The organism is Klebsiella sp. HC6, assembly GCF_022605325.1.
GTDB classification, from domain to species: domain Bacteria; phylum Pseudomonadota; class Gammaproteobacteria; order Enterobacterales; family Enterobacteriaceae; genus Klebsiella; species Klebsiella terrigena.
Map to the genome: position 1 here is coordinate 2,159,795 of NZ_CP093276.1, position 114,115 is coordinate 2,273,909.

The 114,115-nt window shown below is 56.6% G+C and carries 107 protein-coding genes, 6 tRNA genes and 5 pseudogenes (2 of these 118 cut by a window edge); 78 read left to right on the forward strand and 40 right to left on the reverse strand.

All coding sequences use genetic code 11. The annotated features are described in order from the left end of the window. Window positions 1–1,578: the 3' portion of a cation-transporting P-type ATPase gene (locus MMW58_RS10505; protein WP_241723306.1), read on the forward strand. Its footprint begins 1,110 nt before the window's first position; the window shows 1,578 of its 2,688 coding nt (coding positions 1,111–2,688); its start codon lies beyond the left edge, outside the window; it ends in the stop codon at window positions 1,576–1,578. A gap of 32 nt (window positions 1,579–1,610) precedes the next feature. Here the strand turns inward: MMW58_RS10505 and MMW58_RS10510 are convergent, their stop codons facing one another. Then, entirely contained in the window at window positions 1,611–2,528 is a 918-nt protein-coding gene (locus MMW58_RS10510; protein ID WP_241723308.1) for a LysR family transcriptional regulator, read from the reverse strand. Between the two features lie 104 nt (window positions 2,529–2,632). On the opposite strand from MMW58_RS10510, the gene MMW58_RS10515 reads away from it, so the two are divergent. Then, a complete protein-coding gene (locus MMW58_RS10515) occupies window positions 2,633–3,733 on the forward strand; it encodes an aldo/keto reductase (RefSeq protein ID WP_241723309.1) in 1,101 nt (366 codons plus the stop codon). A gap of 91 nt (window positions 3,734–3,824) precedes the next feature. On the opposite strand, the gene otnI is transcribed toward MMW58_RS10515, so the two are convergent. From otnI to otnK, 3 genes are read right to left on the reverse strand one after another with little or no spacing between them, the layout of a single operon-like run. Then, window positions 3,825–4,607, reverse strand: coding sequence for a 2-oxo-tetronate isomerase (gene otnI / locus MMW58_RS10520; protein ID WP_133598681.1), 783 nt, complete (start codon window positions 4,605–4,607; stop codon window positions 3,825–3,827). Window positions 4,608–4,609: 2 nt separating this feature from the next. Then, window positions 4,610–5,233 (reverse strand): 3-oxo-tetronate 4-phosphate decarboxylase, encoded by a 624-nt coding sequence (gene otnC, locus MMW58_RS10525; protein WP_133598679.1) that lies wholly within the window; start codon window positions 5,231–5,233, stop codon window positions 4,610–4,612. After that, complete coding sequence (gene otnK / locus MMW58_RS10530; RefSeq protein WP_241723312.1) at window positions 5,226–6,494, reverse strand: 3-oxo-tetronate kinase; 1,269 nt, start codon at window positions 6,492–6,494, stop codon at window positions 5,226–5,228. The genes otnC and otnK overlap by 8 nt, the downstream gene beginning before the upstream one ends. Before the next feature lie 276 nt (window positions 6,495–6,770). On the opposite strand from otnK, the gene MMW58_RS10535 reads away from it, so the two are divergent. From MMW58_RS10535 to MMW58_RS10550, 4 genes are all read left to right on the forward strand, one after another. Continuing rightward, a complete protein-coding gene (locus tag MMW58_RS10535; protein ID WP_133598675.1) occupies window positions 6,771–7,535 on the forward strand; it encodes a DeoR/GlpR family DNA-binding transcription regulator in 765 nt (254 codons plus the stop codon). A 58-nt stretch (window positions 7,536–7,593) separates the two neighbouring features. Next, window positions 7,594–8,568, forward strand: coding sequence for a LysR family transcriptional regulator (locus MMW58_RS10540; protein WP_133598673.1), 975 nt, complete (start codon window positions 7,594–7,596; stop codon window positions 8,566–8,568). 123 nt (window positions 8,569–8,691) lie between these two features. After that, window positions 8,692–9,987, forward strand: coding sequence for an MFS transporter (locus tag MMW58_RS10545; protein ID WP_241723315.1), 1,296 nt, complete (start codon window positions 8,692–8,694; stop codon window positions 9,985–9,987). Between the two features lie 96 nt (window positions 9,988–10,083). Beyond that, the gene (locus MMW58_RS10550) at window positions 10,084–11,094 is read left to right on the forward strand and encodes a 4-hydroxythreonine-4-phosphate dehydrogenase PdxA (RefSeq protein ID WP_159235669.1); all 1,011 of its coding nucleotides are present in this window, start codon (window positions 10,084–10,086) and stop codon (window positions 11,092–11,094) included. A 137-nt stretch (window positions 11,095–11,231) separates the two neighbouring features. Here the strand turns inward: MMW58_RS10550 and MMW58_RS10555 are convergent, their stop codons facing one another. From MMW58_RS10555 to MMW58_RS10565, 3 genes are all read right to left on the reverse strand, one after another. After that, window positions 11,232–11,492, reverse strand: a complete 261-nt coding sequence (locus tag MMW58_RS10555) for a hypothetical protein (protein WP_045859392.1) — start codon at window positions 11,490–11,492, stop codon at window positions 11,232–11,234. 61 nt (window positions 11,493–11,553) lie between these two features. Continuing rightward, window positions 11,554–12,456, reverse strand: coding sequence for an SDR family NAD(P)-dependent oxidoreductase (locus tag MMW58_RS10560; protein ID WP_241723317.1), 903 nt, complete (start codon window positions 12,454–12,456; stop codon window positions 11,554–11,556). 62 nt (window positions 12,457–12,518) lie between these two features. Then, a complete protein-coding gene (locus MMW58_RS10565; protein ID WP_159235672.1) occupies window positions 12,519–13,256 on the reverse strand; it encodes an SDR family oxidoreductase in 738 nt (245 codons plus the stop codon). 141 nt (window positions 13,257–13,397) lie between these two features. Between MMW58_RS10565 and MMW58_RS10570 the strand changes: the two genes are divergently transcribed. Beyond that, a complete protein-coding gene (locus MMW58_RS10570; RefSeq protein WP_241723320.1) occupies window positions 13,398–14,309 on the forward strand; it encodes a LysR family transcriptional regulator in 912 nt (303 codons plus the stop codon). 60 nt (window positions 14,310–14,369) lie between these two features. On the opposite strand, the pseudogene MMW58_RS10575 reads toward MMW58_RS10570, so the two are convergent. Continuing rightward, a pseudogene (locus tag MMW58_RS10575) lies at window positions 14,370–14,495 on the reverse strand (IS30 family transposase); the annotation flags it as partial. 67 nt (window positions 14,496–14,562) lie between these two features. Here MMW58_RS10575 and MMW58_RS10580 point away from each other — a divergent pair. Together MMW58_RS10580 and MMW58_RS10585 are read left to right on the forward strand one after the other, a co-directional pair. Next, window positions 14,563–15,546, forward strand: coding sequence for an alpha/beta hydrolase (locus MMW58_RS10580; RefSeq protein ID WP_241723322.1), 984 nt, complete (start codon window positions 14,563–14,565; stop codon window positions 15,544–15,546). Window positions 15,547–15,759: 213 nt separating this feature from the next. Further along, entirely contained in the window at window positions 15,760–16,413 is a 654-nt protein-coding gene (locus MMW58_RS10585; protein ID WP_241723324.1) for a LysE family translocator, read from the forward strand. A gap of 185 nt (window positions 16,414–16,598) precedes the next feature. On the opposite strand, the gene MMW58_RS10590 is transcribed toward MMW58_RS10585, so the two are convergent. After that, window positions 16,599–16,865, reverse strand: a complete 267-nt coding sequence (locus tag MMW58_RS10590) for a hypothetical protein (RefSeq protein ID WP_072039414.1) — start codon at window positions 16,863–16,865, stop codon at window positions 16,599–16,601. 418 nt (window positions 16,866–17,283) lie between these two features. Between MMW58_RS10590 and MMW58_RS10595 the strand changes: the two genes are divergently transcribed. Further along, window positions 17,284–17,901: a dTMP kinase gene (locus tag MMW58_RS10595; RefSeq protein ID WP_241723326.1), complete on the forward strand. Its 618-nt coding sequence runs from the start codon at window positions 17,284–17,286 to the stop codon at window positions 17,899–17,901. A gap of 151 nt (window positions 17,902–18,052) precedes the next feature. Here the strand turns inward: MMW58_RS10595 and MMW58_RS10600 are convergent. Continuing rightward, window positions 18,053–18,128: transfer RNA gene (locus tag MMW58_RS10600), tRNA-Asn, on the reverse strand. A 331-nt stretch (window positions 18,129–18,459) separates the two neighbouring features. Between MMW58_RS10600 and nac the strand changes: the two genes are divergently transcribed. From nac to MMW58_RS10650, 10 genes are all read left to right on the forward strand, one after another. After that, window positions 18,460–19,377, forward strand: coding sequence for a nitrogen assimilation transcriptional regulator NAC (gene nac, locus MMW58_RS10605; RefSeq protein ID WP_045859342.1), 918 nt, complete (start codon window positions 18,460–18,462; stop codon window positions 19,375–19,377). Between the two features lie 106 nt (window positions 19,378–19,483). After that, window positions 19,484–20,434: an HTH-type transcriptional regulator Cbl gene (gene cbl, locus MMW58_RS10610; protein WP_041146296.1), complete on the forward strand. Its 951-nt coding sequence runs from the start codon at window positions 19,484–19,486 to the stop codon at window positions 20,432–20,434. A 114-nt stretch (window positions 20,435–20,548) separates the two neighbouring features. Next, entirely contained in the window at window positions 20,549–21,490 is a 942-nt protein-coding gene (gene ldtA, locus MMW58_RS10615) for a L,D-transpeptidase (protein WP_181955398.1), read from the forward strand. A gap of 505 nt (window positions 21,491–21,995) precedes the next feature. Next, window positions 21,996–22,961, forward strand: a complete 966-nt coding sequence (epsC, locus tag MMW58_RS10620) for a serine O-acetyltransferase EpsC (RefSeq protein ID WP_133598621.1) — start codon at window positions 21,996–21,998, stop codon at window positions 22,959–22,961. Between the two features lie 68 nt (window positions 22,962–23,029). Beyond that, window positions 23,030–23,935 carry a PLP-dependent cysteine synthase family protein gene (locus MMW58_RS10625; RefSeq protein WP_241723328.1) on the forward strand — a complete coding sequence of 302 codons (906 nt, stop codon included), beginning with the start codon at window positions 23,030–23,032 and terminating at the stop codon, window positions 23,933–23,935. Continuing rightward, window positions 23,928–24,356: a M67 family metallopeptidase gene (locus MMW58_RS10630; protein WP_133598617.1), complete on the forward strand. Its 429-nt coding sequence runs from the start codon at window positions 23,928–23,930 to the stop codon at window positions 24,354–24,356. Before MMW58_RS10625 ends, MMW58_RS10630 begins: the two co-directional genes overlap by 8 nt. A gap of 59 nt (window positions 24,357–24,415) precedes the next feature. After that, window positions 24,416–24,706 carry a MoaD/ThiS family protein gene (locus MMW58_RS10635; RefSeq protein ID WP_133598615.1) on the forward strand — a complete coding sequence of 97 codons (291 nt, stop codon included), beginning with the start codon at window positions 24,416–24,418 and terminating at the stop codon, window positions 24,704–24,706. Then, window positions 24,703–25,878, forward strand: coding sequence for a molybdopterin-synthase adenylyltransferase MoeB (moeB, locus tag MMW58_RS10640; protein ID WP_241723330.1), 1,176 nt, complete (start codon window positions 24,703–24,705; stop codon window positions 25,876–25,878). Before MMW58_RS10635 ends, moeB begins: the two co-directional genes overlap by 4 nt. A 37-nt stretch (window positions 25,879–25,915) precedes the next feature. Further along, the gene (locus tag MMW58_RS10645) at window positions 25,916–26,860 is read left to right on the forward strand and encodes a family 2A encapsulin nanocompartment shell protein (protein ID WP_041146290.1); all 945 of its coding nucleotides are present in this window, start codon (window positions 25,916–25,918) and stop codon (window positions 26,858–26,860) included. Further along, window positions 26,847–28,334, forward strand: a complete 1,488-nt coding sequence (locus MMW58_RS10650; protein WP_241723333.1) for a cysteine desulfurase — start codon at window positions 26,847–26,849, stop codon at window positions 28,332–28,334. Before MMW58_RS10645 ends, MMW58_RS10650 begins: the two co-directional genes overlap by 14 nt. Window positions 28,335–28,837: 503 nt before the next feature. Here the strand turns inward: MMW58_RS10650 and MMW58_RS10655 are convergent. After that, on the reverse strand, window positions 28,838–29,716 hold the full coding sequence (locus tag MMW58_RS10655; protein ID WP_241723335.1) for a LysR family transcriptional regulator: 879 nt from the start codon (window positions 29,714–29,716) through the stop codon (window positions 28,838–28,840). A 226-nt stretch (window positions 29,717–29,942) separates the two neighbouring features. Here MMW58_RS10655 and MMW58_RS10660 point away from each other — a divergent pair, with 226 nt between their 5' ends. From MMW58_RS10660 to MMW58_RS10675, 4 genes are read left to right on the forward strand one after another with little or no spacing between them, the layout of a single operon-like run. Beyond that, window positions 29,943–30,542, forward strand: a complete 600-nt coding sequence (locus MMW58_RS10660; protein ID WP_241723336.1) for a cysteine hydrolase family protein — start codon at window positions 29,943–29,945, stop codon at window positions 30,540–30,542. After that, on the forward strand, window positions 30,539–31,570 hold the full coding sequence (gene hypE, locus MMW58_RS10665; RefSeq protein ID WP_241723337.1) for a hydrogenase expression/formation protein HypE: 1,032 nt from the start codon (window positions 30,539–30,541) through the stop codon (window positions 31,568–31,570). Before MMW58_RS10660 ends, hypE begins: the two co-directional genes overlap by 4 nt. Continuing rightward, on the forward strand, window positions 31,542–33,920 hold the full coding sequence (hypF, locus tag MMW58_RS10670) for a carbamoyltransferase HypF (protein ID WP_241723338.1): 2,379 nt from the start codon (window positions 31,542–31,544) through the stop codon (window positions 33,918–33,920). The genes hypE and hypF overlap by 29 nt, the downstream gene beginning before the upstream one ends. Further along, window positions 33,913–34,653 carry an HAD family hydrolase gene (locus tag MMW58_RS10675; RefSeq protein WP_241723339.1) on the forward strand — a complete coding sequence of 247 codons (741 nt, stop codon included), beginning with the start codon at window positions 33,913–33,915 and terminating at the stop codon, window positions 34,651–34,653. Before hypF ends, MMW58_RS10675 begins: the two co-directional genes overlap by 8 nt. Before the next feature lie 214 nt (window positions 34,654–34,867). On the opposite strand, the pseudogene MMW58_RS10680 reads toward MMW58_RS10675, so the two are convergent. The 3 genes and pseudogenes from MMW58_RS10680 to mtfA all read right to left on the reverse strand — a co-directional run. After that, window positions 34,868–35,617 (reverse strand): annotated as a pseudogene (locus MMW58_RS10680) (tyrosine-type recombinase/integrase); the annotation flags it as partial. Window positions 35,618–35,809: 192 nt separating this feature from the next. Further along, a tRNA-Asn gene (locus MMW58_RS10685) sits at window positions 35,810–35,885 on the reverse strand. 100 nt (window positions 35,886–35,985) lie between these two features. Further along, window positions 35,986–36,786: a DgsA anti-repressor MtfA gene (gene mtfA / locus MMW58_RS10690; protein ID WP_181955397.1), complete on the reverse strand. Its 801-nt coding sequence runs from the start codon at window positions 36,784–36,786 to the stop codon at window positions 35,986–35,988. An 87-nt stretch (window positions 36,787–36,873) separates the two neighbouring features. On the opposite strand from mtfA, the gene MMW58_RS10695 reads away from it, so the two are divergent. After that, a tRNA-Ser gene (locus MMW58_RS10695) sits at window positions 36,874–36,963 on the forward strand. Between the two features lie 334 nt (window positions 36,964–37,297). Here the strand turns inward: MMW58_RS10695 and MMW58_RS10700 are convergent. Beyond that, window positions 37,298–38,362 carry a porin gene (locus MMW58_RS10700; protein WP_241723340.1) on the reverse strand — a complete coding sequence of 355 codons (1,065 nt, stop codon included), beginning with the start codon at window positions 38,360–38,362 and terminating at the stop codon, window positions 37,298–37,300. 568 nt (window positions 38,363–38,930) lie between these two features. On the opposite strand from MMW58_RS10700, the gene drpB reads away from it, so the two are divergent. Genes drpB through MMW58_RS10720 form a run of 4 tightly spaced genes read left to right on the forward strand, consistent with a single transcriptional unit; the run spans window position 38,931 to window position 41,882 of the window. Beyond that, window positions 38,931–39,212 (forward strand): cell division protein DrpB, encoded by a 282-nt coding sequence (gene drpB, locus MMW58_RS10705; protein ID WP_133598607.1) that lies wholly within the window; start codon window positions 38,931–38,933, stop codon window positions 39,210–39,212. A gap of 42 nt (window positions 39,213–39,254) precedes the next feature. Next, window positions 39,255–39,950 carry a phosphohydrolase gene (locus tag MMW58_RS10710; RefSeq protein ID WP_133598605.1) on the forward strand — a complete coding sequence of 232 codons (696 nt, stop codon included), beginning with the start codon at window positions 39,255–39,257 and terminating at the stop codon, window positions 39,948–39,950. Between the two features lie 56 nt (window positions 39,951–40,006). Then, a complete protein-coding gene (locus MMW58_RS10715) occupies window positions 40,007–41,437 on the forward strand; it encodes a DNA cytosine methyltransferase (protein ID WP_305853198.1) in 1,431 nt (476 codons plus the stop codon). After that, window positions 41,418–41,882 (forward strand): very short patch repair endonuclease, encoded by a 465-nt coding sequence (locus tag MMW58_RS10720; RefSeq protein ID WP_159235851.1) that lies wholly within the window; start codon window positions 41,418–41,420, stop codon window positions 41,880–41,882. Before MMW58_RS10715 ends, MMW58_RS10720 begins: the two co-directional genes overlap by 20 nt. 1 nt (window position 41,883) lies before the next feature. Here MMW58_RS10720 and yedA read toward each other — a convergent pair whose 3' ends face one another. After that, window positions 41,884–42,795, reverse strand: a complete 912-nt coding sequence (gene yedA / locus MMW58_RS10725; protein ID WP_133598601.1) for a drug/metabolite exporter YedA — start codon at window positions 42,793–42,795, stop codon at window positions 41,884–41,886. Between the two features lie 184 nt (window positions 42,796–42,979). On the opposite strand from yedA, the gene MMW58_RS10730 reads away from it, so the two are divergent. The 3 genes from MMW58_RS10730 to dgcQ all read left to right on the forward strand — a co-directional run bounded on the left by MMW58_RS10730 (window position 42,980) and on the right by dgcQ (window position 45,920). Next, window positions 42,980–43,891: a DUF808 family protein gene (locus MMW58_RS10730; protein ID WP_133598599.1), complete on the forward strand. Its 912-nt coding sequence runs from the start codon at window positions 42,980–42,982 to the stop codon at window positions 43,889–43,891. 74 nt (window positions 43,892–43,965) lie between these two features. Further along, the gene (locus MMW58_RS10735; RefSeq protein WP_133598597.1) at window positions 43,966–44,136 is read left to right on the forward strand and encodes a YodC family protein; all 171 of its coding nucleotides are present in this window, start codon (window positions 43,966–43,968) and stop codon (window positions 44,134–44,136) included. A gap of 116 nt (window positions 44,137–44,252) precedes the next feature. Then, window positions 44,253–45,920, forward strand: a complete 1,668-nt coding sequence (gene dgcQ, locus MMW58_RS10740; RefSeq protein ID WP_159235686.1) for a cellulose biosynthesis regulator diguanylate cyclase DgcQ — start codon at window positions 44,253–44,255, stop codon at window positions 45,918–45,920. Between the two features lie 325 nt (window positions 45,921–46,245). On the opposite strand, the gene yodD is transcribed toward dgcQ, so the two are convergent. Further along, the gene (gene yodD / locus MMW58_RS10745) at window positions 46,246–46,470 is read right to left on the reverse strand and encodes a YodD family peroxide/acid resistance protein (protein WP_045859646.1); all 225 of its coding nucleotides are present in this window, start codon (window positions 46,468–46,470) and stop codon (window positions 46,246–46,248) included. Between the two features lie 133 nt (window positions 46,471–46,603). Here yodD and dsrB point away from each other — a divergent pair, with 133 nt between their 5' ends. Next, entirely contained in the window at window positions 46,604–46,792 is a 189-nt protein-coding gene (gene dsrB, locus MMW58_RS10750; protein WP_041146281.1) for a protein DsrB, read from the forward strand. Between the two features lie 41 nt (window positions 46,793–46,833). On the opposite strand, the gene rcsA is transcribed toward dsrB, so the two are convergent. Further along, the gene (gene rcsA, locus MMW58_RS10755) at window positions 46,834–47,457 is read right to left on the reverse strand and encodes a transcriptional regulator RcsA (RefSeq protein ID WP_133598593.1); all 624 of its coding nucleotides are present in this window, start codon (window positions 47,455–47,457) and stop codon (window positions 46,834–46,836) included. A gap of 468 nt (window positions 47,458–47,925) precedes the next feature. On the opposite strand from rcsA, the gene yedD reads away from it, so the two are divergent. Beyond that, window positions 47,926–48,345 carry a lipoprotein YedD gene (yedD, locus tag MMW58_RS10760; protein WP_166646150.1) on the forward strand — a complete coding sequence of 140 codons (420 nt, stop codon included), beginning with the start codon at window positions 47,926–47,928 and terminating at the stop codon, window positions 48,343–48,345. A gap of 47 nt (window positions 48,346–48,392) precedes the next feature. Here the strand turns inward: yedD and amyA are convergent, their stop codons facing one another. Then, on the reverse strand, window positions 48,393–49,880 hold the full coding sequence (gene amyA / locus MMW58_RS10765) for an alpha-amylase (RefSeq protein WP_076947299.1): 1,488 nt from the start codon (window positions 49,878–49,880) through the stop codon (window positions 48,393–48,395). 200 nt (window positions 49,881–50,080) lie between these two features. Here amyA and tcyJ point away from each other — a divergent pair, with 200 nt between their 5' ends. The 5 genes from tcyJ (at window position 50,081) to sdiA (ending at window position 54,759) form a co-directional block, all read left to right on the forward strand. After that, on the forward strand, window positions 50,081–50,881 hold the full coding sequence (tcyJ, locus tag MMW58_RS10770; protein ID WP_041146277.1) for a cystine ABC transporter substrate-binding protein: 801 nt from the start codon (window positions 50,081–50,083) through the stop codon (window positions 50,879–50,881). Between the two features lie 162 nt (window positions 50,882–51,043). Next, window positions 51,044–52,030 (forward strand): D-cysteine desulfhydrase, encoded by a 987-nt coding sequence (dcyD, locus tag MMW58_RS10775; protein ID WP_241723341.1) that lies wholly within the window; start codon window positions 51,044–51,046, stop codon window positions 52,028–52,030. 15 nt (window positions 52,031–52,045) lie between these two features. After that, entirely contained in the window at window positions 52,046–52,714 is a 669-nt protein-coding gene (gene tcyL / locus MMW58_RS10780; protein WP_045859290.1) for a cystine ABC transporter permease, read from the forward strand. Next, complete coding sequence (gene tcyN, locus MMW58_RS10785) at window positions 52,711–53,463, forward strand: L-cystine ABC transporter ATP-binding protein TcyN (protein ID WP_041146274.1); 753 nt, start codon at window positions 52,711–52,713, stop codon at window positions 53,461–53,463. Before tcyL ends, tcyN begins: the two co-directional genes overlap by 4 nt. Before the next feature lie 573 nt (window positions 53,464–54,036). Beyond that, window positions 54,037–54,759 (forward strand): transcriptional regulator SdiA, encoded by a 723-nt coding sequence (gene sdiA / locus MMW58_RS10790; RefSeq protein ID WP_133598583.1) that lies wholly within the window; start codon window positions 54,037–54,039, stop codon window positions 54,757–54,759. 67 nt (window positions 54,760–54,826) lie between these two features. Here sdiA and MMW58_RS10795 read toward each other — a convergent pair whose 3' ends face one another. After that, complete coding sequence (locus tag MMW58_RS10795) at window positions 54,827–55,051, reverse strand: DUF2594 family protein (protein ID WP_041146272.1); 225 nt, start codon at window positions 55,049–55,051, stop codon at window positions 54,827–54,829. Window positions 55,052–55,511: 460 nt separating this feature from the next. Here MMW58_RS10795 and uvrY point away from each other — a divergent pair, with 460 nt between their 5' ends. From uvrY to MMW58_RS10840, 9 genes are all read left to right on the forward strand, one after another. Then, window positions 55,512–56,168, forward strand: coding sequence for a UvrY/SirA/GacA family response regulator transcription factor (gene uvrY / locus MMW58_RS10800; protein WP_041146271.1), 657 nt, complete (start codon window positions 55,512–55,514; stop codon window positions 56,166–56,168). Then, window positions 56,165–57,997, forward strand: coding sequence for an excinuclease ABC subunit UvrC (gene uvrC, locus MMW58_RS10805; protein ID WP_159235688.1), 1,833 nt, complete (start codon window positions 56,165–56,167; stop codon window positions 57,995–57,997). The genes uvrY and uvrC overlap by 4 nt, the downstream gene beginning before the upstream one ends. 57 nt (window positions 57,998–58,054) lie before the next feature. Continuing rightward, entirely contained in the window at window positions 58,055–58,603 is a 549-nt protein-coding gene (pgsA, locus tag MMW58_RS10810) for a CDP-diacylglycerol--glycerol-3-phosphate 3-phosphatidyltransferase (RefSeq protein WP_045859282.1), read from the forward strand. Between the two features lie 151 nt (window positions 58,604–58,754). Next, window positions 58,755–58,830 (forward strand) — tRNA-Gly (locus MMW58_RS10815). 40 nt (window positions 58,831–58,870) lie between these two features. Beyond that, a tRNA-Cys gene (locus tag MMW58_RS10820) sits at window positions 58,871–58,944 on the forward strand. A 13-nt stretch (window positions 58,945–58,957) separates the two neighbouring features. After that, window positions 58,958–59,043: transfer RNA gene (locus MMW58_RS10825), tRNA-Leu, on the forward strand. A 206-nt stretch (window positions 59,044–59,249) separates the two neighbouring features. Beyond that, window positions 59,250–60,185 (forward strand): metallophosphoesterase, encoded by a 936-nt coding sequence (locus tag MMW58_RS10830; protein WP_159235689.1) that lies wholly within the window; start codon window positions 59,250–59,252, stop codon window positions 60,183–60,185. Window positions 60,186–60,361: 176 nt separating this feature from the next. After that, the gene (locus MMW58_RS10835; protein WP_241723343.1) at window positions 60,362–60,937 is read left to right on the forward strand and encodes a DUF805 domain-containing protein; all 576 of its coding nucleotides are present in this window, start codon (window positions 60,362–60,364) and stop codon (window positions 60,935–60,937) included. Window positions 60,938–61,023: 86 nt separating this feature from the next. After that, a complete protein-coding gene (locus MMW58_RS10840; protein WP_041147683.1) occupies window positions 61,024–61,692 on the forward strand; it encodes a YecA/YgfB family protein in 669 nt (222 codons plus the stop codon). A 29-nt stretch (window positions 61,693–61,721) separates the two neighbouring features. On the opposite strand, the gene tyrP is transcribed toward MMW58_RS10840, so the two are convergent. Beyond that, window positions 61,722–62,933: a tyrosine transporter TyrP gene (tyrP, locus tag MMW58_RS10845; RefSeq protein WP_159235692.1), complete on the reverse strand. Its 1,212-nt coding sequence runs from the start codon at window positions 62,931–62,933 to the stop codon at window positions 61,722–61,724. Between the two features lie 192 nt (window positions 62,934–63,125). Here tyrP and MMW58_RS10850 point away from each other — a divergent pair, with 192 nt between their 5' ends. Next, on the forward strand, window positions 63,126–63,365 hold the full coding sequence (locus MMW58_RS10850; RefSeq protein WP_041146266.1) for a YecH family metal-binding protein: 240 nt from the start codon (window positions 63,126–63,128) through the stop codon (window positions 63,363–63,365). 36 nt (window positions 63,366–63,401) lie between these two features. Here the strand turns inward: MMW58_RS10850 and ftnA are convergent, their stop codons facing one another. Further along, window positions 63,402–63,899, reverse strand: coding sequence for a non-heme ferritin (gene ftnA / locus MMW58_RS10855; RefSeq protein WP_045859271.1), 498 nt, complete (start codon window positions 63,897–63,899; stop codon window positions 63,402–63,404). Between the two features lie 435 nt (window positions 63,900–64,334). Here ftnA and MMW58_RS10860 point away from each other — a divergent pair, with 435 nt between their 5' ends. After that, window positions 64,335–64,973, forward strand: coding sequence for an RpiB/LacA/LacB family sugar-phosphate isomerase (locus tag MMW58_RS10860; RefSeq protein ID WP_133598568.1), 639 nt, complete (start codon window positions 64,335–64,337; stop codon window positions 64,971–64,973). A gap of 38 nt (window positions 64,974–65,011) precedes the next feature. On the opposite strand, the gene MMW58_RS10865 is transcribed toward MMW58_RS10860, so the two are convergent. Further along, window positions 65,012–66,433, reverse strand: a complete 1,422-nt coding sequence (locus MMW58_RS10865) for an MFS transporter (protein WP_133598566.1) — start codon at window positions 66,431–66,433, stop codon at window positions 65,012–65,014. 198 nt (window positions 66,434–66,631) lie between these two features. On the opposite strand from MMW58_RS10865, the gene azuC reads away from it, so the two are divergent. Further along, window positions 66,632–66,715 (forward strand): stress response protein AzuC, encoded by an 84-nt coding sequence (gene azuC, locus MMW58_RS10870; RefSeq protein ID WP_113771133.1) that lies wholly within the window; start codon window positions 66,632–66,634, stop codon window positions 66,713–66,715. A 79-nt stretch (window positions 66,716–66,794) separates the two neighbouring features. Then, window positions 66,795–67,046 (forward strand): DUF2766 family protein, encoded by a 252-nt coding sequence (locus MMW58_RS10875; RefSeq protein WP_041146262.1) that lies wholly within the window; start codon window positions 66,795–66,797, stop codon window positions 67,044–67,046. A gap of 38 nt (window positions 67,047–67,084) precedes the next feature. On the opposite strand, the gene MMW58_RS10880 is transcribed toward MMW58_RS10875, so the two are convergent. Next, complete coding sequence (locus MMW58_RS10880; protein WP_166646164.1) at window positions 67,085–68,602, reverse strand: MFS transporter; 1,518 nt, start codon at window positions 68,600–68,602, stop codon at window positions 67,085–67,087. Between the two features lie 436 nt (window positions 68,603–69,038). Next, entirely contained in the window at window positions 69,039–69,542 is a 504-nt protein-coding gene (locus MMW58_RS10885) for a non-heme ferritin-like protein (RefSeq protein WP_159235694.1), read from the reverse strand. A gap of 920 nt (window positions 69,543–70,462) precedes the next feature. Here MMW58_RS10885 and MMW58_RS10890 point away from each other — a divergent pair. From MMW58_RS10890 to otsA, 5 genes are all read left to right on the forward strand, one after another. Further along, complete coding sequence (locus tag MMW58_RS10890) at window positions 70,463–71,443, forward strand: arabinose ABC transporter substrate-binding protein (RefSeq protein ID WP_241723345.1); 981 nt, start codon at window positions 70,463–70,465, stop codon at window positions 71,441–71,443. Window positions 71,444–71,503: 60 nt separating this feature from the next. Then, window positions 71,504–73,018, forward strand: a complete 1,515-nt coding sequence (gene araG, locus MMW58_RS10895) for an L-arabinose ABC transporter ATP-binding protein AraG (protein WP_241723347.1) — start codon at window positions 71,504–71,506, stop codon at window positions 73,016–73,018. A gap of 15 nt (window positions 73,019–73,033) precedes the next feature. Next, entirely contained in the window at window positions 73,034–74,014 is a 981-nt protein-coding gene (araH, locus tag MMW58_RS10900) for an L-arabinose ABC transporter permease AraH (RefSeq protein ID WP_133599420.1), read from the forward strand. Between the two features lie 159 nt (window positions 74,015–74,173). Further along, entirely contained in the window at window positions 74,174–74,977 is an 804-nt protein-coding gene (otsB, locus tag MMW58_RS10905) for a trehalose-phosphatase (protein WP_241723349.1), read from the forward strand. Further along, window positions 74,952–76,376, forward strand: a complete 1,425-nt coding sequence (gene otsA, locus MMW58_RS10910; protein ID WP_133598554.1) for an alpha,alpha-trehalose-phosphate synthase — start codon at window positions 74,952–74,954, stop codon at window positions 76,374–76,376. Before otsB ends, otsA begins: the two co-directional genes overlap by 26 nt. Before the next feature lie 27 nt (window positions 76,377–76,403). Here otsA and uspC read toward each other — a convergent pair whose 3' ends face one another. After that, window positions 76,404–76,832, reverse strand: a complete 429-nt coding sequence (gene uspC / locus MMW58_RS10915) for a universal stress protein UspC (RefSeq protein WP_045859253.1) — start codon at window positions 76,830–76,832, stop codon at window positions 76,404–76,406. 360 nt (window positions 76,833–77,192) lie between these two features. On the opposite strand from uspC, the gene MMW58_RS10920 reads away from it, so the two are divergent. Together MMW58_RS10920 and bglB are read left to right on the forward strand one after the other, a co-directional pair. Next, on the forward strand, window positions 77,193–78,776 hold the full coding sequence (locus MMW58_RS10920) for an MFS transporter (RefSeq protein WP_241723350.1): 1,584 nt from the start codon (window positions 77,193–77,195) through the stop codon (window positions 78,774–78,776). 4 nt (window positions 78,777–78,780) lie between these two features. After that, a complete protein-coding gene (bglB, locus tag MMW58_RS10925) occupies window positions 78,781–79,920 on the forward strand; it encodes a beta-galactosidase BglB (RefSeq protein WP_241723351.1) in 1,140 nt (379 codons plus the stop codon). 96 nt (window positions 79,921–80,016) lie between these two features. Here the strand turns inward: bglB and argS are convergent, their stop codons facing one another. Then, on the reverse strand, window positions 80,017–81,750 hold the full coding sequence (gene argS / locus MMW58_RS10930) for an arginine--tRNA ligase (RefSeq protein WP_241723352.1): 1,734 nt from the start codon (window positions 81,748–81,750) through the stop codon (window positions 80,017–80,019). 229 nt (window positions 81,751–81,979) lie between these two features. On the opposite strand from argS, the gene MMW58_RS10935 reads away from it, so the two are divergent. Then, window positions 81,980–82,549: a VOC family protein gene (locus tag MMW58_RS10935; RefSeq protein ID WP_241723353.1), complete on the forward strand. Its 570-nt coding sequence runs from the start codon at window positions 81,980–81,982 to the stop codon at window positions 82,547–82,549. Between the two features lie 76 nt (window positions 82,550–82,625). Then, a complete protein-coding gene (cutC, locus tag MMW58_RS10940; protein WP_241723354.1) occupies window positions 82,626–83,360 on the forward strand; it encodes a copper homeostasis protein CutC in 735 nt (244 codons plus the stop codon). Window positions 83,361–83,572: 212 nt separating this feature from the next. On the opposite strand, the gene cmoB is transcribed toward cutC, so the two are convergent. The 5 genes from cmoB to MMW58_RS10965 are packed head-to-tail and all read right to left on the reverse strand — an operon-like array spanning window position 83,573 to window position 87,187. Beyond that, the gene (cmoB, locus tag MMW58_RS10945) at window positions 83,573–84,577 is read right to left on the reverse strand and encodes a tRNA 5-methoxyuridine(34)/uridine 5-oxyacetic acid(34) synthase CmoB (RefSeq protein ID WP_041146248.1); all 1,005 of its coding nucleotides are present in this window, start codon (window positions 84,575–84,577) and stop codon (window positions 83,573–83,575) included. Continuing rightward, on the reverse strand, window positions 84,574–85,317 hold the full coding sequence (gene cmoA / locus MMW58_RS10950) for a carboxy-S-adenosyl-L-methionine synthase CmoA (protein ID WP_045859241.1): 744 nt from the start codon (window positions 85,315–85,317) through the stop codon (window positions 84,574–84,576). Before cmoA ends, cmoB begins: the two co-directional genes overlap by 4 nt. A gap of 39 nt (window positions 85,318–85,356) precedes the next feature. After that, complete coding sequence (locus MMW58_RS10955; RefSeq protein ID WP_241723355.1) at window positions 85,357–85,752, reverse strand: MAPEG family protein; 396 nt, start codon at window positions 85,750–85,752, stop codon at window positions 85,357–85,359. Window positions 85,753–85,805: 53 nt separating this feature from the next. Beyond that, window positions 85,806–86,624, reverse strand: a complete 819-nt coding sequence (locus MMW58_RS10960; protein ID WP_123709126.1) for a DUF72 domain-containing protein — start codon at window positions 86,622–86,624, stop codon at window positions 85,806–85,808. Next, a complete protein-coding gene (locus tag MMW58_RS10965) occupies window positions 86,621–87,187 on the reverse strand; it encodes a hydrolase (RefSeq protein WP_041146244.1) in 567 nt (188 codons plus the stop codon). The genes MMW58_RS10960 and MMW58_RS10965 overlap by 4 nt, the downstream gene beginning before the upstream one ends. A gap of 265 nt (window positions 87,188–87,452) precedes the next feature. Here MMW58_RS10965 and aspS point away from each other — a divergent pair, with 265 nt between their 5' ends. The 6 genes from aspS to ruvB all read left to right on the forward strand — a co-directional run bounded on the left by aspS (window position 87,453) and on the right by ruvB (window position 92,874). Further along, a complete protein-coding gene (gene aspS / locus MMW58_RS10970; protein WP_159235701.1) occupies window positions 87,453–89,240 on the forward strand; it encodes an aspartate--tRNA ligase in 1,788 nt (595 codons plus the stop codon). A 1-nt stretch (window position 89,241) separates the two neighbouring features. Next, entirely contained in the window at window positions 89,242–89,685 is a 444-nt protein-coding gene (gene nudB / locus MMW58_RS10975; RefSeq protein WP_045859234.1) for a dihydroneopterin triphosphate diphosphatase, read from the forward strand. Window positions 89,686–89,746: 61 nt separating this feature from the next. Beyond that, window positions 89,747–90,487: a YebC/PmpR family DNA-binding transcriptional regulator gene (locus MMW58_RS10980; RefSeq protein WP_045859232.1), complete on the forward strand. Its 741-nt coding sequence runs from the start codon at window positions 89,747–89,749 to the stop codon at window positions 90,485–90,487. 154 nt (window positions 90,488–90,641) lie between these two features. Continuing rightward, window positions 90,642–91,163, forward strand: a complete 522-nt coding sequence (gene ruvC, locus MMW58_RS10985; protein ID WP_041146240.1) for a crossover junction endodeoxyribonuclease RuvC — start codon at window positions 90,642–90,644, stop codon at window positions 91,161–91,163. A gap of 80 nt (window positions 91,164–91,243) precedes the next feature. Beyond that, the gene (gene ruvA / locus MMW58_RS10990; RefSeq protein WP_095101670.1) at window positions 91,244–91,855 is read left to right on the forward strand and encodes a Holliday junction branch migration protein RuvA; all 612 of its coding nucleotides are present in this window, start codon (window positions 91,244–91,246) and stop codon (window positions 91,853–91,855) included. 8 nt (window positions 91,856–91,863) lie between these two features. Beyond that, window positions 91,864–92,874 carry a Holliday junction branch migration DNA helicase RuvB gene (gene ruvB, locus MMW58_RS10995; RefSeq protein WP_095101672.1) on the forward strand — a complete coding sequence of 337 codons (1,011 nt, stop codon included), beginning with the start codon at window positions 91,864–91,866 and terminating at the stop codon, window positions 92,872–92,874. Window positions 92,875–92,929: 55 nt separating this feature from the next. Here ruvB and znuB read toward each other — a convergent pair whose 3' ends face one another. Both znuB and znuC read right to left on the reverse strand, forming a co-directional pair. Then, window positions 92,930–93,715 (reverse strand): zinc ABC transporter permease subunit ZnuB, encoded by a 786-nt coding sequence (znuB, locus tag MMW58_RS11000; RefSeq protein ID WP_133598537.1) that lies wholly within the window; start codon window positions 93,713–93,715, stop codon window positions 92,930–92,932. Continuing rightward, window positions 93,715–94,467 carry a zinc ABC transporter ATP-binding protein ZnuC gene (gene znuC, locus MMW58_RS11005; protein ID WP_041146236.1) on the reverse strand — a complete coding sequence of 251 codons (753 nt, stop codon included), beginning with the start codon at window positions 94,465–94,467 and terminating at the stop codon, window positions 93,715–93,717. The genes znuB and znuC overlap by 1 nt, the downstream gene beginning before the upstream one ends. A gap of 78 nt (window positions 94,468–94,545) precedes the next feature. Between znuC and znuA the strand changes: the two genes are divergently transcribed. From znuA to lpxM, 3 genes are all read left to right on the forward strand, one after another. Beyond that, window positions 94,546–95,490: a zinc ABC transporter substrate-binding protein ZnuA gene (gene znuA, locus MMW58_RS11010; protein WP_159235703.1), complete on the forward strand. Its 945-nt coding sequence runs from the start codon at window positions 94,546–94,548 to the stop codon at window positions 95,488–95,490. 15 nt (window positions 95,491–95,505) lie between these two features. After that, complete coding sequence (mepM, locus tag MMW58_RS11015) at window positions 95,506–96,825, forward strand: murein DD-endopeptidase MepM (RefSeq protein WP_133598533.1); 1,320 nt, start codon at window positions 95,506–95,508, stop codon at window positions 96,823–96,825. A 128-nt stretch (window positions 96,826–96,953) separates the two neighbouring features. Further along, the gene (gene lpxM, locus MMW58_RS11020) at window positions 96,954–97,928 is read left to right on the forward strand and encodes a lauroyl-Kdo(2)-lipid IV(A) myristoyltransferase (RefSeq protein WP_133598531.1); all 975 of its coding nucleotides are present in this window, start codon (window positions 96,954–96,956) and stop codon (window positions 97,926–97,928) included. A 51-nt stretch (window positions 97,929–97,979) separates the two neighbouring features. On the opposite strand, the gene dcuR is transcribed toward lpxM, so the two are convergent. The 3 genes from dcuR to MMW58_RS11035 form a co-directional block, all read right to left on the reverse strand. Next, window positions 97,980–98,699 carry a two-component system response regulator DcuR gene (gene dcuR / locus MMW58_RS11025; protein ID WP_241723356.1) on the reverse strand — a complete coding sequence of 240 codons (720 nt, stop codon included), beginning with the start codon at window positions 98,697–98,699 and terminating at the stop codon, window positions 97,980–97,982. Between the two features lie 69 nt (window positions 98,700–98,768). Continuing rightward, the gene (locus MMW58_RS11030) at window positions 98,769–100,454 is read right to left on the reverse strand and encodes an NAD-dependent malic enzyme (protein ID WP_241723357.1); all 1,686 of its coding nucleotides are present in this window, start codon (window positions 100,452–100,454) and stop codon (window positions 98,769–98,771) included. A gap of 85 nt (window positions 100,455–100,539) precedes the next feature. Further along, window positions 100,540–101,487 carry an AEC family transporter gene (locus tag MMW58_RS11035; RefSeq protein ID WP_159235706.1) on the reverse strand — a complete coding sequence of 316 codons (948 nt, stop codon included), beginning with the start codon at window positions 101,485–101,487 and terminating at the stop codon, window positions 100,540–100,542. Window positions 101,488–101,907: 420 nt separating this feature from the next. On the opposite strand from MMW58_RS11035, the gene MMW58_RS11040 reads away from it, so the two are divergent. Beyond that, the gene (locus MMW58_RS11040) at window positions 101,908–103,242 is read left to right on the forward strand and encodes a 2-hydroxycarboxylate transporter family protein (protein WP_045859214.1); all 1,335 of its coding nucleotides are present in this window, start codon (window positions 101,908–101,910) and stop codon (window positions 103,240–103,242) included. A gap of 101 nt (window positions 103,243–103,343) precedes the next feature. Here MMW58_RS11040 and pyk read toward each other — a convergent pair whose 3' ends face one another. Continuing rightward, on the reverse strand, window positions 103,344–104,786 hold the full coding sequence (pyk, locus tag MMW58_RS11045) for a pyruvate kinase (RefSeq protein WP_133598523.1): 1,443 nt from the start codon (window positions 104,784–104,786) through the stop codon (window positions 103,344–103,346). 125 nt (window positions 104,787–104,911) lie between these two features. Beyond that, window positions 104,912–105,816: pseudogene (locus MMW58_RS11050) on the reverse strand (MurR/RpiR family transcriptional regulator). A 159-nt stretch (window positions 105,817–105,975) separates the two neighbouring features. Between MMW58_RS11050 and MMW58_RS11055 the strand changes: the two are divergent. The 4 genes and pseudogenes from MMW58_RS11055 (at window position 105,976) to MMW58_RS11070 (ending at window position 110,324) form a co-directional block, all read left to right on the forward strand. Next, window positions 105,976–106,125 (forward strand): annotated as a pseudogene (locus MMW58_RS11055) (formate--tetrahydrofolate ligase). A 10-nt stretch (window positions 106,126–106,135) separates the two neighbouring features. Continuing rightward, window positions 106,136–107,611 carry a glucose-6-phosphate dehydrogenase gene (zwf, locus tag MMW58_RS11060; RefSeq protein ID WP_041146227.1) on the forward strand — a complete coding sequence of 492 codons (1,476 nt, stop codon included), beginning with the start codon at window positions 106,136–106,138 and terminating at the stop codon, window positions 107,609–107,611. Between the two features lie 220 nt (window positions 107,612–107,831). After that, window positions 107,832–109,643, forward strand: coding sequence for a phosphogluconate dehydratase (edd, locus tag MMW58_RS11065; protein WP_241723359.1), 1,812 nt, complete (start codon window positions 107,832–107,834; stop codon window positions 109,641–109,643). A gap of 39 nt (window positions 109,644–109,682) precedes the next feature. Then, window positions 109,683–110,324 (forward strand): bifunctional 4-hydroxy-2-oxoglutarate aldolase/2-dehydro-3-deoxy-phosphogluconate aldolase, encoded by a 642-nt coding sequence (locus tag MMW58_RS11070; protein WP_041146225.1) that lies wholly within the window; start codon window positions 109,683–109,685, stop codon window positions 110,322–110,324. Between the two features lie 50 nt (window positions 110,325–110,374). Here the strand turns inward: MMW58_RS11070 and purT are convergent, their stop codons facing one another. After that, complete coding sequence (purT, locus tag MMW58_RS11075) at window positions 110,375–111,553, reverse strand: formate-dependent phosphoribosylglycinamide formyltransferase (RefSeq protein ID WP_241723360.1); 1,179 nt, start codon at window positions 111,551–111,553, stop codon at window positions 110,375–110,377. 138 nt (window positions 111,554–111,691) lie between these two features. Here purT and MMW58_RS30300 point away from each other — a divergent pair. The 3 genes and pseudogenes from MMW58_RS30300 to ptrB all read left to right on the forward strand — a co-directional run. Continuing rightward, a pseudogene (locus MMW58_RS30300) lies at window positions 111,692–111,928 on the forward strand (YebG family protein); the annotation flags it as partial. Between the two features lie 249 nt (window positions 111,929–112,177). Next, complete coding sequence (locus MMW58_RS11085; RefSeq protein WP_045859203.1) at window positions 112,178–112,843, forward strand: tellurite resistance TerB family protein; 666 nt, start codon at window positions 112,178–112,180, stop codon at window positions 112,841–112,843. A gap of 256 nt (window positions 112,844–113,099) precedes the next feature. Further along, window positions 113,100–114,115, forward strand: partial view of an oligopeptidase B gene (ptrB, locus tag MMW58_RS11090; protein ID WP_241723362.1) — the 5' end (the start) only. The gene runs 1,045 nt beyond the window's last position; the window shows 1,016 of its 2,061 coding nt (coding positions 1–1,016); it begins with the start codon at window positions 113,100–113,102; the stop codon falls past the right edge of the window.

A 114,115-nucleotide genomic window follows, 5' to 3' on the forward strand; every position in this document is an offset into this window, starting at 1 on the left:
GATGATTCCGGGCCGGTGGTGGTGGCGCCGGGTACGCTGCTCGAGCGCTATCTGCGGACCATTGATTTATGTAACGACAGCCAGCTCATCAAGGATGAAAGCGGGTTATGGAAAATTACCGGCGGCCCGACGGAAGGGGCGCTGAAGGTGCTGGCGGCGAAGGTGGCGTTGCCGGCGGTGGCAACCGAGCTGCGCAGCAAAATTCCTTTCGACTCGCAGTATAAATATATGTCGACGCTCTACCGCATCGGCGACGAGGAGATGATTTTAATTACCGGCGCCCCGGACGTGCTGTTCCGACTCTGCCAGCAGCAGCAGACCGATAGCGGCCTGCAGCCGCTCGATCAGCCGTACTGGGAGGCAAAAATTGAAGAGTACGCGCGGGAAGGGCTGCGCATGGTGGCGGCGGCGTGGAAGCCTGCGGCCAGCGGACAGACCGAGCTGACCCACCAGGATTTGCAGCAGGGGGTGATTCTCCTCGGCATTGCCGGGATGATGGATCCGCCGCGTCCGGAAGCCATTACGGCGATCGGCGACTGCCTGCAGGCGGGGATCCGCGTGAAGATGATCACCGGCGATCACCCGCAAACGGCGATGAGCATTGGGCAAATGCTGGGCATCGGCAACGCCGGCACCGCCATTACCGGGCGCGAGCTGGAGGTAATGGACGACCAGCAGCTCAGCGAAGCCGCGCAGAAGTTTGATATTTTCGCCCGTACCAGCCCGGAGGATAAATTCCGCCTGGTGCAGGCGCTGCAGAGTAAAAAAGAGGTGGTCGGGATGACCGGCGACGGGGTGAACGATGCCCCGGCGCTGAAGCAGGCCGACGTTGGGATCGCCATGGGCATCAAGGGTACCGAAGTGACCAAGGAAGCGGCCGATATGGTGCTTACCGATGATAACTTCGCCACCATCGCCAGCGCGGTCAGGGAAGGGCGGCGGGTATACGATAACCTGAAGAAAACCATCCTCTTTATTATGCCGACTAACCTGGCGCAGGGGCTGTTGATTATTATTGCCCTGCTGGCGGGGAATTTAATTCCGCTGACTCCGGTGCTGATCCTGTGGATGAACATGGCGACCTCGGCCACGCTGTCGTTTGGCCTGGCGTTTGAGGCCGGCGAGAAGAACATCATGAAGCGCCCGCCGCGCGATCCTAAGCTACACGTTATGGACGGTTTCGCTATCTGGCGGGTCATTTTCGTGGGCTCGATGATCGCCGTGAGCGCCTTCGTGCTGGAAGCCTGGCTCCAGCCGCGCGGCTACTCGCCGGAGTTCATTCGTACCGTCCTGCTGCAAACGCTGGTCACCGCCCAGTGGTTCTATATGCTCAACTGTCGCGTCGCCGACGGCTTTTCTCTGAGCAAAGGATTACTGGCCAACAGAGGCATCTGGATCGTCAGCGGCGTTCTGCTGGTGCTGCAGCTGCTGATCATCTACGCGCCGTTTATGCAGATGCTGTTTGGTACCGCCGCGCTGCCGTTCCGCTACTGGGTGATCACCTTCATCATCGGATTTGTGATGTTCCTGATTGTCGAAATCGAAAAACCGTTAACCCGGAAATGGCGTACGTCCTGACGGCCGGCGAGCAGGGTTAAAAAACGAACCTTTCAACTTAAGGGGGCAGGCCGTTCGGTCGCCCCCTTCCAACGTAGCGTATCGATGAGCATCCGTAGCGCCGGGCTGACCCGGCGGTTCGGGTAGTAGAGATGACAGCCGGGAATGCGGGGGCACCATTCGTCGAGGACGGAAATAAGCCTGCCGCTCGCCAGCTCCTCCGCCACTTCGTGTTCTAAAAGCATCCCTAATCCTGCTCCCGCTCTTACGGTGGCGGAGGCCAGAACGCCATCGTTAACGATCAGCTGACCTTTAATCCGGGGCTTTATTTCGCCCCCCTGATTCTTAAATACCCATGGCATTATTTTCCCCGTGCTAACAAGGCGGTAGTTAACACAAATATGCTCTTCCAGATCCTGCGGCGACTTGGGTTGCGCATGTCGCGCAAAATATCCCGGCGTTCCGACCACCAGGGCGCGGATATCCGGCTCAATGCGCACCGCAACCATATCCCGCTCCACCGTTTCACCGAGGCGTATACCGGCATCGAAACCGTTAGCTACGATATCGACGAGGCGATCGTCGACGATGACCTCCACCGATATCTGCGGATATTCCAGTAAAAATGCGGGGAGCTTAGGGGCGAGAACGGCGCGCGCGGCGTAGTGAAAAACGCTAAGGCGAATCAGGCCTGAAGGGGTGTCTCGCCCGTGAGCCAGCGTTTCCAGCCCCTCAGCCAGGCTCGCCAGAGCGGGTTCCAGAGTCTGCAACAGCTGCCTCCCGGCGGCGGTGGGCGCCACCGAGCGGGTGGTTCGGGCAAGCAGGACTACGCCAAGCCGCTGTTCCAGTGCGCGCATCGCGTGGCTGAGCGCCGAGGGGGATAAACCTAACTCTGCGCCGGCGCGAGTGAAGCTGCCGGTTCTCGCCACGGCGGCGAACGCCGCCAGATCGTCAAGGTCACCGCGCTTCATTGCTGCACTCCTTTCATAAGGCTTTGTCACGTCGGGGGGCTAGTCCTGCCGGCTTTCCCCCTCATACTGTGACTTTTTAATTGGCATATTGAGGAGAGAATATCATGGATATGACCCGCTACCGCACGCTCGGCCGTTCCGGGCTCGCGGTGAGCCCGCTGGCGCTCGGCACGATGACGTTTGGCGCTGGCCGCTGGGGCGTTGACGAAACCGGAGCTCGGGCCATTTTTGACGCTTACGCCGCCGCCGGAGGAAATTTCGTGGACACGGCAGATGTGTATGCCGGCGGAAATAGCGAAATAATGCTGGGCCGTTTTCTGGCCAGCAGCGGCAATCGGGAAAAGATGGTGATATCGACCAAATCCGGCTTCCCGCGACGCCAGGATACGCCTCTCGCCGGCGGTAATTCCGCGCGGAATATCCGCAACGGCATTGAAGGCTCTCTTAAGCGGCTTGGCACTGACTATATTGATCTCTTCTGGACCCACGTCTGGGATATGACGACGCCCGCGCAGGAGGTGCTTCGGGCGTTAACCGATGCCGTGCGGCGCGGCGATATTCTCTACTATGGCTTTTCTAACGCGCCCTCATGGTACGTGGCGCAAATCGCCACGCTGGCCGCCGCGCAGGGGCTGCCGCAGCCTATCGGCCTGCAATATTCATACTCGCTCATCGATCGCGGCGTGGAGCTGGACATACTTCCGGCCGGTAACGCTCTCGGCCTGGGGCTGGTGGCCTGGAGCCCGCTGGGCGCCGGTTTGCTGACGGGAAAATACGGAAGGGAGAAGCTTGCCGATGCGGGGCCCGCCGGTCAGCTGCCTAACCGTTCAGGAGAGTCCAGCGGCGGAAGCAGCGGGCGTCTCAATGGTGATAATCCCTTTGGTGGGCTGCTCTTTACCGAGGCGAACTTCCGCATCGTCGATACGCTGCGCGATGTTGCCGGCGAAGTCGGCAGGCCGATGGCGCAGGTCGCGCTCTCCTGGGTTGCCCGCCGCCAGGGAGTTTCTTCCGTTTTGATCGGGGCGAGCAGGGTCGAGCAGCTTCAGGAGAATATTGCTTCACTGGATATCGTGCTGTCGGCCGACCAGCTCTCGCGCCTGGACGCCGTCGGGCAGCTTCCGGCGCTGAATCCCTATTTCATTTTTAATCTCCCGCGGGAGCGCATCTTCGGTGGGCACGCCGTCGAGCCGTGGCAGGGGCCTTAGAGCTAGCGAGGAGCGGTATGCGGGTTCGAAAAGCCTCTGCTGGCTACCGGCCGCCCGTGGTGGAGCATTCGCCCTGAGGAGCCGACTCGCCTCAGGGCTGGCGCCAGGGCGCCAACCAGCCGAGGCCGCTTTCCGTGCTCGCCCGCGGCTGATACTCACATCCCACCCAGCCGCCGTAGCCGAGGCTATCGAGCAGCGCAAACAGCCACGGATAGTTCACTTCGCCTTCGTCCGGCTCGTGCCGATCGGGTACCGAGGCAATCTGGATGTGGGCATATTGTCCGGCGTAGCGGCGGAGCAAATGGCTCAGATTGCCGTCCACCTGCTGCGCATGAAACAGATCCAGCTGCAGCTTTACGCTGGGCCGGTCGGTCCTGTTAACAATATCCAGCGCCTGATACTGGCTGGAGAAGAGATAGCCCGCGCGCGTTTGGGGGCTGAGCGCCTCAACCAACAGCTGGATATTATCGCCGGCAGCCCGTTCTGCCGCGTAGCGCAGGTTTTCAATGAAGGTATCGATACAGGCGGATGGCGCGCAATCGTCGGGGATGACGCCGGCCATCACGTGCACGGCAGGGCAGCTCATCGCCCGCGCATACGTCAGCGCCCGGTCGATATCGCGTCGCGCTTCGGCTTCCCGGCCGGGCAAGGCCGCGAGCCCCCATTCGCCTTTATCAATAGCGCCCGCGGGGGTGTTAAACAGCACCACTTTCAATCGCGTCCGCCGTAAAACGGCCTGCAGCACGCTGATATCGTAGTCATAGGGGAACAGGAATTCGACAGCCTCAAACCCGGCGCCGGAGGCCGCGGCAAAGCGTTCGATAAACGGCAGCTCTGTAAACATCATTGACAGGTTTGCGGCAAATTTCGGCATCTTCAGCTCCTCAGGGCGGCAATTTCGGCGGGCGTCAGGTAGCGTATTGGCCGATCGCCGAGGGTAAAGATCAGGCGCGCGGTCTCTTCGAGCTCCTCCAGATTATCCGCCGCTTCACGCAGCGTCTTGCCGCTCACCACCGGGCCGTGATTGGCCAGCAAAAAGGCGTTGTGATTGGGCGCCAGCCTGGCCAGATGCTCACCGATTTGCGCGTCTCCGGGACGGAAGTAGGGAACCACGGGGACGTTGCCCATTCTCATCACCACGTAGGGCGTAAACGGGCGGATGCAGCTCTCCGTATCGAGATTTTCCAGGCAGGACAGGGCCGTCAGATACAGGCAGTGCAGATGCACAATTGCCTTGCACTGCGGATTATTCAGGTAAACCGCACGATGAAAGCTGACCTCTTTCGACGGCCTGTCGCCGGAGAGGTGCTCGCCATCCAGCGTCACTTTAGAGAGGCGTTCGGCCTCCAGTTCGCCGAGGCAGGAGCCGGTTGGCGTCGCAAGAATCGTCTGGTCATCCAGCAGTACCGACAGATTACCCGCGGAACCGGTGGCGTAGCCGCGCTGGAAAAACGAGCGCCCCAGGCTGACCAGCGCCGCGCGCGTTTGAGATTCATTCATGGGTAAACTCCTGCTGCGAACGGGCAAAAAAGTTTTCATCGCCGAAGTTGCCGGACTTCAGCGCCAGCGACAGCGGGCGATCGGTCGCTTTCACCCAGGGTATGCCTGGCGAAATCATCGGACCAATGTGCAGCCCCTGGATCCTGAGCGCCTGGGTCACCACCCCGGAGGTTTCGCCGCCGGCGACGATAAATCGCTGAATCCCCTTGTCCGCCAGCAGCGGAACCAGCCGGGCAAAAAAGCGCTCGATGGCCTGGCTGCTTTTCTCGGCACCGTGCTGCTGCTGAATGCGCTGCAGCGTTTCGGCCTCCGAGGTGGCAAATACCATCGGGGCCAGAGGGGATGCGCCCTGCGCTAATACCCACTGGCATACCTCGGCGGCATAGCCGTCGCCGTCCTCCAGGCAGCGGGCCACCTCCAGCGCAAAATAGGGGGCCTGAGGCCGATAGCGGGCAACCTGGGCGTTGGTCATGGTGGAGCACGAGCCGGAAAGCACCACCGCCGGTCCCGGGACGGGCGCGCCCCGCTGCTGGCTCTCTTTTGCCGGATGCGAGGCGGAAAAGCGGCGGGCAACGCCAATCGCCAGACCCGAGCCGCCGGTTATCAGCCGCAGATCCTCGGTCGCCGCCGCCTGCAACAGCAGGTCATCTTCGCTGACGGCATCCATAACCACATAGCGGATCTCCTGCTGGCGCAAGCGATCCAGCTGCTGGCGCACGCTTTCGCGGCCCTGGCGCAGGGTAGCCAGCGGGATCAGCCCGGCGCGTCCCGCCGACTGTTGCTCCATCAGGCGGATCAGGCTGCTGTCGCGCATCGGGGTCACGGGATGGTGACGCATGCCGGATTCGGACAGCAGCTGCTGCTGAACGAACAGGTAGCCCTGATACACGGTGCGGCCGTTTACCGGCAGCGCCGGAGAGATAATGGTCTGGGTCTCCCCCAGCTCAGCCAGCAGGGCGTCGGTGACGGGGCCGATATTACCTTCGGCGGTGCTGTCGAAGGTTGAGCAATATTTAAAGTAAAAGCGCTGACAGCCCCGCTCTTTGAGCCAGCGCAGCGCGGATAGCGAATCATCGATCGCGCGCTGCGTCGCGCAGGAGCGTGATTTCAGACTAATCACAATCGCATCGACATCGTCCTGCAGGGGATGCCCGGCCGGTATCCCGTTGTACTGAATGACCGACATACCGTTTTGTGCCAGAAAGCTGGCGATGTCCGTTGCCCCGGTAAAGTCGTCGGCAATTACGCCCAGATAGATCATATATCCCCCTGCCGTTAAGCGCGGCTGTCACAGTTTTTTGGCCATCATATGTGAAAAAATACCATTCATCACGCTTATTTTTGTTAAATATGAACATTGGTGCGGGTGTTTTTGCACATTAATCACATTAATTAACATTTTTAGGCGGTCATTTCCCTTGCCGGTGTTAAAGTGCGTAATTACCCGAGTGGCGCAGGCGTAAAGTCTGTATAACTACGCGATGTCATACTGTCGGTAAAACGGCTGTCGGTTTTAAACCTACGGGATTGGGCCAGAATGAGACCCCTTGAGCGACACGATAAAATTTTAGCGCTGGTGGCGGCAATGGACGCCATCAGTATTAACGACTTAGCCACTCATTTGAACGTTTCCCATATGACGGTTCGCCGCGATGTCAGGAAGCTGGAGAAAGAGGGGCACCTGCTGGTGGTTTCCGGCGGCGTGCGCTCCATGCAGCGCCTGCAAAGCGAACCGTCCCATCAGGATAAAATCACCATGCACGGGCCTGAAAAACAGGCGATTGGCTGCTATGCCGCGCTGCAGATCCCCTACAACAGCTGCATTTACCTGGATGCGGGCACCACGACGCTGGCGCTGGCTCGCCAGCTTGGCCAGCGTAGCGATCTGCTGGTGGTGACCAACGACTTTGTCATCAGCGATTTTCTGATAGCCGAGAGCGAATGCCGGATGCTGCATACCGGCGGCATGCTGTGTCGGGAAAACCGCTCATGCGTGGGGGAGGCGACCGCCTTTGCGCTGCGAAACCTCTGTATTGATATCGCTTTCGTCTCCGCCTCCAGCTGGAGCAACCAGGGATTGAGCACCCCCGATGAGAATAAGGTGGCGGTAAAACGCGCCGTTCGCGAGGTGAGCAGTAAATGTATTCTGCTCAGCGACAGCTCGAAATATGGCAAAGTCGCGACCTGGCGCGCCCTGCCGCTGAACGCTTTTGACGAAATCATCACCGATGAGCGTCTTTCCGCCAGCGGGCGGGATGCGCTGCAGCAGGCCGGCGCCCGGGTGGTGATGGTACCGCTATAGCGCCGGCCAAACGTAACGGGCCATCTTTGGCATTGAATCGACTATCAGGGCAAATACTATGGGCAAAAATCTGGCTTTTCCGGTATCCGAAGATCGTAACGTTTATCGGGTCGCCCCCAGCATACGTTTTGATCTGATGACGTTAAGGCTGTTTGTCGCCACGGCGGAACTGGGCGGCATCACTCACGCCGCCGCCCAGCTGCATCTGGTTCCCGCCGCCGCCTCGCGACGCATTCGCGAGCTGGAGGAGCAGCTCGGCATGGCGCTGTTCGTGCGTTTGCCGCACGGCATGGCGCTGAACGACGCGGGACGGGCAATACTGGCCCACGCGCGTTCGATTCTACACTCCGCCGAACGGATGCAGGACGACATGCAGTCGTTTCTGCAGGGCAACCGCGGCGTCGTGCGCATCGCCGCGTGTACTTCGGCGGTCCTGCAGTTTCTCACCGACGATCTGCGCCGAAGCCATCAGCGCTATCCCAACATCCATATCGATCTGCATGAGATGAACAGCGAAAGCGTTATTCAGGCGGTGCAGCGCGGGGTTGCGGATATTGGCATCTATGAACGCTCCGTGAGCCACGCTGCGCTGCCGGGCGTACCCTACCGTCGGGATCGGCTCTGCGTGGTGACGCCGGTTGACCATCCCCTGGCCCGGCTGGTTGCCAACCATCAGCCGCTAACGGCAGCGGAGCTGATTCAGCACGACCTGATTGGGCTGACGGAAGGCGCCTCCATTTCGATTATGCTCGCCCAGCTGGCGCGTCGGCTGGATAAGCCGCTGAAGATGCGTATTCGCGTCGGCAGCTTCGACAGCATGGCTGCGATGATCTCCTGCGGGATAGGTATCGGGCTGATGCCGGAAGCCGTGGCCCGCCAAATTATCTCCACGTCTAAGTTTGCGCACCTATCGCTGCAGGATCCGCTGGCCGACCGCCAGTTCGTGCTGTGCCATCAGCCGCATGAGTCGCTGGCAATGGCGACCGACAGCATTCTTTCGCTACTGACCGGCCTCGGCGAAGCCACGCATTGACGTATTGTTAACGCTGTATATCTAAATTGTTAATAGCCTGAGGGTTGTTGAATGCAGCATAGTTGACGGGCAATAAACCCTACAACGACTACTGCCCCAATAACATAAGATCAGGAGGCAATTTTGAAAACTCAGTCCCACATCAGCAGAAACATGCTGATTATCTTCTGCGCCATGTCGTTTATCCTCTACCTGGATCGCGTCAATCTGGCCGCCGCCGCAGGGCCGCTGAAAGCCGAGCTGGGGCTTACCAATACTGAACTCGGTATCGCTTTTTCCGCTTTTGGATACACCTACGCTATTTTTCAGCTGGTGGGCGGTTGGGTGGCGGATCGCTTCGGCGCGCGTCGGACCATTATCGCCTGCGGGATCATCTGGGCCGTCGCCACGGTCTGTACCGGCCTGATTGGCGGTCTGGTTTCTCTGTGCCTGGCGCGTCTGCTGCTGGGGATTGGTGAAGGCGCCGCGCTCCCGGCGCAGGCCAGAGCGATTACCAACTGGGTACCTAAACCTAAACGGGGTATGGCCCAGGGGCTAACGCACTCTTTCTCTCGTCTGGGTAACGCCGTCGCGCCGCCGCTGGTCGCCATATTGATTGCGTGGCATTCGTGGCGCGCGGCGTTCATCGTGGTGGGGGTTCTGTCAGCGCTGTGGCTGGTGGTATGGCTGGTTTACTTCAAAGAGACGCCTGAAGAGCATCCCGGCGTGTCAGAAGCGGAGCTGGCGCTGCTGCCGCGGCGGGAAAATGTTCAGGAGGGAGGCAATGCGATGCCGCACTCATGGTGGACCATCCTGCGCCGGATGCGCTCTACGATAGCGGTTTATTTCTGCATGGTGTGGTCAAACACGCTGTTTTTCAGCTGGATGCCGATCTTCTTTATGCAGTCGCTGAACCTCGATATTAAAAGCTCCGCGCTCTATTCATCCGGCGTGTTCTTCGCCGGCGTGCTGGGGGATTTGACCGGCGGCGTGGTCAGCGACTTTATTTTAAGGCGCACCGGGCGCCTGGCGCTTGCCCGCCAGGGCGTGATTACCATCAGCCTGCTGGGCGGACTCGTCTTCTTTATTCCGGTTCTGATCAGCCATGACGTCGTGACTATTGCGCTGTGCCTGAGCGCCGCGTTCTTCTTCCTCGAGCTGACGATCGGACCGATTTGGGCCGTTCCGATGGACATTGCGCCAAAAACGGCGGGCACCGCCAGCGGCATGCTCAATTTCGGCGCGGCGATGGCCACCATCATTTCACCGATTATTTTCGGCCTGATGATCGATATGACCGGTAGCTGGACGCTGCCCTTCGCCGGCGCGATTGGCTTCCTGATCCTCGGGATTATTTTTACTCAATGGATTCGTCCGGACATCACGGTAGAGCATATTGAGCAACAAAAGACGGCTGAGCCACACTCGCTGGCGGGCTGACCTTTAATTCTTACCCTTTATTCCATTTCCATTTCTATTGGCCATTGACGGGCAAGGGGTCGCCTTTGCCCGCGATAAATTGAGGAGCAACAGACCATGACAAGTGAAACAGCCCGTCAACCTTTCGCCGTGACGGATAAACCGCACATCGTGCTCGCGGTAGGCGATGCTGCGGGAATTGGCCCGGAGATCGTTGTCACGCTGCTCTCAGACCCGCAGACCGCGCGTAAAGCGAACGTCACCCTGATCGCCAACATGCCGGCGCTTGAGGCGGCGGCCATCAGCCGGGGCGTCGCGCTGCCCGCGGAGTCTGACTGGCTATCTATTGCGCAGTGGCCTGGCCTGCATCGCCACATTACGCCCGCCGAGGTGAGCGAGGCGAACGGCGTATTTATCCTCGAATCGCTGAAAATCGGCGTTGAGATGGTGGCGACGGGCCGGGCCGACGCGCTGTGCTTTGGTCCGCTGAACAAAGGCGCGATGCGCATGGGCGGCATGCGCCAGGAGGACGAAATGCGCTGGCTCTCCAGCGAGCTTAATTACACCGGCGTGTGCGGCGAATTTAACGTGCTGGACAGGCTCTGGACGGCGCGCGTGACGTCGCATATTCCGCTGTCTGCGGTAGCCGGCCAGCTCAGCGCCGGCAAGGTTGCCCAGGCCATCGGCATGCTGACGCAGGCGCTGAAGGACGCCGGCGTGGCGCAGCCGAAAATCGGGGTTTGCGGCTTAAACCCGCATAACGGGGATAACGGCAACTATGGCGATGAAGAGGGCAGAATCATTACGCCCGGTATCGAACTGGCCGCCGCTGAGGGGAATCCTGCTGAAGGACCTTTTCCGGCGGATACGATTTTCCTGCGCGCCAAAGAGGGCCAGTTTGACGGGATTGTCTCGATGTACCACGACCAGGGGCAAATCGCCACCAAGATGATGGGCTTTGATATCGGCGTTACCGTGCAGGGCGGGTTACCGATCCCGGTGACCACGCCGGCGCACGGTACGGCCTACGAAATCGTGGGCAAAGGCGTGGCAAAAACCACGGCGATGGCCAACGCCTTTGACCTGGCCTGCCGGATGGGGATCGGCCATCGGCAGAAGCGCGCTTAGTTCTCCCGCCGCAATACGTTGGCGTATCTCCGGCCGTTGCGCAGATGAGATACGCCGACGATGGCCCGCTGAAGAGGGGCCAGGGCACGGCTAACGGCATGACGGGACAAGCTTTCGCGTTGTTTTTTTATCGGGAGTTATTTACCGCCAGGCCAGAAGATGACGGCGACCGGAGGCGCAAAGATCAGCAGGAAAATCGGTAGCTCTTCGGCAAAGCCGTAGCCCGCGCGGATGATACCGAGGGCCATATTGGCCGACGCCAGGCCGAACCACAGCAGGGCAAACAGCAGCGCGAGCCTGCCGGCGGCCGGTGGATGAGCCGGCATGAGCCGCCGCGTCAGCAGGCGGAACAGGCCCGCCAGCAGCAGTCCGCTGAGCAGAAAGAGCAGGGTGCGCATAGGCAATTTTCCTCAGCTGCAGGTCCTGCCGCCGACCGCAACTTCCGGCCGGCGGCGGATATCACGCCCGGCGATGGGGAGCCAATAAATCCCCTAATCCGATGCGCTGTAAAAACTCTTTGCGGATGCGATCGGCGACCGCATTGACAACGGCGGCGCCGTCGTCCGACGGATCGACGTGCAGCCGGAACGGGCGTTTCCCGAAGGGCATATTGACGATATCGACCATGGCGGTGGCGACGTCGGCGACGTTTGCATCCTCCGGCTCGCAGGCGGCCAGCCCTTTCAGCGCCTCTTCGCCCAAACCGGCGGTGGGTCCGGCGCCGGTATACTCGCGCTCGCGATCGGCGTCGGCTGGTTTGCCGGAATGCAGGAAGTGGTTGGTGCCGGTGGTAAACGCGCCGGGCACAATAATAGAGGACTCGATTCCCCAGCGCGCCAGCTCCGCAGCGTAGCTGACGGCGACCGCGTCCATCGCCGCCTTGGCCGCAAAGTAGGGGGCCAGATACGGCGGCGTGCCGCCGCGTGTGCTGCTGCTGCCGACCCACAGCAGCAGACCCTGGCCCTGTTTGCGCAGCTGCGGCAGGGCGGCCCGGTTGACCCGCTGCGTGCCCAGCACGTTGATGTCGTAAAGCTGGGCGAACTGTTCCGGCAGAAACGCTTCCGTCGGCCCGTACGCCATATGCCCCGCGTTATGCACCACCACGTCCAGACGGCCCTGGCGGGCGATAATTTGCGCAATCGCCGCGTCGGCGGACTCCTGGGACTGGACGTCCAGCTCGACGGTGCGTAAATCGACGCCGTGCTGCCTGGCGTAATCCAGCGCGTTTTGCACCTGCGGCGCATTGCGTCCGGCGGTGTCGCGTATGCTGGCGTAGACAATGTGTCCGGAATGGGCGAATGCGCGGGCTGCCAGCGCGCCGAAGCCGCTGGAGGCGCCGGTAATCAGAATGACCTGTTGCATGATGTGCTCCAGAATAGCGGGCGGCGATGCCGCCCGGGCAATGTTAAAAGCAAATGCCGAAATTAAGCGAAGCCGCCGTTAACGCGGATCACCTGAGAGTTGATCCAGCTGCCGTCCGGGCCGGCCAGCGCGGCAACCGCGCCGGCGATCTCTTCCGGCGCGCCGATACGTTCCAGCGGCGCCAGTTTGGCGATGGCGCTGATTTGCTCCTCGCTTTTGCCATTGAAAAACAGATCGGTGCCGGTCGGTCCCGGAGCCACCGCGTTAACGGTGATGTTACGGCCGCGCAGTTCATTCGCCAGCACGTGCACCAGGCCCTCCACGCCCGCCTTGGAGGCGATATACGGGCCGTAGGCCGGGAAGGATTTGGCGATCACGCTGGTAGAGAGCGCGATAATCCGCCCCCCGTCGCTTACCGCCTGCGCCGCGTTTGCCAGCACGAGGAAGGCGCCGCGCAGGTTGGTGTGAATGACCTTGTCAAAATCGGCCAGGCCATCCGGGGTGATTTTTGCCATCGGCATGATCCCGGCGCTGTGCACCACCACGTCCAGCTGGCCGGTCACGGCCTTCGCTGCGCTGAACAGGCGGCTGACGTCATCTTCGCTGGCGACATCGGCTTGTATGGCAACGGCGTTCCCCCCGTTGGCAATAATGCTCTGCACGGCCTCGTCAGCGGCGCTCGCGTTTCCGGCGTAGTTAACGATGACGGTAAAACCCTCCTGCGCCAGGCGTTCGGCGATGGCGCGACCGATACCGCGGGATGCGCCGGTAACAAGGGCTGTTTGATTGGTTTTGCTCATGGTGTTCTCCGGAGGCTGATTGTTTATCCGTGCTGGCACGGGTTGCCAGAGATATTAATGTTTTCTCCTAAGAGATAAATGGGGGTATTTTGATATGATAATTCCATTAACATTAATAATAGGTCGCGTGAGAGGTTTCAGATGGATAAGTTCGACACTTTGCTGCTCTTCACCCGCATCGTCGAGCTGGAAAGCTTCAGCCTCGCGGCGGACAGGCTGGGGATCCCCAGAGCCACCGCCAGCAATGCGATAAAAGCGCTGGAGAAAAAGCTGGAGTGCCGGCTGCTGGAGCGGACAACCCGCCACGTGCGAACCTCTCTGGACGGCAAGGCTTTCTACGAACGCTGCGTGCATATTCTCTCCGAGCTCGACGACGCCGAATCCTCGCTGCGCCACTCCGTCGCGCGGCCGCGCGGTATTTTGCGCATTGACCTGCACGGCGCCCACGCGACGCGAATTGTCCTGCCGCGTATTGATGAGTTCCACGCCCGCTATCCGGATATCGAGCTGGTTATCAGCAGCGGCGATCGGCTGGTCGATTTGGTGCGCGAGGGGATTGATTGCGCCGTTCGTGCGGGGAAGCTACATGATTCATCGCTGATTGCGCGCTATTTGGTCACCATGCCGCAGGTTATCTGCGCCAGCCCGGAGTATCTGCAGCGGCACGGCACGCCGCGTTCACCCAACGATTTGATGTCCCACCAGTGCGTGAATTTTTTCTCTACCAGCCGGGGAACGAACTATCCGCTTGAGCTTATCGTAAATGGCAAGGTGCAGGGCTATCAGCTTAAAGGCTGGATGACGGTAAACGATTCGGAAAACTACGTTATCTGCGCGCTGCGCGGGGCGGGGCTGGTACAGCTTCCCCGCTATCACGTCGCGGATGCTCTGGAGGACGGGCGGCTGGCGGAGGTGCTTGGCGCATGGCAAAGCCCGGGAATGTCGCTTTCCGCGCTGTACCCGCAGCACCGGCAGCTCTCGCCGCGGGTCAGGGTATTTATCGACTGGCTGAGCGCCCTCTACAAAGCGCGTTTTCCCGAGGAGGGGGCGTAATTAGCCGTCCGCTATCTCTTTCCCACGCAGCCGTACCGCTTTTGCTGCACGGTATTGGTTTGCTACCAGCCCTCGGGATATCCCCTCTCTTTCATCAAGCGAAAGCGCTAACCGGTGCCGCTTTCGGACAGGGGAGCGATATCCACCCGTCTGGGTGATAGTAGGCATGACAGAAGAATGATATCTAATGGAGAGCAGGCCATATTTATAATATAAATTGACCGGGACGCTGAGTTTTACAGGAACATCGCCGATGAATATTACCGCCTCCATTGCCCTTTTGAGCGCTTGCCCATTTGTGAGTCTGGCTACAGTGCCGGTAACCTTTTCCGAAACTGCCCTGGAGGCCGCTGGGCCAAAAGGCCCTTTGAAAGGTACGTTACTCACCCCAAATTCAAAACCAACCGCCGTTGTTCTTATCGTTCCAGGCTCCGGTCCGACCGATCGGGATGGAAACAACCCGCTTGGGGTGAATGCATCGCCTTACCGACTTCTTGCTGAAGGCCTGGTGGCAAAAGGCTTTGCAACGCTTCGTATCGACAAACGTGGAATGTTCGCTAGCGCAATGGCCGTAGAGGATGCCAATGCGGTGACGATTGCCGACTATGTTGACGACGTTCGATCCTGGGTAGAAGTGCTTAGGCGTCAGATGCATACTCCCTGTGTTTGGGTGTTAGGACACAGCGAAGGCGGCGTGGTCGCACTTGCCTCGGCTCAGGAAGAGGAGGTGTGCGGCGTGGTGCTTATCGCAACGCCCGGGAGGCCGATGGGCGAGGTGCTGAGGGGGCAACTTAAGGCTAATCCGGATAACGAAATGTTATTAAAGCAGGCACTGCCGATAATTGATGCTCTGGAGCATCGGCGGCGGGTCGATATGACGAATATGCATCCGGCACTGCAAAATCTCTTTAATCCTGCGGTTCAGGGATTTTTAATCAATGCGTTTTCATATAATCCGGGTCATCTCATTTCGAGTATTTCCAAACCCGTGTTAGTGCTGCAAGGGCAACGCGATCTGCAGGTGGAAGAAGCGGATGCCAGACTGCTTAAGGCCGCGAATCCTCAAGCGTCCCTGGTTATTGTGCCCAATATGAACCATGTTCTGAAAGAGGTGACTTCGGACGATCGCAGGGCGAATATCGCTTCATACGCTGAACCAGCGCTCCCCTTAGCTCCCGGTTTAATCAACGCGATTGGGCATTTCCTGATCCACAATTCACATTTTGCCGAGAAGTAACAGCGGCTCTGGTCCCGGTGTCCTGCCAAAACGATTTACTTTTAAAGAGTTCATGCATGGTTAAAAGCAGTCGTTCGCTCCTCGCTCAGAGTGGACCTTCAGCTCGATAGCTTGTCCGCTCCGTGCCAAAAACGGAAGTTACGTTAAGTTCAGCTTTAAGCGCAAACCAAGGTGGGGTAATGTGGCAGGAAATTTTTTCCCGACACGATAATCATGCCCTCCATCGAAACATTCATTACTTTCTTTGTTGCTTTGACGCTTTTGGAAATTTCTCCGGGCGCAGACATGATGCTTACCATCGCCAGGGGAGTTGGTCAGGGAAGACGTATTGCTTTACTAACCGTACTGGGTAATGTTTTCGTCGCAGGATTTGTACAAGTATCTTTTCTGGTATTGGGACTTGTTACTGTCGTTAACGCGTGGCCGTTTGCGCTTGATCTACTGAGGTGGGTAGGTGCCGCTTATCTTATTTGGTTGGGCATAAAGATGCTTGCAACGTCAGGCACAGATACCCGACTGAGAAAAACAGCCAGAATTTCTGACTGGCAGGCGGTTAAAGAGGGTGCGTTAAACAGCCTGACCAACCCAAAATCTCTACTGTTCATGTTTGCTTTTCTGCCTCAGTTCGTTGATCCCACGGCCGGGCCTGTCTGGCTACAACTGCTTGTTTTAGGCAGTATTCAAAAGCTGGCAGGAATCGTGTCTCTGGGATCCGTAGCTATGGCGTCAGGAACATTTGGAAACTGGCTAGGTAAACATCCCGCATTTATCAAATGGCAGGAGCGATTTACAGGTGTGGTCATGGTCGCGCTTGGAATCAGAATGCTCTTTGGCGGTTCAGGTATAGTATCAGTTCAAGAAAAATAAAAGCGCCTTACCTGCTTATGTCCGCTTCTCGCTGTGAGTTCAACTCAGTTGGTTCGTCCGCTCCGTGCCAGGAACGGACGTTTGTGGTTTTAGAAAGACTCCTATGATGTGGCCAGTTTTTGTGGACCAGTTCAAACCCAATGAAGAGAAGGTCAGCCGCTCTTAAGACGCTTGATGCTATTACCTTACCTAGAGTCTTTCATTGCATCCTGCTTCCCGGGATTGCATTGCTGTTTTGTCCCGGGAAGATAAAATTTTCCCGACCGGTCTGGATTGGTTCCGCCCGGACAACCCGCCCGGCCCGGAGCAGAAACAGTATTACTACCGTCTGATCCGTTGCCTCCATCAGAATAATTCCCGCCATTCCCGCCATTCCCGCCATTCCCGCCATCAGCAGCATTTACAGCAAATGCGCATATGATAAAAAAAAGCGCAAAAACACGCCAGATCATAAAAACTCCATTGTTTAACAATCAAATGTTCAACCTAGCCCCCATTGTAAGGCATGTCAAAGGATTAGGTCCGCTCCTCGCTCAAAGCTGCCCGTCAACGCCTGTCTTCTGCAAAAGCAGGTTTAGCGCCGGGTATTTTCCGTTTTCTACGCGGATCCCTTAAACTGCATCGCGCAGGTCATGACATAGGGATAATGACCATCAACGGCTGTAATCCTGGGTTTTTAAACCTGGGCGTTAGCACCACTGCCAGAATGTTCGTCAGTCTCTGTTTATAAGATCCCTCTATCCGATTCGCGCTGATGCGCCAGGTGCCCCGACGAACGAAGAGGGAGGGCAGCTATTCATACGAAGGAAGTCAGATGCTTTTGCCAGATTCAAGCTTTACAAAAAACCTGTATCAATCGTCATTTGCAGAATGAGTCGTCAGCTGTTTGTTACTCTGGATGGGCCCAAGGGAGCCGGTAAAACCACGCTGTTGGAAGCCATTACGAAAGTACTAAGGGCAGACAACAAGAAGGTCATCCGACTTTGCGAGAAAAAAAGCGATCCCTACAGGGGGGAAACAATGGCCCTCGTTAACAAACTCGCCAGAAACCCCGCCCTGGATTTGGAATGGGAGGTCTGCGAGCGCTTTGCTGATAGCCGTGCATGGATTTCCCGGCAGGTGCTGACTAAACAGCCAGCGGACTGCATTATCCTGATGGATCGCTGGTATCCCTCGGATGCCGCGTTTCGTCGGATGGTACCGTTTGCCGAGATTTTACAGCTTAATATGGAACGAAACGTGCGCACGCCAGACCTGCAGGTCGGGGTTGTTACTGCGCCAGATATCTCATGGGCGAGGGCCGCAGGCCGAGCGCGTGGGCTAAGTAGTACGGTGATTCACAAGCTGGAAGAGCACGTTGCTTGCACCCGCGCGTTCGAGCGAGAAATTGCAAATCACGGCTGGTTTTTATGCCGTAATGAAGACGCGATCGAAGACGCAACGATGCAGGTGATTTCTGAGATCTACAGAGTGGCTGGATGCCCATAGCTATCGGTTTTGCAGGCAGGGATCCCGCGGCTCTTCACCTCTGTGTGAGCCTCAGATTTGTGTCGCGTCAACAAAATCTGACGCCGTCAAAGATGCAATAATCCCGAATAGCAAAAAGCCCGCTTAGTTCCCTAAGCGGGCTTCTTTAATATGGCTCCTCTGACTGGACTCGAACCAGTGACATACGGATTAACAGTCCGCCGTTCTACCGACTGAACTACAGAGGAATCGTGTGAACGGGGCGCATATTAACGGCGGCGCTCCCCCTTGTCAAAGGCTGAATCATCGGAATGAGTTTGACTGCTGACAATTTCAACAGTCTGCCGAGGTTCCCCCACTTTTGCGCCGCTGCGCACCGCGATGGTGCAAATGTACCCCTTATGGGGCATATCGTAATCCGCTTACCGGGCAAAAAAATCCCCTGCAGCAATCGGAATCGCTTATTACGCGGCGTCCAGCGGCTTTTGCGCCGGGGATAATAAAACTGGCAAGTAAATTGCAAAACCTACTGTATCTCAACTGCCAGCGTGGGTACTGGCGTTCCTTACAGGAGGCAAAATGAACTTAAGACGACTGAAGTATTTTGTGAAAATCGTCGATATTGGCAGTCTGACTCAGGCAGCCGAAGTCCTGCACATCGCACAGCCCGCGCTGAGCCAGCAGGTTGCGACCCTGGAAGGTGAACTGGACCAGCAGCTGCTGATTCGCACTAAGCGAGGCGTCACGCCGACGGAAGCAGGGAAAATCCTTTATACCCACGCCCGGACCATTCTGCGCCAGTGCGAGCAGGCGCAGCTGGCGGTCAATAACGTGGGCCATATTCTCAGCGGCCAGGTCTCTATCGGGCTTGCGCCGGGAACGGCGGCGTCCGCCATTACGATGCCGCTGCTGCAAACGGTCCGTAACGAGCTTCCTGAAGTGATGGTGTATCTGCAGGAGAGCAGCGGGACTATCCTTAACGATAAGCTGCTCAGCGGTCAGCTGGATATGGCGGTACTGTACGAGCGGTCGCCGGTTGCCGGCATCATCAGCCAGCCGCTGCTGAAAGAGGATCTGTACCTGGTCGGTACCCGAGACTGTCCGGGGCAAAGCGTTGACCTGACGGCGGTCGCCGAGATGAATCTGTTCCTGCCCCGCGATTACAGCGCGGTGCGGGCGAGGGTGACCGAGGCCTTCACGCTGCGTCGTCTGTCGGCAAAAATCATCGGCGAGATCGAGTCGATTACCACCTTAACCGCGGCAATCGCCAGCGGAATGGGGGCCACCGTGCTGCCGGAATCCGCCGCTCGCTCGCTGTGTAGCGCCGCCAACGGCTGGATGGCGCGTATCAGCACGCCGTCAATGAGCCTCTCGCTATCGCTGAATATGTCTGCCAAGGGCAGCCTGTCGCCGCAGGCGCAGGCGGTGAAGGAAATTTTACTGTCGCTGGTGAGCCGCCCTTCGCTGGAGAACCGTGAGCTGCTGCTGGTAAGTTAACGTATATTCCAGAATGGAATAAGTTGCTGGTTTTTATTATTTGTTAGCAGGGACAACAGACTTTAACAATAGAGCATATGTTATGTCTGATAGCCCGGAGGAAAGGGTGAATTTCCAGCAGCTAAAAATAATTCGTGAAGCGGCCCGTCAGGACTACAACCTGACGGAAGTCGCCAATATGCTCTACACATCGCAATCGGGCGTCAGCCGTCATATTCGTGAACTCGAAGAAGAGCTGGGGATCGAAATCTTTATTCGACGCGGCAAGCGTCTGCTGGGGATGACGGAACCGGGTAAAGCGCTGCTCTCGATTGCCGAACGCATTCTTAATGAAGCCAGCAACGTTCGCCGTCTTGCGGACCTGTTTACCAACGACGCCTCGGGCGTCTTGACCATCGCCACGACGCATACCCAGGCGCGCTATAGCCTGCCGCCGGTGATTAAAGCGTTTCGCGAGCTGTTTGCCGACGTTCGCCTGGAGCTGGTGCAGGGGACGCCGCAGGAAATTGAAGCCCTGCTGCATAACGGCGGCGCCGATATCGGCATCGCCAGCGAGCGCTTGAGCAACGATCCGACGCTGGTCGCCTTCCCCTGGTTCCGCTGGCACCACAGCCTGCTGGTACCAAAAGATCATCCCCTGGTCCAGGTGAATCCGCTCACCCTCGAGGCCATTTCTCGCTGGCCGCTGATCACCTATCGTCAGGGTATTACCGGACGTTCGCGTATCGACGAGGCCTTCAATCGCAAAGGGCTGATGCCGGATATCGTGCTCAGCGCCCAGGATTCCGACGTCATTAAAACCTACGTTGAGCTGGGCCTGGGGGTTGGGCTGGTCGCCGAGCAGTCGGGTGACGCCAGGGAGTCTGACACCTTCACGCGTCTCGAAACCCGGCACCTGTTCGATGCCAATACCGTCTGGCTAGGCCTGAAGCGCGGGCAGCTGCAGCGTAACTACGTCTGGCGCTTTATCGAGCTGTGCAACGCCGGGCTGTCGCTGGATGAGATTAAACGCCAGGCGATGGAGCCGGAAGAGACGGCGATCGATTACCAAATCTAACCGCGTACCGGCAGTGGACAGGGGAACGTGGCCCACCGCCGTGAGCTGGTATATAAGATTTCGATAATAAAGCTATAATTCATTCACGATTGTCGCGACTGAGGAAGGGAAATGGTGCGGCGTGTGAAACTGCTTTGTTCTCTGTTATTTATCCTGTCAAGCCAGAGCGTTCTGGCCGTTAGCTACCCGTTGCCGCCGGAAGGAAGCCGCCTTGTGGGTAGTCCGCAAACTATCATCGTCCCGGACGGTAATACGCTACCGCTGGAGGCGTTTGCCGCGCAGTACGGGCAAGGGCTGAGCAATATGCTCGAAGCCAACCCTGGGGTGGATGTCTACTTACCGAAGTCGGGTTCGACGCTGATCGTCCCGCAGCAGCTTATTCTGCCCGATACGGTGCGCGAGGGGATTGTGGTTAACGTCGCGGAAATGCGCCTTTACTACTATCCGCCGGAGGGGACCACGGTTGAGGTGCTGCCGATAGGCATCGGCGAGGCGGGCCGCGAAACGCCGCGCAACTGGGTGACCGCGGTGGAGCGTAAGCAGGAGGCGCCAACCTGGACGCCAACGGCCAACACCCGCCGCGAATATGCCAAAAGAGGGGAAAGCCTGCCGGCATTCGTGCCTGCCGGCCCGGAAAACCCGATGGGGCTGTATGCTATCTATATCGGCAGGCTGTACGCCATTCATGGCACTAATGCGAACTTTGGTATCGGGCTGCGCGTAAGCCAGGGATGTATCCGTTTGCGTAACGATGACATTAAGTACCTCTTCGACAACGTTCCGGTGGGGACGCGGGTGCAGATTATCGATCGGCCGGTGAAATATAGCCTCGAGCCGGACGGCAGCCGCTGGCTCGAGGTTCACGAGCCGCTCTCGCGCAACCGCGCGGAATACGAATCGGACCGAAAGGTGCCGCTACCCATGACGACGGGGATCCAGGCGTTTGTACAGGGCGAGGGCGTTGAGGTTAACCGGGCCAGCGAGGCCATGCTGCGTCGTTCCGGAATGCCGGTAAATATCGGCTATTCCGCGCTACAGTCCACGTTCGGCGGCTAGCGCGCCTAAGCGTTAAGAAAGCAAAAGCCTGCTCAGCTTCCTGAGCAGGCTTTTTTTATACCGTCGGCGGCAGGAAGGCACGAACCCGCTTAGGGTGAAGCGCATCAAATGGTTATGAGGCAATAGTGAGCGCAAACGGACGGCGTTTCACGCGCGCAATCCGCTGCTGGTTAAAATTTGCACATTCGGCGCTATGGTCGGCCTCACGCCCTCTGCAGCAATCTGACTCCAGGTTATCCACAGAGTTAGGTAGCCACTTTGTGGACAGACTCGGCGCCGTGTCCGCAGGCCAGGCCGGCGCTTTGACTGCTGGTGGAAGCATGTCTGTCATACTGAATGGCGCTGGCTTAAGGCCATTCTGAATTTAGTATCTTGATTCGTAAGTATTTATTCTTTTCAGCTATTCAAAGTCAATAAGGTTATTTGTTTTTAATGTGGGTAATGCATAAAAGTGAGGTAACGCAGAAAACAGATTTATCGATGTGCTGTTAAGAAGGATATTATTATGCCGGAAGCGGGTGAATTGTATCTCCTACCGAAAAGAGAAAATAACTGGCATTTAAATAATGTCGTCGATGAACTGCGTCACGTTCGTCAGGCGTGGCGCGATGAACATTCGAAAAATAACTATCGTAATAAACGCAGTTTACCTTCCCGTGAAAGCGTTAATTCCGTTACCGATACTTTGATAAAAGTGCTTTATCCGATGCGGCTGGGCGATGTCGAATTACGCAAAGAGGGCGAAGATTATTACGTCGGCCACCTGTTAAGCACCTCGCTTGACCGGCTGACCGAAGAAGCGCTTCTGGAACTCTACTATCAGTCCGATGAGCAGGATGAGCAGGGCGCGAGCCACGCGCTGACCCAGGAGGCGGTCAGGCGGGTCCAGCAGTTTGCTAACCGCTTGCCGCTTATCCGCCAGCGCCTCGACAGCGATATCCTCGCCGCCTATCAGGGCGATCCCTCCGCGCGCAGCATGGATGAGGTGCTGCTCTGCTATCCGGGAATTCATGCCGTGATCCACTATCGCCTGGCCCACGAGTTGCATCAGCTCGATCTGCCTCTGCTGGCGCGCATGATAACCGAGAAGGCGCACGGCCAGACCGGTATAGATATTCATCCCGGGGCACAGATTGATGACGGATTTTTTATCGATCACGGGACTGGCGTGGTGATTGGCGAAACGGCCATCGTCGGTAAGCGGGTGCGTATTTACCAGGCGGTCACCCTGGGGGCCAAACGATTTATTGCCGGTGAAGACGGGCAGTTACTAAAAAACTACCTGCGCCATCCGATAATAGAAGATGACGTCGTTATTTATGCCGGCGCAACAATATTAGGACGAATTACTATCGGCGCGCGTTCGAGCATTGGCGGGAATATATGGCTAACCCGCGATGTTCCGCCGGACAGTAATGTGCAGCAGGCGCGTGCTCAGCAAAAACATTTCAGCGACGGCGACGGAATTTAATTCTGCCGAAAATAAAATGGAATGGCCGGCGCATCGGGATAGATAAAAATAACGGCGTGATAATCATTATGAATTTACTTGAAACGATCGGCGCTACGCCGTTAATAACCTTGCCCTCTTTTACCGCAGAGTTGCCAGGCGTAACGCTGTTGGCAAAGGCTGAATTTATGAACCCCAGCGGCTCGGTAAAAGACCGCGCGGCGAAAGCCATGGTGCTGGACGGGATTGCGCGGGGTTTATTAACGGCGGATAAAACAATTATTGATGCGACCAGCGGCAATACCGGCATTGCCTACGCGATGATTGGCGCGGCGCTCGGATATCGCGTCCGGCTATATCTGCCGCAGAATACCAGCCCGGAGCGCAAACGTATTATTCGCCATTACGGCGCCACGATTGTGGAAACCGATCCGCTTGAAGGCTCTGACGGCGCCTATAGAGAAGTTCAGGCTCAGGTCGCGGCCAACCCGGAACGCTATTTTTATCCCGACCAGTATAACAACCCCGTCAATCCGGATACGCATTTCGCAACCACCGGCAAAGAGATCTGGGAGCAGAGCGGACGGCAGGTCACCCATTTTGTCGCCGGTATGGGCACCTCCGGCAGCTTTGTCGGCACCGCTCGGCGGCTTAAGTATGAGGATCCGCGGGTGAAAACGCTCGCCGTGCAGCCCGCTTCGCCGTTCCACGGCATTGAAGGGACCAAGCATATGGGCAGCAGCATTAAACCGGGCATTCTCGACGAAACCCTATTCGACGACGTTATTTCCGTCACTACCGAAGAGGCCTACGCCATCACGCGTCGCCTTGCCCGGCGGGACGGCATTTTTGTCGGCATCTCATCCGGCGCAAACGTTGCCGCCGCCGCCAGGCTGGCCCGCACGCTGCCAGCGGGATCGGTGGTGGTCACGCTGCTGTGTGATGTCGGCTCGCGTTATCTGGCTGACTCTTTCTGGAATGAAACCAATGATTGAATTAACCCGCGATATTGCAAAGCAGATTAGCGCTGAGGGGGAAAAGGCCTACCCCAACGAGTGCTGCGGCGCGCTCTTTGGCCATTTCTCCGCCCAGGGCGATGCCCGCGTGACGGCGATTTTTCCCATCGTCAATGCCCGCGAGTCGGAGGAGCAGTACCACCGTTTTGTCATCACCGCCGACGACTCTCTGCGGGCGGAACGCGCCGCGCTGGCTCAGGAGGTGGACGTGGTCGGCTATTACCATTCGCACCCCGACCATCCGGCTATTCCGTCGGAATTTGACCGCGAACACGCGCTGCCGTTTTACGCCTACATCATCGTCGCGGTTGCGCAGCGGCAGGCAGGCGCGCTCACCAGCTGGCGGCTGACGCAGGACCGCCAGCGCTTTTTGCAGGAGGACGTGCGCACCGTTCCATAACGCGAATAACGGGCAGCACGCTGCCTGAAACCAGAAAAAAACACGGAGAGATTACCACTATGGCATCGACATTACTGATTCCCACCGCACTTCGCGCCTTCACCGACGGCCAGGGGAAAGTGACCCTCGAAGGCCACACCGTTGGGCAGCTGGTCGCTGCCCTGGCGGAGCGTTTCCCGGACATTCAGCCGCATCTGTACGACGACGCGGGGGAGCTGCGCAGCTTTATCAATCTGTACGTGGGGGAGAACAATATTAAAACCACCGGCGGGCTGGAGACCCCGATCGGCGAGGGCGCCGAGGTGCTGCTGGTTCCCGCCATTGCAGGCGGCGTCGGGAAGGCGCTATGAGCAGACCGAGCATTATTGCTGACGACCGTCTGGCGGAGCTGACGCATGCGGAAATTGCCCGCTACAGCCGCCATCTGCTGCTGCCGGAAGTGGGGCTGGAGGGGCAAAAGCGTCTGAAGGCATCCCGGGTGCTGATTATCGGCACCGGAGGGCTGGGGGCGCCGGTAGCGCTTTATCTGGCGGCTGCCGGGGTCGGGACGCTGGGGATTGTCGATTTTGATTTTGTCGAAATCTCCAACCTGCAAAGGCAGATCATTCATAGCACCAAAGATCTCAACCGGCCCAAAGTCGCTTCGGCGAAAGACAAGCTTAAAGCGATCAATCCCGACCTGCAGGTGGTGACCTATAACACCACCCTGAGCAGTAAAAACGCGCTCGAGATTATTCGCGAGTACGACCTCGTGGTTGACGGTACGGACAACTATCCCACCCGTTATCTGATCAACGATGCCTGCGTTTTGCTGGGTAAGCCGCTGGTCTACGGCTCCATTTTCCAGTTCGAGGGGCAGGCCAGCGTCTTTTATGCCGGGGAAGGGCCGTGCTACCGCTGTCTGTATCCCGAGCCGCCGCCGCCGGGGCTGGTGCCTTCCTGCGCTGAAGGCGGCGTGGTCGGCGTGCTGCCGGGAATTATCGGCACCATCCAGGCGGCGGAAGCGATCAAGCTTATCGTCGGCGGCAGCGAGAGCCTGATTGGCCGTCTGCTGCTCTTCGACGTGTGGCAAATGAAGCAGCGCGAGCTGCGGCTGGAGCGGGATCCCGGCTGCCCGGTATGCGGTGAGCACCCGTCGATTTATGAGCTGATCGACTACGAAGAGTTTTGCGGACTGAAGCCCGATGAGGCGGAGATTCCGGTTGAAAGCGTCACGGCCAGGGAGCTTCACGCCTGGATCGAGGAGGGAAAACCCCTGCAGCTGATCGACATTCGCGAGCCCCACGAAAGGGCGATTGCCAAATTCCCGCAGGCAAAAGTGATGCCGCTGGGTCAGATAGTCAGGCGTATCGGCGAATTCGATCCGACGGTCGATGCGGTGTTTCTGTGCAAGATCGGGCAGCGCAGTATTTTCGCGATTCGGGCACTGCAGCGCGCGGGTTATCAGGGGCGCGTGATGAATTTAAAAGATGGCCTAAACGCCTGGGCGCGGGATGTCGATACCCGTTTGCCGCAGTACTAACCTTCAGCTCCACTATTTTAAACACTAAGGAATCATCATGGCAGAACAAAAAGGCATTAATGCACTGGGGCGTGAAGCCGCGTATCAGTTAGCGAACGTGACCAAAACGGCTCCGCAGTTTGCGGCAATTACCCCGCGCTGGATCAGCCGTTTCCTCGATTATAAGGGCCTGGAGTCGGGGATTTATCGGGTCAACAAGGTCGTGGAGGGCGAAACGCCGCTCGACGCATTGTGCAGCCAGGACCCGACCCGCGTTGAGATACCGCAGGGCTATATCGAGTATCAGACCACGCCGCGTGAATACCAGCTCGATTCTATTGCGACCATTATTAACGTGGATACCAAAATCGCCGATCTCTACAGCTCGCCTTACGATCAGGCGTCAGAGCAAATTGCGCTGGCGATTGAAAGCCTGCGCGAGCGCCAGGAGAGTCAGCTGATCAATAACGATGAATATGGATTGCTGAAAAATATCGCTGATTCGCAGCGTATTCAGACCCGCAACGGCCGCCCGACGCCGGATGACCTGGATGAGCTGCTGTCAAAAGTGTGGAAGGAGCCCTCCTTCTTCCTGGCCCATCCGCGCGCGATTGCCGCATTTCAGCGTGAAGCCACGCGACGCGGCGTCCCGCCGGTTACCGTGAATTTACAGGGCGGCACTTTTATCCTGTGGCGCGGTATTCCGCTTATTCCTTCCGATAAGCTGTTTGTTGATGGTCTGAAAAACCCGAAAGGCCAGGGCGGGAAAACCAATATCCTGTTGATCCGCTCCGGTGAAAGCAAACGCGGCGTGCTGGGGCTTTATCAGGAAGGGCTGCCAAACGAACAGTCTCGCGGGCTGTCGGTACGCTTCCGCGGGATCGACGATAACGGCGTGGCCTCCTATTTACTCTCACTTTACTGCTCCGCCGCGATCCTCGCCGATGACGCCATTGCCGTGCTGGAAGACGTTGAGGTGGGGGAATATTATGACTACGAGTAACCTATTCACGCTTCCCCACGCGCCGGGCGGATGGCCCGGCGAGGCGGGCGAGGCTCCCTCCGCGCGCGATTACGGCCTGCCCGACGCGCGGGATCTGCAGGGGCTGCTGGGCGACACGCCCGCACGCCCGCGGGCCGCCGAGGCCGCCTACGCGCCGCGGGTGGTGCCGCTGGGGCAGGAGAGCCGAGGGGATATCGCGCCTCGCGGATTCTCGGCGCGACCTTCTGTTGGCGCAAAGCCGGCGCCGCCGGCGCGGGTCGGGCAGATCCCGGTTGAACGGATCCGCGCTGATTTTCCGATCCTTGCCGAACGGGTGGACGGTCATCCTCTGGTCTGGCTGGACAATGCCGCGACGACCCAGCGCCCGAAGCAGGTTATCGATCGCATCAGCCACTATTATTTGCACGAAAACTCGAACGTTCATCGGGCGGCGCATGCGCTGGCCGCACGTTCCACCGATGCTTATGAAGCCGCGCGTGAGAAAGTGTCGCGCTTTATCGGCGCCCGCGGTCCGGAAAATATTATATTCGTACGCGGCACCACCGAAGGGCTCAACCTGATTGCCCACAGCTACGTGAAGCCGCTGTTACGACCGGGGGATGAGATTATCCTCACGCTGCTCGAGCATCACGCCAATATCGTGCCGTGGCAACTTATTGCGCAGGAGACGGGCGCGACGATCCGCGTTGCGCCGGTTGATGAGCACGGACAGCTTATCGTTGAGGAATATATTCGGCTATTCAACGACAAAACTCGCTTTGTGTCCGCTACCCACGTTTCCAACGCGCTGGGTACCGTCACGCCGGTTCATGAGCTGGTGCAAATCGCCCATCGGTTTGGCGTGCGCATCGCCATCGACGGCGCGCAGTCTATTTCGCATATCCCGACCAACGTCACGGCGCTGGATGCCGATTTCTTCGTCTTCTCCGGGCATAAAATTTTTGGACCGACCGGGATCGGCGTCGTATATGGCAAGCAGGACGTGCTGGAGGAGGCACGCCCGTATCAGGGCGGGGGGAATATGATTGCCGACGTGACCTTTGAACTGACGCGCTATCAGCCCGCGCCGAATAAGTTTGAGGCGGGAACGGGCAATATTGCCGATGCCGTCGGGCTGGGGGCGGCTATCGATTATGTCACTTCCCTGGGGATTGAAAATATTGCGCACTACGAGCATGCCTTACTGGAGTATGGCATTGAGAAGCTGTCGGCTATTCCGGGACTGACGCTGGTCGGCACCGCGGCGAACAAAACCAGCGTCCTCTCCTTCGTGCTGGCGGGTCATGAAAATGAAGCCGTCGGGCGCTATCTGAGCCAGGTCGGGATTGCCGTGCGATCCGGACATCACTGCGCGCAGCCGATCCTGCGACACCTGGGCTATGAAAGTACCGTCCGGCCGTCGCTGGCTTTCTATAACACACCGCAGGAAATTGATTTTCTCGCAGAGCACGTCGCCCGGTTTGCTTCGCGCTAGCGAGGTGCGGCCCGGTGTTCGGCGATAAAACGGCCTGTAGATTGATCTCAGGCGGCGCCCGGGCGTTGCCTGGGTATTTGCGATGCCGGCGAGGTGAACCGCCTTGGTTGGGGTAAAAAGCAAAAAGCCTGCTTAGTTTCCTAAGCAGGCTTCTTAAATTTGGCTCCTCTGACTGGGTTCGCTTTAGACATTAACTGGATGATTGATAAACTAAACCTAAAAATCCGAGTTGTTAAGACCACCAGGCTGACCGCCATTTTAGAGCAACGTTTGAAGTTCACTTAGTAACACCTTTAACTTCACTGACAATCTATTAACCAGCGAAAATAGTTGTACTTACAGCCGCAACAACTTACAGATCCGATTACAAATATCACCTGTTATCCACTCTGGTGCTATCGTGCGTGATAATCAATAATTTGGGCGCTGGTTGGCAATTGCACTGTACTGTATCAAATTCCAGTGCGGCTTCACTCTAAAACGCCCTGACGTTTCGCACGCGTTTACGGCAGGTCACGCGTGACAATCTGCAGGAACTCATCCCGCATCTGATTGTCGATTTTCGGATTCCATGCCACACCAATGTTCCATATGACCTGTGTTCCCCACAGCGTAACCAGCTTGACTCCCACAGGTAAAAAATTCCCGACGCTGGCGGGCAGCAGCGCGATACCATTCCCTCCGGCTATCAAAGCCAGCAGGGAATGAATGTTATTCGTCGCTGAGACTGGCTCAGCGATAAGCTCATGATCCCGCAGGAACGCAGCCGTTTGTTCCGCCAGACAGGGGTTGGCTGCTGGATCCATGCATAAAATCGGATGAACTGCCAGCGTATGCTGGAGGTCTGCGGGATCAATATCGACGGTTACTGGGACAGCCAGTACCAGATTTTCTTTATTTATTAGTCGAGAGGCCAATAATTCAGTTACCGGCATACGGACAAAACCAGCATGCAGTTCACCTTCCATCAGCATTCTGACTTGTACGCTGGAGGGGATTTGGCTGATAACAACGTCGCAGTCGGGAAATTTTTGGCGAAAAATATTTATCCAAACCGGTGTGCTTTTAAACGAAGAGATACCAAAGCCGAGCACCAGTTTACCCGTACTCCCCTTCTGGAGTTCCCGGGCGTAGGTTAAAAAATCACGGTGGGATTTCAGCAACTCATGAGCTTTAGCAAACAGCTGCCTGCCAACCATCGTCAACACCGCCCCGTGGCGACCACGCAGGAAAAGCTGTCCTCCGGTCTTCTGTTCGAGCATCTGAATTTGCTTTGAAAGCGCAGGTTGTGTCAGAAACAGGGTTTCCGCAGCTTTATTGTAATTTCCCTTTTCCGCCAGCGTCACAAATGCACGCAATAGTCTTATATCTATTCCTGACATTTATCGAATCCTAAAAAATTGGAATTATACAAATACTCGCAGTAGATGACATGATGCAGAAAATAATTTAGGCCGAGATACTTCCGGCTTGTCAAATTCAGAAACGTCATGCCTGCTGTTCCTGGTTTGGTTTAGCACTTACTAATGCGCAGGTTAGCTATAAAAATTAAGCTCGCCAATCATTCAGAAATATATCTCCCATGAATGCTCTAAGGATTAAGTATTTATGCCAAATATTGCCGTTCTCACTAATGACCTACAATACGAGTTTACTTACAAAATAACACGCTCTTCAGAAATTCTGGCGCAAAAACTGACCCAGTTTAACCAGTTTCTCGATGGCATCCGATCTCTGGAGCAATCCGTCATCCACCTGCAACTTATCAACGATCCCAACGACCCGGCGGTACAAAAGCGCTATCGCAATCGCGAAGCGGGCATTCCAGCACTGGCCGGTCGCCCTGAAAACCAGATCATCGATAAAGTCTATCGCCCCACCGATTTGGTGGTAGTCAAAGGCAGAGACAGCGGCTTTTTTAATAACAATCTCGACGAAATCCTTCAGCAGCTCGGGGTAAAAACCGTAATTGTTACCGGCTTACAAACTCATGTCTGCGTGCAGACCACAGCAGCAGATGCCTTCTTTCGCGGCTATAACGTCTGGGTACCGGACGATTGCGTGTTCGCCCCTTCGTCTGAGGATACAGAGCGCGCACTCGAGTGGCTTGCCAGCTATTGCGCAACCGTAGCTTCTTCTGCGGAAATTTTATCAATACTGCAAAAACAGAACGATCTGCCTGAACGTAGCGAAAGGAAAGCATCATGAACATAACCCAGATGCTAAATCATGAAGACGTCGTTGTACTGGATCATGGTACCGGGGCGAAATTAAGCCGCGAGTTGGTTGAAAAAATTGCTGGCATTCTCGGCGACATCTATCTGGGTGTAATGGAAGACAGCGCAGTGTTGGAACTATCCACCAGGCGAATTGCCTTCACCACCGACTCCTTCGTTGTCACGCCGCTGATTTTCGGCAACGGCGACATCGGTAAAATCTCCGTCTGCGGCACCGTTAACGATCTTGCTGTCAGCGGCGCTCGTCCCCTTTATATCACGCTAAGTCTTATCATTGAGGAAGGTATGCCTATGGCCGATCTGGTAAGAGTCATCGAATCCGTGCGTGAAACGGCCCGTGAGGCAAAGGTCAAGATTGTCGCTGGCGATACCAAGGTCGTTGGCAAAGGTGAAGTGGACCGACTGTTTATTAATACCGCTGGCATCGGCGTGTTTGAACATCCGCCGGTCTCAGTTAAGAACGTACGTCCGGGGCAGAAAATAATCCTGAGTGGATATATCGGCAATCACTCGATTCACCTGCTGTCAATGCGAGAAGGATTGGGGTTCGAGCGAAACATTCTTAGCGATTGCGCGCCGCTGAATCACATTATTGATAAACTCCTCAGCAACATCCCTGAAGGCAAAATAGCGTCAATGCGAGACGTTACGCGCGGCGGCCTATCCGCTGTTTTACACGAACATGCGCGCGCAATAAATTATCAGATTCATTTCGACCAGCCGTCTTTGCCCATACAACCAGAAGCCGCCATGGCAGCCAATATGCTGGGCGTTGATGTTATTAATCTCGCCAATGAAGGTTGTTTGTGCCTATTTGTTGAGCCGAAGTATGCTCAGAAGGTACTGAACCTGCTGCATGAGCATCCTGTCGGCAAACACGCGACCATTATCGGGGAGATCAGCGCCGTATCGGGTACTGAAGTCTATATGGTTGAATCTGATGGAACGCAGACAGCAGTCGAGGAATTATATGGCGCAGAATTACCCAGACTCTGTTGAGCTTCACGAGACGCCGGAAACCCGGCGCTACCGCATCCGTGGCGTCGTGCAGGGCGTTGGATTTCGTCCCTTTGTTCACCGATTAGCCCGTACCTATGGCGCCACTGGCTGGGTGTTAAACGATTCAGAAGGCGTGCTGCTTGAGCTACAGGCGCCAGGCGCAATTATTGCCAGAATAATGGAAGAACTGGTGACCGAGGCACCGCCGCTGGCAAAAATCATCAGTACGCAGGAAGTTAGCCTAACGGATACCGGAGCTCACTATAAAACGTTCAGCATCCGTAAAAGCCGCGATCATGCCAGTATGGACACGATCATCCCGCCAGATACCAACGTCTGCAACGATTGCCTGCGAGAGATAAGCGATCCTGACAACCATCGCTATCGTTACGCTTTCACCAACTGCACTAACTGTGGACCGCGCTATTCTATCATTCTTGGTATGCCTTACGATCGCGCTCAGAGCACCATGTGCAAATTCCTTCTGTGTCCGGCCTGTGAGCGTGAATACAACGATATTGAGGATCGACGCTATCACGCCCAGCCCAACGCCTGTCCAGTTTGCGGCCCGCAGTTGCAGCTCACCGATCGACATGGCGCACCAGTTCACACGGATGATATTGTCAAATTTGCCATTACGAAAATAAAAGAAGGTGGCATTCTTGCGATAAAGAGCCTTGGCGGTTTCCATCTCGTGGCCGATGCCTGCAATGAGAACTCGGTCAATAAACTTAGGCAACGTAAGCGAAGGGACGCCAAACCTTTCGCAGTGATGGTCGCAGATGTGGAAAGTGCGTCGCGCATTGCTTTCATCACCCCCTATAACCATAAATTGCTGGAAAGTCCGCAGCGTCCGATTGTCTTGTTGTATAAGCGCAACACTCTGCTGGCAAGTGCCGTTGCGCCGCATAATCCGAATATCGGTGTGATGCTGCCCTCAACGCCGCTTCAACATTTGCTGTTGGAAGACCCGTTTCTGCCGATCCTGATTATGACCAGCGGTAATATTTCTGGTCATCCGATCGTCTTTGACAACGACACGGCAATTAAGCAACTTGGAAAAATCGCGGATTACTTCATTCTGAATAATCGCGATATTCATACGCGTGTTGACGATTCCGTGGTCCGCACGGTGTTTCGCAACGATGCAACTAAGTCGCAGCCGTCGTTTTTGCGCCGCTCCCGCGGCTACGCGCCATACCCTATCCATCTGCCTTACGCAGTGGATTCCGTTATCGCGCTTGGGGCGGAGCTAAAAAACACGATCAGCATCGGCAAAGGCAAGCAGGTTTTTCTGAGCCAGCATATTGGCGATCTGAAGAATAACGAGACTTTTAAGTCACACATCGAATGTATTGATCATCTTCAAAACCTGCTGAACGTGAAGGCGAATATCGTGGCCTGCGATTTACATCCTTCTTTCCGCTCTACCCGGCATGCTCTTGAGAATTCAGAGCATCAGATTGTTCAGGTTCAACACCATCACGCACATATGGCATCCTGCATGGCGGAAAACGGTTTGTCAGGTACCACGCTAGGCGTGATCTTTGATGGTACAGGCTATGGCACCGACGGCACCATTTGGGGAGGTGAGTTTCTCGTTGGCGATTTCGAAAAATTCGAGCGCGCCGGATGCCTGCGTTCAGTGCTCCTGCCCGGAGGCGATCGAGCGGTTAAAGAGCCGCTGCGCGTCGGTATCTCCTTGCTGGTGGAAACCTTCGGCGAAGATATCAGCATGCTCACAGTCCCAGGCTTACAGGAGCTCCTACCTCAGCAGCGCGATGTGTTCAGTAAAATGGTGGCCAGAAAAATCAACACCACCACGACCAGCAGCATGGGCAGACTATTTGACGGCATCGCCGCGCTGATGGGCGTTTGCACTCAGGTGGGATACGAAGCCCAAGCGGCCATTGAGCTGGAAGCACTGCTACAGTGCAAATTTCATATGACGGCCCCATTCAGCTACGCCATTACCGATGTTGAGAATAAGCTCGAAGTGGATTATCGCCCGATGATAAAGGAACTGGTGCAATGCCTTAGCCAGCCCGGTTTTGATATGGCAGAACTAAGTCGGCGCTTTCACTCTACCATCGTTGACATGATTTGCGAGGTCTGTAAACGCCTGGTGGCGCGCGCAGGCACGCAACAAATTGTCCTAAGCGGCGGCGTTTTCTGCAATGAATTTATCCTCGTTAATTGTCTTAACAAGCTGGAATCCTGTGGATTCCAGCCATACAGCCATCAGTTAGTTCCGACTAACGATGGCGGTATTTCACTGGGGCAAGTGGTTATTGCTACTGCATACACCCGCGCGACGCGCAATAAAAATCTGGAGAGAGAAAATGCATAGTTCCGCGAACCTTATTGCCGCTGTTTTATTCGATATGGATGGAGTTCTTATTGATTCCAATGCGGTGATTGAGCGCGGCTGGGCTGAAGGTGCTCAGATGTTCGGCAAGACGCTAACGGAAGAGGACATCGTCAGGCATATTCACGGACAACCAGGCCCGCATACCATCCGCGCCCTGTTCAGCGATCTTCCCCTGGAAGATCAAAAGAAGGTTCAAGCACATATCATTGACGTTGAAAATACTGCTGATTACGATCCAATTCCCGGCGTTAGCGAACTTATCCGGGCGTTGCATAAGGCTGACATCAGCGTAGGGATTGTCACTAGCGGCTGGCGGTCGAAAATCGATCGTGTCATGGAGATGCTGCAAATTACGCCGTGTATTTCAGCGATCGTCGAGCGTGATGATGTCGCGCGCGGCAAGCCTTATCCCGATCCTTATCTGCTTGCCGCAGAGCGACTTCGTCTTGCTCCGTCCAGAACACTAGTATTTGAGGATTCAAGAAGCGGCGTAACGTCTGCTGTTACAGCTGGCGCAATTTGTGTCGGTATCGGTACAGACAGTCTGAAAGAGTGCGGTGCCGCACTTGCGATCGCAGATTTTCGCAATGTGAAAGTCATCCCGCAGACAGCCGAAAAAGTAGCAATCGTCTTCACCCCGGAGCACCAGATGGAGATGGAAACTCAGCACTCTCGTCAGGAATCATCCTGTACCAGAAGAGAAGGGGATTAATGAAAATCACGCGGTAGGGACGCTGGGCTGTCATATGCTATTTTTTAACAACGGCTTCGTTACCGGAGGTTGAGCTGTGCAAATTGCACAGCTCGTACCGCGCTTGGGTGTGACCGACAAAGCGATCGGCCATTTAATTCTGAACTTCGGATTCTGTGCACTGACCATGATACCTATATCCGGTATTCTGATGGAAAGCAGGGGAACGCAAACCGTAACCTATCTCGCTCCAGCGGGCAAAGCGCAACTCGCTGGAACGAATAAACAAATGTAGGGTCAGCACCATCGCCAGCCTTGTTAACTGCCGTCCCAGCTGATAGTCACCGATACGCTCCAGCAGCCCGGGCAACGGCTCCAGCGACAGGGTGGGATGGTGATTTCTAACTGGTGGTGCAGTGACGCCTTCCAGATACAGGACCAGATTGTTTTCAGTCAACCCCTGCTGAACGGCGTAACGCATGATGCTGCAGAGTTGCTACCGGTACGGGACGTGATTTCCAAAAACCTTTATCCTCAATAACCCTCAGTAACGCAGTGAAATGCTGAGTTTTCAACGTGGTAATGGGCTGATGGCCTATTACCGGAAAGATATAATTTTCATACTGGCAAGGATGCGCTCTGGATAGTTAGCGGACCACTTTTTGTTGGTTTTGCGCCACGCTACTGCAGCGGCCTCAAAGCATTTCCCGGTGACGTGACGGATTTTTCCGTCACGCGTTGTTGTGCGGGATTGATATTCTGCGCTAGTAGTTTGCGTATACTATCGCGCTGTTAGCAGGCGTCGGAAAGCGAGACCGGCGGATAGGTACCCAACGCAATACGAGATTTTTTTGATTGAAGCGATATTTGAGATACCGCGTGAACCGCCCGGATTGACAAGCAGGTACAGACCGTGAGAATCGGAAACTTTGAAGGGTTTTGCGGATGGTTTTAAGTTACGGATTTTTGAGTCGCTAAGAGACATTTTGGGGCAATCCGTCATTGAACCCACCGGACCCATATCCGATCGCCAAATTATCCCGATGTGGAGGATAAACTGAAAATGCGTCGGGAAGATTTTTCACATTCACTGATAGCATCAAAGCCATACAGGCATGGGTCCTGGAGCATAAAAAGCAAAAAGCCTGCTTAGTTTCCTAAGCAGGCTTCTTTAATATGGCTCCTCTGACTGGACTCGAACCAGTGACATACGGATTAACAGTCCGCCGTTCTACCGACTGAACTACAGAGGAATCGTGTGAACGAGGCGCATACTACTGGCCCCGCATTTTTGTGTCAATACTAAATTTAACTAACTGATTCAGATGGCTAAATTTAGCTCAACTCGTTGTTTTAGTGCACAGTGCGCGCGTCGTCCGCATCCTGGCGTTCATTATCACGTAATCTCTGCAGCGGGTCCTGGCGGTAAAACTGGCAAAAACGCTGCCAAAGCGCCGGGAAACGCGGGGCGAACAGCTCGGGTGCGCTAAAGAAATATTCTGACAGAACGGCAAAACATTCCGCCGGGTCGGTCGCGGCGTAGGCATCAATACTGGCGGCGCTCTCGCCGACCAGGTCAATCTCATCCTGAATGTTGTTCATCGCCGCATGGAGATCGTGTTCCCAGCCGGCAACCTCGCGTAAAGGTATTAGCGGCACGCCGCTGGCGCGATCGCCGTTGCGGGTATCAAGCTTATGCGCCACTTCGTGTACCACGAGGTTAAAACCAGATGCGTCGAAGGAGTCCTGAATATCCAGCCAGTTAAGAATAATGGGCCCCTGCTGCCAGCTTTGTCCGGATTGCACGACCCGCTGGTTATGGACCAGGCCAATATCATCTTCCCACTCATCGTCGACGACAAACGGGGCAGGGTAGATAAGCACCTCGTGGAAACCGTCCAGCCATTCGATGCCGAGCTCGAGAACCGGCAGGCAAAATAGCATTGCGATGCGCGCGCTTTGCAGCGGAGTCAGCTCCAGCCCCTGCAGGGTAACGAGGCGTTTTTGCTGTAAAAAACGCGCAGCCATCTGCACAAGCTGCTGCTGCTCCTGTGCGGAGAGGTTAGCTAAAACGGGAATGGCGAGCGCCTGCTCCCAGGGTATTTCCGCGCTACCGGACTCTTCATTTGCTTTCCAGGGCCATTTAAACATCATATTGCTCGCAAAGTCGTCACTTGAACGTAATTAAAGAGACAGGAACTATTAAAATGCCAAAGAACCTGGCATTATAGCAACCTCAGCGGAGAGATGCCGGAGCGGCTGAACGGACTAGTCTCGAAAACTAGAGTAGGGGCAACTCTACCGGGGGTTCAAATCCCCCTCTCTCCGCCACTTCATCTTTCTATCTACCCGATTCGAAAATCCTTTAATTAAATCCCTGCGGTTCAGAATACCGTTACCTGTGCCATCTGATGCCGGCGCTTGCTGGACGGGATTGAACGCTCCTCAGGTCCTCATAAGCTATCACTTAGCGATTGTTCAAGGTAGCAGTTTGCCAGTATCTCCTTCATTTTGTGAACTAAGTCGTATGGCGCCATCGAGGGCACGACTCATTTAAAAATGTGCCACGACCGGCGATTGCGCATTAGGTCATCTCTGAATTTACTCTCGGGCGGCTGCTCACAAAAAAGCCCGCGCGAGGCGGGCTTAGGTGGGTGACATCGCATCAGAACTGATAGGTGATGCCGAGTGCGAACTGATCGTCAGTCGCTGCGCCGGTGACAGCGCGATCCTTCTCATCGAGAAGATTGAACTTATAGGCGGTGTAGACGTTGAAGTTTTTGTTGAAGTAGTACCAGGTGCCCAGCTCAAGGTAGTTCATGATCTCTGCGTTGCCGCGCCCGTCGCTGCCGAGATCGTGACCTTTCGCGTAGACGTAGCCGAGGGAAGGGCGCAGACCGAATGCGAGCTGGTACTGAACGACGGCTTCAACGCTCTGCGTTTTATTGGCGATGAGGCCATTTTCCATCGGCAGCATATTGCGGGATTCGGCATACATGACGGCGGTATAGAGGCTATTGGCATCATATTTAGCCGCGATGCTCCAGACTTCAGCCGCTTCGCCTTTGCCGTCGGCGGTCTGTTCGTCAGTACGGTCGGAATTACCGTAGGCGGCGGCAAAGCCAAATCCGTCGAGGCTGTAGTCAACGGACGCGCTATAGCCGTCGCCGTTCGCTTTCAGACGATCGCGGTTGGTATTTTTACCCTGGTACTGGAGAGCAAAGTTCAGCCCATCGGCCTGGCCGAAAAAGTCAGTATTGCGGTAGGTGGCAACGCCGTTGGTGCGGCCGGTCATAAAGTTATCGGTATGCACCAGACCGTCACCGCCCCACTCGACCAGCATATCCGTGTAGCCCGCGGCGTCGTATACCGCCCCGTAGTTGCGGCCATAATCAAACGAGCCGTAGTTACCATATTTTAAGCCGGCAAATGCCAGACGGGTTGCGCTGCCCTGATCGCCCTCTGGCTTGTTGGCTTTCATATTGTATTCAAATTGCCCATAGCCGGTCAGCTCGCTGTTGATCTGCGTTTCACCCTTCACGCCGAACCGCGCGTAGGAGGTATCTTCAGAGTTGCGATTGCCTTCGTCGGTATCGGTCATAATATGTTCGCCGACCATTTTGCCGTAGAAATCCACTTTATTACCGTTCTTATTATAGATTTCCGCTGCGCTCGCGGCCCCAGTCATTAATAAGGACGGCAGCAGAATTGCCAGTGCTTTTCTTTTCATTATATATTCCCTTTTATTTATAATTAATGTGAATGTCAAAGAATCTTGCTTAATGCAAAATAAATACTATCTGCGAAGGTTCATTTTTATTTAAATTTAAAATGTAAGTAAATTATATCTAATATTACAAAATGTTTCTTATTGGTTCATTATATTAATATTCTATCGGTTTGTGGTGAGCTATATTTCTGGTTTATTGGCTTTTATAACAATGGGTTATTTTATTTTCTGGATAATTCAGTCTCGTTATGGGATTGGCGGGATTTATGTTTGGGTTTCACTGATATGTTCGGAGGACAAATATCATGCCTGTCCGCGGCGTAATTTCGCAAGGAAATGGTGAGTAACGAAGAAATATTAAGCCGGCTGCTGATGAGAATATTAGACCAGGCGCGAACGATCGTATCATTACCGGTAGCTGACGAGAGGTGATGCAGGCGGCTTCGATTGCTTCCTGAACCCATCCCGGACGTTGCGGATGCCTGACGGCAAACTTCGCTGTATAATGTGATGAAAATCACATTTTTTTCAGGTGACGTTTCGTTACTGAAGAAAGGAGGGCAGTTAAATGGAAGAGAAAGCGAAGCGAAGCCCCGGCGGGAAGCTGGCGTTATGGGCTTTTTACGCCTTCTGCGGCTATTTCCTGTGGGCGATGGTGCGCTACTGGTGGGTCGTCGGGCATATTCAAAGCGTCCCCGGAGCGGGCATTGACGGGGATCTGGGTTCAACGGCGGGCAAATGGCTGGGCGCGCTGCTGGGGTTTCTGGTCCTCGGCGTCGTCGGGTTAGTCCTTGGTACAATCGCCTGGTATACGCGGCCTGATGCCCGTAGCTATGAACATCAGGATTAAAGTTGCTATGCTCGCAGCCTACCTTCTCTCAAAGGAAAGCGCATGGAACTGGTTGACTGGCAGCAACGATTTGAAACCTGGATGACAGGGCATCATCCGCAGGGTGACTCCGCTCACGACATTTCGCATTTTCGTCGCGTGTGGGGTACCGCCCAGCGGCTGGCCGCCAATCGGCAGGTTGACCGCCTGGTGATCCTCACCGCCTGTTACTTTCATGACATTGTCAGCCTGCCCAAAAACCATCCCGACCGCAGCCGCTCGTCGGTGATGGCGGCGCAAAAGACGCGGAGTATTCTGCAGTCGTCATTTGCCGATTTTCCCGTCGACCGCTATCCCGCCGTACTCCACGCCATTGAGGCGCATAGCTTTAGCGCCGCTATTCCTCCGCTCAGCGAAGAGGCGAAGATCGTCCAGGATGCCGACCGGCTCGAGTCCCTGGGAGCAATTGGTCTGGCGCGCGTTTTTGCAGTTTCCGGGGCGCTGAATAATATCCTGTTTGATGCTGACGATCCTTTTGCCGAGAGGCGCGAGCTGGATGACCGCACCTATGCGCTGGATCATTTCCAGTGCAAGCTGCTGAGCCTGCCTGAAACGATGCAAACCGCTGAAGGGAGAGCGATGGCGGAACACAACGCCCGCTTCCTGGTGCAGTTCATGGCGAAGCTCAGCTCGGAGCTGCAGGGTGACCCTACCGCGCTGGATGAGGCGGTTTTGCGCCGCTTTGATCCACAGGCTTAAAACTGCCTGCGCTATTTGTGGTAATCTCTGCGAAAATTGTCCAGCTGGTTGAGGTTATGCCGCAAAATTTATCTAAGGAACATCCCCCGTCTCTGCCGGTAACGCAGGCCGGGGAAGACGCGCAGGCGTTATTGCGCCAGCTGATGGCAATATATGATGTGAAAACGCTGGTGGCACAGCTGGTTGCCGTCGGGGAACAGCACTGGAGCCCGGCGATACTCAAGCGCGTCGCCACGGTGTCCCGGGCGGTTGGTCGCTTAGGCCACCGGGAGCTCGCGCATCTGGCATCGCTGCTGCCGCGGCCGCCGGCGCACCATCCGAATTATGCTTTCCGCTTCGTCGATCTGTTCGCCGGTATCGGTGGCATCCGCAACGGTTTTGAAGCCATCAACGGGCAGTGCGTTTTCACCAGCGAATGGAATAAGCACGCGGTGCGCACCTACAAAGCGAACTGGTATTGCGACCCCGAGCAGCATCGCTTCAATGCCGATATCCGTGATATCACCCTCAGCCATCGTCTTGATATCAGCGATGAGGACGCCGCTCGGCACATTCGCGAGACTATTCCTCAGCATGATGTGCTGCTGGCCGGCTTTCCCTGCCAGCCTTTTTCCCTCGCCGGGGTGTCGAAGAAGAACGCCCTCGGACGCGCCCACGGCTTTGCCTGTGAGACGCAGGGCACGCTGTTTTTCGATGTCGTCAGGATTATAGCGGCCAGGCGGCCGGCAATCTTCGTGCTGGAGAACGTCAAAAACCTGAAGAGCCACGACAAGGGGCGAACGTTTAGCATCATTATGCAAACCCTCGACGAACTTGGCTATGAGGTCTCTGATGCCGGACATCGCGGGGCGGACGATCCCAAGGTTATCGATGGCCGCAACTTCCTGCCGCAGCACCGCGAACGCATCGTACTGGTTGGCTTTCGCCGTGACCTGCAGCTGCACGACGGGTTTACCCTGCGCGATATCTCGGCGCTTTACCCGGCCCAGCGCCCGACGTTTGGCGATCTGCTTGAGCCGACGGTGGATGCCAAATTTATTCTTACCCCGGTGCTGTGGAAATACCTTTATCGCTATGCGCGTAAGCACCAGGCGCTGGGCAACGGTTTCGGCTACGGGCTAGTCGACCCGCGCAACCCGCATAGCGTGGCGCGCACGCTGTCGGCTCGCTACTATAAGGATGGCGCCGAAATTCTGATCGACCGCGGCTGGGATCGCCCGCTGGGCGAGAAGGACTTTGACGACCCGCAAAACCAGCAGCGTCGCCCGCGCCGGCTCACGCCCCGCGAATGCGCGCGCCTGATGGGCTTTGAGTCCCCGCAGGGATACCGCTTCCGCATTCCCGTCTCCGATACTCAGGCGTACCGCCAGTTCGGTAACTCGGTGGTGGTGCCGGTGTTTGCCGCCGTCGCCAGGCTGCTGCAGCCGCGAATTGCGCAGGCGGTGGCCCGCCGCGATCCCGAGGATGATGATGGACGTTCACGATAAGGCCACCCGCAGTAAAAATATGCGCGCCATCGGCACATTCGATACGGCGATAGAGAAACGACTGGCCGGACTGCTCGCGCAGGCCGGTTTTTCTTTTACCGCTCAGGAGGCCACGCTGCCGGGGCGCCCGGATTTTGTGGTGAACGATTACCGCTGCGCTATCTTTACCCACGGCTGCTTCTGGCATCATCATGACTGCTACCTGTTCAAGGTGCCGGCAACCCGCACGGCGTTCTGGCTGAATAAAATCGACGGCAACGTGGCGCGAGATCGGCGGGACGAGGCGCTGCTGCTCGAACAGGGATGGCGGGTGCTGATCGTCTGGGAGTGCGCGCTGCGCGGGAAGAAAAAACTTAGCGATGAAGCGCTGAGCGAACGCCTGGAGGAGTGGATCTGCGGCGGCGGCCACCGCGCGCAGATTGATACTCAGGGGATCGGGCCGTAGCCTACTTTTCAACCTTACAGGGCGTGGCTTCGCTGCGGGCGGGGAACAGATACTTGCCGAGCGTCACCAGCACCACCGCAAAAATAATAACGCCGAGCGCCGTCCACTCGGTCAGCGACAGGCTCTCCCCGGCGAATCCGGTGCCTAATAACACCGCGACTACCGGGTTAACGTAGGCATAGCTGGTGGCTACGGCGGGAGTGACGTTACGGATCAGGTACATGTAAGCATTAATCGCAATCAGCGAGCCGAAGATGGCCAGGTAGGCGACGGCAATAATTCCCGACCATGAGGGCATCTGCGTCAGCTTTTCACCGGTCAGGGTAGAGGCGACCATCAGCACAATTCCCGCCGCGAGCATCTCAATCGCGCCGGCCATCATGCCGGTGGGCAGCTCAATTCTCGAGCCATAGACTGAGCCAAACGCCCAGCTCATGGAGCCGATCAGGATCAGCAGTGCGCCCCAGGGATTGCCGCTTAAATTGCCGCCGCTGTTGAGCAGAATAATACCCGCCAGGCCGATGGCGATGCCCAGCCACTCGATTTTACGCGTGGCGATACCGAAGAAGCGGCTAAAGCACAGGGTAAATAGCGGGACGGTGGCGACCATCACCGCCGCAATCCCGGAGGGCACGTGCTGATGCTCTGCCAGGGTGACAAAGCCGTTGCCAACGGCAAGCAGCAGGATACCGATCAGCGCCGCGTTGAGCAGCGGTCTGCGCGCCGGGAGCCTGTGGCCGGTAGCCAGCAGGTAGACGATGAGCAGCCCTCCGGCAGAAAGAAAGCGAATACCGGCCATCATCAGCGGGGGCCAGCTGGCAACGCCAATGGCGATAGCAAAGTAGGTGGATCCCCAGATGATATATAGCGCAAACAGCGCCCCGATAAGCGGTAATAACTGGCGGGTAGACATACGTCCTCACGGCGGTACAAAAATAGGAAGGGGGCATATAGTAAACGTGAAAACTACCTCGCTGGCGAGCGCTTTAATTTTCCGGTGATTGTTAATTTTTTGTTGACTATTTGCTTTGCTGGGCGAGACGCGGATTTTGCCCCATACTCTATGTTTAATAACCATAAAATGAAGGAATGGTATTTTGGCGGGAAGTAGTCTTTTAACCTTGTTGGACGATATTGCCACGCTGCTCGACGATATCTCGGTGATGGGTAAGCTGGCGGCGAAGAAGACGGCGGGCGTGCTCGGGGACGATCTTTCCCTCAATGCCCAGCAGGTGTCCGGCGTGCGGGCGAACCGCGAGCTGCCGGTGGTGTGGGGGGTGGCGAAGGGTTCGCTGGTCAATAAGGTGATCCTGGTTCCGCTGGCGCTTTTAATTAGCGCATTTATTCCGTGGGCGATTACGCCGCTGCTGATGCTTGGCGGGGCCTTCCTCTGTTTTGAAGGCGTCGAGAAGGTGCTGCACAGCGTGCAGGCCCGCAAACACAAAGAGGACCCGCAGGCCCGGCAACAGCGTCTGGAAGCGCTGGCCGAACGCGATCCGCTGGCGTTTGAACGCGATAAGGTGAAAGGCGCCATTCGCACTGACTTTATTCTCTCCGCCGAAATTGTCGCTATCACCCTCGGTATCGTGGCGGATGCGCCGCTGCTAAACCAGATAATGATCCTTTCCGGGATTGCCCTGCTGGTGACCGTTGGCGTCTACGGCCTGGTCGGTATTATCGTGAAGCTGGACGATATGGGCTACTGGCTGGTGGAGAAAGAGAGCGTGCTGGCCCGCGGGGTCGGCAAAGGCCTGCTGGCGGTGGCGCCTCGGCTGATGAAAGTGTTGTCGGTTGTCGGGACCCTGGCGATGTTCCTGGTCGGTGGCGGCATCGTGGTCCACGGCATTACTCCGCTGCACCACGCGGTGGAAAATCTGGCCAGCGGCATGTCCGGGTTCACCGCTTCTCTGCTGCCGACGGGCGTAAACCTGGTGCTGGGCTTCATCATTGGCGCCGTGGTGGTGGCGGGCGTGAAGGCCGTTTCCGCGCTTCGCCGCGCGGTAAAGTAATCCGCCGGCGGTTATGCAAAATGTCTCAGCTTCGTCTAAGGTGAAACAGTTTCTCCCGGATTACGGAGCGAAAAATGGTATGGTTCATCAGCGATGAAGTCAGACGGAAAAGCGGCGGGCCGCGCATGGTTGTGACCGGTTTTGCCAATGGCATGGTTGAATGCCGTTGGTATGACGGCTATGCCGTTAGGCGCGAGGCGTTCCGTGAAGATGAGTTAGTTCGTGGGGGAGGGGGCGCGGAATAGCTCTCCCGATCCCAATAACGCCCGGCCTATACCGGGCGTTTTGTCATTGTATGGCCCGGCTTTCCGACAGGTAGCGTGGATGGCGTTTGTTTCTATGATGGTACTGCGAGAGCACAATGAATAAGCCGCTGTGGGGGAGAAAACTTCGCCGCCTTTCGAGCCCGGGACACGTGGTAAATTTTTGTTTTGTTGTGGTGCTATTTTTTTCTACGCTACTGATATGGCGAGAAATAATGGTGCTGGAGGAGGCGTATGTCGATAACCAGCACAACAATCTCGAAAACGTCGTCCATGAAATGGACGGCCTGCTGCAGTTTAACACCGACCGGATGATCTTTTTCCGCAACGGGATGCAGTCGGCGCTGGAAACGCCGTTAGATTTTATGATCCTGCGTAAGGCCGAGCAGGAGTACATCAGCAAGCGCCATGAAGCGATATGGTCGGTGGCGTTACACAATCGGCGTACGCTGCCGGTCTACGGCGTATCCGATACTTTCGTCGATAAAGCTCCGACCCTGTCCCGAGACAATGCCCTTTCCGGCAACGAGCTGATGGCTGCGCTTGAGCTGGGCTATCTGCTGCGCCTGACCAACAATAACCGTGGCTTCACCGAGCGTATGCTGTACGTATCGCGCAGCGGCTTTTTTGTGAGCACCGAAGCGCTAAAAAATACCGCCCAGGCGCTGGCGCTTTATAGCGCTGCCACCCGCTCTCCGTGGTTTACCCGTCAGGCCCAGCGAACGAATCCCGGACGCGGCGTAGTTTGGCAAACCTTTCCCGAGGAGGGAGCGCTGGACGATGCCCAGGTGGTGACCGCCTCCATACCGCTGGACTTCCGCCACTACTGGCACGGCGTGCTGGCGATGGACTTCTCGGTTCGTGAAATAAAGGCCTTTCTGGTGAACGCGGCGAAGGGCGGGCAGGACGGCGAATATCAGCTGTACGACAACCGGCTGAACCTGATTGCCTCTTCCGCACCGGGCAATGTGCTCACTCTGCTCTCGCCCCGCGAGCAGGAGACGCTGAGCTACGCCTTCTTGCACGACAACAAGGGCGGCATTCGTCTGCTAACCCGCTATATCAGCTGGGAAAAACTGAATAATTTTGATGGCGTCCTGCTGCGTATCCACACCCTGCAGGAAGGGGTCCGCGGTGAGTTTGGATCGATTACCATCGCGCTGATGCTGATGTGGCTGCTGTTTACCTCAATGCTGATTATCTCCTGGCTGGTTATTCTGCGTATGGTGCGCAATATGAGCGAGCTGCAAACGTCGCTGGAGTGGCGGGCGTGGCACGACGCATTAACGCGGCTGTTAAACCGCGGTGGGCTGTTTGAAAGAGCCATTGCCGCTGCCGGAGAGTGCGAGCGCGGGAAGCGCCCGTTCGCCGTGATCCAGCTCGATCTGGATTACTTCAAGCGGGTGAACGACCTCCACGGTCATCAGTCCGGCGATCGGGTGCTGTCGCTGGTTGCCAGCACGATAGCCAGCAACATCCGCGAAGGCGATCTCGCCGGGCGCGTGGGCGGGGAGGAGTTTTGCGTGGTCATGCCGGATACCACCCTGCAGGAAGCGACTGCGATAGCGGAGCGTATCCGCGTTCGCATTAACAGCCGCGAAATACTGCTCTGCAACAATACGAGCCTGCGCATCAGCGCCTCGTTGGGCGTCAGCAGCAGCGACGATTGCGCGGAGGTTAACTTTGAAAACCTGCAGTCGATAGCCGATCGCCGGCTCTATCTTGCGAAGCAGAATGGCCGCAACCGGGTCTGTTCTGCGGGATAAGCGTCCGGAATTGGCCGTATTCATCCGTTCACCGCGGCGCGGTAAAGTGCTGATATGAGATTTATCTTAAAAGAGGGCGGGGGTGAAACGCGATTTGTGGCGCAGGGGCATCAACGAAGCCTTCTGCCACCTGGGTTATCCAGGGGCCCGGCGTTATTGACTATGTGTCTCAATTATTTTCTTCATCAATAGCTCTTGTCATGCAAAATAATTGAGGATAATGTTTTCCACGCATCGGATCTCCCGGTGTAACGAATTTTCAAGTGCTTCTTGCATTAGCAAGCTTCATCCCGACTCCTGCGAGTCGGGATTTTTTTGCCTGCGCCTAGCGGTTGACTTCGGTGACGCTAAAGTCGTGGATATCGAGCTCAAAGGCTTCCGCTAGCTCGCGCCAGGTATGGTAATCGCGACCATCAATGCTCACGTGATGGGGATCGTCGCGGGTGCGCTGCACTTCGCTTTCGCTAATTTCATTAATTGCCGCCAGCAGGGCGTCAACATTGACGCTACCCCCGCCGCTACCCAAACTGCTCTCTTTGGCGGATTTCATCATCGCTACCTCGCTTGGCTCCGACAGTGCCTCTTCAAGTATAGACCGTCTATAAAAACAGCGCTCATCGGGCGGGACGCTGCGCATCCGCCGGTTTTGTTCTACACTGGCTCAAAAATAGAGGAGACGAGTTATGCAGGTGAACGATCGTGTCACGGTGAAGACCGACGGTGGCCCACGTCGATCGGGGGTAGTACTGGCAATAGAGTCGTTTAGCGAAGGAACAATGTATCTGGTTTCGCTGGAAGACTACCCGCTGGGGATCTGGTTTTTCAACGAGAAAGGGCATCCGGACGGCGTCTTTGTTGAGAAGGTTGACTAGGCTGTCGGCAATCAAACTGGCGGTGACTGCCGCCAGTTCTTTCATCGCATGTTGACGTAAATCCCTGAGGTAATGTTTTCCGTCAGACGGACAATATGGTAAATCACCTGTTTATTGTGGGTCTGGATTTTCTTTTTAATATTGCCTTTGTGCGACGATACGGTCTTAGCCTTGATGTTCATCTGCGTCGATATTTGCGATGTCCCGTGCCCGGCCATCCACATTTGCAGCATATTTGATTCGGCCCGGCTTAATGACAGCGTGGGAATATTGATGCGTCCGGCGCTGAAGCTATCGTATTTCAGATGATTACCCAGAATATCATCAAGGTCTTTTGGCGTAAGCGACTTCGAGCTAATAAGTAAATTTTTGCGCACCAGCAGATAGTGGTCAAAATGAACGTTAGCCAGCGCCATAAAGATGATAAATAGCGTTCCGGGATAATCCATAATGATTTGTCGGATAAGCTGATTACTATCTTCGCGATGAATAAAGCAATCTTCGTTGAGAAACACCACCGCCGGGCGGGACGATTCGCAGCTCTCTTTCAGGCTTGCCGCCGTTTGCACTTCGCTGATGTCACGCTTTCTTATTCCTCTGCTTGTCAGATACCCGGTCAATCCCAGTCGGGTATAGCTGCACAAATCCATGATAATCGTTGACATGACCCATCCTCAATCAACACGTAACGATAATTCATCCTTCGCCGGTGAGCGCGATGAAGTCCATTTAAGTGGGTAATAAAACAAGGTACAGTGTGGAAACCATTAAGTAACCTGAACTATTCCGTAATATTGCCCATAATTTGCCAGGAATACTCCCAAAGTAAAGGCGTGCATCATGTTACGTCGGGGAATTAAAAGCAAAAACTTCCAGTTACAGATAAGGTTGCCGGCCGGGAGTTATTCTCTTTTCGGATTATCCTTATGCTGGCTGGATAAATTCTCACCTCACCAATATGGTCGTTTCATCAAAAACATTAATTAATAGCCGAATAAACCGAACGCCATTTAGCGCTACCGGCGATCGGCCTGGATTGACGGCCGCTGGGCGCCGCTTTTCGCCCGCTGCAAGAGAGGTGGCAGGCTTAACGCTTTAATGCCACAATACTTTTTTATCGGTGTGTGGGATGAATGATGAAAAAGATAGTAATTGCTGGCGCGCTGTTGACTCTCGCCGGATGCGTGCAGGTAGATAATTACAACGAGGTTGTCAAAGCGCCAGCGCCCGCCGGGTTAGAGGGATACTGGCAATCAAAAGGTCCGCAGAGCGAAATGATGAGCCCGGATGCGATTGCCAGCCTGATTGTGACCAAAAATGGCGATACGCTCGATTGTCGTCAGTGGCAGCGGGTTATCGCCACGCAGGGTAAATTAATGCAGCGTGACGATCGGGTTTACAACGTGACCTCAGGTCTGGATATCTATCCTGTCGAACGCACCGGTAATACCCTGGAGTATGACCGCATGACCCTGACTCGCGTCGATCGCCTCACGCCTGAGTGCGAGCAGGCGTGGAATAAAGCCGCCGCCGCGACGAAAAGCGCGCACTAGGGCACCGACGGGCTGGCAGCGCGTCCAGCCCGCGATACGCACCTGATTTATAACGTCTCTTCGATAACCCACACGCTGACGCTCCCGCCGCGGCAGGTAAACGTCGCGCAGCCTTCGTCGTCGGTTTCCACCTGCTCCTCCCGGTTGCCGAGAAAATCTTTCCAGCGCTTGTTGCCGTAATTGGCGCCAAGGGTCAGCGATTTCTCACCGTCATCACCGTTCGACAACACCACCACGCATCCCGGATCGTCATCGGTGCCGCTGCGGCTGAAGGCGATACAGTTCGGATGATCGAACCACAGCGTCTGCACGCCGTGGGCAAAGCGCTGGCGGGCATCAATCAGTTCGTGCAGCTGTTCGATAACCGGCATCTCGATAGCGTAAGTCTGGCCATCTCCGCCGGTATCTTCATAGCTGGCGCCGAAGAGATCGGCATAAAAGACCGACGGCACGCCGTTCTCGCGCAGCAGAATAAGCGCATAGGCCAGCGGCTTAAACCACGGCTCAACCGGCGCCTCCAGCGCCTGCAGCGGCTGCGTATCGTGGTTGGTCACCAGGGTGACGGCGTGGAACGGATCGGCTTCAACCAGCGTACCGCTAAAGATCTGGCTCATATCGTAATCGCGGCCCTGGCGCGAGGCCTCGTGAAACTTCATCTGCAGAGGAGCGTCGAACAGCAGCGTATTGCCATCAACCATCGCGATATACTGCTGCAGCTTTTCAACTTCGTGCGACCAGTATTCCGCGACGATAAACAGCGGCTTTGTCGCCACTTCCTGGACGTGATCGATCCACTCCTTATAGAACCAGGCCGGAATATGCTTCACCGCGTCGAGGCGAAAACCGTCGCAGCCGGTCTGCTCCATCGCCCAGCGTGCCCAGTACTTGAGCTCTTCGGTAACCGCATGATTGCGGAAATCGATATTCTCGCCCATCAGGTAGTCGAAGTTGCCCATCTCATCATCGACCTGATCGTTCCAGCCTTCGCCGGTATAGTCGTTAACGATTTTAAAAACGCCGTCTTCGTCCGGGTTCTCAATATGATCGATGCCGCTAAAGCATTTATAATCCCAGACGAACTGCGAATATTTACCGGCACGGGCGGGGAAGTCGTAGCGGGTCCAGGCCTCGCACTCCACCACCTCTTCGGCAATTTGCGTACGATCCTGCTCGTCCACGCGCTGAACGCGGATGCTCTCTTTTTTATCGGCGCCCATTTTGTGGTTGACTACCACGTCGAGCAGGACGGCGATGTCGTGCTGTCGCAGCGCGGCAATGGCCGCCAGCAGCTGCGCCTTGTCGCCGTATTTGGTGGCGATGGAGCCCTTTTGGTCGAACTCGCCAAGGTCAAAAAGATCGTAGCTGTCGTAGCCGACGGAGTAGCCGCCGGAAGCGCCTTTATACGCGGGAGGGAGCCAAATCATATTGACGCCGATTTCGTTCAGGTTAGGTGCCAGCGCCTCGACTTCACGCCATAACTCGCCGCCGGTGGGGTAATACCAATGAAAGCACTGCAATAACGTGGGGTTTTTCATCTTCCGTGCTCCAGACGTCATCAAGCTGACTCTTGCAGTATGAGAGATCTCCAGCAAATACGATCAATTTTGCGCGCGTTTTTCACTATGCCATAAACGGCATCGTATATAATAAATTGGAATAAGATGTAGCGGATAGATGTTGGTCCATCCGCATAAACGCCTTACACTACAAAAAAATATCACTCTGTGGGGTCTCTATGAAATTAGCACTTCTGGGCCGCCAGGCGCTGATGGGCGCAATGGCTGTGGTTTTGATGACTGGCGTTAGCGTAAAAACGTTTGCAGCGGAAAACCTGTTTAACCAAATTAAAGAGCGCGGCACGCTGCGCGTGGGTCTGGAAGGCACCTATCCTCCGTTCAGCTATCAGGGTGATGACGGCAAGCTGGCCGGTTTTGAGGTCGACTTTGCCAACGAGCTGGCGAAGCATCTGGGAGTGAAGGCCGATCTGAAACCGACCAAATGGGACGGAATGCTGGCCTCGCTGGACTCTAAACGCATCGATGTGGTGATTAACCAGGTCACCATTTCCGACCAGCGTAAGAAAAAATATGATTTCTCCACGCCATACACCGTCTCTGGCGTGCAGGCGCTGGTGAAAAAGGGCAATGAAGGCGTTATCAAAACGGCGGCCGACCTGAAAGGTAAAAAAGTCGGCGTGGGTCTGGGCACCAACTACGAAGAGTGGCTGCGTCAGAACGTGCAGGGCGTGGATATCCGTACCTATGATGACGACCCGACTAAATATCAGGATCTGCGCGTAGGCCGCATCGACGCCATTCTGGTCGATCGTCTGGCTGCGCTGGATCTGGTGAAGAAAACCGGCAATACCCTGGCCGTCACCGGCGAAGCGTTCTCGCGTCAGGAGTCCGGCGTGGCGCTGCGTAAAGGTAACGAAGATCTGCTGAAAGCGGTGGATGGTGCGATTGCCGACATGCAAAAAGACGGCAGCCTGAAAGCGCTGTCGGAAAAATGGTTTGGCGCTGACGTGACGAAATAACGGCCGGCGGTGAAAAAAGGCGCTCATCGAGGCGCCTTTTTTTATTTCGTCGGCAACTACGTGCATAATAAAAACAAAGGGCCTGTTTCGTCAGGCTATTTTATGGGCCAGTTTGCCTGGAATAATAACGCCTGAGGGATTGGCTCTCAGTCAGGAGATATCATGTCACTGCAAAATTTAACGCGTTTCCCGCGCCTGGAGCTGATTGGCGCTCCGACGCCGCTGGAATACCTGCCGCGCCTGTCGGATCATCTCGGTCGCGAAATTTTTATCAAACGCGACGACGTGACCCCGCTTGCTATGGGCGGCAATAAGCTGCGCAAGCTGGAGTTCCTGGCGGCCGATGCGCTGCGGGAAGGCGCCGATACGCTGATCACCGCCGGCGCGATTCAATCTAACCACGTTCGTCAAACCGCGGCGGTGGCGGCTAAGCTTGGCCTGCACTGCGTGGCCCTGCTGGAAAACCCGATTGGCACCCGTGCGGAAAACTACCTGACTAACGGCAACCGCCTGCTGCTGGATCTGTTCAATACCCAGGTCGAGATGTGCGATGCGCTGACCGACCCCAATGCGCGGCTGGAAGAGCTGGCGACGCGTATCGAGGCTCAGGGCTATCGGCCGTACGTGATCCCGGTCGGCGGCTCCAATGCGCTGGGCGCGCTAGGCTATGTTGAAAGCGCGCTGGAAATCGCCCAGCAGTGCGAAGGCGCGGTAGAGCTGTCGTCCGTCGTGGTGGCATCCGGCAGCGCCGGCACCCATGCCGGTCTGGCGGTGGGTCTGGAACAGCTGATGCCGGGGGCCGAACTGATTGGCGTCACCGTGTCGCGCAAGGTGGCGGACCAGCTGCCGAAAGTCGTTGCCCTGCAGCAGGCGGTAGCGAACAGCCTCGAGCTGCAGGCAAAAGCCGACATTACGCTGTGGGACGACTATTTCGCGCCAGGCTACGGCACGCCGAATGACGAAGGCATGGAAGCGGTAAAACTGTTGGCACAGCTTGAGGGTATCCTGCTGGATCCGGTCTATACCGGGAAGGCGATGGCCGGGCTGATTGACGGTATTCAGCAGAAACGCTTTAAGGATGAAGGGCCGATCTTATTTATACACACCGGCGGAGCGCCGGCGCTGTTTGCCTACCATCCTCATATCTAAAGCAGAACAAACAGAATGCAAGAGAGTATCCAACTGGTTTTTGATTCCGCACCTTTTCTCCTCAAGGGGGCGGTATTTACGCTGCAACTGAGCATCGGCGGCATGTTCTTTGGCCTGGTGCTGGGCTTTATCCTTGCGCTGATGCGGATGTCGCCCCTTTGGCCGGTAAAGTGGCTGGCGCGGGTCTATATTTCTATTTTCCGCGGTACGCCGCTTATCGCCCAGCTGTTTATGATTTACTACGGCCTGCCGCAGTTTGGTATTGAGCTGGATCCCATTCCGGCGGCGATGATTGGCCTGTCGCTGAACACCGCGGCGTATGCCGCCGAAACGCTGCGCGCGGCGATTGCCTCTATTGATAAAGGGCAGTGGGAAGCGGCGGCAAGTATCGGCATGACGCCGTGGCAGACTCTGCGTCGAGCGGTGCTGCCGCAGGCCGCGCGCGTCGCGCTGCCGCCGCTCTCTAACAGCTTTATCAGCCTGGTGAAAGATACGTCGCTGGCGGCGACTATCCAGGTACCGGAACTGTTCCGCCAGGCGCAGCTTATTACCTCCCGTACGCTGGAAGTTTTCACCATGTATCTGGCCGCATCGCTGATTTACTGGGTGATGGCGACGGTGCTGTCGACGCTGCAAAACTATTTTGAAAATCAGCTGAATCGCCAGGAGCGTGATCCAAAATGAGTGCCATTGAAGTCAAAAACCTGGTGAAAAAGTTCCACGGACAGACGGTACTGCACGGTATTGACCTCGAGGTGGCGGAGGGCGAAGTGGTGGCGATTATCGGCCCCAGCGGCTCCGGTAAAACGACCCTTCTGCGCAGCATCAACCTGCTGGAACAGCCGGAGAGCGGCACCATTCGGGTGGGCGACGTCACTATCGATACCGCGCGCAGCCTCAGCCAGCAGAAGGGGCTGATTCGCCGCCTGCGCCAGCACGTCGGCTTCGTCTTCCAGAACTTCAACCTGTTCCCGCACCGCACGGTAATGGAGAACATTATCGAAGGGCCGGTTATCGTCAAGGGTGAAGATAAAAACGAATCGATCGTCCGGGCGCGCGAACTGCTGGCGAAGGTTGGGCTAAACGGCAAAGAGAATAGCTACCCGCGCCGTCTTTCCGGCGGCCAGCAGCAGCGCGTGGCGATTGCCCGCGCGCTGGCGATGCGCCCGGACGTCATTTTGTTTGATGAACCTACGTCCGCTCTGGATCCTGAGCTGGTGGGCGAAGTGCTGAATACCATTCGCCAGCTGGCACAGGAGAAGCGCACCATGGTTATCGTAACCCATGAAATGAGCTTTGCCCGCGACGTGGCCGACCGGGCTATCTTTATGGATCAGGGACGCATCGTCGAGCAGGGCGAGGCTAAGGCGCTGTTTGCCAATCCGCAGCAGCCGCGCACGCGCCAGTTCCTCGAAAAATTCCTGATGCAGTAACGGCTACCGGACTGCGGTCGCGGGATCCGGTGAACAGGGCGGGGGGCCAGGCTACCGGCGTTCCTGCCAGCCGCAAAGAATAGCGCAGGCGTTTGGCCAGCCCGAACGCCGAGCGCCTGGGCCGCGAAGTGGAAACCTTTCTGAACGATCGGGGCGATAGCGCTGAACGATAGCGTCCTGTGAGAGATCAGAACTATTAAACGCTGCTTATCGATTGGTATTTTTATATTCAGCCGCGCCAGGCGTTTTCCCGAAACAATCCCTTTTTCCGCCGTCGGTGGAGGCCAGCCTGCGGGAACGATACGTCGTATCTTATCGCTGAGGGTAAGACAGCGGCGCTTGAGAGAAGGCAATATCGGCAGCAGGATTGGCGCTAAACGCCTCCTACAGTTGAGAATATATCGTCGGCAGAGATAAATCATGCGACATTCTCTTCTTCCATCATCGCTGAATAGCACCGGTAACGATCTAATATGTGCGCTGTATACGATATTTTATACATATAAATAAGATTTATGTGTTAGTTTTTGTATTTGTAATAATGATAATTACTCAGGAGTTATTTGGTCGGTTATGAGGGACAATGATTTTTTCAGCTGGCGGCGGGAAATGCTGCAACAATTTCAGGCAATTTCGGCGGGAGAGGGGGTTTATAATCTCCTGCAGCAGCAGGCGGAAGAGCTGGAATATGACTATTTTGCTCTCTGCGTGCGCCATCCCGTGCCCTTTACGCGCCCTAAGGTGACGCTGCAGACGACCTATCCGCAGGCGTGGATGGCGCATTATCAAGCCGAGAACTATTTCGCCATCGATCCGGTGCTGCGCCCGGAAAATTTCCTTCGCGGTCACCTGCCGTGGAACGATGGGCTATTCCGTGACGCCCCGCAGCTCTGGGACGGCGCGCGCGATCACGGGCTGGTGAAGGGGATTACTCAGTGCCTCACCTTACCCAACCACGCGCAGGGCTTTCTCTCTGTCTCAGGGCAGAATCGTAGCGTCGGGCCCTATCCGGCAGACGAATTAGAAATGCGTTTGAGAATGCTGATTGAGCTCAGCCTGTTGACGCTGTTACGCCTGCAGGACGCGATGGTGATGCCGCCGGAAATGAAGTTCAGCCGGCGTGAGCTGGAGATTTTGAAATGGACTGCGGAAGGGAAGACCTCGGCAGAGGTCGCGATAATTCTGTCTATCTCAGAAAATACCGTCAATTTTCATCAAAAAAATATGCAGCGAAAATTCAACGCACCAAATAAAACGCAAATAGCCTGCTATGCGGTTGCCACTGGCTTAATTTGAGCTAGCCCATCGTTCTGCGTGCCAGACGTGAAACCGGCTGTCAGTTATACTTCCAGCCGGTTTATTGTTACTGACGGTAAGCCTGTTTAATTTGCTTAACGGTGCTGGAGAATACGGCAGCCTGAGCCTCATCTTCCATCTGCGTGATTTGCCTTTCCATCTTAATAATCACCCGACCCGCATCGGCCTGGCCCATGGCCTGGAGCATCAGCGTCAGCAGCGTTTTCAGGCAGGTCACTTCCTGCGCCAGTTCTTGATTATTTTCTGCAGTGGAAAAATCTGGTGTGCTCATCGATATCCTCGTTTGCTATCGGCGCTTTTGCGCAATACTAAATCTTAAAGCGGCGCAGTATACCACAAGCGGCAGAAAAAAAAGGAGCGCGTAATTTGCGTTCTCTGATCGGAGCTGTGAGGGGTTTAATTGCCTGAATAAAGCCCGCTGCGGCGCCCGCAAATTGTTAATTTTTGGTATGATTTTTAGAGTTAATTATTGTTACATATTTTCTTTCGTATTTTATCAACTACGTATTGTGTTATGTTTATTACGTTTTCTGTATGACGAATGTTAAAAATACGACCTTATACAACTCTCTGTTATGTATGGGTTTCCACCATGTGTGCAAACAACTTGCCATAAAGGACAGATAAATCCTCTGAAGAACACTTTTGGCTTTTAAAATTACGCCAAAACCCGGTAATATGGGTTCGATAAACTATCCGTTGTGTTATCCCTAATTCTGGAGATTATTCCTTTGATCAACGTCCTTCTTGTTGATGACCACGAACTGGTGCGCGCAGGGATACGACGCATTCTGGAAGATATAAAAGGGATTAACGTCGTGGGCGAATGTTGCTGCGGCGAGGATGCCGTTAAATGGTGTCGGGCGAATCCCGTTGACGTTGTCCTGATGGACATGAATATGCCCGGGATCGGCGGTCTTGAGGCAACGCGTAAAATTGCGCGAGCCATTGTCGATACCAAAGTCATTATGCTCACCGTTCATACTGAAAACCCGCTGCCGGCGAAGGTGATGCAGGCAGGCGCTGCGGGCTACCTGAGCAAAGGCGCCGCGCCGCAGGAAGTGGTCAATGCGATTCGCTGCGTGGCATCAGGTCAGCGCTATATCGCTTCGGATATCGCCCAGCAGATGGCGCTCAGCCAGATCGAGCCGGAAAAAACGGAATCGCCGTTTGCCAGTTTGTCTGAACGAGAATTGCAGATTATGCTGATGATCACTAAAGGTCAGAAGGTCAATGAGATCTCAGAGCAGCTGAATCTGAGCCCCAAGACGGTGAACAGCTATCGCTATCGGATGTTCAGTAAATTAAACATCCACGGTGACGTTGAGCTGACCCACCTGGCAATCCGCCATGGCCTGTGTAATGCGGAGTCGTTAGCAAGTCTGTGAGTGATGTTTTTGATGCCAAAGCTTTCCTGAAGACAGTAACCAGCCAGCCGGGCGTCTATCGGATGTACGATGCTGGCGGTACCGTTATCTACGTTGGTAAAGCAAAAGATCTGAAAAAGCGGCTAAGCAGCTATTTTCGCAGCAACCTGGCTTCGCGTAAAACCGAAGCCCTGGTGGCGCTGATAGCGCAAATAGACGTGACGGTAACCCATACCGAAACGGAAGCCCTGCTGCTTGAACATAACTATATCAAGCTGTATCAGCCGCGCTACAACGTGCTGCTGCGTGATGACAAATCCTACCCCTTTATTTTTCTCAGCGCCGATACCCATCCGCGGCTGGCGACCCATCGCGGCGCTAAGCACGCTAAAGGGGAATATTTCGGTCCTTTCCCGAACGGCTATGCGGTTCGCGAAACCTTAGCGCTGCTGCAAAAAATCTTTCCCGTTCGCCAGTGTGAAAATAGCGTCTATCGCAACCGCTCTCGTCCGTGCCTGCAGTATCAGATTGGCCGCTGTCTGGGCCCCTGCGTAGCGGGGCTGGTTAGCGAGGAGGAGTATGCCCAGCAGGTTGAATACGTGCGGCTGTTCCTTGCCGGCAAAGACGATCAGGTCCTGACGCAGCTTATTGCCCGCATGGAGAAGGCCAGCCAGGCGCTGGAGTTTGAAGAGGCGGCGCGCATTCGCGATCAGATCCAGGCCGTGCGTCGGGTGACGGAGAAGCAGTTTGTCTCAAATAATGGCGACGATCTGGACGTTATCGGCGTCGCCTTTGATTCGGGCATGGCCTGCGTTCACGTGCTGTTTATTCGCCAGGGGAAAGTGCTGGGTAGCCGCAGCTATTTCCCTAAGGTCCCCGGCGGTACCGAGCTCGGGGAAGTGGTGGAGACCTTCGTCGGTCAGTTCTATCTGCAGGGGAGCCAGATGCGCACCCTGCCGGGGGAGATTCTGCTCGACTTTAACCTTGGCGATAAAACCCTGCTCGCCGACTCGCTCTCAGAGCTGGCGGGGCGGCGCGTGAATGTGCAGACGAAACCCCGCGGCGATCGCGCGCGCTATCTTAAGCTGGCGCGCACCAATGCCGCGACGGCGCTGACGACCAAACTGTCCCAGCAGTCCACCATCCATCAGCGCCTGCAGGCGCTGGCGACGCTGCTCAGGCTGCCGGCGGTGAAGCGCATGGAGTGCTTTGATATCAGCCACACGATGGGCGAACAGACCGTCGCTTCGTGCGTGGTGTTTGACAGCAACGGGCCGCTGCGCGCCGAGTATCGCCGCTACAATATTACCGGGATCACGCCGGGGGATGACTATGCGGCGATGAATCAGGTTCTGCGTCGGCGCTACGGTAAAGCTATCGAAGAGAACAAGATCCCTGACGTTATCCTGATAGATGGCGGTAAAGGGCAGCTTGGGCAGGCGAAAAGCGTGTTTGCCGAGCTGGACGTGGCCTGGGATAAACATCATCCTCTATTATTAGGGGTAGCAAAAGGTAGCGATCGTAAGGCGGGCCTGGAAACGCTATTCTTTGAGCCCGAGGGCGAAGGTTTTAGCCTGCCGCCGGACTCTCCCGCGCTGCACGTCATTCAGCATATCCGCGATGAGTCGCACGATCATGCCATCGCCGGGCATCGTAAAAAGCGGGCAAAAGTGAAAAGTACCAGCACGCTGGAGACTATCGAAGGAGTAGGGCCAAAGCGTCGGCAGATGCTGCTGAAGTATATGGGCGGTCTGCAGGGGCTACAGAAGGCCAGCGTAGAAGAGATAGCCAAAGTACCGGGTATATCTCACGGTCTGGCAGAAAAGATCTTCTACTCGTTGAAACATTAGGGGCTCTGTAGCAACATAGGGCTAATTTTTACTTCTAACAGATAGTTACCCGTCACTATGCAATTTAATATCCCTACATTGCTTACTCTGTTTCGCGTCATCCTGATACCGTTCTTTGTGCTGGCGTTTTACCTTCCCGTGGTATGGGCACCGTTTGCCTGTGCGCTGATCTTCTTTGTCGCCGCGGTAACCGACTGGTTTGATGGTTATCTGGCGCGCCGCTGGAATCAGAGCACCCGTTTTGGCGCGTTTCTCGACCCGGTAGCGGATAAGGTTATGGTGGCAATTGCGATGGTGCTGGTTGCCGAGCATTACCACACCTGGTGGGTCACTCTGCCGGCGGCGACGATGATCGCCCGTGAAATCATTATCTCTGCCCTGCGCGAATGGATGGCCGAGCTGGGTAAACGCAGCAGCGTAGCGGTTTCCTGGATCGGTAAAGTCAAAACGACGGCGCAGATGACGGCGCTGGTGTGGATGCTGTGGCGGCCAAATGAGTGGGTTGAAGGGGCTGGGATCGCACTGTTCCTCGTTGCGGCGGTGCTGACTCTGTGGTCGATGCTGCAATATTTGAACGCGGCGCGCGGCGATTTGCTTGATCAGTGATCGTTTCGGCGTAATTTTCAGCAAACGACGCAAGGTTTTAAAAAATATCGTTGACTCATTGCGCCAGGTAAGTAGAATGCAACGCATCGAACGGCAGCACGGCTTGCCAGACGATAACAAAATCAAGTGATTAGCAAATTAGCTTGATAATGCGGGAATAGCTCAGTTGGTAGAGCACGACCTTGCCAAGGTCGGGGTCGCGAGTTCGAGTCTCGTTTCCCGCTCCAGTTTAAAAGCATCGGCAGTTGCGGGTGTTGCAGCATTAAAGGCGCGTTAGCAAAGCGGTTATGTAGCGGATTGCAAATCCGTCTAGTCCGGTTCGACTCCGGAACGCGCCTCCAATTTACATCCCGAGCCCGGATGGTGGAATCGGTAGACACAAGGGATTTAAAATCCCTCGGCCATAGGCTGTACGAGTTCAAGTCTCGTTCCGGGTACCATTGGGATTATAGAATAAAATCAATGATAAGCAGTGTCGTGAAACCACCTACGGGTGGTTTTTTTGTGCCTGCAGCTCGCCATTCATAATATCACCTCATAATATTATCCTGCCCTTCAGCCGATTCCCTCGTTGCGCGAGGCTTCGTCCGGCAACCCTGTTACTATCCGTAAGGCCGCATCCACTACAAAAGCACAAGGAATTCTGATGCCCGCTTCAGGCCAGACTAAGAGCCGAAAAATATTTATTGGTGATATTCATGGCCAGTACGGCAAGCTTTCCGCCCTGCTGGCTCATTTGCGATCCCGGGAAGATCTGCATCGCAGCCTGCTGATTTTTGTCGGCGATCTTATTGATAATCAGCCGGGGAGCCACATCGACCATCCGTCGGTGCTGGAGCAGGTGAGGAGAGAGGTTGCCGAGGGTCGCGCCATTTGCCTGATGGGCAATCACGAATTTAACGCCGTTGGCTGGCTGATGCGCCATCCGCAGACGGCTCAGCCCCTGCGTCCGCATACGGCGAATAACCGCCGTCAGCATCAGGCCTTCCTCAACGACGTCACGGAAGACAGCGCTCAGCACCTGCTGTGGGTCGAGTGGTTTAAAACCCTGCCGCTGTTCGTTGATTTTGGCGATGTCCGCGCGGTGCACGCGTGCTGGGACGAGAGCGCTATTGCCCGGCTTCGCCCGTGGCTCGACGAAGAAAACCGGCTGAAGCCGGAGAGCTGGGTACACGCCTTCGATAAACAGCACGTCCTGTTCCACCTGCTGGAGACGATACTCAAGGGGCCAGAGCTGGCGCTGCCTGCGGGCTACAGCTTCGAGGATAAAACCGGGATTGAGCGGCGCCATATTCGCATCCGCTGGTGGCTTAACGAGGCCACAACCTACCGGCAGGTTGCCCAGGTTCAGCCCGAGATGGTTAGCAGCATCCCGGATATCGCGCTGGGAAAAAGCGCTTACGTTTTGCCCGAGGTTCCGGTTGTCGTTGGGCACTATACCCTATCTGGCGAACCGGCGGCGCTGAGCGAGCGGGTAGTGTGCGTTGACTATAATGCGGCAAAAGCGAACCATCCGCTGCGGGCGTGGATCTATGACGCCGGTCAGACGGAAGTGGCAAACGGACGCTTCGTCAGCGTATGAGGCTGGTTTGCCGCATTATCGTCATGGCGCCTGGCGGTCAAGCCCTCAGTTTTCTCCGGCACATTTCGGGAAAACTACGGTAAAATAGCGCTCCGGCGCGCGCCTGCGGCCGGATAAACCGCCTTTGGGACAATATGCCGTCACGGCAATAATAATTATTTTTAATGAGGGATCTTATGGCCACGTTGCTTGAAAGCTACGGTAACTGTTTTCGCAAATATGCCACCTTTCGCGGCCGCTCGGCGCGCAAAGAGTACGCCGTATTTACCGTCGCTAACTTTGTGCTGTCCGCGGTACTGGGGCTGATCCCGGTTATCGGCGGTCTGTTTAGCCTGATTATTATTATTCCGGGTATCGCGGTGGCGGTACGACGCCTGCACGATCTGAACAAATCCGGCTGGTGGCTGCTGGCGCCTTTTCTGATCCTGATTATCGGCCTGATTGGCGTTGCCGGCACCGTTGAAGAGGGCGGAGCGGCAGCATGGGTATGGCTGATGGTCGCTGGCGGAATCATGTCGCTGGTGATGTCCATCTGGCTGCTGTTTGCCCGAGGAACCGACGGGGCTAACCGCTTTGGCGACGCTCAGCAGGATAACGGTGACAGCGCACCTCCCGGCGCGCAGAGCGCCCCGGTTTCTTCCGCCGAAGATGTCAGAGAGCGCCTGGCCCAGGCAACAAAGATGCGCGATGACGGTACGATCAGCGAAAGTGAATATGAAACCATGCGCTCGAGCATTATTAAGGATATTTAACCCGCGCAGAATGCCCGCGCCGGGTGGTTTTCTCCCGGCATTTCCGCTACTGTATGCGCCATTTTTCTAAGACGACGAGCCTGTTTATGAAAACCGGACCCCTGAACGAAAGCGAACTTGAATGGCTGGACGATATCCTGTCGAAATACGCCACCGACGGCGCCATCCTTGATGTCTCCGAGCTTGATGGCCTGCTGACGGCGATCCTCTCCGGGCCAGCCGAGATTGAACCCGCCCAGTGGCTGCTGGCTATCTGGGGCGGTGCCGACAACGTACCGCGCTGGGCCAACGATCGCGAGCGTGACCGCTTCGTTAACCTCACCCTGCAGCATATGAGCGATGTTGCCGAGCGCCTGGACGACTATCCGGAGCAGTTCGAGCCGCTGTTCGGCACGCGGGAAGAGGAAGGCCAGGAGCTGACTATCGTTGGCGAGTGGTGCTTTGGCTATATGCGCGGCGTCGGCCTGGGCAGCTGGCCCGCTTTACCTGCGGAGCTGCAGGCCGAGCTGGATATCATCGCTTTGCACGGGACGGAAGCGCAGTTCCCGGCGGTTGAAGCGCTCTCTGTCGATGATTTTCTCGCCAGCGTAGAGCGTATTAAACCCGCGGCGCTGGCGCTTTATCAATACTGGACGGAGCATGCGCAGCCGGCAGAGGTGCCGCAGCCGATCAGAAATGATGCCAAAGTTGGACGTAACGATCCCTGCCCGTGCGGCAGCGGTAAGAAATATAAGCAGTGCTGCTTAGCAAAATAAAATAAGGGGCCGACAGGCCCCTTACTCTTTTATCCGACGGCAGGCAAAACGCCGATCGCGATACAAACCTGAATCAACACGATAGCGATACCGCACAGCAGGACCAGCCACAGCGCCGGCGTTCCGCCGATAACCCGCCACGTCGCGTGCGGATGCTGCTGACGACTCTTCATGACCAGCAGCGCAGGCAGCATCAGCGCCAGCACGGCGAGGGCAACGCCCGCATAGCCCAGCGCCATTACGAAGCCGCGAGGGTAGAACAGCGAGAAGGCCAGCGGCGGTACAAAGGTGATGACGCCGCTTTGCACGCGCCCGCCCGGCGTATTTTTACGCTGAAACAGGTCGGCCAGATAATCAAATAACCCCAACGCGACGCCGAGGAACGACGTGGCCAGCGCCAGATCGGCAAACAGATGCACCGCCAGCTCAACGTGCGGTGAGGCGACGACTTCTCTGATAGCTTCCAGCAGGCCGTTCAGCCCTGCATGCTGTCCCAGAAGGGCGGCAAAGGTTGGAGAGCTAATGCTGCCCAGCGTCGCCAGCTGCCAGAAAATATAGGCCACCAGTGGGATAAAGCTGCCGATGATAAACACCCGCCGCAGCTTACGAATATCGCCGTTAAGGTAGCTGACGATGCTCGGCACGCTGCCGTGAAAACCAAAAGAGGTAAAGATAACCGGGATCGCCGAGAGCGCCAGCCCCTGCTGAAGCGGTAGGGTCAGCAGGTTTATCTGATGAATGTGCGGCAGCAGCAGGGCCAGCATAATGGCGAGAAAAATAATCTTGGCGCTGAATAAAAAGCGGTTGAACAGATCGACCAGCGAGGTCCCGAGGCAAACCACCGCTCCGCCAATGCCGGTAAACAGTAGCACCCCGCCCGCCGGCGGAAGATCCCACTGCAGCCACTGGTTCAGGCTGGAGGCCAACAGCTCTCCCGCGCCGCTGATGTAGGCGGCGGTCAGGGCGTACATCAGGAACAGCATGCAAAAACCGGTGATCCACTGCCCGTAGCGCCCGAGGTAGCGGGCGGCGAGCGAGCCCAGCCCCATATCCGCCGGAACGTGCTGGTAGACCTCCAGCAGCAGCAGCGCGGTATAGCACATCAAAGCCCACAGGGCGATCAGCAGCCCGAGCGTGACGCCGAAGCCGACCCCAGCGGATGCCAGAGGCATTGCCAGCATCCCTGCGCCAATAGTGGTCCCTGCCACGATTAAAATACTACCTAGAGTGCGGTTCTTCACGTTTCTCTCTATCCATGAAGGAATTAACAATAAAATATGTCGCGCAGAGTATGTGAAATCAGCAGATTCGTCAAATGAGGGTTACAGCTCTTGTCAGTAAAACTTTACAGTCCGGGAGCCGCGCTAATGCTGCGCTGGCGCAAAGCCTGAAACCATAAGGTGGTTTATCGTGGATGCTTTACAGGAGGAGTTATGCAATCTATTCACGGTCATGAAGTACTGCAGATGATGATCGCTTCGGGCGAACCCTACAGCGTTGCCAGCCTGGAAGCGGCGATAGTCGCTCGCTTTGGCGACGAGGCCCGTTTTCACACCTGTTCGGCGGAAAACCTCACCGCTGGGGAGCTGGTGATATTTCTACAGAAGAAGGGCAAGTTTATTGCCGCAGACGCCGGGTTTAATACCAGCGAAAGTAAAATCTGCCAACATTAGCGGGGCGACAATGCCGAAGCATCGTCGCCGGCATAATTATTTCTGCGTATCGAGCGTTGCCAGATCTTTATCAATAAAGTACAGACCTTCACCGCTTTTACCGGCGAGGGTCAGTTTATCAATAACGGATTTAAACAGTTTCTCTTCTTCGTGCTGCTCGGCAACATACCACTGCAGGAAATTAAAGGTCGGATAGTCCTGTGCAGACATCGCGGCGTGGGCCAGGGCGTTAATTTGCTGCGTAATCAGCTGCTCGTGTTCGTAGGTAACGCGGAACAGCTCATCCAGCGATGCGTACTCGGCAAACGGCGAGGCAATGGCGTTGATGCAAGGCAGGCTGCCGGTGTCGGTGAGGTAGTCGAACAGGCGCTGCATATGGGTCATCTCTTCCTGAGCGTGACGACGAAGAAACGCCGCCGCACCTTCGAAGCTATGATAGCTGCACCATGCGCTCATTTGCTGATAAAGCAAAGAGGAATAGAGTTCAAGGTTCATCTGCTCATTGAGCTTATCGATCATTTCTGTTTTCAGCATAGCGCGTGCTCCGAAAATATAGGTAATTAAGATTATTGTGCGCTCACTATAATTTGTTATTTATTTATTTGCAAAAAGTAAATTAAAAACTTTATTTATTAAAAATGCAAATGGGAATAAAACGCATTGGCAATTTAATAATTAATGAGAATGGTTTTAATTGATATTTAATAAATAGCGCCGGGTCAGCTCAATATGCGCAACCGAATGACGAGCGGCTGAGGGCCTCGCGCGGGTTTTGCCGATCGGGGAGCGGCAGGGAAGCGGAGGCGCAAAGAGCGGGGGACGGGGTTGGATGGCAAAAGTGTGAAGCGCTACGTAATTTATAAAACAACTTTTCATAAAATTTGAAAGTGCGTTTGTTAAGTAGTAATGTCATACCAACGTTAACGACCTATCGCGGAAGTACCCGCAAAGCATTCAGGAGAGTAAAGCATGAAAATTGCACTGATGATGGAAAACAGCCAGGCAAACAAAAATGCCATCATCCTCAACGAGCTCAACGCCGTTGCCGACGAGAAAGGCTTCCCGGTTTACAACGTGGGTATGAGCGATGAGCACGATCATCACCTGACCTATATTCATCTGGGCATCATGGCCAGCATTCTGCTGAATTCCAAAGCGGTGGACTTTGTGGTCACCGGCTGCGGCACCGGCCAGGGCGCACTGATGTCTTTGAATATCCATCCGGGCGTGGTGTGCGGCTACTGTATCGATCCTGCCGACGCTTTCCTGTTTGCCCAGATTAACAACGGCAACGCGCTCTCTCTGCCGTTTGCGAAAGGTTTCGGCTGGGGCGCAGAGCTGAACGTGCGCTTTATTTTCGAAAAAGCGTTCACCGGCCGTAACGGGGAAGGCTATCCGCCGGAGCGTAAAGAGCCGCAGGTGCGCAATGCCGGGATTCTGAATACGGTGAAAGCGGCGGTGGTGAAAGAGAATTACCTCGACACGCTGCGCGCTATCGACCCGGAGCTGGTTAAAACCGCCGTCTCAGGTCCGCGCTTCCAGCAGTGCTTCTTCGAGAATTGCCAGGACAAAGAGATCGAAACGTTCGTTCGCCACATCGTCGGTTAATCCTCGACAAGGCCAGCCGCGGCTGGCCTTGCTTTCGCTTACGTTTTCTTGTTCGACACGCTGCTTCCGGCATCCGCCGTCAGCTTCAGGCTATCCACCATTCCCACCAGACAAATCAGCGCAATAAACACAAACGAGAGTCGAAAGCTGATGCCGGGCAGATTCGACAGGCTTAGCCATTCGCTCAGCTTTTCCCCGATACGAATACCTATCGCGCCAAGCGTTATCCCTAAACCAACCGCCAGCTGCGACGCGGTGCTGAACAGGGTGTTGGCGTAGCTCATCTGCGGGGAGGGCACATCGGCAAAGGCCAGCGTGCTGATGCCGGTGAACTGAATCGATCGGAAAACGCCGCCGAGGAACAGGATCAGCAGGATTAACCACACCGGCGTTTGCGGAGTCAAAAATGCGCAGGCCAGCAGCGACAGAACGTTGAGCGCGCCGTTAATCAGCAGCAGGCGGCGAAAGCCGAGCCAGCGGATAAGCGGCGTGGTGGCGGGTTTAATCGTGAAGTTACCGACGAACACGGCGAGCACCAGCAGCCCCGAGTGGAACGGATCCATGCCGAATCCCACCTGGAACAGCAGCGGCAGCAGGAAAGGCACGGCGCTGATGGAGGCGCGAAACAGCGAGCCGCCGTACATGGTGACCCTGAATGTGGGGACCCGCAGCGCATCGAGGCGCACCATGGGCCAGGCGGCGCGGCGGAAGTGGCGCAGCGAGAACAGCATGCAGCCGATCCCAAGCCCCAGCAGCGCCAGGGTCTGCCAGCCCTCGGGCCGGTTGTCGCCGAGGATCTCCATGGCGCTGACCAGGCTGACCATGGCCACCGAGGTGGCCAGGAAGCCGGGAAGGTCGAACGGGCGCCGCTCCTCCTCGCGAATATCGGGAATAATGCGCAGCGACAGCGCCATCGCCGCGAGACCCAGCGGGACGTTAATAAAGAAAATCCAGTGCCAGCTGGCGTAGCTGGTAATAAAGCCGCCCAGCGGCGGGCCAATAATCGGCGCCACCAGCGCGGGCCAGGTCAGCGTCGCAATGGCCTTAATCAGCTGGTGCTTGGGGGTGGTACGCAGCACCGCCAGCCGGCCGACCGGGACCATCAACGCGCCGCCCATTCCCTGCAGAATACGCATGGCGACGAAGGTATCGACGCTGGTGGAAAGGCCGCAAAACACCGAGGCAAGGGTAAAAATCGCCAACGCGAGGGTGAAGACCCTGCGCGCGCCGAAGCGATCGGCTATCCAGCCGCTGGCCGGGATCAACACCGCCAGCGTAATCAGGTAGGCGCTGATCCCGATATTGAGATCCACCGCCGCCACGCCAAAATCTTTCGCCATGTCCGGTAGCGCGGTGGCGATCACCGTTCCGTCGAGAAACTCCATGAAAAAGGCCCCGGCGACCAGCAGCGCTGGCGCCGAGAACGCCCGGTCTTCCCGGGCGGAGATGTTTGTCGTCATTATGTTGTTGCCATAGCCTGCTGAGATCGTGAGCAGGAGAGAGGGAAGGCTCCGGCTCCGCTCGTTTTTTGTTAAATTTAAAATTCAGTCTGCAGTTATTTTTGTGATTTGGCGCACATTTAAATTGATTTTTGTGATGGCGGTCATATTATAGTCGAGCGAGCATTAACACCTGCATAACAAAAACGGAGTGACGTCATGAAGCTGCGCAAGATTCTGAAAAGCATTTTTGACACCTACTGCAAGACCTTCAAAGATGTGCCGCCAGCCGGCATGTTCTGATAAAAAAACCTGCTGCGGCAGGTTTTTTTATCTCAGCAGATTTAGGGTACTATTACGCTCCTGCAAAAAGGAGCAAAAAATGTCTCAACACCTTACCGAACAAGACGAGCTGGTTTCCGACGTGGTTGCCTGTCAGCTGGTTATCAAACAGATCCTCGATGTCATTGACGTTATCGCCCCTGTAGAGGTCCGCGAAAAGATGGCGACTCAGCTTAAAGCGATTGATTTTTCAAGCCATCCTTCATCGTCCGACCCGGTTACGATGCGTGCGGTGCAAAAAGCGATTGCCCTGATTGAGCTGAAGTTCACCCCGCAAAGCGAAGCCCACTAATTGGTTTTACCCCGCCACGCGTGGTGGCGGGGTGTCCATCAGGCCTGGTGGGAGACTGCGGAACGGGCCGGGGTCGCCTCTTCACTCCTAAACAGCTTGCTGTTACCCCAGCACTCTTCGTAGCGATGGCCGACGAGATCCTCAACGACAACCCGTACCTCCGGCGCGATATCGCCGATTTTGCCTCCTGCTTTAATCCGTGCAACCTCCTGTAAGACCACCATATGGGCTTTGCGATCCAGCTTCATCTGCTTGCTGAATACGATCGCGGCCAGAGCCAGCAGCACCACTCCGCTACAGAACACCACGGCAATCGCCGTAACCGCGCTTTCCGGCTGGGCGTGCGCCTTCGACTGGAAGCCGTAGAAGCTGAGAATAGCTCCCATGGTGAAGACGATGATAGAGCGCAGTATTTTCCCGGAGAAGGTCATGGCGCCGGCATAAATTCCCTCGCGACGGCGGCCGGTGTAAATCTCATCTACATCGGCAAGGAAGGTATAAACGGTCCATGGGATGTAGTACACGCCGCCGGTTCCGAGGCCAAACAGGACGGTGATCCCGAACATCAGCACGGTAGCGAGGTGCGCCGGAAGATGGAAAAACCACAGCGAGGTGTAGAGCAGTACCGAGAAAATAACCACGCTCAGCGCGAGGATATAGGGCTTGCTGAAGCCTTTTTTCACGCACAGTCCGATGAACAGCGCGGTAGAGACCAGCTGCAGAATCGAGTTCAGGCTGTTCAGCCCGGCAACCATCGCCGGATCGTGCTGCAGAACGAAGATAACAAAATAGGTAAAGATGGAGGCAAACAGCCATTCCGCGCCAAAACCACACAGGTACATGCCGAGATGCTTGCGGAAGACGCGTAAATAAAAAGTCGAACGCATATCTTTAGCCAGCAGCAGCAGCGTATTGAGCAGCCCTCTCTTCTCGCTGACGCTGCTCTCCTCTTCCCGCGGACGCTCCCAGCTGCAGTACCACAGGCAGGAGATAGCGACGATCAGAATGATGCCGTAGGTCAGGCCGGTCAGGAAGAACGGGGTGGCGGAATCCTTGCCGTACAGCAGGATGAACTGGCCCGGAATAAAGGCCGCGAGGAAGTTTGCCAGCTTGCCAAAAATGGCTTTATAACCGGTGAGCTTAGAACGTAATGAGAAATCGTCGGTCATTTCGGTGGCCAACGTTTCGTAAGGTACCATGATTGAGGTATAAATAATCTCGAAGATCACGTAGGTGCTGAGGTAGTACCAAAAGCCGAGACCCTCTACCCACAGCAGCGGGTAAAACATCATCAGCGGAATGCCGATGAGCAAAAAGAAGCGCCGCCGGCCAAAGCGTTTGCCGAGCCGGGTTTTACCGAAGTTATCCGTAAGATAGCCCATTAACGGGTTACTAATGGCGTCGATAATGCTGGCGATCGAGAAAATTAACGAGGCCTCGATCAGCGTCAGCCCGCAAAATGTCGTATAAAAATAGAGTAACCAGGCGCCGCTGATTGCCAGCGCGCCGCTCCCCAGTAAGTTGCCGCCGCCGTAGGCGAGCTGATGGCGTAACAAAATCGGTCTTCCCTGCAGCCCTTGCGAGGCTGAAGCCGCGTATCTTGCCATTAATATAAACCTCTTGTTTTAAATTTTTGAAACAGCGTTTTTATATTATTAACTCACGGCTTAAAAAGTGATCCCCGTCACTAATCATCGGTCAGGCGATTTAGCTGCGCAGTAATGCGATCGGCTTAAAAGTTTTTAATGCTTTTTAGGAATAACAAACGGCTGCGGAGCGCCAAAATGCCGGGGCGGGGGAGCGTGCGGGCCATGCGGGAGGAGGTCTGAAGCAATGCCGAAGGCTGGCCGCTGGGCTCTCAGACGGACTGGCGATAGCAGAACGGAGCGGGAGGTGAATTATCGGGCACCTTTCATTAATAGCCTGAACGGTGCCCTATAGCGGTGGTTCCCTCTGACTTTAGCCAGCCTGAAGGCGTTTACCTAAGCCGGATTAATGGCGCTGCTGCGCCACCAGATCCATCAGGCGGCGGTCGGTTTGCTGCAGACAGATACCGGCTTTATCGGCGCTACGCACTTCATCGAGAACGGTTTGCAGGAGAATGCCGTCCTGCTGCTGCTCTTTCTCTAAGAGGGTCAAAAAGCGCCAGGTGGAATCATCGCTTTGCGCTTTAGCTTCTTCTGCCAGACCGGCGAGCAGGCTGCTGCGCTGTTCATAGTCGGCAAGAGTCTGGGTAAACAGATCTTCGAGGGAGCTGCACTCCTGATGATAGGTCCCTTCGGCCTTCACGATAGGCCACTCGCCGCCCTTTTTCATAAATTCGAATACCCGCATCATCAGCGTGACGCTGGACTGCGCCTGGGTGCGGAGAAACGTCGCGGTGCCGTTCAGGCGCTGCTGTGCGCACCACTCGCTCAGATGCAGATACGAGTTCGACGCGCGGAACTCAAGATTCATCTGGTTATTCAGCTTTTGAGCCATTCCTGCAACTACCATAAAATATCCTTATTAATCTGGAAGGGGGTCTTCGCGGGTTAAGAGCTTTCGCCCCCAACAGCTTCATTACGAGACCTTCACACGAAAGTTTACTGGCGGAATAATATAATTCCGCGCTCTCCATGAGTGGCCAGAAATGATATTTCCGATATCCACAAATATAGAATACTCTCAGAATTTACTTAAGAAAACTCTTAACCGGAAGGATTTACGTTTAGTTACACCATCCGCTGATAGCAGGCTATTGATTAGCATATTTATTAAATTGAGTGTCATTTAAGGTATTGATTGTATTTGATTTTTATCGGATTATTCGTCAGTCTTATCAAACCCTTCAGTCATATTACGTAGTTGTATGATATTTACATGAGCAGCGCTTAATTAAAATAAACGCGTCGCATGTTTAACTGCGTCATGTAATTGTCACGGTTCTGCTGGCGCAACATTGCGCTGGATCATTTTTTAATTTTTATTGCTGAACACCGTGAAATAATATTTCAAGGCAATGACGATTGTGTCAATAAATCGTGATGTCGTGCGTAGCGCCTGATATCGCCGGGAGGAGGGGGCCGGGGGAGGGCAACCGCTGGCGTCGATTGCGGGTCCGCATGCCGGGCGCGCTGCGCTAAATGCGTCACAGGGATAACTCTGCTGGTGATATGGATAATACTGCTTATGACTGCACTAATTGTCTGACAATTAGCGCTTTTTTTATGTCATTTTTCGCTGAATTTATGCACTCAATTACTGTAATTCCGCGATGTGATAATGCTCTCGTATGGAGAATTGATTTCCGGCTATTACTATTTCAACAACGGCATCGTTGGATGAGATTTTTCTAATACCTTGTTTTAAGTCTGATAAAAATTTTTAGATCCGATATTTCCCTACATAAAAGCGAATTTAAGCTGGAGTTTACCATGCACAAATTTACTAAAGCGCTGGCGGCGATCGGTCTCGCTGCGGTTATGTCACAATCAGCTATGGCGGAAACGCTTAAGCTCGGTTTTCTGGTCAAGCAGCCGGAAGAGCCGTGGTTTCAAACTGAATGGAAATTTGCCGATAAGGCCGGTAAAGATTTAGGTTTTGAGGTTGTTAAAATCGCCGTACCGGACGGCGAAAAAACGCTTAACGCGATCGACAGCCTGGCCGCCAGCGGCGCGAAGGGGTTTGTTATTTGTACGCCGGATCCGAAGCTCGGGGCGGCGATTGTCGCCAAAGCTCGCGGCTATGACATGAAGGTCATCACCGTCGACGATCAGTTCGTTAACGCCAAGGGCAAGCCGATGGAGAGCGTTCCGCTGGTGATGATGGCGGCCAGCGAGATTGGCGCTCGTCAGGGCCAGGAGCTCTATAAGGAGATGCAAAAACGCGGCTGGGAGGTGAAGGATACCGGGGTGATGGCGATCACCGCCGATGAGCTCGATACCGCGCGTCGCCGCACCACCGGTTCGCTGGATGCCCTGAAAGCCGCCGGCTTCCCGGATAAACAGATCTACCGCGTGCCGACGAAATCCAACGATATCCCCGGCGCCTTCGATGCCGGCAACTCGATGCTGGTCCAGCACCCGCAGGTCAAACACTGGCTGATCGTCGGGATGAACGATAACACCGTCCTGGGCGGCGTTCGCGCTACCGAAGGGCAGGGCTTCAAGGCTCCGGATGTGATTGGTATCGGTATTAACGGCGTGGATGCGGTCAACGAGCTCTCCAAGGCGCAGGCCACCGGCTTCTACGGCTCTCTGCTGCCGAGCCCGGATATTCACGGCTACAAAACCAGCGAGATGCTCTACAACTGGGTAACCAAGGGCGCCGAACCGCCGAAATTCACGGCGGTCACCGACGTCGTGTTGATTACCCGCGATAACTTCAAAGAAGAGCTGGCGAAAAAAGGGCTGTAAGGCCTGCTAACCATGCCTCCCGCAGCCGCGGGAGGCTGAGCGCAGTAGAGCGGAGTCGTTATGCAACAGTCTACCCCTTATCTCTCATTTCGCGGCATCACCATGACTTTCCCGGGCGTTAAGGCGCTGTCCGATATTAGCTTTGACTGCTATGCCGGCCAGGTTCACGCCCTGATGGGAGAAAACGGCGCCGGAAAATCCACGCTGCTGAAGATCCTCAGCGGCAACTATATACCAACCGCGGGCAGCCTGGCGGTTCGCGGTCAGCAGATGGCGTTTAGCAACACCACCGAGGCGCTTAACGCCGGGATCGCCATTATTTACCAGGAGCTGCACCTGATACCGGAAATGACCGTCGCGGAAAATATCTACCTCGGCCAGCTTCCACACAAATACGGCATGGTGGACCGCAAGCTTCTTAACTATGAAGCGCGGCTGCAGCTGGAGCATCTGGGGCTGGATATCGATCCGCAAACGCCGCTGAAGTACCTCTCCATCGGTCAATGGCAAATGGTGGAGATCGCCAAGGCGCTGACGCGCAACGCCAAGGTTATCGCCTTTGACGAACCGACCAGCTCCCTTTCCGCCCGTGAAATCGACAACCTGTTCCGGGTTATTCGCGAGCTGCGTGAGGAGGGGCGGGTCATTATTTACGTCTCGCACCGCATGGAGGAGATCTTTGCCCTGAGCGACGCGATCACCGTTTTCAAGGACGGCCGCTATGTGCGCACCTTCGACGATATGCAGACGGTGAACCACGATGCGCTGGTGCAGGCGATGGTGGGGCGCGATTTAGGGGACGTCTACGGCTGGAAGCCGCGCGAGTACGGCAGCGAGCGCCTGCGCCTGGAGCAGGTAAAAGCGCCGGGCGTAAGAACGCCGGTGAGCCTGGCGGTGCGCAGCGGAGAAATCGTCGGCCTCTTTGGCCTGGTGGGCGCCGGGCGCAGCGAGCTGCTGAAAGGTCTGTTTGGCGGAACCCGCATCACCGGCGGTCAGGTCTACATCGACGGGGAAGCCATCGATATTCGTAAACCGGCGCAGGCGATTCAGGCCGGGATGATGCTGTGTCCGGAGGATCGTAAAGCCGAAGGCATTATTCCGGTGCACTCGGTGCGCGACAATATCAACATCAGCGCCCGACGTAAGCATATTCACGCCGGCTGCCTGATCAACAACGGCTGGGAGGCGCAGAACGCCGACCGCCATATTCAGTCCCTTAATATTAAAACGCCGGGACCCGAGCAGCTGATTATGAACCTCTCCGGCGGTAATCAGCAGAAGGCGATTTTGGGGCGCTGGCTCTCCGAGGAGATGAAGGTGATCCTGCTCGATGAGCCGACTCGCGGTATCGATGTCGGCGCCAGGCATGAGATCTATAACGTCATCTACGCGCTGGCGGCATCCGGCGTGGCCGTCGTCTTTGCCTCCAGCGATTTACCCGAAGTGCTTGGCGTTGCGGACCTCATCGTCGTGATGCGCGAAGGGGAAGTGGCGGGTGAACTGCTGCATGAAGATGCGAATGAACAGCAGGCGTTAAGCCTTGCGATGCCAAAAGTGAGCCAGGCGGTCGCCTGAGTAAAGGAGTCAATGATGTCCTCTGTTACCACCTCAAATACCCGTCGATCCGCCTTCAGCTTTGCCCGTGTCTGGGATCAGTTTGGAATGCTGGTCGTCTTTGCCGTGCTGTTTATCGGCTGCGTGATTTTTGTGCCGAACTTTGCCTCTTTCATCAATATGAAAGGCCTCGGGCTGGCGATTTCGATGTCCGGCATGGTGGCCTGCGGGATGCTGTTTTGCCTGGCATCCGGCGATTTCGATCTCTCGATTGCGTCGGTTATCGCCTGCGCGGGCGTGACCACCGCGGTGGTTATCAACCTCACCGAAAGCATGTGGATCGGCATTGCTGCCGGCCTGCTGCTGGGGGCGTTAAGCGGCCTGGTCAACGGTTTTGTTATCGCCCGGCTGAAAATCAACGCCCTGATAACCACCCTGGCGACGATGCAGATTGTTCGCGGTCTGGCCTATATTATCTCCGATGGCAAAGCGGTGGGCATTGAAGATGAGCGCTTCTTCACCCTCGGCTACGCCAACTGGTTCGGCCTGCCGGCGCCTATTTGGCTGACCGTGGGCTGCCTGATAATCTTTGGTCTGCTGCTGAACAAAACCACCTTTGGCCGTAATACTCTGGCAATCGGTGGCAATGAAGAGGCCGCGCGTCTGGCAGGGGTGCCGGTCGTGCGCACCAGGATTATTATCTTCGTTATCTCCGGTCTGGTTTCTGCCGCGGCGGGGATTATTCTGGCATCGCGAATGACCAGCGGTCAGCCGATGACCTCGATTGGCTATGAGCTGATTGTGATCTCCGCCTGCGTGCTGGGCGGCGTGTCGCTAAAAGGGGGGATCGGCAAGATTTCGTACGTGATCGCCGGGATCCTGATCCTCGGCACCGTCGAGAATGCGATGAACCTGCTCAATATCTCGCCTTTCTCGCAGTACGTGGTGCGCGGCGTGATCCTGCTGGCGGCGGTTATCTTCGATCGTTACAAGCAGAAGGCAAAGCGTAGCGTGTAAATACTCCAACCTTTCAGTTTAATCCTAGAATATCACCGGCGCCCGCTGCGCTGGTGATTACTATCAAAAATGGCGAGCTCCGTCACACTGTCTATACTTACATGGCTAACAATTCGTTAACAGCCAGCGAAACGCTGGCCATGAAAGGAGGAGTTCAGGGTGGCTGACCAGATATCTGTACCGCCTGTACCAAGCGAAAATTGCGCATTTTTCTTTGACCTCGACGGTACTCTTGCCGATATCAAACCTCATCCCGATCAGGTTGTTATCCCGGTTAACGCTCTTCAGGCGCTGCGGCAGCTCGTGCAGCAGCAGAGTGGGGCGGTGGCATTGATTTCAGGGCGCTCAATGGCTGAGCTCGATGAGCTTACCCGTCCTCACCGGCTGCCGCTGGCCGGCGTCCACGGAGCTGAGCGCCGTGATATCAATGGGAATACGCATATCGTTTCTCTGCCGGATGCGCTGCAGAAGGAGCTTCACGGCCGGCTGGCGCTGGCGCTTGAGGCGCTGCCGGGCTGTGAGCTCGAGCATAAAGGGATGGCTTTTGCGCTGCACTACCGTCAGGCGCCGCGGCATCAAAGTGCGGTGCTGACGCTGGCCCAGGAGGTGGTGAAGAGCTATCCGCTGCTGGCGCTGCAGCTGGGCAAGTGCGTGGTCGAGATAAAACCGCGCGGAGTGAACAAAGGCGAGGCGATCGCCGCCTTTATGCAGGAGGCGCCGTTCGCAGGACGCAGGCCGGTATTTGTCGGTGACGACTTAACCGATGAAGCGGGTTTTGGCATCGTTAACCAGCTGGGCGGCATTTCGGTAAAAGTCGGCAGCGGCGACACCCAGGCGCGCTGGCGTTTGCCGGACGTCGCGGCGGTGCACCAGTGGCTAAATAATATTGCGAATAATGGACATCAACCAGACGCGCTAACCGACAGGAGAGATGGCTATGAGTCGCTTAGTCGTAGTATCTAATCGTATTGCTCCCCCGGATGATAAAAAGGCCAGCGCCGGTGGCCTGGCCGTGGGGATTATGGGGGCCTTAAAAGCGGCCGGTGGGCTGTGGTTCGGCTGGAGCGGGGAAATTGGCGACGATAGTCAGCCGCTGAAAAAGGTCACTCAGGGAAACATTACCTGGGCCTCCTTTAACCTCAGCGAGCAGGACCACGACGAGTACTACAACCGCTTTTCCAACGCGGTGCTGTGGCCCGCGTTTCACTATCGTCTCGATCTGGTCGATTTTCAGCGCGACGCCTGGGAGGGCTATCAGCGCGTAAACGCGACGCTGGCGGATAAACTGCTGCCGCTGATTGAGCCTGACGACATAGTGTGGATCCATGATTACCATCTGCTGCCCCTGGCGCACGAGCTGCGCCAGCGCGGAGTTAATAATCGGGTCGGCTTCTTTTTACATATTCCCTTCCCGACCCCGGAAATATTTAACGCGCTGCCGCCGCACGCCGAGCTGCTTGAACAGCTCTGCGACTACGATCTGCTGGGCTTCCAGACCGAGAGCGATCGGCAGGCGTTTCTTGACTGCATCGCGGTACAGACCCGCCTGACCACCCGCAGCGGAAACGCTCATGTCGCCTGGGGCAAACCGTTCCAGACCGAGGTCTACCCGATTGGCATCGACCCCGATGAGATCGCGCGTAGCGCAAAAGGGCCGCTGCCGCCGAAGCTGGCGCAGCTCAAAAGCGAACTCAAGAGCGTGCAGAATATCTTTTCCGTTGAGCGGCTGGACTACTCGAAAGGGCTGCCGGAGCGCTTCCTGGCCTATGAGGCCCTGCTGGAGAAATATCCCCAGCATCACGGCAAGATTCGCTACACCCAGATTGCCCCGACCTCGCGCGGCGATGTCCAGGCCTACCAGGACATCCGCCACCAGCTGGAGACCGCCGCCGGGCGCATTAACGGCCAGTATGGTCAGCTGGGCTGGACGCCGCTCTACTACCTGAATCAGCATTTTGAACGTAAGCTGCTGATGAAAATCTTCCGCTATTCCGACGTCGGGCTGGTGACGCCGCTGCGCGACGGGATGAATCTGGTGGCGAAGGAGTTTGTTGCCGCCCAGGATCCGCAGAATCCCGGGGTTCTGGTGCTGTCGCAGTTTGCCGGCGCGGCAAACGAGCTGCCGACGGCGCTCATCGTCAATCCCTACGATCGTGATGAAGTCGCCGCGGCGTTGGACACCGCGCTCACCATGCCGCTGGCAGAACGTATTGCGCGCCACTCGGCGATGCTGGCGGTGGTTAAGGACAACGATATCCACCGCTGGCAGGAGCGGTTTATCGCCGACCTAAAGCGGATAGAAGCGAGAAATGAGGAGAGTCACCTGCAGCGTAAGGTGGCGACCTTCCCCAAACTGGCCTAGTTCGGCCCTCAGGCTGGCGCTTCGGCGCTAGCCTTTCTCCAGCGATACCAGCAGCACGTCAACGCCGCTGCTGCCGACGATACTTTTCGCCGAGCAGGTGGCGCGGGAAAACAGGCTGTGGTTGTGGTTGCCGCAAATCACCAGATCCACCCGATGCTGCTGACAAAAATCCTTCACGTGATGGCCAAGTTCGCCGCTGGCGATGGTGATTTTCTCAATCGGATAGCCGGCATCCTGAGCCAGACCGTTGAGAAAGCCGCGGGTTTCTTCATACATCAGATCCCGCAGGTTCTCTAACATCGGCGCCGCAAACTGGTTATACATTTCCGGGTCCGTTGCCAGCGTTATCAGGCTAATTTTGGCCTCAAGCGGGCGCGCGATAGAGACCGCCTTGTTGATAAGCGTCCGACTTTCCGGCGTTGGGGCAACGGCTACAAGCAGATGTGAGTAGGGCATCAAGCCTCCTTAAGATACGCAAAATAACCCTTCTTCTTTTCTTTACTCCGATTTCCCTGTTCCCGCAAGGGCTATTGTTTGCTGCCAGGCCCGCCGCTGCGCGGGGCGCGAAATAGCGATTCTGGCAGCTCTCTCGCAAAAATGGTCTTTGGTTTTGCCATAAAAGAAAAGCTGTTTTATAAGTCGGTGATGCGCGTTCACCCTCTCTTTGCGTTTTTGCCATTGCCGGGTCAGGGCTGGCAAAAATGAAAAGGTAACCCCGTTTCCATCCTTTTACTGTAGCCAGGTACCTACTCCCTTTTGGCCTGGCCAGAAAGATTGTCGGAGTTCACTAAAAATAACGACACAGGATTTACGGCGATGAAAACACGTAAAATCGGTTTGGCTAACTACCTTGCCTATGGATCGGGCGATTTCCTTGGCGCAGGAACCACCGCGCTCACCGCGGCATGGCTGCTCTATTTTTACACCACCTTTTGCGGCCTGTCTCCGATTCAGGCAACCCTTATCTTTGCCACCGCCAGGGTTCTGGATGCGGTCATTAGTCCGCTGATGGGCTTCCTGACCGACAACTTTGGCACCACCCGGCTCGGCAAACGCTTCGGCAGACGAAAGTTCTTTATTCTGCTGGGTATCCCCTGCGTATTCAGCTACTCAATGATGTGGGTAGGCGATATGGGGTTCTGGTACTACCTGCTCACCTATCTGCTGTTTGATATGGTCTACACCATGATTCTGGTGCCGTACGAAACTCTGGTTCCGGAAATGACCGATGATTTTAAACAGAAAACAAAATTCTCCGGGGCGCGTATTTCGATGGCGCAAATGTCGGCAATCCTCGCCTCATTCCTGCCGGGGGTGCTGCTTACCCACTTTGGTAAGGACAATGCCGTCTCCTTCTTTTACGCAAGCCTGGTGTTCTCGGTCCTGTGCGCGGTGATGCTGACGTTCGTCTGGTTCTTTACCTGGGAGCGCTCTCGCGATGCGTGGTCGGAGACGGCGCTGCGGGCCGAGGAGGAGAAGCGTAATCTCTCACTGGCGCAGAGCCTCAATCGCCTGTTTATCGAGCTCACCTCGACGCTGCGCATTAAGATCTTCCGCCAGCATCTGGGTATGTATCTTGGCGGCTATATTGCTCAGGACGTGTTTAACGCCGTTTTCACCTACTACGTCGTCTTCGTGCTGATGCAGGAAGCCGCGGTGGCATCCAACCTGCTCGGCACTATGGCCATCTTCCAGTTTATTGCGGTCATTGCCATGATCCCGCTGTGCATCCGCTTTGGGCCGGCGCCGTCCTATCGGATGGTGGTTATCCTGTTTGGCCTTGGCTCGCTCTCCTATGCGCTGCTTTACTACGCCGGGCTGAGCGACGTTTATTCGCTGCTGCTGCTGGTTTCCGCCATTGCCGGCCTCGGCCGCGGCGGGATCAACTATGTTCCGTGGAACACCTACACCTATATTGCCGACGTCGACGAGGCGATCACCGGCCAGCGTCGGGAGGGCATTTTCGCCGGCATCATGACGCTGACCCGCAAGGCCTCTCAGGCCGGGGCGGTGATGCTGGTGGGCATCATTATGCAGCTCTCCGGCTTTGTCTCCGGGCAGAAAACGCAGCCCGACGAGGTCAGCCACACCATCCTTCTCATTCTGAGCGTGGGCACGCTGGCGGTGCTGGCCTGCGGGTTCCTCGTCTCCCTGCGCTTTAAGCTCAACCTCGAGACCCACGGCGTGCTGCAGGCCGAAACGCGCAAAATGCGCCAATCGGGTCGGGCGCAGCCGGAGCTCACCCGCTCCGAGGATCGGGCGGTGGTGGAGATGCTGGCCGGTATGCCTTACGCATGCCTGTGGGGAAATAACAACATCGGCTATCTGAATCGTAATAAGCCTGCCGCGCCGTCCCTCAGGCAGGGTGCTGAAATGAATTCAACATGGAACAGAGGTTAATAATATGAAGGTTTGGCCTGTCAAACAGAGTCCCTTACTGCGTCAGCCGGAGCGCTTTATTGCGCGCAACGAGCTGCAGGCGCTGATCGAGAAAGTGACCGACAATCTGGTCAATATTCAGGATGAAACGGGCGCGTTTCTGCTACGGCTGGACGATGGGCGGGTCATTGATACCAAAGGGTGGGCCGGCTGGGAGTGGACCCACGGCGTCGGTTTATACGGGATCTATCAGTACTACCAGCAGACCGGAGATATCGCGATGCGCGATATTATCGACAGCTGGTTTGCGGACCGCTTCGCTGAAGGCGCGACCAGCAAAAACGTCAACACCATGGCGCCATTCCTGACCCTGGCCTGGCGCTATGAGGAGACCGGCAGGCAGGAGTATCTGCCGTGGCTCGACGGCTGGGGTGAATGGGCAATGCACGAGATGCCGCGCACCCGTCACGGCGGGATGCAGCACATCACCCTGGCGGAGGAGAATCATCAGCAGATGTGGGACGACACGCTGATGATGACCGTGCTGCCGCTGGCGAAAATCGGTAAATTGCTCAACCGGCCGCAGTATGTGGAAGAGGCGACATACCAGTTTTTACTCCACGTGCAGAACCTGATGGACCGGGAGAGCGGGCTGTGGTTCCACGGCTGGAGCTATGAGGGCCAGCATAATTTCGCCCGCGCCCGCTGGGCGCGCGGCAACAGCTGGCTGACGATGGCGATCCCGGACTTTCTCGAGCTGGTGGATCTCCCCGAGCACAGCGCGGTGCGGCGCTATCTGCTTCAGGTGCTGAATGCGCAAATTGCGGCGCTGGCAGCGTGCCAGCACGAGAGCGGTCTGTGGCATACGCTGCTGGACGATCCGGATTCGTATCTGGAGGCGTCGGCAACCGCCGGTTTTGCCTACGGTATCCTGAAGGCGGTACGTAAACGCTACGTGAGCCGGGAGTTTGAGCGCGTCGCGGAGCAGGCCATGCGTGGGATCGTGCAAAATATCTCCCCGCAGGGGGAACTGCTGCAAACCTCATTCGGCACCGGAATGGGCTCGAATCTCGACTTCTATCGCCAGATCCCGCTCACCTCGATGCCCTACGGGCAGGCGATGGCGATCCTGTGCATGACGGAATATCTGCGCCGGTATTTCTGACGGCGAACTTTACCGGCTCTGCGCCGCGCGGCCGGAGGAGGGCGCAAAAAAAGAAACCGGCATAAGCCGGTTTCTTTATCGTTTATCAGAGCGGTATTACATCCGCTCGACGGTTTCAATACCTAAGGTATCCAGACCGGTCTTCAGGGTTTTGGCGGTCAGCTGCGCCAGTTTCAGGCGGCTGTTGCGCGTCTCTTCGCTTTCCGCGGAGAGGATCGGGCAGTGCTCGTAGAAGCCGGAGAACAGGCCGGCCAGATCGTACAGGTAGGCGCACATGACGTGCGGGGTCCCTTCGCGCGCAACGACGGTCAGCGTCTCTTCAAACTGCAGCAGGCGTGCGGCCAGCTGCGCTTCGCGATCTTCGGTGATGATGACCGGCGCCGCGGCCAGCGCGCTTTCGTCGATCTCCGCTTTACGGAATACCGACAGCACGCGGGTATAGGCATACTGCATGTAAGGCGCGGTGTTGCCTTCAAACGCCAGCATGTTGTCCCAGTCGAAGATGTAGTCGGTGGTGCGGTTCTTGGACAGATCCGCATATTTTACCGCCCCGATCCCAACCGCGTTAGCCAGCTTCTCCAGCTCGTCGGCAGGCATATCCGGGTTTTTCTCGGCAACCAGGCGACGCGCGCGCTCCAGCGCTTCGTCCAGCAGGTCGGCAAGCTTCACGGTACCGCCGGCGCGGGTTTTAAACGGCTTACCGTCTTTACCGAGCATCATGCCAAACATATGGTGCTCCAGCGGGACGGAACCCGGCACGTAGCCCGCTTTACGTACGATGGTCCACGCCTGCATCAGGTGCTGGTGCTGGCGGGAGTCGATGTAGTAGAGCACGCGATCGGCGTGCAGGGTTTCGTAGCGGTATTTTGCGCAGGCGATATCGGTGGTGGTGTAGAGATAGCCGCCATCCTTTTTCTGGATGATAACGCCCATCGGTTCGCCGTCCTTGTTTTTGTACTCATCAAGGAATACTACGGTGGCGCCTTCGCTCTCAACGGCCAGGCCCTGCGCTTTCAGATCGGCAACGATACCCGGCAGCATCGGGTTGTACAGGCTTTCACCCATTACGTCGTCGCGAGTCAGGGTCACGTTCAGGCGGTCATAGGTAATCTGGTTTTGCGACATGGTAATGTCGACCAGCTGGCGCCACATCTGGCGGAAGTACTCGTCGCCGCCCTGCAGTTTAACCACGTAGCTGCGGGCGCGCTCGGCGAAGGCTTCGTCTTCGTCGTAGTGCTTTTTCGCTTCACGGTAAAAGCCTTCGAGGTCCGCCAGCGCCATTTCGCCGGCATTTTCCTGCTGCTGCTTTTCGAGCCAGGCGATCAGCATCCCAAACTGGGTGCCCCAGTCGCCGACGTGGTTAGCGCGAATCACCTTGTGGCCGAGGAACTCGAGGGTGCGCACCGCGGCATCGCCAATGATGGTGGAGCGCAGGTGGCCGACGTGCATCTCTTTTGCCACGTTGGGCGCAGAATAGTCGATGACAATAGTCTGCGCCTGCGGCTGGGCAACGCCAAGGCGCTCTGCGGACAGCGCCTGGCTAACGTTGGCGGCTAAAAACGCCGGGTCGAGGAAAATATTGATGAAGCCAGGCCCGGCGATTTCGACCTTACTGGCAATGCCGTTCAGATCGAGATGAGACAGCACCTGCTCTGCCAGTTGTCGCGGTGCCATACCCAGTTTTTTAGCGACCGCCATCACGCCGTTGGCCTGATAGTCACCGAACTGGATTTTTGCTGACTGGCGAACCTGCGGTTCGCAATCGGCAGGGGCGCCTGCCGCGATCAGGGCGTGGCTGACTTTTTCTGAGAGAAGAGCCTGAATATTCACCGGAATACCTTACTTTTAAGGCGCCGTAACCCCTGCAGGGTGGCGCCGGAATGTGGACAAATTAGGGCAGGAGTATACTGCATTTGCACCCCTGCGTCAGCCCTGCGCGCGCGTTGCCGGACGGCGTGCTTAATGAATAACCAGCGCGGCCAGGATAAAGAAGATTGCGGGTTGGTCGCCGCCGGGAAACGCGATAAATTAGCCCCTTTAGCGAGCGTCGAGGTCAAGAATGGCGAACTGGCAGCAAATTGATGAACTTCAGGATATTACCGCGGATCTGCCGCGCTTCACCGAGGCGTTAGGCCAGCTGGCCGCGCGGCTCGGGCTGGATATTGCGCCCCTGTCTGCGGACCATATCTCTCTGCGCTGTCATCAGAATACAACCGCGGCGCGCTGGCGCCTCGGGCTTGAGCAGTGCGGCACGCTGCTGTCGGAAAACACCATTAACGGTCGGCCAATCTGCCTGTTTAAGCTGGATGAACCTGTGATCGTGGCGCACTGGCGCTTTAGCGTGGTTGAGCTGCCGTGGCCCGGGGAAAAGCGCTACCCGCACGAGGGCTGGGAGCACGTTGAGATTGTGCTCGCCGGCGAGCCGGAAACGCTTAATGCCCGCGCGTTGGCGCTGCTCTCCGACGACGGCCTCGGCCAGCCGGGGATCTTCGTCAAAACCAGCTCGCCGAAAGGGCAGCACGAACGCCTGGCAAATCCGACGCTGGCGGTGACGGACGGGAGCGTGACGATCAAGTTTCACCCGTGGTCCATCGAGCAAATTATCGCCAGTGAAAAAACGGATGCGTAACAGTGTGAAGCTACGCGATTTCTGAGCGGAAAAATCGTGACATGCTGTGTTGCCCGCGGCGTGAATGGAGAATGGAATGACGCTACTGGAAGTATGTTGTTACAGCACGGAGTGCGCCGAGGAGGCGCAGCGACGCGGTGCAGACCGCATCGAACTGTGTGCTGCGCCGCAGGAGGGAGGGCTAACGCCGTCGCTGGGCGTGCTCAAAGCGGCCCGCAGGGCGCTGACCATCCCGGTGCATCCGATTATTCGCCCGCGCGGCGGTGATTTTTGCTACACCGAGGGCGAATTTGCCGCGATGCTCGACGACGTGGCAACGGTGAGGGCGCTGGGTTTCCCGGGCCTCGTGACTGGCGTTCTGGACGCCGACGGTCGGGTTGATACCGCGCGGATGCGTAAAATTATGGCCGCGGCGGGACCGCTGGCGGTTACCTTCCACCGGGCTTTCGATATGTGCGCAAACCCGCATCAGGCCTACGCTGCGCTGGCTGAATTAGGCGTTGCGCGGATCCTGACATCCGGCCAGCAGGCGAGCGCAGAAAAAGGTATTTCATTAATTTTGGAACTTATTGCCCTGGGCGATACTCCAATCATTATGGCTGGAGCAGGTGTGCGGGCAGCAAACCTGTCGCAGTTTCTGGAAGCCGGCGTAAAAGAAGTGCACAGCTCCGCCGGCCAGTGGCTGCCTTCGCCGATGCGCTTTCGTAATTCCAGGCTGTCGATGTCTACGGATGCCGAAGCAGATGAATATTCACGCTATGCCGTTAACGGCGCAGCGGTGGCGGAAATGAAGAGCATTATTTCCGCCTGAGTGAGTGCCCGCGTTGTTTGCGCGCAGCCTGCGGGCTGGTCAGCACAACGGCCGTGGGCAGAGAGAGAACCGTTTTTTGCTGCACATCATGTCGCCCAATATGATGATTGCCCGTACCAGGCCCCTGCAATTTCAACAGGGGCCTTTTTTTATGCAAAATTTGGCGACCGATCGCCGGGGCGCGATGCCCGAGCGATCCTGACCGGCCGGCGTTAGCGCGCTTTTTTTGCCAGCGACTGCTGAGTTTCGGGCCTGGTGGCGATAATCACCGCGCGCAGCGGTGCGGGATAGCCTTCGAGGGTTTTGCTGCTGTCGTTCGGATCGAGGAAATCCGCCAGCGATTCGGTGGTCATCCATTCGGTGCGGCGCTGCTCTTCGGTACTGGTCACGCAGACGTCAACGATCCGCACGTCGACGAAGCCGCATTTTTCCAGCCACATTTTCAGCGCAGCCGCCGAAGGAATAAAGTAGACGTTGCGCATTTGCGCGTAGCGATCGCCCGGTACCAGCACGGTATTTTCGTCACCTTCAACAACCAGCGTCTCCAGCACCAGCTCGCCGCCTTCAACCAGCTGATCTTTGAGCTGCCACAGATGGTCGAGCGGGGAGCGGCGGTGGTAAAGCACGCCCATTGAAAATACGGTGTCAAAGGCGTTCAGCGCCGGCAGCTGCTCAATGCCCAGCGGCAGCAGATGGGCGCGCTGGTCGTTGCCCAGCAGCTTGCGCACCGCTTCAAACTGACATAAAAACAGCTGCGTAGGGTCGATACCCACCGCCAGATGCGCGCCGGCGCCGATCATCCGCCACATGTGATAGCCGCTGCCGCAGCCGACGTCGAGGATCGTTCGACCGGTCAAATCGGAAAGATGCGGCAGAACGCGATCCCACTTCCAGTCAGAGCGCCATTCGGTGTCGATATCCACGCCATACAGCGACCACGGGCCTTTGCGCCACGGCATCAGGTTGCGCAGCAGGTTTTCAATCCGCAGCCGATGGCCTTCGCTCAGCGGGACTTCGCTTTCTGCGGTCACGCTGTGCAGCAGGTCGAGACGATAGGGCGAAAGCTCAGGGAGAAACTCAACGGCCCGCTCCCATTCACGGTACTTACCGTGCAGGGCCTCGCGCTGCCAGGCGGCAACCTGGGCTGGAAGCGTCTCCAGCCAGTGGGATAGCGGGCCTTTGGCGATACGCTGATAAAAATTGCTGAAATCGATCATGCCGTTTCCCCGGACTTCACAGCCACCAGCGAGCCAAAGTTAAAGCACTGGAACCACAGTTCGGCGTGTTCGAATCCGGCCTTGCGCAGCCGCGCTTTATGGGTTTCTACCGAGTCGGTGAGCATAACGTTTTCCAGCATGCTGCGCTTCTGGCTGATTTCCAGCTCGCTGTAGCCGTTGGCGCGCTTAAAGTCGTGATGCATGTTAAACAGCAGTTCGCCGACGTTGGCATCTTCAAAGCTGAATTTTTCCGACAGCACCAGCGCGCCGCCCGGGTTCAGCCCCTGATAGACCTTATCCAGAATCGCCTGGCGCTCGTCGGGCTCAAGGAACTGAATGGTGAAATTGAGCACCACCATTGAGGCGTTTTCGATGGTGACGTGGCGAATATCGCCTTCCACCACCTCAACCGGCGTCGGCGCCTTGTAGGCGTCGATATGGCGGCGGCAGCGCTCAACCATCGCCGGGGAGTTATCCACGGCCACAATCCGGCAGCCGGCGTGGGAAATATTACGCCGTATCGAGAGCGTGGCTGCGCCAAGGGAGCAGCCGAGATCGTAGACCTGAGTATCAGGCTGCACAAAGCGCTCGGCCAGCATGCCAATCATCGAAATAATGTTGGAGTAGCCAGGAACGGAGCGCTGGATCATATCCGGGAAGACTTCAGCAACCCGTTCATCAAAGGTCCAGTCGCCGAGGCTGGCGATCGGCGCGGAAAAAAGGGTATCGCGGTGAGACATAAGGTTAAACCCGAAAAAACGAAAACGGCGTATTGTGCGCTAATGTAAGGAGAAAACCAACTCCCAGGGCATATACCACAGATTCGCGAGCACCATCAGCACCAGCGCGCACCAGGTGGCGCTCATGCCGGAACGACGCCAGCTGTAGAGCCGGTGATGGAAACCGTAAGAGTGCATCAGCCGGCCGGCGATAAGCAGGATACCGCAAAGGTGCACCATCCAGTTCTGCGCGCCGTCCATCTCGACAAACAGCAGCAGGATAAGCCCGATCGGCAGGTACTCAACCGCATTGCCGTGCACGCGGATAGCGACCTGTAGCTCGCTAAAGCCGCCGTCGCCGTATCCGACGTGGTACTGCGTGCGCAGGCGTACGACGTCAAAAGAAAACTTGATTAACAATAACGTACCCAGGACGGCATACAGCGCGCTGACCATACAAAAAACTCCCTTTCACTGTGTCAGATGGCTCCGACTATCATAGCAGGATATCAGAAAAGAGAGGTCTGCTGAGGAATTGACGGTGCCGGGCCGACGTCGGGCAGCACCGCGCGTAAATCGGCCCACAGGGTATCGACCAGCGCCGGCGCGTGGGCGATATCCGGCGTATGCAGGAACAGGTAGGGCGTGGTCGATTGGCTCCACTTCGGCAGCGTCTGCAGCCAGATGCGAAACAGCTCGTGGTTCTGCGCCATATCGTCGCTGCCGATGAAGCGCACCAGCGGATGATGGGCGGTGACCACCGCGTGGACCGGGAGCCGCGGCTTTTTACGCTGCGCGTCGAGCGCGGCCGGGCTGCGGGCGGTCACGCTGTGCACCGGACGGCTATCGAGGATCACCCGGTTAACGGCGCGCTGGTGCAGCCCGCGGTTGAGCTGCTGCTCGTCGTCGCCCTTGGCAAAAAACGCCGGATGCCGTACCTCGACGCCGTAGGTGAAGCCGGCGGGCAGCGCGTCGAGAAACTGCCACAGGGCGGGGAGGTCGCGCGGCCCGAAGGTCGCAGGTAGCTGCAGCCAGTACTGGCCGATACGCGTCTCAAGCGGCGCGAGCCGGGTAAAAAACTCGCGGCTTAAATCGCCGCAGTTGCGCAGCGCCGCCTGATGCGAAATGGTGGCCGGAAACTTAAAGCAGAAGCGAAAGTCATCGTGGGTTTGCTCGAACCAGCGGGCCACTATCTCGGCTTTCGGCAACGCGTAGAGGGTCGTATTGCCCTCCACGCAGTTAAAGTGGCGAGCGTACTGTTCCAGACTGGTTATGCCAAGGCGCACCCATTTCGGATGCGACCATTGCGGGAGCCCAATATAGATCATAGCGCGGCGAGAATGTCCTCAGTGCTGCGCACGCGGGCAATGCGCGGGAAGATGTTCGTCATGCTGCCCTGGTGCTGCTCGGCGGAGGCCGCGCTGCAGGCGTCCTCGGCGATCAGCAGATTGAAGCCCAGCTCCCAGGCGTTGCGCGCGGTGGATTCAACGCCGATATTGGTTGAGATCCCGCACAGAATAATGGTGTCGATGCCGCGGCGGCGCAGCTGCAGTTCGAGATCGGTGCCGTAAAAGGCGCCCCACTGGCGCTTGGTGACTTCGATATCGCTATCCTGTTTGCCCAGCGCAAGCGGCCAGGTCCACCAGTTATCCGGCAGCGCATGCGCCCCCGTTTGCGCATCAACCGGCTGTTTTAACGCTTCGCCAAAGTCGGCAGACCAGCCGACGCGGACCATGATCACCGGCGAGCCCTGCTGACGACATTTCTCCGCCAGACGAGCGGCGCGAGCGACTACCTCATCGGCGCGGTGTGGGCCGCCGGCGAACGGCAAAATGCCTTCCTGCAGGTCGATGACCACAAGCGCCGTTTTTTTCGCATTGAGTTCTGGCATAGTATCCCCGTATCTTCTGTAGTTTGGCCGTTACAATACCGTTGCCATTCGCGCTCCAGGGTAACAAATTTTGTTAATTTTTGTGAGCGTAGCCAATAAGCGCGCAGCAAAGCAACGTACAAACTGCGTCGGGCTTATCGTGCGGCAGAATTTCCAGTATAATAGCCGCCTTTTTTCATTCAGTTGTGACATTCAGCTAAAGCCGCAACTTCGTGGCCTGCAGAGCAGGCAACAATCCGCCAGTGGCTAAGTTAAGGGATATCTCATGCGTACAGAATATTGCGGGCAGCTGCGTCTGTCCCACGTGGGGCAGCAGGTGACTCTGTGTGGTTGGGTCAACCGTCGTCGTGATCTTGGTAGCCTTATCTTCATTGATATGCGTGACCGCGAAGGCATCGTACAGGTGTTTTTCGATCCGGAACGTGCGGATGCATTAAAGCTGGCCTCCGAACTGCGTAATGAGTTCTGTATCCAGGTGACGGGCACCGTGCGTGCGCGTGACGAAAAAAACGTCAACGGCGATATGGCTACCGGCGCCATCGAAGTGCTGGCTTCCGATCTGACCATCATCAACCGCTCAGAAGCGCTGCCGCTGGATTCCAACCACGTCAACACCGAAGAAGCGCGACTGAAATACCGCTATCTGGATCTGCGTCGTCCGGAAATGGCCCAGCGTCTGAAAACGCGGGCAAAAATCACCAGCCTGGTCCGTCGTTTTATGGACGAGCACGGTTTCCTCGATATCGAAACCCCGATGCTGACCAAGGCCACGCCGGAAGGCGCGCGCGACTATCTGGTTCCGAGCCGCGTGCATAAAGGCAAATTCTACGCGCTGCCGCAGTCTCCTCAGCTCTTCAAACAGCTGCTGATGATGTCCGGCTTCGACCGTTACTATCAGATCGTCAAATGCTTCCGTGATGAAGACCTGCGCGCCGACCGCCAGCCGGAATTCACCCAGATCGACGTGGAAACCTCCTTCATGACCGCACCTCAGGTGCGCGAAGTGATGGAAGCGCTGGTTCACGAGCTGTGGCTGAACGTGAAGGGCGTGGATCTGGGCGAGTTCCCGATCATGACCTTTGCCGAGGCCGAGCGTCGCTACGGTTCCGATAAGCCGGACCTGCGCAACCCGCTGGAGCTGGTGGATATTGCTGACCTGGTGAAAGCGGTTGAATTTGCCGTCTTCTCCGGCCCGGCAAATGATGCCAAAGGTCGCGTTGCCGCACTGCGCGTGCCGGGCGGCGCGGCGCTGACCCGTAAGCAGATCGATGAATACGGCAAGTTCGTGCAGATTTATGGCGCCAAAGGCCTGGCGTATATGAAGGTCAACGAGCGCGCAAAAGGCCTCGAAGGCATCAACAGCCCGGTGGCTAAATTCCTCAACGCGGAAATCGTTGAAGCTATTCTCGAGCGCACCGCTGCGCAGGACGGCGATATGATTTTCTTCGGCGCCGATAATAAGAAAGTGGTTGCCGACGCTCTGGGCGCGCTGCGCCTGAAGCTGGGTAAAGACCTCAGCCTCACCGACGAAGCTAAATGGGCGCCGCTGTGGGTTATCGACTTCCCGATGTTTGAAGACGATGGCGAAGGCGGCCTGACCGCGATGCACCACCCGTTCACCTCCCCGCGCGATATGACCGCGGACGAGCTGAAAGCCGCTCCGGAAACGGCGATTGCCAACGCCTACGATATGGTCATTAACGGTTACGAAGTCGGCGGCGGCTCGGTGCGTATTCACAGCGGTGAAATGCAGCAGACCGTGTTCGGCATCCTCGGGATCAACGAGCAGGAGCAGCGGGAGAAGTTTGGCTTCCTGCTGGATGCGTTGAAATACGGTACGCCGCCGCACGCGGGCCTCGCATTCGGCCTTGACCGTCTGACGATGCTGCTGACCGGCACCGATAACATCCGCGACGTTATCGCTTTCCCGAAAACCACCGCCGCCGCCTGTCTGATGACCGAAGCACCGAGCTTCGCCAATCCGGCCTCGCTGGGGGAATTAGGTATTCAGGTTGTGGCGAAAGAGACAAAAGAGTCTCTGGAGAATAAGTAAGATGTCATTCAAGCTCCCCGTTTCTGTACTGGTGGTGATTTATGCCGAAGATACAAAGCGGGTGCTGATGCTGCAGCGGCGCGATGATTCCGCTTTCTGGCAGTCGGTAACCGGCAGCCTGGAAGCGGGGGAAACCGCGCTGCAAGCCGCCGCGCGCGAAGTAAAGGAAGAGGTCGCAATAGATGTTGCCGATGAGCATCTGGCCTTAATTGACTGTCAGCGTACGGTGGAGTTCGAGATTTTTTCTCATTTACGTCATCGCTATGCGCCGGGCGTTGAGCGCAATACGGAATTTTGGTTCCGCCTTGCGCTCCCTCATGAACGCCAGATTGTGTTTACCGAACATCTGGATTACCGCTGGGTCGCCGCGACGGAAGCCGCCGCGTTGACCAAGTCGTGGAGTAACCGGCAGGCGATTGAAGAATTTGTAATTAACGCCAACTAATATTCCCCGCCTCCTGCTGGTCAGAAGGCTTCGGGAAAACGGCATTTTTGGAGAGTTTTTTATGGCAGGTCATAGTAAGTGGGCCAACACCAAGCACCGCAAAGCGGCACAGGATGCCAAACGCGGTAAGATCTTCACTAAAATCATTCGCGAACTGGTCACCGCCGCGCGTTTAGGCGGCGGCGATGCGGCTTCTAACCCGCGTCTGCGCGCAGCAATCGATAAAGCGCTGTCCAACAACATGACCCGCGATACCCTGAACCGCGCTATCGCCCGTGGCGTAGGCGGCGATGATGACGCGAACATGGAAACCATCATTTATGAAGGCTACGGCCCTGGCGGCACGGCGGTGATGGTTGAGTGCCTGAGCGACAACCGCAACCGTACCGTTGCCGAAGTGCGTCACGCCTTCACCAAAACCGGCGGTAACCTCGGCACCGACGGCTCGGTGGCCTATCTGTTCAGCAAAAAAGGGGTGATCTCCTTTGAAGCTGGCGACGAAGACGTGATTATGGAAGCGGCTCTGGAAGCGGGTGCGGAAGACGTTGTGACCTATGACGACGGCGCGATTGACGTCTACACCGCGTGGGAAGATATGGGCGCCGTACGCGACGCGCTGGAAGCGGCTGGCCTGAAAGCTGACGCGGCCGAAGTCTCAATGATCCCGTCGACGAAAGCCGATATGGATGCGGAGACCGCGCCGAAGCTGCTGCGTCTGATCGATATGCTGGAAGATTGCGACGACGTGCAGGAAGTTTATCATAACGGCGAGATCTCTGATGAGGTCGCCGCAACGCTGTGATTCCCGTAATCCTTCAGCCCACAGCTGCGTTGGCTCTCCTCGCTTACCCCGGTTACGTAGTGAATCTACGCTTCCGGGGATGCGCTGAGTGGTCGTCTGGCTGTGAACTGAAATATTTAGGGTCTCAGGGATTCGTTATTACCGGAGATGCGTGATGGCTATTATTCTCGGTATTGACCCGGGTTCGCGCATTACCGGCTATGGCGTTATCCGCCAGGTCGGGCGGCAGTTAAGCTATCTTGGCAGCGGATGCATTCGCACTAAGGTGGACGATCTGCCGTCGCGCCTGAAGCTGATCTACGCGGGAGTGACGGAAATTATCACCCAGTTCCAGCCGGACTATTTCGCGATTGAACAGGTGTTTATGGCGAAAAACGCCGACTCGGCGCTGAAGCTGGGGCAGGCGCGCGGGGTGGCTATCGTCGCGGCGACCAATCAGGATCTGCCGGTCTTTGAGTACGCCGCGAGGCAGGTCAAGCAAACCGTGGTCGGCATCGGCAGCGCGGAAAAAAGCCAGGTGCAGCATATGGTGCGCACCCTGCTGAAGCTGGCGGCTAACCCGCAGGCGGATGCGGCGGATGCGTTGGCCATTGCGATTACTCACTGCCACGTGAGTCAGAACGCGACGCAGATAGGCGATAGTCGGCTAAACCTGGCGCGCGGACGCTTGCGATAACGTCAAATCAGGCTGGATATTTATCCAGCCTTTTTTTATGATACCGGCAGATACTTTAGCCCTTAACGCAGGAGCAGCATGTGATAGGCAGACTCAGAGGCATCGTTCTCGAAAAACAACCCCCGCTGGTATTACTGGAAACGGGAGGCGTTGGCTATGAAGTGCATATGCCTATGACCTGCTTTTACGAACTGCCGGAAGTGGGCAAAGAGGCGGTCGTATTTACCCATTTTGTGGTTCGCGAAGACGCGCAGCTGCTGTTTGGTTTTAATAACAAACAGGAGCGTACGCTGTTCCGCGAGCTGGTTAAGACCAACGGCGTAGGGCCGAAGCTGGCGCTGGCGATCCTTTCCGGCATGTCGGCGCAGCAGTTCGTTAACGCCGTCGAGCGCGAAGAGGCCGCGGCGCTGGTTAAGCTGCCAGGAATTGGCAAGAAAACCGCCGATCGCCTGATCGTTGAAATGAAAGATCGTTTCAAAGGGCTGCACGGCGACCTGTTTACTCCGGCGGCGGATCTGGTGCTGACCTCGCCGGCCGGCCCGTCCGATGACGACGCCGAACAGGAAGCGGTTGCCGCCCTGGTGGCGCTGGGCTATAAACCTCAGGAGGCCAGCCGAATGGTGAGTAAAATCGCGCGTCCGGATGCCAACAGTGAAACGCTAATCCGCGAAGCGCTGCGCGCCGCGTTGTGAGGTAGGGGATGATTGAAGCAGACAGGCTGGTATCGGCAGACAGCACCGGGTTTGAAGAGACGGTCGATCGCGCAATCCGCCCTAAATTACTGGCAGAGTACGTGGGCCAGCCGCAGGTGCGGTCGCAAATGGAGATCTTTATCCAGGCGGCTAAGCTGCGCGGAGACGCGCTCGATCATCTGCTGATCTTTGGCCCTCCGGGGCTGGGGAAAACCACGCTGGCCAACATCGTCGCCAATGAGATGGGCGTCAACCTGCGCACCACCTCCGGGCCGGTGCTGGAGAAAGCGGGTGACCTGGCGGCGATGTTGACCAACCTCGAACCCCACGACGTGCTGTTTATCGATGAGATTCACCGCCTTTCGCCGGTGGTGGAAGAGGTGCTCTATCCGGCGATGGAGGACTATCAGCTGGATATCATGATTGGGGAAGGTCCCGCGGCGCGTTCGATAAAAATCGACCTGCCGCCGTTCACCCTGATTGGCGCGACCACGCGGGCCGGTTCGTTAACCTCGCCGCTGCGCGACCGCTTCGGCATCGTCCAGCGGCTGGAGTTTTATCAGATTGCCGATCTGCAGCATATTGTGAGCCGCAGCGCCCGCTATATGGGGCTGGAGATGAGCGAAGAGGGCGCGCTGGAAGTGGCGCGTCGCGCGCGGGGCACCCCGCGTATAGCCAACCGCCTGCTGCGGCGGGTGCGCGACTTCGCGGAGGTGCGTCACGACGGCAGCATCTCCCTCGACATCGCCGCTCAGGCGTTGGATATGCTTAACGTTGATGCCGAAGGCTTTGACTATATGGACCGCAAGCTGCTGCTGGCGGTGATCGATAAATTCTTCGGTGGTCCGGTCGGCCTGGATAACCTGGCGGCGGCCATTGGCGAAGAGCGCGAAACCATTGAAGACGTGCTGGAACCGTATCTTATCCAGCAGGGCTTCCTGCAGCGAACGCCGCGGGGACGCATGGCAACGGTTCGCGCCTGGAACCACTTCGGCATCAAGCCGCCGGAAATGCCCTAGCCGGGCGCCTCAGCCGGTAGCGCTGCCCGGCGCAGCGCTACCGGAAGAAGAGTGCTCAGGCGGCCGCTTTCTTCATCATGCTGAAGATAAACAGCACCGCAGCGCACAGCACCACCGACGGGCCGGCCGGCGTGTCGTAGAACGCCGAGAAGGTCAATCCTCCGGTGACCGCGATCGCCCCGATGCCAACGGCGATAGCCGCCATCTGCTCCGGCGTTCGTGCAAAACGGCGCGCCGTGGCGGCGGGGATGATCAGCAGCGAGGTGATGATCAGCGCCCCGACAAACTTCATCGCCACGCCGATAGTCAGGGCAGTGACCAGCATCAGCAGCAGCTTCACCCGCTGCAGCTTCACGCCGTCAACGAACGCCAGGTCGGGACTGATCGTCATTGACAGCAGGTTGCGCCACTGCCAGAGCAAAATGGTCAGCACGATCGCCACGCCAATGGCAATTGAGATCAGATCCTCCGGCGTCACCGCCAGCAGATCGCCAAACAGGTAGGCCATCAGGTCGACGCGGACGTTCGACATCAGGCTGACCACCACCAGACCCAGCGACAGCGCGCTGTGGGCCATAATCCCCAGTAGCGTATCGATGGCGAGGTGAGGGCGCTTCTCCAGCCATACCAGCCCCCCCGCCAGCAGCAGCGTGATAGCGATAACGGCGTAGAAGGGGTTGACGTTGAGCAGCAGGCCAAAAGCGACGCCGAGCAGCGAGGCGTGGGCGAGGGTATCGCCAAAATAGGACATCCGGCGCCAGACGACAAACGAGCCCAGCGGGCCGGCGGCGCAGGCGAGCATCACCCCGGCCAGCCAGCCGGGTAACAGTAGTTCAATCATCAGCGGTCATTTCCCCGACGCAGTACAATCCGCCCCTGCAGGTCGTGGCGGTGATTATGATGGTGACGATAAATACCCAGCTGTTCCGCGCCGCGCTGGCCGAACATTGAGATAAACTGCGGGTGCATCGAGACCACTTCCGGCGTGCCGGAGCAGCAGATATGCTGATTCAGGCACAGAACTTCATCGGTTTTCGCCATCACCAGGTGCAGGTCGTGGGAGACCATCAGCACCGAGCAGTTAAGCTCCTGGCGCAGCTGGTTGATCAGGTCATACAGCGCTACCTGGCCGTTGACGTCGACGCCCTGCGTCGGCTCATCAAGCACCAGCAGCTGCGGCTGATTTAGCAGCGCCCGCGCGAGCAGCACGCGCTGCGTTTCGCCTCCGGAGAGTTTCTGCATCGGGGCATCGATAAGATGTCCGGCCTGGACACGCTTCAGCGCCGGCAGAATATCCTGCTTACGCGTCTGCGGACGCAGGCGCAAAAAGCGGCTGACGGTGAGCGGCATCGTGGCATCAAGGTGTAATTTTTGTGGGACATAGCCAATGCGCAGCTTTCCCTCTCGTTTGATAACACCGTCAGTTGGTGCTACCAGCCCGAGAACGACCCGTACAAGCGTGGATTTACCGGCGCCGTTCGGCCCGAGTAAGGTCAAAATTTTGCCTGGCTTAAGCGTGAGCGAAATGTCAGACAGCACGCGCCGCTGGCCGAAGGCCACCGAGACGTTTTGCAAAGTTACAAGATTTGTCATGTCAAATTAAGGGTTGCACAAGCTAGTGAATGTTATAATATCACATCTTTCTCATTCATTACGACGATCAGACGCATTATGTTACATAAAAATACGCTTCTTTGCGCTGGACTTAGCGCCGTTTTTTTGTTCACCCAGACCTCCGCGGCGAATGCCGCCGTGGTTGCCTCAATGAAACCTCTTGGCTTTATCGCTTCCGCTATCGCTGACGGGGTCACCGACACCCAGGTGCTGCTGCCAGATGGCGCCTCCGAGCACGACTATTCTCTGCGCCCTTCAGATGCAAAACGCTTACAGAACGCAGACTTAGTGGTGTGGATTGGCCCTGAGATGGAAGCCTTTATGGATAAGTCAACGCAAAGCATTGCGCCAAACAAAAAGGTGACGATCGCCCAGCTTGACGGTGTGAAACCGCTGCTCATGAAAGGCGCGGATGATGACGATGACCACGACGGCCACGATCACGCTGCAGGTGGAAAAAGTGACGACGATCACCATCACGGCGAATACAACATGCATCTGTGGTTATCCCCAGAGATAGCGCGGCTTTCGGCGGTTGCAATCCACGATAAATTATTGGAACTTATGCCGCAGAGTCGAGCCAAACTTGACGCTAACCTGAAGGAGTTTGAGGCAAAATTAGCCTCGACCGATAAACAGGTGAGTCACGAGCTGGCACCGCTGCAAGGAAAAGGGTATTTCGTTTTTCATGACGCCTACGGCTACTTTGAAAAACACTACGGTCTGACATCGCTTGGTCATTTCACCGTCAACCCTGAAATTCAGCCTGGTGCGCAGCGTTTACACGAAATCAGAACACAGCTGGTTGAGCAAAAAGCGACCTGCGTTTTTGCTGAGCCACAGTTCAGGCCAGCCGTTATAGAAGCTGTCGCCAGAGGTACCTCCGTGCGCATGGGAACCCTCGATCCGCTGGGTACAGGAATTAAGCTGGGTAAAGATAGTTACCCGCAGTTCCTGAATCAGCTGGCGAACCAGTATTCGAGCTGCCTGAAAGGAGATTAACGAGGAAGTGAATACGTGCAACAGATAGCCCGCGCTGTCACTCAGGCATTTAACAATTTGCCACGACCTCACCGCGTAATGCTGGGGTCGTTGAGCGTTCTAACCTTAGCGGTCGCCGTCTGGCGACCGTACATCTACCACCACGAATCAGCCCCTATCGTCAGAACGATTGAGCTGGAAAAAAGCGAAATCCGTTCCCTGCTGCCGGAAGCCTCTGAACCTATCGATCAGGCCGCGCAGGAGGAAGAAGCTATCCCTCAGGACGAGCTGGACGATAAGGCCGACGGCGATTCAGGCGGCCATGAGTACGTCGTATCAACCGGCGATACGCTCAGCAGCATCCTCAATCAGTACGGTATCGAAATGGGCGATATCTCCCTTTTATCGACCGCTGATAAAGAGCTGCGCAACCTCAAGATTGGCCAGCAGCTCTCATGGACCCTGACGGCGGATGGCGATCTGCAAAGCCTGACCTGGGAAATGTCCCGTCGCGAAACCCGCACCTATAATCGCGTGGGTAACGGCTTCAAGATGAGCAGCGAGCTGCAGGAAGGGGACTGGGTCAACAACGTGCTGAAAGGTACCGTTGGCGCCAGCTTCGTCTCCAGCGCGCGTAACGCGGGCCTCACCAGTACCGAAGTCAGCGCGGTTATTAAAGCCATGCAGTGGCAGATGGACTTCCGCAAGCTGAAAAAGGGCGACGAGTTCTCGGTGCTGATGTCGCGCGAAATGCTTAACGGCAAGCGGGAGCAGAGCCAGCTGCTGGGCGTGCGTTTACGTTCAGACGGCAAGGATTACTACGCCATCCGTGCCGAAGACGGCAAGTTCTACGATCGCAACGGTACCGGCCTGGCGAAGGGCTTTATGCGCTTCCCAACCGCGCGCCAGTTCCGCGTGTCGTCAAACTTTAACCCGCGTCGCCTCAATCCGGTGACCGGGCGCGTCGCGCCACACCGCGGCGTAGACTTCGCGATGCCGCAGGGCACGCCGGTACTTTCCGTCGGTGACGGCGAGGTGGTGGTGGCCAAGCGCAGCGGCGCGGCGGGGTACTATGTTGCCGTGCGCCACGGCCGTACCTACACCACCCGCTATATGCACCTGCGTAAGCTGCTGGTGAAACCCGGGCAGAAGGTGAAGCGCGGTGACCGTATTGCGCTGTCGGGTAACACCGGCCGCTCTACCGGGCCGCATCTGCATTATGAAGTATGGATTAACCAGCAGGCGGTAAACCCGCTGACGGCGAAGCTGCCGCGTACGGAAGGGCTGAGCGGTTCCGACCGCACGGATTATCTGGCGCAGGTGAAAGAAGTGATGCCGCAGCTGCGATTCGACTAACGCGCTGTTAATAAAAGCCGGTGCCAGCGCGCGCCGGCTTTTTCTTTTGTACCTTCCCCAACGTGTCGCTAAACTATAGCCTTAAGTATCTCCTTATCTTTATTCAGCACCATTTTTGCGGATCGGGCATGGAAACGAAAAAAAATAATATTGAGTTTATTCCAAAATTTGAGAAATCCTTTTTACTCCCGCGCTACTGGGGCGCGTGGCTGGGCGTTATTGCTTTTGCGGGGATTGCGCTGACGCCCCCGTCGTTCCGCGATCCGATTCTCGGCAAGCTGGGGCGCTTTGTTGGCAGGCTGGCCAAAAGCTCGCGCCGCCGCGCGCAGATAAACCTGCTGTACTGTTTCCCGGAAAAGAGCGAGCAGGAGCGCGAAGCGATTATTGATGAGATGTACGCCTCTGCGCCTCAGGCGATGGTCATGATGGCAGAGCTGGGCCTGCGCGATCCGCAGCGCATTCTTTCCCGCGTCGACTGGCAGGGAAAAGAGATCATCGACGAGATGCAGCGCAATAACGAAAAGGTGATCTTCCTGGTGCCGCACGCCTGGGGCGTGGATATCCCGGCTATGCTGATGGCGTCCGGCGGACAAAAAATGGCGGCGATGTTCCATAATCAGGGCAATCCGGTATTTGATTACGTGTGGAATACCGTCCGCCGCCGCTTTGGCGGGCGCATGCACGCGCGTAATGACGGCATCAAGCCGTTTATCCAGTCGGTGCGTCAGGGCTATTGGGGCTACTATCTGCCCGATCAGGATCACGGCGCCGAGCACAGCGAGTTCGTAGATTTCTTTGCCACCTATAAAGCCACGCTGCCGGCGATCGGCCGCCTGATGAAGGTCTGTCGGGCGCGGGTGGTTCCGCTGTTCCCGGTCTATGATGGTAAAACCCATCGTCTGACGGTGCTGGTACGCCCGCCGATGGACGACCTGCTGGAGGCCGATGACAATACGATTGCCCGGCGGATGAACGAAGAGGTGGAAATTTTCGTCAAGCCGCATAGCGAGCAGTACACCTGGATCCTCAAGCTGCTGAAAACCCGCAAACCCGGAGAAATCGAACCCTATAAGCGCAAAGAGCTCTTTCCGAAGAAGAAATAGCGCCGCCTGTCGCTCAAGGTAACGATTATTTAGCCACTGTACGCCGACGCGTCAGTGGCTAAATTGTTTAAGCAGTGAGTCATGCTCCGCAATCAGCCGATAGCGGTACTCCGGCCTCCCCGTGGCGCCGTAGTGGTTGCTGGTGTGCAGAATATCGATCTGCGCCAGCCAGAGCAGATACTTGCGGCAGGATACCCGGGAAATATCCAGCTGCGCCGCCAGCTCGTTGGTTGAAAATTCGGCCTCAGGATGAGCGCCTATCCAGCGGCACACCGTGCGCAGCGTTTCGGCGGTCAACCCTTTTGGCAGGCGACGGCTCTCCGCGCGCTGCCGCGAAGCGTGATTGAGCAGGTCGTCAATGTCCGACTGCTGGTAACAGGGCACGGCGTGGCGCTGGCTACGCTTGTGGCTCCAGGCGATCAGCGCCTCTTCAAAGCGGGAGAACTGGAAGGGCTTGATGAGGTAATCCACCACCCCGTAGCGCATTGCGCTCTGCACGGTGAGCGCGTCGGCGGCGGAGGTGATCATGATGACGTCAATATCGTGCGCCGACCGGCGCAGCGCCGGCAGCAGGTCCAGCCCGTTTTCCTTATGCATGTAAACATCGAGCAGGATCAGGTCAATGCCCTGCGGCCGTTCGCTGATGATGCGCTGCGCTTCGCCGAGGGTCGGGGCGATACCGCAGCAGCAAAAGCCGCTAAGCCGGCTGAGAAACAGGCGGTTTAGCTCAGCGACCATCGGATCGTCATCGATAATAAGGACATTTATCACGCAGGCCTCTCTTAAGGCCGGGAGGCTATCTGCCTCCCGGATATCATATTACCAGCCGGACCCGTCTTTTCAGAACGATGAGCGTTTATAGGCGGTGTAGCGCGCCTGCCAGTAGGTTTGTTCGATGCGGGCAAGCAGCTGCTCTTCGCTGAGCTGCGGCGCCACGCCCTCCTGCTGGGCGACCTTCGCGATAGCCAGGGCAATGGCGCGCGATATCGTTTCGATCTCCGCCACCGGCGGCAGCAGCCCGCCGCTTTCCGCCACTGCCAGCGGGGAGTGAGCGGCCAGGGTGCGGCTTGCGGCGGTGAGCATCTTTTCCGTTATCCGCTCGACCTTGCCGGCCAGCACGCCGAGCCCGAGGCCGGGGAAGATATAGGCGTTATTACATTGGGCAATATCGTAGGTTTTACCCGCGTAAACCACCGGGGCAAAGGGGCTGCCGGTGGCGACCAGCGCGGCTCCTTCCGTCCAGGCGATCAGATCCGCTGGCTGGGCCTCGGCGCGAGAGGTTGGGTTCGAGAGCGGCATGATAATCGGGCGGGCGCAGTACCGGTGCATCTCTTTGACAATCTCTTCGCTGAACAGACCGGGCTGCCCTGAAACGCCGATCAGCACGGTCGGATGCGCATTGCGCACAACGTCGAGCAGCGAGACGGGGCCGGTGCCGACGTCCCAGTGGGCAATGCTGTGTCGGGAGGTGACCAGCTTTTGCTGGAAATCGAGCAGCTCGGGGATCGCGTCCGTCAGCAGGCCGCAGCGATCGACCATAAACACCCGGCCGCGGGCCTCGTGCTCGGACAGCCCCTCATCGACCATCATCGCCACGATCTTTTCCGCGATACCGCAGCCCGCGGAGCCGCTGCCTAAGAAGACCACGCGCTGATCGCATAAGCGGCTGCCGGCCGCCTGGGCGGCAGCGATGAGGGTACCCGTCGTCACGGCGGCAGTACCCTGAATATCATCGTTGAAGCAGCACAGCCGATCGCGATAGCGCTGCAGGAGGCGGGTGGCGTTCTTTTGGGCAAAATCTTCGAACTGCAGCAGCACGTCAGGCCAGCGGCGCTTCACCGCTTCAATAAACATATCCATAAACTCGAGGTAGCTGTCGTCGTCGATGCGCGGGTGGCGCCAGCCCATATAGAGCGGATTGTCGATCAGCTGCGCGTTGTTGGTGCCAACGTCGAGCATGATTGGCAGGGTAGAGGCCGGATGAATACCGCCGCAGGCGGTATAGAGCGAGAGTTTGCCAATCGGGATGCCCATTCCGCCAACGCCCTGGTCGCCGAGGCCGAGAATGCGCTCGCCGTCGGTGACCACGATGACCCGGATATCGTTGCGCGAGAAGCTTTGCAGCATCTCATCAATTTGGTGGCGGTCCGGCCATGAAATAAACAGGCCCCTGGCGCGGCGATAAATTTCCGAAAAGTGTTCACAGGCCTCGCCGACCGTCGGGGTATAGACGATAGGCAGGGTATCGGTCATATGCGTGCGCAGAACGTTATAAAACAAGGTCTCGTTAGTATCCTGAATATTGCGCAGATAGACGTGGCGTGAAATATCGCGTTTAAACTGACAAAACTGTTCCCAGGCTCTTGCCGTTTGCTCCTCAATCGTTTCCACCTTTTGCGGCAGAAAACCGTGCAGGCCAAAGGCGTCGCGTTCGCCGTCGGTAAATGCCAGCCCTTTACTTAGTAACGGGTTTTCCAGTAAGACGGAGCCGTTATAGGGAGTGTAAATAGTTTCCTGGTTTAACATGGGTTACTCCTGAATATGTATTATGCAAAGAATACCGATCAAAAATTTATAGCTAATTAATAGCGCGGAGACCGCCGGGCATAATTTAGGAAATTAAATAGATCATTATGCCCTCCGTCACCACGCCGAGAGCGGTGCCGATTAAAATCGATGAGGATGCTGATTCAATATAGGTATCGCTGCGCAGGGCAAACATTCCGGCGGCAATTGCGGATGGGGTGGCGCCGATAATAATAACCTGCTGCATTAGGCTATGGCTCAGACCCAGCGCCAGCCCGGCCGCCGCCATCATTCCCGGTTGAATCAGGTTTTTAATTCCGATATTGGTAAATACCTGACGATTTAACGCCGGGCGTTCACCGTAAAACAGCAGGCCGAGGGCAAACAGGGAGAGGCCGCCGGCAATTTTACCGACCATTTCAATCGGGGCGCTCAGGAGGTGCGGCAGCTTTATTCCGGCAAGGCTTAACAGGACGCCTAATATCGGGATCCAGACAATCGGATTTCTGACCGCCTTCATCAGGTTTTGCCATACCAGCATCGCGGGATTCAGCTGCGGCTCCTGCGCCGCGGCGTTTTTATCGCCGAGGCGAATAAGGATAATCGTCAGCGGGATCATAAACACGCTGGTGATGAGATTGCCGATCAGCACGCCAAGGAAGCCTTCCGGCCCGATAAGTACCGCCAGCACCGGCGCGCCAAAATAGGCCATGTCGGGGAACGAGCAGACCAGGGACTGGATCGCGCTGGTCTTGATATCGTGGCGGAACACGTAGCGTGAAAGCAGCAGGGTCAGAAAATAAGAGCCCATCAAGCCAATAACCAGCACCGCCATAAAGGTAAAGTTTTTAATTTTATCGGGGTTGGTGTTTAAGGCGCCAATAAAGAGATGAAAGGGCAGAGCGAAGCGAATAACCACGGTCGCTAAAACCGTGGCATCCTCTCGGCGGGTATAGCCGAGCTTGCCGCTGATCCATCCGAGCAGCATGATAAATACCAGCGGGAACAGTGATTCTAATAATAGTGAGGGCATAGGGTATCCTGATAAAGTATGGTCTGCGGCTACTGTTTTTTAAATCTAACAATCCCTCGTGCGCCGCAGGGTGATAGAAATCACAGTCTGTTTTGTTTAAATACTTTTACGCCGAGGACTTTACTTACAAATATAGGCGGGAAGGTAACCTGATGTTTTCATTGAGGGCGGTTAAAAATACGCGCCGCGATAATTTTAATTACAAAAGGCCGACTTAAATTACTTAACGTTGAGATTCAAGGTCAATCACAAAAGCATCATTAGAAATGGCGCATGGCTTTTTTATGCCTGACGGCTGTGCTACTTTTTTTCAGGTTCAATGTGCTCGATGTACTATTTTATTCTCGATTTTACTCTGGTTGAATAACATTATTGTTATTTATGCCCCTACCTGGCTATTTATAAAAAATAAGGTGCAAGATGGAAAATAATTCACTAAATCATCCTGTTGATAATTCACTGCCTGCGCGCCCCGCGCTCAGAATGCTGGGGAGTGCAGAAGTGGGATCCGTTCCGCTGGTGCTGTTTGTCGGTATTGCGATCGTTGTGGCCGTTGCCGCCTACGCCAGCGTATTGCCCAAAAATATGATCGGCGGCCTGGCGGTGATTATGACCCTGGGCTTTGCGTTTGCCAAAATCGGCCGCATGGTCCCGGTACTGAAGGATATCGGTGGCCCGGCGATACTGTGCCTGATGGTGCCCTCGGCGCTGGTCTACTTTGAAATGTTTGCCCCGCACACGCTAGCGACGGTGCATCTGCTGATGAAAGAAGCCAATCTGCTTTATTTCGTTATTGCCTGTCTGGTGGTGGGTAGCATCCTGGGGATGAATCGGGTGATCCTGATTCAGGGGATGGTCAGAATGTTTGTCCCGCTGGTTGTCGGGACATTTGCCGCTATCCTCACCGGCCTGCTGGTGGGGACGCTGTTTGGCTACAGCCTGTACCACACCTTTTTCTTTATCATCGTGCCGATCATCGGCGGAGGGATCGGCGAGGGCATTCTCCCGCTTTCGCTGGCCTATTCGGCGATCCTTGGGCAAACCCCCGACGTCTACGTTGCGCAGCTGGCTCCGGCGGCGGTCGTCGGCAACATCTTTGCGATTATTTGCGCCGGAGTACTGGCGAGACTGGGCGTTCGTCGCCCGGAGCTGTCCGGGAGCGGGATGCTGATCCGCAGCCGTGAGGATAACAGCGTCTTCACTCAGGCTCAGGGCCCGCAGCAAACCGACTTTCAGCTGATGGGCGGCGGGCTGCTGATGATTTGCGCCTTTTTCATCGTCGGCGGGCTGTTGGAGAAGCTGGTGCATATTCCCGGCCCGGTGCTGATGATCCTCGCCGCCGTCATTTGTAAATATACCAAAGCGATCCCGGCGGCGATGGAGGTGGGTGCCTACAGCTGCTACAAATTTGTCTCTGCGGCGCTGGTATGGCCGCTGATGATCGGGCTTGGGATGCTGTACGTGCCGCTGGAAAGCGTGGTGGCGGTATTCTCCGTCGGCTACGTGGTGGTGTGCGGGTCGATCGTTATCGCCATGGCCCTGAGCGGGTTCTTGATTGCATCGCGCCTCAATATGTACCCCGTGGAAGCGGCGATCGTCACCAGCTGCCATAGCGGCCTTGGCGGGACCGGAGACGTCGCGATCCTGTCGGCCTCTAACCGAATGTCGCTGATGCCGTTTGCACAGATTGCGACCCGTATCGGCGGGGCGTCGACGGTGATTGCCGCCACGCTGCTGATGAACTGGGTGGTGTGATGCCTTTGCCCGGCGAGCGCCCGCGCACAGCCGGGATAAAAAAATACCTGCCGATTTTACGTCGGCAGGTAGGTGGTACGCGGGGTCCGTTGCGCGATGGCTTATTCGACGGTCAGGATCCGCGTGGTGTTGGTGCTACCGATAGTGCTCATGACGTCGCCCTGGGTGACGATAACAAGGTCGCCGGAGACCAGATAGCCTTTATCACGCAGCAGGTTTACCGCATCGTGAGCGGCGGCAACGCCATCGTTGGTGCTGTCAAAATAAACCGGCGTCACGCCGCGGTACAGCGCGGTCAGGTTGAGGGTGCGCTCGTGGCGAGAGAGGGCAAAAATCGGCAGGCCGGAGCTGATGCGCGAGGTCATCAGCGCGGTGCGGCCGGATTCGGTCATGGTGATGATAGCGGTTACACCTTTCAGGTGGTTCGCAGCATACATCGCCGACATGGCGATCGCTTCCTCCACGTTGTCGAACTGAATGTCCAGACGGTGTTTGGAGACGTTGAGGCTCGGGATTTTTTCCGCGCCGAGGCAGACGCGGGCCATGGCGGCAACGGTTTCCGACGGATACTGGCCGGCTGCGGTTTCAGCCGAAAGCATCACCGCATCGGTGCCGTCCAGCACGGCGTTGGCTACGTCCATGACTTCTGCACGAGTCGGCATCGGGTTGGTGATCATCGACTCCATCATCTGGGTGGCGGTGATGACCGAGCGATTCAGCTGACGGGCGCGGCGGATCAGGGCCTTCTGAATACCCACCAGCTCCGGATCGCCGATCTCGACGCCCAGATCGCCACGGGCGACCATCACGACGTCGGAGGCGAGAATAACGTCGTCCATCGCGTCCTGATCGCAAACGGCTTCCGCACGTTCCACTTTAGCCACGATCTTCGCGTCGCAGCCCGCTTCACGCGCCAGGCGGCGAGCGTAGTTCAGATCTTCCCCGCAGCGCGGGAAGGAGACGGCCAGATAGTCAACGCCAATTTTTGCCGCGGTGATGATATCGGCTTTGTCTTTTTCGGTCAGCGCTTCGGCGGAGAGGCCGCCGCCCAGCTTGTTGATGCCCTTGTTGTTGGACAGCGGTCCGCCGACGGTGACTTCGGTGAACACCTTCAGGCCCTGAACTTCCAGCACTTTCAGCTGAACGCGGCCATCGTCAAGCAGCAGGATATCGCCAGGCACGACGTCCGCCGGCAGCCCTTTATAGTCAATACCGACTTTTTCTTTGTCGCCTTCGCCTTTGCCAAGCTCGGCGTCCAGCAGGAATTTATCGCCGACATTGAGGAAAATTTTGCCTTCTTTGAAGGTCGAAACGCGAATTTTCGGCCCCTGCAGATCGCCGAGGATTGCCACGTGGCGGCCCAGTCTGGCCGCGATCACGCGGACTTTATCCGCGCGAATCTGATGATCTTCCGGGGTACCGTGAGAGAAGTTCATGCGTACGACGTTAGCGCCTGCAGCGATAACCTTTTCCAGGTTGTTGTCGCGGTCGGTTGCCGGGCCTAAGGTGGTAACGATTTTGGTTCTGCGAAGCCTTCTGGACATGTAATACTCCGTTGACTAAAACAACTTTGGTGTTGCGTGAACATGGAATCGGTCGTGCCAGCCGGTAAAGTTGCTATGCTGAAACGTAACCGAAGGTGTAATGGGTCACTACTTATTATCTGGTTTTATGGGTTGTCGCTGTGTACGGGCAGTTCTTTATCAAAACGCGATTCTTTCAACGCTTCCTTGACCCTCTTCAAGTTATCTCTGAATTTTGCGCCGCGGCGCAGGGTAAAGCCGGTAGCCAGCACGTCGATGAGGGTCAGCTGGGCGAGGCGCGAGACCATCGGCATATAAATATCGGTATCTTCGGGAACATCAAGCGTAATGGAGAGCGTTGCTTCGCGCGCCAGCGGCGTTCCCGCCGAGGTGATCGCGATAACCATGGCATCGTTTTCACGGGCCAGCTGCGCCAGCTCAACCTGACTTTTCGTTCTGCCGGTGTGGGAGATTATCACCACCACGTCATCATCATTGCAGTTCATACAGCTCATGCGTTGCAGGACAATGTCATCGGAGTAGATTACCGGCACGTTGAAGCGAAAAAATTTATTCATCGCGTCATGGGCCACGGCGGCCGAGGAGCCGAGGCCGAAGAAGGCGATTTTTTTCGCCTGGGTTAAAAGATCGACGGCACGATTAACCGCGGACATATCGAGAGAATGGTGGACCTGATCTAAACTGGCCATCGCGGACTCGAAAATTTTTCCGGTGTAAGACTCTACGCTGTCGTCTTCATCGACATTGCGGTTAACATAGAGGGTGCCGTGCGCCAGACTTTGCGCCAGATGCAGTTTAAAATCAGGGAAGCCGCGGGTTTCAAGGCTGCGGCAAAAGCGGTTGACGGTGGGTTCGCTGACGCCGGCTTCCAGGGCGAGCGCGGCAATGCTTGAGTGGATGGCCTGCGCGGGCTCCGCAAGAATGACCTCGGCCACTTTGCGTTCGGATTTGCTAAGGTGTTCCAGCCGGGACTGAATTTTTTCCAGCATATTCATGGTAACAAGGCGCTCATCAATGGAAGCGATTTCATTAATGGGTGAAATCATCAGGCGTTTTAGCAAGAATATACCCCTCCGCAATCGTCAGCGGGGAGGAATGACCTAAAAAAATGTTGTTTTTTTTCATTACATGATCAGAGTCGTATTTTATTAACTGATAACCGGTCGAAACAACGAACAATATTAGCCGTCTGCCCAAATTGTCGCCTGAAGTTTTCTCCTCGTGCGGTTTAGCGCCTGGAAAGGGGGCCGAGGCTTTCGGGAAAATCGTAAACACAGTACAGTGCAGTGTAAGAAAATTACAAATTATAGCCTGGCATAAGCACCAGACTATCAACTGAGGAGAATGACATGGCGGTAACGCAAACGGCCCAGGCATGCGATCTGGTCATTTTCGGCGCGAAGGGTGACCTGGCGCGTCGTAAATTGTTGCCTTCCCTGTATCAGCTTGAGAAGGCTGGCCAGATCAACCCGGATACCCGCATCATCGGGGTGGGACGCGCTGACTGGGATAAAGATGCTTACACCAAGGTAGTTCGTGAAGCGCTGGAAACCTTCATGAAGGAAAAGATTGATGAAGCGCTGTGGGATACCCTGAGCGGGCGCCTGGAGTTCTGCAACCTTGATGTTAACGACACCAAAGCTTTTACCCGTCTGGGCAAAATGCTCGACCAGAAAAATCGCGTCACCATCAACTACTTTGCCATGCCGCCAAGCACCTTTGGCGCCATCTGCAAAGGCCTTGGCGAAGCGAAGCTGAACGCTAAGCCGGCGCGCGTGGTGATGGAAAAACCGCTGGGAACCTCTCTCGATACCTCCCGCGAGATCAACGACCAGGTCGGCGAATTCTTTGAAGAGTGCCAGGTTTACCGTATCGACCACTATCTCGGTAAAGAAACGGTCCTCAACCTGCTGGCGCTGCGCTTCGCCAACTCCCTGTTCGTTAACAACTGGGACTGCCGCACCATCGACCATGTGGAGATCACCGTAGCGGAAGAGGTGGGTATTGAAGGACGCTGGGGCTACTTCGATCAGGCCGGGCAGATGCGCGACATGATCCAGAACCACCTGCTGCAGATCCTGTGCATGATCGCCATGTCCCCGCCGTCGGACCTCAGCGCAGATAGCATCCGCGATGAGAAAGTTAAGGTCCTGAAGTCGCTGCGTCGTATCGATCGCGCCAACGTGCGTGAGAAAACGGTACGCGGCCAGTACACCGCGGGCTTTGCGCAGGGTAAAAAAGTGCCTGGCTACCTTGAAGAAGAGGGCGCGAACAAATCCAGCAATACCGAAACCTTCGTGGCGATCCGCGTTGATATCGACAACTGGCGCTGGGCCGGCGTGCCGTTCTACCTGCGAACCGGTAAACGTCTGCCGACCAAATGCTCTGAAGTCGTGGTTTACTTCAAGACGCCGGAGCTGAACCTGTTCAAAGAGAACTGGCAGGAGCTGCCGCAGAACAAGCTGACCATTCGCCTGCAGCCGGATGAAGGCGTCGATATCCAGGTGCTTAACAAAGTACCGGGCCTTGACCACAAGCATAATCTGCAGATCACCAAGCTGGACCTGAGCTACTCGGAAACCTTCAATCAAACGCACCTCGCCGACGCCTACGAGCGTCTGCTGCTGGAAACCATGCGTGGGATCCAGGCGCTGTTCGTGCGCCGGGATGAGGTTGAAGAGGCGTGGAAGTGGGTTGACTCCATTACCGAAGCCTGGGCCGCCGACCGCGATGCGCCGAAGCCTTATCAGGCGGGGACCTGGGGACCGGTTGCCTCGGTGGCGATGATCACCCGCGACGGGCGTTCATGGAACGAATTCGAGTAAGCGCTCGTTATCCGGAGGAGTTATTTTACCGGTAACATGATCTGGCGCAGAAAGCCGCATAATTTTTAATCTTTTAAGCTCCGGGAGGATTCACCCCCGGAGCTTTTTTTATTACACTGCGGGCAGACATTTTGCCTCTGAGCTGCAGCATTGGTGCCTTTTACATCTTCTGATATCGTAAAAATGCCGCAGCCGGACAGATAAATTTTTAGGAGCCTTTATGAATTCGACAATGTTACGGGTAACAAATCGCATTATCGAACGGTCGCGCGATACCCGTGCTGCCTACCTCGCACGGATTAACCAGGCCAAAACGGATACCGTCCATCGCGCCCAGCTGGCGTGCGGTAATCTGGCCCACGGTTTTGCGGCCTGTCAGTCGGATGATAAAGCCTCGCTGAAGAGCATGCTGCGTAACAATATTGCCATCATCACCTCCTATAACGACATGCTGTCCGCGCATCAGCCCTACGAGTCCTATCCCAATATCATCCGCAAGGCGCTGCATTCGGTGAACGCGGTTGGTCAGGTTGCCGGCGGCGTGCCGGCGATGTGCGACGGGGTCACCCAGGGGCAGGACGGGATGGAGCTCTCGCTGCTGAGCCGCGAAGTAATTGCTATGTCTGCGGCCATCGGCCTGTCGCACAATATGTTCGACGGCGCGCTGTATCTTGGCGTCTGCGATAAAATCGTCCCCGGCCTGACGATGGCCGCGCTCTCCTTTGGCCATCTGCCGTCCGTATTCATTCCGTCTGGCCCGATGGCCAGCGGTCTGGCGAATAAAGAGAAGGTGCGTATTCGCCAGCTGTACGCTGAAGGTAAGGTCGATCGAATGGCGCTGCTGGAGTCGGAAGCCGCCTCTTACCACGCGCCGGGCACCTGTACGTTCTACGGCACGGCTAACACCAACCAGATGGTGGTGGAGTTTATGGGCATGCAGCTCCCGGGCTCTTCGTTCGTGCATCCGGATGCTGAACTGCGCGAAGCGCTGACCGTCGCCGCCGCGCGTCAGGTCACCCGCCTGACCGGCAACGGCAACGAGTGGATGCCGCTGGGCAAAATGTTCGACGAGAAAGTGGTGGTTAACGGCATCGTGGCGCTGCTGGCGACCGGCGGCTCAACCAACCATACGATGCACCTGGTAGCCATGGCGCGCGCCGCGGGCATCATCATCAACTGGGATGACTTCTCCGAACTGTCGGACGTGGTGCCGCTGCTGGCGCGCCTCTATCCGAACGGTCCGGCGGATATCAACCACTTCCAGGCAGCAGGCGGCGTGCCGGTGCTGATCCGCGAACTGCTGAAAGGCGGGCTGCTGCACGAAGATGTCAACACCGTAGCCGGCTTTGGGCTGTCGCATTACACCATGGAGCCATGGCTGAACAACGGCGAACTGGACTGGCGTGAAGGGGCAAGCGCGCCGCTCGACGATCAGGTTATCGCAACCTTCGACAAGCCGTTTTCTCGCCACGGCGGCACCAAAGTCCTGAGCGGCAACCTCGGCCGTGCGGTGATGAAAACCTCGGCGGTGCCGGTGGAAAACCAGGTTATCGAAGCGCCGGCGGTTATTTTTGAGAGCCAGCACGACGTGCTGCCCGCTTTTGAAGCCGGGATGCTGGACAAAGATTGCGTGGTGGTGGTTCGCCATCAGGGGCCAAAAGCGAACGGCATGCCAGAATTACATAAACTTATGCCGCCACTTGGTGTATTATTGGACCGCCGTTTCAAAATAGCGCTAGTCACCGATGGGCGACTCTCTGGCGCATCAGGCAAAGTTCCGTCAGCCATCCACGTCACGCCTGAAGCCTACGACGGCGGGCTGCTGGCGAAGGTCCGCGATGGCGATATCGTTCGCGTCAACGGCCAGACCGGCGAGCTGACGCTGCTGGTGGACGATGCCGAACTGGCCGCGCGGCAGCCGCATATTCCTGACCTGAGCGGTTCGCGAGTCGGGACCGGTCGTGAAATGTTCTCTGCGCTGCGTGAGAAACTCTCCGGAGCCGAACAGGGCGCAACCTGCATCACTTTTTAAGACCATACAATTTGTAGATCTGGCGAGAGAGAAACTCTGATGAAAAACTGGAAAACAACTGCAGAAGCAATCCTCACCTCCGGCCCGGTTGTCCCGGTGATCGTGGTGAAAAAGCTGGAACACGCCGTGCCGATGGCAAAAGCGCTGGTTGCAGGCGGCGTACGCGTACTGGAAGTGACCCTGCGCACCGAATGCGCGCTGGATGCCATCCGCGCTATCGCTAAAGAAGTCCCGGACGCGATTGTCGGCGCCGGTACCGTAACTAACGCGGCTCAGCTGAAAGAAGTGACCGAGGCGGGAGCACAGTTTGCTATCAGCCCGGGCCTGACCGATTCTCTGCTCAAGGCGGCGACTGAAGAAGGGACGATTCCGCTGATCCCGGGCATCAGCACCGTATCCGAGCTGATGCTGGGCATGCAGTACGGCCTGAAAGAGTTTAAATTCTTCCCGGCTGAAGCCAACGGCGGCGTGAAGGCGCTGCAGGCAATTGGCGGTCCGTTCGCCCACATTCGTTTCTGCCCGACCGGCGGGATCTCTCCGGCTAACTACCGCGACTACCTGGCGCTGAACAGCGTTCTGTGTATCGGCGGTTCATGGCTGGTACCGGCGGATGCGCTGGAAGCAGGCGATTACGACCGTATCACCACTCTGGCTCGTGAAGCGGTAGAAGGCGCGAAGTAATTTCCGCGCCTCAGTTCTGACCCGGTAAGCGGCAACGCTACCGGGTTTTTTTATCCCTCAACCACCACCGCTGACGCCGCAGCTTTGGCCCGCGCCACCGCCTCATCGACGCTCTCCGCTACCGCCAGCGTGACGCCCAGACGACGGGAACCGTCAATTTCTGGCTTACCGAACAGGCGCACCTGCAGGCCCGCGCCGACCGCGGCCTGAAGGTTGCCGAAGGTGACGTTTTGACTGGTGAGCTGCGGCAGAATCACCGCCGAAGCCGCCGGGCCATACTGGCGAATCGCCCCCACCGGCAGGCCGAGGAAGGCGCGGACGTGCAGGGCGAACTCCGACAGATCCTGCGAAATGAGCGTAACCATTCCGGTATCGTGCGGACGCGGCGAGACTTCGCTAAAAATCACCTCATCGCCGCACACGAACAGCTCGACGCCGAACAGGCCGTAACCGCCGAGCGCCAGCACCACGTTGCGGGCAATTTCCTGCGCGCGGGCCAGCGCCAGCTCGCTCATCTGCTGAGGTTGCCAGGATTCGCGATAGTCGCCATCTTCCTGACGGTGGCCGACCGGGGCGCAGAAGTGCACGCCGTCGACCGCGCTGACGGTGAGCAGGGTGATTTCAAAATCGAAGTTCACCACGCCTTCGACAATAACGCGACCGGCGCCGGCGCGGCCGCCCTGCTGGGCATAAAGCCACGCGTCGGCCAGCTGTTCGCGGCGGCGGATAAAGCTTTGTCCTTTGCCAGAGGAGCTCATCACCGGCTTGACGATACACGGCAGGCCAATTTCGCTTACCGCGTCGCGAAAGGCGGCTTCACTGTCGGCAAAACGATAGGCCGAGGTTGGAAGCTGCAGCTCTTCAGCGGCCAGGCGGCGAATGCCTTCGCGGTTCATGGTCAGCTTTGCGGCGCGCGCGGTGGGAACGACTTTTTGCCCGCACTGCTCCAGTTCAACCAGGGTATCGGTGGCGATGGCTTCAATTTCCGGCACGATAAAGTCGGGTTTTTCTTGTTCAATTAAGGCGCGCAGGGCATCGCCGTGCAGCATGTTGACGACATGCGAACGGTGCGCGACCTGCATGGCCGGCGCGTCAGGGTAGCGATCGACGGCGATGGTCTCAATGCCCAGACGTTGACACTCGATGGCGACTTCCTTACCCAGCTCGCCGGAACCTAACAGCATAACTCGCGTCGCCGCAGGGCGCAGCGCTGTGCCTAATACAGTCATGACTCTCTTCCGCAGTAAAAAAACATGCGCCGTAGTATAAACGAAAACGTTTGCGTCTGTCTTTATGCGCGTGAGTTGAGTCCTGGCCCTAAATTTGCTATACTGTATATAAACACAGTATAAAAAAGGGGCTGCACAATGGCGGTTGAAATCAAATATGTGGTGATTCGCGAAGGTGAGGAAAAAATGTCTTTTACCAGCAAAAAAGAGGCCGATGCTTACGACAAAATGCTCGATCTTGCCGAGGTCCTTAACGACTGGCTGGTAGACTGCCCGCTGACGCTTGATGAAGCCCAGCGTGATGAGATGGCGATGTGGCTGGCGGAGCGCAAAGACACCTTACATCACATTATGAAGTCCGGAAAACTCCCCGAAGCGGAAGAGCACGCCGCCGGGCAGGGGGATGACGAAGAGCAGGCGTCGTCTGACGCCAGCGATGACGCCATCAGCGCCGGAGCGGACGACGGCGCGGATGATGGCGCGGCGGAAAAAGCGGCGCCCAAACCGCGCAAGGCGAAAGCGGCCTGAGCCACCCGGAATTTGCGCATCTTTAGCCATGGATAACATTTCCTGACATCGCGTCGTTTAGGCTGATGTCATCGCCTATTGTGCAACGAGGAAATCATGGCTAACTGGCTTAACCAACTTCAGTCTCTGCTGGGTCAGCAGGGTCAATCTTCTTCATCTGACGATCGCTCTGGCGGTAAAAATCTGCTGCTGCCCGGCGCGCTGGGCGGCCTGGCGGGACTGCTGGTCGCCAGTAAGTCGTCGCGTAAGCTGCTGGCGAAATACGGCACCAGCGCGCTGCTGGTTGGCGGCGGCGCGGTGGCAGGAAGTGTGCTGTGGAACAAGTATCAGCAGAAGATGCGCGCCGCTTCGCCGCAGCCGGAGCCGGCCGGGCAGGTTCCGGCGTCACCTGAGCCTGATGCCCGCAGCGAGCGGCTGATCCAGGCGCTGGTTTTTGCGGCCAAAAGCGACGGCCATATTGATGAAAATGAACGGGCGAGCATCGAAGAGCAGCTGCGTGCGGCCAATATCGACGTACAGGGACGGGTGCTTATCGATCGCGCGCTAACCCAGCCCCTCGATCCGCAGCGGCTGGCGCAGGGCATCAGCAGCGAGCAGGACGCGCTCGAGGTCTACTATCTGAGCTGTGCGGTGATTGATATTGACCACTTTATGGAGCGCAGCTACCTCAACGCCCTGGGCGAAGCGCTGAAGATCCCTGCGGAGGTGCGCGCTGAGATCGAACAGGATATTCAGGCACAAAAGCAGGCTCTTTCCTCTTAAATCATCACGTTCCGCTTGCATCGCCGGCGACTTTTGCCACCCTTTATATACAAGTCATCTCTTAGCCTGACGTCGCGCAGGCCGGGGATGACCCTCTCTCCGGCACTATCTCACCCGCGGCCGGGCGTCACAGCGCCGTGGCCGTTTTCAACCCCCCGGACAGAGCGATTGATGCCGGGAAGATTTCTTGTCTTGCCGTCCGGACGCGCGTCGATTAACGTTGTGCGCATAAATTAAGCCGAAGAAGAACAAAGAGATGCTACCAAAAGCGAAACGGATCCCCCACGCTATGGCCTTACATGGCGATACGCGTATTGATAACTACTTCTGGCTACGTGATGACGACCGCGCGCAGCCGGCGGTTCTGGAGTATCTGCGCGAGGAGAATGCCTACGGCAAAGCGGTGATGGAGACCCAGCGCAGCCTGCAGGACCGGGTGCTGAAGGAGATCATCGATCGCATCCCCCAGCGCGAAGTCTCCGCGCCTTATAGTAAAAATGGCTATCGCTATCGTCAGGTCTATGAGCCGGGCTGCGAATACGCCATTTACCAGCGCCAGTCGGTGCTGAAAGAGGAGTGGGACCCGTGGGAGCTGCTGCTCGATAGCAACCAGCGCGCGGCGAAAAGCGAGTTCTACACCCTCGGTGGGCTGGGGATCTCTCCGGACAACGGTCTGATGGCGCTGGCGGAGGATTACCTCTCCCGGCGGCAGTACAGCCTGCGTTTGTGCAACCTCGCCGACGGCAGCTGGTATCCCGAAGTGCTGGAGAACGTCTCCCCGGAATTCGCCTGGAGCAACGATTCACGCACCCTGTGGTATGTCCGTAAACACCCCACCACGCTGCTGCCGTATCAGGTCTGGCGACATACCGTCGGCACCCCGACGGACGCGGACGTGCTGGTGTACGAAGAGCAGGATGAAACCTTTTACGTCAGCGTGCACAAGACCACCTCGCAGCAGTTCGTGGTTATCTATCTTGCCAGCGCGACCACCAGCGAAGTGCGGCTGCTGAATGCTGAAATGCCCGACGCCGAGCCGGTGTGCTTTCTGCCGCGGCGCAAAGATCATGAATACAGCCTCGATCACTATCAGCACGCGTTCTACCTGCGCTCAAATCGTGAAGGCAAAAACTTCGGTCTCTACATTACGCATCAGCGCGACGAGCAGCAGTGGCAGGCCCTGATCCCGCCGCGCGATGACGTGATGCTGGAAGGTTTTACGCTGTTTACCGACTGGCTGGTGGTGGAGGAGCGCCAGCACGGGCTTACCAG

Coding starts and splice junctions, on each gene's coding strand:
- MMW58_RS10510 (WP_241723308.1), bottom strand. CDS start 2,528: ATGAAGCGCGGTGACCTTGACGATCTGGCGGCGTTCGCCGCCGTGGCG.
- MMW58_RS10515 (WP_241723309.1), top strand. CDS start 2,633: ATGGATATGACCCGCTACCGCACGCTCGGCCGTTCCGGGCTCGCGGTG.
- otnI (WP_133598681.1), bottom strand. CDS start 4,607: ATGCCGAAATTTGCCGCAAACCTGTCAATGATGTTTACAGAGCTGCCG.
- otnC (WP_133598679.1), bottom strand. CDS start 5,233: ATGAATGAATCTCAAACGCGCGCGGCGCTGGTCAGCCTGGGGCGCTCG.
- otnK (WP_241723312.1), bottom strand. CDS start 6,494: ATGATCTATCTGGGCGTAATTGCCGACGACTTTACCGGGGCAACGGAC.
- MMW58_RS10535 (WP_133598675.1), top strand. CDS start 6,771: ATGAGACCCCTTGAGCGACACGATAAAATTTTAGCGCTGGTGGCGGCA.
- MMW58_RS10540 (WP_133598673.1), top strand. CDS start 7,594: ATGGGCAAAAATCTGGCTTTTCCGGTATCCGAAGATCGTAACGTTTAT.
- MMW58_RS10550 (WP_159235669.1), top strand. CDS start 10,084: ATGACAAGTGAAACAGCCCGTCAACCTTTCGCCGTGACGGATAAACCG.
- MMW58_RS10555 (WP_045859392.1), bottom strand. CDS start 11,492: ATGCGCACCCTGCTCTTTCTGCTCAGCGGACTGCTGCTGGCGGGCCTG.
- MMW58_RS10560 (WP_241723317.1), bottom strand. CDS start 12,456: ATGCAACAGGTCATTCTGATTACCGGCGCCTCCAGCGGCTTCGGCGCG.
- MMW58_RS10565 (WP_159235672.1), bottom strand. CDS start 13,256: ATGAGCAAAACCAATCAAACAGCCCTTGTTACCGGCGCATCCCGCGGT.
- MMW58_RS10570 (WP_241723320.1), top strand. CDS start 13,398: ATGGATAAGTTCGACACTTTGCTGCTCTTCACCCGCATCGTCGAGCTG.
- MMW58_RS10580 (WP_241723322.1), top strand. CDS start 14,563: ATGAATATTACCGCCTCCATTGCCCTTTTGAGCGCTTGCCCATTTGTG.
- MMW58_RS10585 (WP_241723324.1), top strand. CDS start 15,760: ATGCCCTCCATCGAAACATTCATTACTTTCTTTGTTGCTTTGACGCTT.
- MMW58_RS10590 (WP_072039414.1), bottom strand. CDS start 16,865: ATGATCTGGCGTGTTTTTGCGCTTTTTTTTATCATATGCGCATTTGCT.
- MMW58_RS10595 (WP_241723326.1), top strand. CDS start 17,284: ATGAGTCGTCAGCTGTTTGTTACTCTGGATGGGCCCAAGGGAGCCGGT.
- nac (WP_045859342.1), top strand. CDS start 18,460: ATGAACTTAAGACGACTGAAGTATTTTGTGAAAATCGTCGATATTGGC.
- epsC (WP_133598621.1), top strand. CDS start 21,996: ATGCCGGAAGCGGGTGAATTGTATCTCCTACCGAAAAGAGAAAATAAC.
- MMW58_RS10625 (WP_241723328.1), top strand. CDS start 23,030: ATGAATTTACTTGAAACGATCGGCGCTACGCCGTTAATAACCTTGCCC.
- MMW58_RS10630 (WP_133598617.1), top strand. CDS start 23,928: ATGATTGAATTAACCCGCGATATTGCAAAGCAGATTAGCGCTGAGGGG.
- MMW58_RS10635 (WP_133598615.1), top strand. CDS start 24,416: ATGGCATCGACATTACTGATTCCCACCGCACTTCGCGCCTTCACCGAC.
- moeB (WP_241723330.1), top strand. CDS start 24,703: ATGAGCAGACCGAGCATTATTGCTGACGACCGTCTGGCGGAGCTGACG.
- MMW58_RS10645 (WP_041146290.1), top strand. CDS start 25,916: ATGGCAGAACAAAAAGGCATTAATGCACTGGGGCGTGAAGCCGCGTAT.
- MMW58_RS10650 (WP_241723333.1), top strand. CDS start 26,847: ATGACTACGAGTAACCTATTCACGCTTCCCCACGCGCCGGGCGGATGG.
- MMW58_RS10655 (WP_241723335.1), bottom strand. CDS start 29,716: ATGTCAGGAATAGATATAAGACTATTGCGTGCATTTGTGACGCTGGCG.
- MMW58_RS10660 (WP_241723336.1), top strand. CDS start 29,943: ATGCCAAATATTGCCGTTCTCACTAATGACCTACAATACGAGTTTACT.
- hypE (WP_241723337.1), top strand. CDS start 30,539: ATGAACATAACCCAGATGCTAAATCATGAAGACGTCGTTGTACTGGAT.
- hypF (WP_241723338.1), top strand. CDS start 31,542: ATGGCGCAGAATTACCCAGACTCTGTTGAGCTTCACGAGACGCCGGAA.
- MMW58_RS10675 (WP_241723339.1), top strand. CDS start 33,913: ATGCATAGTTCCGCGAACCTTATTGCCGCTGTTTTATTCGATATGGAT.
- mtfA (WP_181955397.1), bottom strand. CDS start 36,786: ATGATGTTTAAATGGCCCTGGAAAGCAAATGAAGAGTCCGGTAGCGCG.
- MMW58_RS10700 (WP_241723340.1), bottom strand. CDS start 38,362: ATGAAAAGAAAAGCACTGGCAATTCTGCTGCCGTCCTTATTAATGACT.
- drpB (WP_133598607.1), top strand. CDS start 38,931: ATGGAAGAGAAAGCGAAGCGAAGCCCCGGCGGGAAGCTGGCGTTATGG.
- MMW58_RS10710 (WP_133598605.1), top strand. CDS start 39,255: ATGGAACTGGTTGACTGGCAGCAACGATTTGAAACCTGGATGACAGGG.
- MMW58_RS10715 (WP_305853198.1), top strand. CDS start 40,007: ATGCCGCAAAATTTATCTAAGGAACATCCCCCGTCTCTGCCGGTAACG.
- MMW58_RS10720 (WP_159235851.1), top strand. CDS start 41,418: ATGATGGACGTTCACGATAAGGCCACCCGCAGTAAAAATATGCGCGCC.
- yedA (WP_133598601.1), bottom strand. CDS start 42,795: ATGTCTACCCGCCAGTTATTACCGCTTATCGGGGCGCTGTTTGCGCTA.
- MMW58_RS10735 (WP_133598597.1), top strand. CDS start 43,966: ATGGTATGGTTCATCAGCGATGAAGTCAGACGGAAAAGCGGCGGGCCG.
- dgcQ (WP_159235686.1), top strand. CDS start 44,253: ATGAATAAGCCGCTGTGGGGGAGAAAACTTCGCCGCCTTTCGAGCCCG.
- yodD (WP_045859646.1), bottom strand. CDS start 46,470: ATGAAATCCGCCAAAGAGAGCAGTTTGGGTAGCGGCGGGGGTAGCGTC.
- dsrB (WP_041146281.1), top strand. CDS start 46,604: ATGCAGGTGAACGATCGTGTCACGGTGAAGACCGACGGTGGCCCACGT.
- rcsA (WP_133598593.1), bottom strand. CDS start 47,457: ATGTCAACGATTATCATGGATTTGTGCAGCTATACCCGACTGGGATTG.
- yedD (WP_166646150.1), top strand. CDS start 47,926: ATGATGAAAAAGATAGTAATTGCTGGCGCGCTGTTGACTCTCGCCGGA.
- amyA (WP_076947299.1), bottom strand. CDS start 49,880: ATGAAAAACCCCACGTTATTGCAGTGCTTTCATTGGTATTACCCCACC.
- tcyJ (WP_041146277.1), top strand. CDS start 50,081: ATGAAATTAGCACTTCTGGGCCGCCAGGCGCTGATGGGCGCAATGGCT.
- dcyD (WP_241723341.1), top strand. CDS start 51,044: ATGTCACTGCAAAATTTAACGCGTTTCCCGCGCCTGGAGCTGATTGGC.
- tcyL (WP_045859290.1), top strand. CDS start 52,046: ATGCAAGAGAGTATCCAACTGGTTTTTGATTCCGCACCTTTTCTCCTC.
- tcyN (WP_041146274.1), top strand. CDS start 52,711: ATGAGTGCCATTGAAGTCAAAAACCTGGTGAAAAAGTTCCACGGACAG.
- sdiA (WP_133598583.1), top strand. CDS start 54,037: ATGAGGGACAATGATTTTTTCAGCTGGCGGCGGGAAATGCTGCAACAA.
- MMW58_RS10795 (WP_041146272.1), bottom strand. CDS start 55,051: ATGAGCACACCAGATTTTTCCACTGCAGAAAATAATCAAGAACTGGCG.
- pgsA (WP_045859282.1), top strand. CDS start 58,055: ATGCAATTTAATATCCCTACATTGCTTACTCTGTTTCGCGTCATCCTG.
- MMW58_RS10830 (WP_159235689.1), top strand. CDS start 59,250: ATGCCCGCTTCAGGCCAGACTAAGAGCCGAAAAATATTTATTGGTGAT.
- MMW58_RS10835 (WP_241723343.1), top strand. CDS start 60,362: ATGGCCACGTTGCTTGAAAGCTACGGTAACTGTTTTCGCAAATATGCC.
- MMW58_RS10840 (WP_041147683.1), top strand. CDS start 61,024: ATGAAAACCGGACCCCTGAACGAAAGCGAACTTGAATGGCTGGACGAT.
- MMW58_RS10850 (WP_041146266.1), top strand. CDS start 63,126: ATGCAATCTATTCACGGTCATGAAGTACTGCAGATGATGATCGCTTCG.
- ftnA (WP_045859271.1), bottom strand. CDS start 63,899: ATGCTGAAAACAGAAATGATCGATAAGCTCAATGAGCAGATGAACCTT.
- MMW58_RS10860 (WP_133598568.1), top strand. CDS start 64,335: ATGAAAATTGCACTGATGATGGAAAACAGCCAGGCAAACAAAAATGCC.
- MMW58_RS10865 (WP_133598566.1), bottom strand. CDS start 66,433: ATGACGACAAACATCTCCGCCCGGGAAGACCGGGCGTTCTCGGCGCCA.
- azuC (WP_113771133.1), top strand. CDS start 66,632: ATGAAGCTGCGCAAGATTCTGAAAAGCATTTTTGACACCTACTGCAAG.
- MMW58_RS10875 (WP_041146262.1), top strand. CDS start 66,795: ATGTCTCAACACCTTACCGAACAAGACGAGCTGGTTTCCGACGTGGTT.
- MMW58_RS10885 (WP_159235694.1), bottom strand. CDS start 69,542: ATGGTAGTTGCAGGAATGGCTCAAAAGCTGAATAACCAGATGAATCTT.
- MMW58_RS10890 (WP_241723345.1), top strand. CDS start 70,463: ATGCACAAATTTACTAAAGCGCTGGCGGCGATCGGTCTCGCTGCGGTT.
- araG (WP_241723347.1), top strand. CDS start 71,504: ATGCAACAGTCTACCCCTTATCTCTCATTTCGCGGCATCACCATGACT.
- araH (WP_133599420.1), top strand. CDS start 73,034: ATGTCCTCTGTTACCACCTCAAATACCCGTCGATCCGCCTTCAGCTTT.
- otsA (WP_133598554.1), top strand. CDS start 74,952: ATGAGTCGCTTAGTCGTAGTATCTAATCGTATTGCTCCCCCGGATGAT.
- uspC (WP_045859253.1), bottom strand. CDS start 76,832: ATGCCCTACTCACATCTGCTTGTAGCCGTTGCCCCAACGCCGGAAAGT.
- MMW58_RS10920 (WP_241723350.1), top strand. CDS start 77,193: ATGAAAACACGTAAAATCGGTTTGGCTAACTACCTTGCCTATGGATCG.
- bglB (WP_241723351.1), top strand. CDS start 78,781: ATGAAGGTTTGGCCTGTCAAACAGAGTCCCTTACTGCGTCAGCCGGAG.
- MMW58_RS10935 (WP_241723353.1), top strand. CDS start 81,980: ATGGCGAACTGGCAGCAAATTGATGAACTTCAGGATATTACCGCGGAT.
- cutC (WP_241723354.1), top strand. CDS start 82,626: ATGACGCTACTGGAAGTATGTTGTTACAGCACGGAGTGCGCCGAGGAG.
- cmoB (WP_041146248.1), bottom strand. CDS start 84,577: ATGATCGATTTCAGCAATTTTTATCAGCGTATCGCCAAAGGCCCGCTA.
- cmoA (WP_045859241.1), bottom strand. CDS start 85,317: ATGTCTCACCGCGATACCCTTTTTTCCGCGCCGATCGCCAGCCTCGGC.
- MMW58_RS10955 (WP_241723355.1), bottom strand. CDS start 85,752: ATGGTCAGCGCGCTGTATGCCGTCCTGGGTACGTTATTGTTAATCAAG.
- MMW58_RS10960 (WP_123709126.1), bottom strand. CDS start 86,624: ATGATCTATATTGGGCTCCCGCAATGGTCGCATCCGAAATGGGTGCGC.
- MMW58_RS10965 (WP_041146244.1), bottom strand. CDS start 87,187: ATGCCAGAACTCAATGCGAAAAAAACGGCGCTTGTGGTCATCGACCTG.
- aspS (WP_159235701.1), top strand. CDS start 87,453: ATGCGTACAGAATATTGCGGGCAGCTGCGTCTGTCCCACGTGGGGCAG.
- nudB (WP_045859234.1), top strand. CDS start 89,242: ATGTCATTCAAGCTCCCCGTTTCTGTACTGGTGGTGATTTATGCCGAA.
- MMW58_RS10980 (WP_045859232.1), top strand. CDS start 89,747: ATGGCAGGTCATAGTAAGTGGGCCAACACCAAGCACCGCAAAGCGGCA.
- ruvC (WP_041146240.1), top strand. CDS start 90,642: ATGGCTATTATTCTCGGTATTGACCCGGGTTCGCGCATTACCGGCTAT.
- ruvB (WP_095101672.1), top strand. CDS start 91,864: ATGATTGAAGCAGACAGGCTGGTATCGGCAGACAGCACCGGGTTTGAA.
- znuB (WP_133598537.1), bottom strand. CDS start 93,715: ATGATTGAACTACTGTTACCCGGCTGGCTGGCCGGGGTGATGCTCGCC.
- znuC (WP_041146236.1), bottom strand. CDS start 94,467: ATGACAAATCTTGTAACTTTGCAAAACGTCTCGGTGGCCTTCGGCCAG.
- znuA (WP_159235703.1), top strand. CDS start 94,546: ATGTTACATAAAAATACGCTTCTTTGCGCTGGACTTAGCGCCGTTTTT.
- lpxM (WP_133598531.1), top strand. CDS start 96,954: ATGGAAACGAAAAAAAATAATATTGAGTTTATTCCAAAATTTGAGAAA.
- MMW58_RS11030 (WP_241723357.1), bottom strand. CDS start 100,454: ATGTTAAACCAGGAAACTATTTACACTCCCTATAACGGCTCCGTCTTA.
- MMW58_RS11035 (WP_159235706.1), bottom strand. CDS start 101,487: ATGCCCTCACTATTATTAGAATCACTGTTCCCGCTGGTATTTATCATG.
- MMW58_RS11040 (WP_045859214.1), top strand. CDS start 101,908: ATGGAAAATAATTCACTAAATCATCCTGTTGATAATTCACTGCCTGCG.
- pyk (WP_133598523.1), bottom strand. CDS start 104,786: ATGTCCAGAAGGCTTCGCAGAACCAAAATCGTTACCACCTTAGGCCCG.
- zwf (WP_041146227.1), top strand. CDS start 106,136: ATGGCGGTAACGCAAACGGCCCAGGCATGCGATCTGGTCATTTTCGGC.
- edd (WP_241723359.1), top strand. CDS start 107,832: ATGAATTCGACAATGTTACGGGTAACAAATCGCATTATCGAACGGTCG.
- MMW58_RS11070 (WP_041146225.1), top strand. CDS start 109,683: ATGAAAAACTGGAAAACAACTGCAGAAGCAATCCTCACCTCCGGCCCG.
- purT (WP_241723360.1), bottom strand. CDS start 111,553: ATGACTGTATTAGGCACAGCGCTGCGCCCTGCGGCGACGCGAGTTATG.
- MMW58_RS11085 (WP_045859203.1), top strand. CDS start 112,178: ATGGCTAACTGGCTTAACCAACTTCAGTCTCTGCTGGGTCAGCAGGGT.